At 71.4% G+C, this 113921-nt stretch carries 96 protein-coding genes and 1 pseudogene (1 of these 97 running past the window's edge); 35 read left to right on the forward strand and 62 right to left on the reverse strand.

Going from position 1 to position 113921, the window contains the following annotated elements:
- Positions 1–752 precede the first annotated feature (752 nt).
- The 11 genes from tyrS to pheS form a co-directional block, all read right to left on the reverse strand.
- Positions 753–2021, reverse strand: coding sequence for a tyrosine--tRNA ligase (tyrS, locus tag ACHUEU_RS06855; protein ID WP_394215165.1), 1269 nt, complete (start codon positions 2019–2021; stop codon positions 753–755).
- A gap of 337 nt (positions 2022–2358) precedes the next feature.
- A complete protein-coding gene (gene argH, locus ACHUEU_RS06860; RefSeq protein WP_394215166.1) occupies positions 2359–3873 on the reverse strand; it encodes an argininosuccinate lyase in 1515 nt (504 codons plus the stop codon).
- Positions 3870–5105, reverse strand: coding sequence for an argininosuccinate synthase (locus ACHUEU_RS06865; RefSeq protein ID WP_394215167.1), 1236 nt, complete (start codon positions 5103–5105; stop codon positions 3870–3872). The genes argH and ACHUEU_RS06865 overlap by 4 nt, the downstream gene beginning before the upstream one ends.
- 100 nt (positions 5106–5205) lie before the next feature.
- Entirely contained in the window at positions 5206–5760 is a 555-nt protein-coding gene (locus ACHUEU_RS06870) for an arginine repressor (protein WP_394215168.1), read from the reverse strand.
- Complete coding sequence (gene argF, locus ACHUEU_RS06875) at positions 5757–6740, reverse strand: ornithine carbamoyltransferase (RefSeq protein WP_394215169.1); 984 nt, start codon at positions 6738–6740, stop codon at positions 5757–5759. The genes ACHUEU_RS06870 and argF overlap by 4 nt, the downstream gene beginning before the upstream one ends.
- 1 nt (position 6741) lies before the next feature.
- Positions 6742–8001, reverse strand: coding sequence for an acetylornithine transaminase (locus tag ACHUEU_RS06880; protein ID WP_394215170.1), 1260 nt, complete (start codon positions 7999–8001; stop codon positions 6742–6744).
- Positions 7994–9013, reverse strand: coding sequence for an acetylglutamate kinase (gene argB, locus ACHUEU_RS06885; RefSeq protein ID WP_394215171.1), 1020 nt, complete (start codon positions 9011–9013; stop codon positions 7994–7996). The genes ACHUEU_RS06880 and argB overlap by 8 nt, the downstream gene beginning before the upstream one ends.
- A complete protein-coding gene (gene argJ, locus ACHUEU_RS06890; protein ID WP_394215172.1) occupies positions 9010–10179 on the reverse strand; it encodes a bifunctional glutamate N-acetyltransferase/amino-acid acetyltransferase ArgJ in 1170 nt (389 codons plus the stop codon). Before argJ ends, argB begins: the two co-directional genes overlap by 4 nt.
- An 82-nt stretch (positions 10180–10261) precedes the next feature.
- Entirely contained in the window at positions 10262–11389 is a 1128-nt protein-coding gene (gene argC, locus ACHUEU_RS06895) for an N-acetyl-gamma-glutamyl-phosphate reductase (RefSeq protein ID WP_394215173.1), read from the reverse strand.
- A 159-nt stretch (positions 11390–11548) separates the two neighbouring features.
- Positions 11549–14152, reverse strand: a complete 2604-nt coding sequence (gene pheT, locus ACHUEU_RS06900; RefSeq protein ID WP_394215174.1) for a phenylalanine--tRNA ligase subunit beta — start codon at positions 14150–14152, stop codon at positions 11549–11551.
- A 1-nt stretch (position 14153) separates the two neighbouring features.
- The gene (pheS, locus tag ACHUEU_RS06905) at positions 14154–15260 is read right to left on the reverse strand and encodes a phenylalanine--tRNA ligase subunit alpha (protein ID WP_394215175.1); all 1107 of its coding nucleotides are present in this window, start codon (positions 15258–15260) and stop codon (positions 14154–14156) included.
- A gap of 204 nt (positions 15261–15464) precedes the next feature.
- Between pheS and ACHUEU_RS06910 the strand changes: the two are divergent.
- The 3 genes and pseudogenes from ACHUEU_RS06910 to ACHUEU_RS06920 all read left to right on the forward strand — a co-directional run.
- Positions 15465–16556, forward strand: a pseudogene (locus ACHUEU_RS06910) (S-(hydroxymethyl)mycothiol dehydrogenase); the annotation flags it as partial.
- Between the two features lie 93 nt (positions 16557–16649).
- The gene (locus tag ACHUEU_RS06915; RefSeq protein ID WP_394215351.1) at positions 16650–17186 is read left to right on the forward strand and encodes an MBL fold metallo-hydrolase; all 537 of its coding nucleotides are present in this window, start codon (positions 16650–16652) and stop codon (positions 17184–17186) included.
- Between the two features lie 1150 nt (positions 17187–18336).
- Complete coding sequence (locus ACHUEU_RS06920) at positions 18337–19083, forward strand: HNH endonuclease signature motif containing protein (RefSeq protein WP_394215176.1); 747 nt, start codon at positions 18337–18339, stop codon at positions 19081–19083.
- Here ACHUEU_RS06920 and ACHUEU_RS06925 read toward each other — a convergent pair whose 3' ends face one another.
- Genes ACHUEU_RS06925 through infC form a run of 5 tightly spaced genes read right to left on the reverse strand, consistent with a single transcriptional unit; the run spans position 19084 to position 23327 of the window.
- A complete protein-coding gene (locus tag ACHUEU_RS06925; RefSeq protein ID WP_394215178.1) occupies positions 19084–21111 on the reverse strand; it encodes a bifunctional copper resistance protein CopD/cytochrome c oxidase assembly protein in 2028 nt (675 codons plus the stop codon).
- Positions 21108–22022: a TrmH family RNA methyltransferase gene (locus ACHUEU_RS06930; protein WP_394215179.1), complete on the reverse strand. Its 915-nt coding sequence runs from the start codon at positions 22020–22022 to the stop codon at positions 21108–21110. The genes ACHUEU_RS06925 and ACHUEU_RS06930 overlap by 4 nt, the downstream gene beginning before the upstream one ends.
- A 19-nt stretch (positions 22023–22041) precedes the next feature.
- The gene (rplT, locus tag ACHUEU_RS06935) at positions 22042–22422 is read right to left on the reverse strand and encodes a 50S ribosomal protein L20 (protein ID WP_096802603.1); all 381 of its coding nucleotides are present in this window, start codon (positions 22420–22422) and stop codon (positions 22042–22044) included.
- 58 nt (positions 22423–22480) lie between these two features.
- The gene (rpmI, locus tag ACHUEU_RS06940; RefSeq protein ID WP_394215180.1) at positions 22481–22675 is read right to left on the reverse strand and encodes a 50S ribosomal protein L35; all 195 of its coding nucleotides are present in this window, start codon (positions 22673–22675) and stop codon (positions 22481–22483) included.
- A gap of 25 nt (positions 22676–22700) precedes the next feature.
- Positions 22701–23327 (reverse strand): translation initiation factor IF-3, encoded by a 627-nt coding sequence (infC, locus tag ACHUEU_RS06945; RefSeq protein ID WP_096802601.1) that lies wholly within the window; start codon positions 23325–23327, stop codon positions 22701–22703.
- 327 nt (positions 23328–23654) lie between these two features.
- On the opposite strand from infC, the gene ACHUEU_RS06950 reads away from it, so the two are divergent.
- Both ACHUEU_RS06950 and ACHUEU_RS06955 read left to right on the forward strand, forming a co-directional pair.
- A complete protein-coding gene (locus ACHUEU_RS06950) occupies positions 23655–24449 on the forward strand; it encodes a DUF4352 domain-containing protein (RefSeq protein WP_394215182.1) in 795 nt (264 codons plus the stop codon).
- A gap of 91 nt (positions 24450–24540) precedes the next feature.
- Positions 24541–24921 carry a DUF1844 domain-containing protein gene (locus ACHUEU_RS06955; RefSeq protein ID WP_394215183.1) on the forward strand — a complete coding sequence of 127 codons (381 nt, stop codon included), beginning with the start codon at positions 24541–24543 and terminating at the stop codon, positions 24919–24921.
- A gap of 21 nt (positions 24922–24942) precedes the next feature.
- On the opposite strand, the gene ACHUEU_RS06960 is transcribed toward ACHUEU_RS06955, so the two are convergent.
- The 7 genes from ACHUEU_RS06960 to ACHUEU_RS06990 form a co-directional block, all read right to left on the reverse strand.
- On the reverse strand, positions 24943–25881 hold the full coding sequence (locus ACHUEU_RS06960; RefSeq protein WP_394215184.1) for an SseB family protein: 939 nt from the start codon (positions 25879–25881) through the stop codon (positions 24943–24945).
- On the reverse strand, positions 25878–26612 hold the full coding sequence (gene priA, locus ACHUEU_RS06965) for a bifunctional 1-(5-phosphoribosyl)-5-((5-phosphoribosylamino)methylideneamino)imidazole-4-carboxamide isomerase/phosphoribosylanthranilate isomerase PriA (RefSeq protein WP_394215185.1): 735 nt from the start codon (positions 26610–26612) through the stop codon (positions 25878–25880). The genes ACHUEU_RS06960 and priA overlap by 4 nt, the downstream gene beginning before the upstream one ends.
- 101 nt (positions 26613–26713) lie before the next feature.
- On the reverse strand, positions 26714–26872 hold the full coding sequence (locus ACHUEU_RS06970) for a hypothetical protein (protein WP_394215186.1): 159 nt from the start codon (positions 26870–26872) through the stop codon (positions 26714–26716).
- Between the two features lie 3 nt (positions 26873–26875).
- Positions 26876–27592, reverse strand: a complete 717-nt coding sequence (hisH, locus tag ACHUEU_RS06975) for an imidazole glycerol phosphate synthase subunit HisH (RefSeq protein ID WP_394215187.1) — start codon at positions 27590–27592, stop codon at positions 26876–26878.
- On the reverse strand, positions 27589–28218 hold the full coding sequence (locus tag ACHUEU_RS06980) for a hypothetical protein (protein WP_394215188.1): 630 nt from the start codon (positions 28216–28218) through the stop codon (positions 27589–27591). Before ACHUEU_RS06980 ends, hisH begins: the two co-directional genes overlap by 4 nt.
- Complete coding sequence (hisB, locus tag ACHUEU_RS06985; RefSeq protein ID WP_394215352.1) at positions 28215–28835, reverse strand: imidazoleglycerol-phosphate dehydratase HisB; 621 nt, start codon at positions 28833–28835, stop codon at positions 28215–28217. Before hisB ends, ACHUEU_RS06980 begins: the two co-directional genes overlap by 4 nt.
- Before the next feature lie 35 nt (positions 28836–28870).
- Complete coding sequence (locus ACHUEU_RS06990; RefSeq protein WP_394215189.1) at positions 28871–30013, reverse strand: histidinol-phosphate transaminase; 1143 nt, start codon at positions 30011–30013, stop codon at positions 28871–28873.
- A 142-nt stretch (positions 30014–30155) separates the two neighbouring features.
- Between ACHUEU_RS06990 and ACHUEU_RS06995 the strand changes: the two genes are divergently transcribed.
- On the forward strand, positions 30156–30560 hold the full coding sequence (locus ACHUEU_RS06995; protein WP_394215190.1) for a DUF3054 domain-containing protein: 405 nt from the start codon (positions 30156–30158) through the stop codon (positions 30558–30560).
- Between the two features lie 139 nt (positions 30561–30699).
- Here ACHUEU_RS06995 and ACHUEU_RS07000 read toward each other — a convergent pair whose 3' ends face one another.
- From ACHUEU_RS07000 to hisD, 7 genes are all read right to left on the reverse strand, one after another.
- Complete coding sequence (locus tag ACHUEU_RS07000) at positions 30700–32577, reverse strand: glycoside hydrolase family 3 protein (protein ID WP_394215191.1); 1878 nt, start codon at positions 32575–32577, stop codon at positions 30700–30702.
- Complete coding sequence (locus ACHUEU_RS07005) at positions 32564–34123, reverse strand: glucoamylase family protein (RefSeq protein WP_394215192.1); 1560 nt, start codon at positions 34121–34123, stop codon at positions 32564–32566. The genes ACHUEU_RS07000 and ACHUEU_RS07005 overlap by 14 nt, the downstream gene beginning before the upstream one ends.
- A gap of 25 nt (positions 34124–34148) precedes the next feature.
- On the reverse strand, positions 34149–34967 hold the full coding sequence (locus tag ACHUEU_RS07010) for a carbohydrate ABC transporter permease (protein WP_394215193.1): 819 nt from the start codon (positions 34965–34967) through the stop codon (positions 34149–34151).
- Positions 34967–35923, reverse strand: a complete 957-nt coding sequence (locus ACHUEU_RS07015) for a carbohydrate ABC transporter permease (protein WP_394215195.1) — start codon at positions 35921–35923, stop codon at positions 34967–34969. Before ACHUEU_RS07015 ends, ACHUEU_RS07010 begins: the two co-directional genes overlap by 1 nt.
- Position 35924: 1 nt before the next feature.
- The gene (locus ACHUEU_RS07020) at positions 35925–37214 is read right to left on the reverse strand and encodes a sugar ABC transporter substrate-binding protein (RefSeq protein WP_394215196.1); all 1290 of its coding nucleotides are present in this window, start codon (positions 37212–37214) and stop codon (positions 35925–35927) included.
- 92 nt (positions 37215–37306) lie between these two features.
- Positions 37307–38434 carry a LacI family DNA-binding transcriptional regulator gene (locus ACHUEU_RS07025; protein WP_394215197.1) on the reverse strand — a complete coding sequence of 376 codons (1128 nt, stop codon included), beginning with the start codon at positions 38432–38434 and terminating at the stop codon, positions 37307–37309.
- Positions 38435–38691: 257 nt separating this feature from the next.
- Positions 38692–40029 carry a histidinol dehydrogenase gene (hisD, locus tag ACHUEU_RS07030; RefSeq protein WP_394215198.1) on the reverse strand — a complete coding sequence of 446 codons (1338 nt, stop codon included), beginning with the start codon at positions 40027–40029 and terminating at the stop codon, positions 38692–38694.
- A 102-nt stretch (positions 40030–40131) separates the two neighbouring features.
- Between hisD and zupT the strand changes: the two genes are divergently transcribed.
- From zupT to ACHUEU_RS07050, 4 genes are all read left to right on the forward strand, one after another.
- The gene (zupT, locus tag ACHUEU_RS07035) at positions 40132–40962 is read left to right on the forward strand and encodes a zinc transporter ZupT (RefSeq protein WP_394215199.1); all 831 of its coding nucleotides are present in this window, start codon (positions 40132–40134) and stop codon (positions 40960–40962) included.
- A 115-nt stretch (positions 40963–41077) separates the two neighbouring features.
- Positions 41078–42280, forward strand: coding sequence for a hypothetical protein (locus tag ACHUEU_RS07040; RefSeq protein WP_394215200.1), 1203 nt, complete (start codon positions 41078–41080; stop codon positions 42278–42280).
- Positions 42281–42424: 144 nt separating this feature from the next.
- Positions 42425–44653: an NADP-dependent isocitrate dehydrogenase gene (locus tag ACHUEU_RS07045; RefSeq protein ID WP_394215201.1), complete on the forward strand. Its 2229-nt coding sequence runs from the start codon at positions 42425–42427 to the stop codon at positions 44651–44653.
- Between the two features lie 176 nt (positions 44654–44829).
- Positions 44830–45618, forward strand: a complete 789-nt coding sequence (locus ACHUEU_RS07050; RefSeq protein ID WP_394215202.1) for an alpha/beta fold hydrolase — start codon at positions 44830–44832, stop codon at positions 45616–45618.
- Between the two features lie 84 nt (positions 45619–45702).
- On the opposite strand, the gene ACHUEU_RS07055 is transcribed toward ACHUEU_RS07050, so the two are convergent.
- The 5 genes from ACHUEU_RS07055 to ACHUEU_RS07075 all read right to left on the reverse strand — a co-directional run bounded on the left by ACHUEU_RS07055 (position 45703) and on the right by ACHUEU_RS07075 (position 49971).
- Positions 45703–46521: a sulfite exporter TauE/SafE family protein gene (locus tag ACHUEU_RS07055; protein ID WP_394215203.1), complete on the reverse strand. Its 819-nt coding sequence runs from the start codon at positions 46519–46521 to the stop codon at positions 45703–45705.
- Positions 46522–46601: 80 nt separating this feature from the next.
- Positions 46602–47900: a globin domain-containing protein gene (locus ACHUEU_RS07060; RefSeq protein WP_394215204.1), complete on the reverse strand. Its 1299-nt coding sequence runs from the start codon at positions 47898–47900 to the stop codon at positions 46602–46604.
- Between the two features lie 135 nt (positions 47901–48035).
- A complete protein-coding gene (locus ACHUEU_RS07065; RefSeq protein ID WP_394215205.1) occupies positions 48036–48416 on the reverse strand; it encodes a DUF488 domain-containing protein in 381 nt (126 codons plus the stop codon).
- Positions 48417–48531: 115 nt separating this feature from the next.
- Complete coding sequence (gene tpx, locus ACHUEU_RS07070; protein WP_394215206.1) at positions 48532–49029, reverse strand: thiol peroxidase; 498 nt, start codon at positions 49027–49029, stop codon at positions 48532–48534.
- A gap of 72 nt (positions 49030–49101) precedes the next feature.
- A complete protein-coding gene (locus tag ACHUEU_RS07075) occupies positions 49102–49971 on the reverse strand; it encodes a PPK2 family polyphosphate kinase (RefSeq protein ID WP_394215207.1) in 870 nt (289 codons plus the stop codon).
- 86 nt (positions 49972–50057) lie between these two features.
- Between ACHUEU_RS07075 and ACHUEU_RS07080 the strand changes: the two genes are divergently transcribed.
- On the forward strand, positions 50058–51230 hold the full coding sequence (locus ACHUEU_RS07080) for an amidohydrolase (protein ID WP_394215208.1): 1173 nt from the start codon (positions 50058–50060) through the stop codon (positions 51228–51230).
- A gap of 52 nt (positions 51231–51282) precedes the next feature.
- Here ACHUEU_RS07080 and ACHUEU_RS07085 read toward each other — a convergent pair whose 3' ends face one another.
- On the reverse strand, positions 51283–52008 hold the full coding sequence (locus ACHUEU_RS07085) for a PepSY domain-containing protein (RefSeq protein ID WP_394215209.1): 726 nt from the start codon (positions 52006–52008) through the stop codon (positions 51283–51285).
- 297 nt (positions 52009–52305) lie between these two features.
- On the opposite strand from ACHUEU_RS07085, the gene ACHUEU_RS07090 reads away from it, so the two are divergent.
- A complete protein-coding gene (locus tag ACHUEU_RS07090) occupies positions 52306–52605 on the forward strand; it encodes an acylphosphatase (protein WP_394215210.1) in 300 nt (99 codons plus the stop codon).
- On the opposite strand, the gene ACHUEU_RS07095 is transcribed toward ACHUEU_RS07090, so the two are convergent.
- Positions 52595–53776 (reverse strand): MFS transporter, encoded by a 1182-nt coding sequence (locus ACHUEU_RS07095; RefSeq protein WP_394215211.1) that lies wholly within the window; start codon positions 53774–53776, stop codon positions 52595–52597. The genes ACHUEU_RS07090 and ACHUEU_RS07095 overlap by 11 nt on opposite strands.
- Before the next feature lie 131 nt (positions 53777–53907).
- Positions 53908–54555 (reverse strand): SDR family oxidoreductase, encoded by a 648-nt coding sequence (locus ACHUEU_RS07100; RefSeq protein ID WP_394215212.1) that lies wholly within the window; start codon positions 54553–54555, stop codon positions 53908–53910.
- A gap of 198 nt (positions 54556–54753) precedes the next feature.
- Between ACHUEU_RS07100 and ACHUEU_RS07105 the strand changes: the two genes are divergently transcribed.
- Positions 54754–55908: a DUF808 family protein gene (locus ACHUEU_RS07105; protein WP_394215213.1), complete on the forward strand. Its 1155-nt coding sequence runs from the start codon at positions 54754–54756 to the stop codon at positions 55906–55908.
- Positions 55909–56167: 259 nt separating this feature from the next.
- On the opposite strand, the gene ACHUEU_RS07110 is transcribed toward ACHUEU_RS07105, so the two are convergent.
- Both ACHUEU_RS07110 and ACHUEU_RS07115 read right to left on the reverse strand, forming a co-directional pair.
- Entirely contained in the window at positions 56168–56680 is a 513-nt protein-coding gene (locus tag ACHUEU_RS07110) for a phosphoribosyltransferase (RefSeq protein WP_394215214.1), read from the reverse strand.
- Positions 56681–56781: 101 nt separating this feature from the next.
- Entirely contained in the window at positions 56782–58875 is a 2094-nt protein-coding gene (locus tag ACHUEU_RS07115; protein ID WP_394215215.1) for a BCCT family transporter, read from the reverse strand.
- A 265-nt stretch (positions 58876–59140) separates the two neighbouring features.
- Here ACHUEU_RS07115 and ACHUEU_RS07120 point away from each other — a divergent pair, with 265 nt between their 5' ends.
- From ACHUEU_RS07120 to ACHUEU_RS07130, 3 genes are read left to right on the forward strand one after another with little or no spacing between them, the layout of a single operon-like run.
- The gene (locus ACHUEU_RS07120; RefSeq protein ID WP_394215216.1) at positions 59141–59902 is read left to right on the forward strand and encodes a DeoR/GlpR family DNA-binding transcription regulator; all 762 of its coding nucleotides are present in this window, start codon (positions 59141–59143) and stop codon (positions 59900–59902) included.
- Positions 59899–60855, forward strand: coding sequence for a 1-phosphofructokinase family hexose kinase (locus ACHUEU_RS07125; protein WP_394215217.1), 957 nt, complete (start codon positions 59899–59901; stop codon positions 60853–60855). Before ACHUEU_RS07120 ends, ACHUEU_RS07125 begins: the two co-directional genes overlap by 4 nt.
- Before the next feature lie 58 nt (positions 60856–60913).
- Entirely contained in the window at positions 60914–63010 is a 2097-nt protein-coding gene (locus ACHUEU_RS07130; RefSeq protein WP_394215219.1) for a PTS fructose transporter subunit IIABC, read from the forward strand.
- A 128-nt stretch (positions 63011–63138) separates the two neighbouring features.
- Here ACHUEU_RS07130 and ACHUEU_RS07135 read toward each other — a convergent pair whose 3' ends face one another.
- Both ACHUEU_RS07135 and ACHUEU_RS07140 read right to left on the reverse strand, forming a co-directional pair.
- Positions 63139–66366 (reverse strand): GH92 family glycosyl hydrolase, encoded by a 3228-nt coding sequence (locus tag ACHUEU_RS07135; protein ID WP_394215220.1) that lies wholly within the window; start codon positions 66364–66366, stop codon positions 63139–63141.
- Between the two features lie 198 nt (positions 66367–66564).
- The gene (locus ACHUEU_RS07140) at positions 66565–67215 is read right to left on the reverse strand and encodes a thymidine kinase (RefSeq protein ID WP_394215221.1); all 651 of its coding nucleotides are present in this window, start codon (positions 67213–67215) and stop codon (positions 66565–66567) included.
- Positions 67216–67274: 59 nt separating this feature from the next.
- Between ACHUEU_RS07140 and ACHUEU_RS07145 the strand changes: the two genes are divergently transcribed.
- The 3 genes from ACHUEU_RS07145 (at position 67275) to ACHUEU_RS07155 (ending at position 69757) form a co-directional block, all read left to right on the forward strand.
- Complete coding sequence (locus ACHUEU_RS07145; protein WP_394215222.1) at positions 67275–67934, forward strand: mismatch-specific DNA-glycosylase; 660 nt, start codon at positions 67275–67277, stop codon at positions 67932–67934.
- Between the two features lie 228 nt (positions 67935–68162).
- Complete coding sequence (locus ACHUEU_RS07150) at positions 68163–69269, forward strand: baeRF2 domain-containing protein (protein ID WP_394215223.1); 1107 nt, start codon at positions 68163–68165, stop codon at positions 69267–69269.
- A gap of 161 nt (positions 69270–69430) precedes the next feature.
- Complete coding sequence (locus ACHUEU_RS07155; RefSeq protein ID WP_394215224.1) at positions 69431–69757, forward strand: plasmid stabilization protein; 327 nt, start codon at positions 69431–69433, stop codon at positions 69755–69757.
- A 102-nt stretch (positions 69758–69859) separates the two neighbouring features.
- Here ACHUEU_RS07155 and ACHUEU_RS07160 read toward each other — a convergent pair whose 3' ends face one another.
- Positions 69860–70567, reverse strand: coding sequence for a lysoplasmalogenase (locus ACHUEU_RS07160; protein WP_394215225.1), 708 nt, complete (start codon positions 70565–70567; stop codon positions 69860–69862).
- 318 nt (positions 70568–70885) lie between these two features.
- Between ACHUEU_RS07160 and ACHUEU_RS07165 the strand changes: the two genes are divergently transcribed.
- The 3 genes from ACHUEU_RS07165 to ACHUEU_RS07175 all read left to right on the forward strand — a co-directional run bounded on the left by ACHUEU_RS07165 (position 70886) and on the right by ACHUEU_RS07175 (position 74462).
- Complete coding sequence (locus ACHUEU_RS07165; protein WP_394215227.1) at positions 70886–71860, forward strand: transglycosylase family protein; 975 nt, start codon at positions 70886–70888, stop codon at positions 71858–71860.
- Positions 71861–72347: 487 nt separating this feature from the next.
- Entirely contained in the window at positions 72348–73520 is a 1173-nt protein-coding gene (locus ACHUEU_RS07170) for a Gfo/Idh/MocA family protein (RefSeq protein ID WP_394215228.1), read from the forward strand.
- A gap of 93 nt (positions 73521–73613) precedes the next feature.
- Positions 73614–74462 carry a sugar phosphate isomerase/epimerase family protein gene (locus ACHUEU_RS07175; protein WP_394215229.1) on the forward strand — a complete coding sequence of 283 codons (849 nt, stop codon included), beginning with the start codon at positions 73614–73616 and terminating at the stop codon, positions 74460–74462.
- A 45-nt stretch (positions 74463–74507) separates the two neighbouring features.
- Here ACHUEU_RS07175 and ACHUEU_RS07180 read toward each other — a convergent pair whose 3' ends face one another.
- On the reverse strand, positions 74508–77378 hold the full coding sequence (locus tag ACHUEU_RS07180) for an AfsR/SARP family transcriptional regulator (protein WP_394215230.1): 2871 nt from the start codon (positions 77376–77378) through the stop codon (positions 74508–74510).
- Between the two features lie 93 nt (positions 77379–77471).
- Between ACHUEU_RS07180 and ACHUEU_RS07185 the strand changes: the two genes are divergently transcribed.
- From ACHUEU_RS07185 to ACHUEU_RS07195, 3 genes are all read left to right on the forward strand, one after another.
- Positions 77472–78545 carry a class I SAM-dependent methyltransferase gene (locus tag ACHUEU_RS07185; RefSeq protein WP_394215231.1) on the forward strand — a complete coding sequence of 358 codons (1074 nt, stop codon included), beginning with the start codon at positions 77472–77474 and terminating at the stop codon, positions 78543–78545.
- Positions 78542–79723 (forward strand): flavin-containing monooxygenase, encoded by a 1182-nt coding sequence (locus tag ACHUEU_RS07190; RefSeq protein WP_394215233.1) that lies wholly within the window; start codon positions 78542–78544, stop codon positions 79721–79723. The genes ACHUEU_RS07185 and ACHUEU_RS07190 overlap by 4 nt, the downstream gene beginning before the upstream one ends.
- Before the next feature lie 180 nt (positions 79724–79903).
- Positions 79904–80683, forward strand: coding sequence for a SurA N-terminal domain-containing protein (locus ACHUEU_RS07195; protein ID WP_394215234.1), 780 nt, complete (start codon positions 79904–79906; stop codon positions 80681–80683).
- A 19-nt stretch (positions 80684–80702) separates the two neighbouring features.
- Here ACHUEU_RS07195 and ACHUEU_RS07200 read toward each other — a convergent pair whose 3' ends face one another.
- The 4 genes from ACHUEU_RS07200 to ACHUEU_RS07215 form a co-directional block, all read right to left on the reverse strand.
- On the reverse strand, positions 80703–80894 hold the full coding sequence (locus tag ACHUEU_RS07200; protein WP_394215235.1) for a hypothetical protein: 192 nt from the start codon (positions 80892–80894) through the stop codon (positions 80703–80705).
- A 321-nt stretch (positions 80895–81215) separates the two neighbouring features.
- Positions 81216–82781 carry a GMC family oxidoreductase gene (locus ACHUEU_RS07205; protein WP_394215236.1) on the reverse strand — a complete coding sequence of 522 codons (1566 nt, stop codon included), beginning with the start codon at positions 82779–82781 and terminating at the stop codon, positions 81216–81218.
- Positions 82778–83377, reverse strand: a complete 600-nt coding sequence (locus ACHUEU_RS07210; protein WP_394215237.1) for a hypothetical protein — start codon at positions 83375–83377, stop codon at positions 82778–82780. Before ACHUEU_RS07210 ends, ACHUEU_RS07205 begins: the two co-directional genes overlap by 4 nt.
- A gap of 167 nt (positions 83378–83544) precedes the next feature.
- Complete coding sequence (locus tag ACHUEU_RS07215) at positions 83545–84336, reverse strand: IclR family transcriptional regulator (protein ID WP_394215238.1); 792 nt, start codon at positions 84334–84336, stop codon at positions 83545–83547.
- A gap of 141 nt (positions 84337–84477) precedes the next feature.
- On the opposite strand from ACHUEU_RS07215, the gene ACHUEU_RS07220 reads away from it, so the two are divergent.
- Positions 84478–84798 (forward strand): putative quinol monooxygenase, encoded by a 321-nt coding sequence (locus ACHUEU_RS07220; protein WP_394215239.1) that lies wholly within the window; start codon positions 84478–84480, stop codon positions 84796–84798.
- A 52-nt stretch (positions 84799–84850) separates the two neighbouring features.
- Here the strand turns inward: ACHUEU_RS07220 and ACHUEU_RS07225 are convergent, their stop codons facing one another.
- Together ACHUEU_RS07225 and ACHUEU_RS07230 are read right to left on the reverse strand one after the other, a co-directional pair.
- Positions 84851–87457: a multicopper oxidase domain-containing protein gene (locus tag ACHUEU_RS07225; protein ID WP_394215240.1), complete on the reverse strand. Its 2607-nt coding sequence runs from the start codon at positions 87455–87457 to the stop codon at positions 84851–84853.
- Entirely contained in the window at positions 87454–88146 is a 693-nt protein-coding gene (locus tag ACHUEU_RS07230; protein WP_394215241.1) for a helix-turn-helix transcriptional regulator, read from the reverse strand. The genes ACHUEU_RS07225 and ACHUEU_RS07230 overlap by 4 nt, the downstream gene beginning before the upstream one ends.
- Before the next feature lie 74 nt (positions 88147–88220).
- Here ACHUEU_RS07230 and ACHUEU_RS07235 point away from each other — a divergent pair, with 74 nt between their 5' ends.
- Positions 88221–88538, forward strand: a complete 318-nt coding sequence (locus ACHUEU_RS07235) for a DUF2249 domain-containing protein (RefSeq protein ID WP_394215242.1) — start codon at positions 88221–88223, stop codon at positions 88536–88538.
- A 72-nt stretch (positions 88539–88610) separates the two neighbouring features.
- Here the strand turns inward: ACHUEU_RS07235 and ACHUEU_RS07240 are convergent, their stop codons facing one another.
- Positions 88611–89381, reverse strand: a complete 771-nt coding sequence (locus ACHUEU_RS07240; protein ID WP_394215243.1) for a DUF899 family protein — start codon at positions 89379–89381, stop codon at positions 88611–88613.
- Positions 89382–89536: 155 nt separating this feature from the next.
- A complete protein-coding gene (locus ACHUEU_RS07245; protein WP_394215244.1) occupies positions 89537–90595 on the reverse strand; it encodes a tellurite resistance/C4-dicarboxylate transporter family protein in 1059 nt (352 codons plus the stop codon).
- Positions 90596–90775: 180 nt separating this feature from the next.
- Between ACHUEU_RS07245 and ACHUEU_RS07250 the strand changes: the two genes are divergently transcribed.
- A complete protein-coding gene (locus ACHUEU_RS07250; RefSeq protein ID WP_394215245.1) occupies positions 90776–92227 on the forward strand; it encodes an MDR family MFS transporter in 1452 nt (483 codons plus the stop codon).
- 63 nt (positions 92228–92290) lie between these two features.
- Here the strand turns inward: ACHUEU_RS07250 and ACHUEU_RS07255 are convergent, their stop codons facing one another.
- Positions 92291–93205, reverse strand: a complete 915-nt coding sequence (locus ACHUEU_RS07255) for an NADP-dependent oxidoreductase (protein WP_394215246.1) — start codon at positions 93203–93205, stop codon at positions 92291–92293.
- Between the two features lie 244 nt (positions 93206–93449).
- On the opposite strand from ACHUEU_RS07255, the gene ACHUEU_RS07260 reads away from it, so the two are divergent.
- Positions 93450–93794, forward strand: coding sequence for a hypothetical protein (locus ACHUEU_RS07260; protein ID WP_394215247.1), 345 nt, complete (start codon positions 93450–93452; stop codon positions 93792–93794).
- Here ACHUEU_RS07260 and ACHUEU_RS07265 read toward each other — a convergent pair whose 3' ends face one another.
- The 4 genes from ACHUEU_RS07265 to ACHUEU_RS07280 all read right to left on the reverse strand — a co-directional run bounded on the left by ACHUEU_RS07265 (position 93795) and on the right by ACHUEU_RS07280 (position 97179).
- Entirely contained in the window at positions 93795–93938 is a 144-nt protein-coding gene (locus ACHUEU_RS07265; protein WP_394215248.1) for a hypothetical protein, read from the reverse strand.
- A gap of 159 nt (positions 93939–94097) precedes the next feature.
- On the reverse strand, positions 94098–94565 hold the full coding sequence (locus ACHUEU_RS07270; RefSeq protein WP_394215249.1) for a cupin domain-containing protein: 468 nt from the start codon (positions 94563–94565) through the stop codon (positions 94098–94100).
- Between the two features lie 65 nt (positions 94566–94630).
- Entirely contained in the window at positions 94631–96388 is a 1758-nt protein-coding gene (locus tag ACHUEU_RS07275; RefSeq protein ID WP_394215250.1) for a helix-turn-helix transcriptional regulator, read from the reverse strand.
- Positions 96385–97179, reverse strand: a complete 795-nt coding sequence (locus tag ACHUEU_RS07280; RefSeq protein WP_394215251.1) for an AAA family ATPase — start codon at positions 97177–97179, stop codon at positions 96385–96387. The genes ACHUEU_RS07275 and ACHUEU_RS07280 overlap by 4 nt, the downstream gene beginning before the upstream one ends.
- A gap of 76 nt (positions 97180–97255) precedes the next feature.
- Between ACHUEU_RS07280 and ACHUEU_RS07285 the strand changes: the two genes are divergently transcribed.
- Positions 97256–98137 (forward strand): SDR family oxidoreductase, encoded by an 882-nt coding sequence (locus tag ACHUEU_RS07285; protein WP_394215252.1) that lies wholly within the window; start codon positions 97256–97258, stop codon positions 98135–98137.
- Positions 98138–98290: 153 nt separating this feature from the next.
- On the opposite strand, the gene ACHUEU_RS07290 is transcribed toward ACHUEU_RS07285, so the two are convergent.
- From ACHUEU_RS07290 to ACHUEU_RS07310, 5 genes are read right to left on the reverse strand one after another with little or no spacing between them, the layout of a single operon-like run.
- Positions 98291–99229, reverse strand: coding sequence for a GIY-YIG nuclease family protein (locus tag ACHUEU_RS07290; RefSeq protein ID WP_394215253.1), 939 nt, complete (start codon positions 99227–99229; stop codon positions 98291–98293).
- Positions 99226–102441 carry a type I restriction endonuclease subunit R gene (locus tag ACHUEU_RS07295; RefSeq protein WP_394215254.1) on the reverse strand — a complete coding sequence of 1072 codons (3216 nt, stop codon included), beginning with the start codon at positions 102439–102441 and terminating at the stop codon, positions 99226–99228. Before ACHUEU_RS07295 ends, ACHUEU_RS07290 begins: the two co-directional genes overlap by 4 nt.
- Before the next feature lies 1 nt (position 102442).
- Positions 102443–103627 carry a restriction endonuclease subunit S domain-containing protein gene (locus ACHUEU_RS07300; protein ID WP_394215255.1) on the reverse strand — a complete coding sequence of 395 codons (1185 nt, stop codon included), beginning with the start codon at positions 103625–103627 and terminating at the stop codon, positions 102443–102445.
- A complete protein-coding gene (locus tag ACHUEU_RS07305) occupies positions 103624–105225 on the reverse strand; it encodes a type I restriction-modification system subunit M (protein WP_394215256.1) in 1602 nt (533 codons plus the stop codon). The genes ACHUEU_RS07300 and ACHUEU_RS07305 overlap by 4 nt, the downstream gene beginning before the upstream one ends.
- Positions 105225–107180 (reverse strand): hypothetical protein, encoded by a 1956-nt coding sequence (locus ACHUEU_RS07310; protein WP_394215257.1) that lies wholly within the window; start codon positions 107178–107180, stop codon positions 105225–105227. The genes ACHUEU_RS07305 and ACHUEU_RS07310 overlap by 1 nt, the downstream gene beginning before the upstream one ends.
- Positions 107181–107371: 191 nt before the next feature.
- Here ACHUEU_RS07310 and ACHUEU_RS07315 point away from each other — a divergent pair, with 191 nt between their 5' ends.
- The 5 genes from ACHUEU_RS07315 to ACHUEU_RS07335 all read left to right on the forward strand — a co-directional run.
- Positions 107372–108232, forward strand: a complete 861-nt coding sequence (locus ACHUEU_RS07315) for a hypothetical protein (RefSeq protein ID WP_394215258.1) — start codon at positions 107372–107374, stop codon at positions 108230–108232.
- 92 nt (positions 108233–108324) lie between these two features.
- The gene (locus ACHUEU_RS07320; RefSeq protein WP_394215259.1) at positions 108325–108819 is read left to right on the forward strand and encodes a flavin reductase family protein; all 495 of its coding nucleotides are present in this window, start codon (positions 108325–108327) and stop codon (positions 108817–108819) included.
- Positions 108820–109127: 308 nt separating this feature from the next.
- Positions 109128–111380, forward strand: coding sequence for a choline BCCT transporter BetT (betT, locus tag ACHUEU_RS07325; RefSeq protein ID WP_394215261.1), 2253 nt, complete (start codon positions 109128–109130; stop codon positions 111378–111380).
- Positions 111373–112857, forward strand: a complete 1485-nt coding sequence (locus tag ACHUEU_RS07330; RefSeq protein WP_394215262.1) for an aldehyde dehydrogenase family protein — start codon at positions 111373–111375, stop codon at positions 112855–112857. Before betT ends, ACHUEU_RS07330 begins: the two co-directional genes overlap by 8 nt.
- 88 nt (positions 112858–112945) lie before the next feature.
- On the forward strand, positions 112946–113921 hold the 5' portion of the coding sequence (locus tag ACHUEU_RS07335) for a GMC family oxidoreductase (RefSeq protein WP_394215263.1). Its footprint extends 614 nt past the window's final position; only the first 976 of its 1590 coding nucleotides appear in the window; it begins with the start codon at positions 112946–112948; its stop codon lies off the right edge, out of view.

Consider the following 113921-nt stretch of genomic DNA (forward strand, 5'->3'; position numbering starts at 1 on the left):
TCATCCGTATACTTGCCATTCAAACAAATGGCATCAATAAACAGACACGCTATTGAGATATCAAGCAACACGCGCACATCCTCTTCGTTCCGCTGCTGCGGTTCGAGTCAGAGGCTCGGGATGCCGGGGGAAGGATTCCTCCGACGAATTCTGCTTCGTCGACCCGGCGCGAATCACTACTCTAGCAGTGTTTCGCGGCCCAGTCCAACTCCGCGGGGTGTGTCCTCGATCTCGTTCGGATCGGCGTGCGATCCTCCCGGTGACCAGGTCACTCTCGCCGGCCCGGTCTCCCGATCCAGCGGCCCGCAGCCGTCCCGCTCCGCGGCGTCCCATCCGCTCTCCGTGAGGAGGCTTCCGGCCCGCCGTGTCTGCGTTCTCGCTGCTGACAAGAAAGAACATTACGGGTCGCCCAGGGGTCCGTCAAACCGGCCGATTCGCCTGTTCCGCGCCGCTCCATTGCTCCATCCATGCAGGTCAGAACTGCTTTTGGGGTTCACGGAAGGCGCTCCTGGGCAACGGTGTGACCCGCGTCTGAGAGGGGGGTCACCGACCCTTATCGTCGACTTGACAGTTTCAGGGGCGCTCGCGTAGCGCCGTCGGTCCCCCTGCTCGGTCGGCATCCCCCGGTCCGATCGCGTCATCGGTGCGTGGTCCACACGGAATGCTCCTCGAGAACGGGCCGAGCCCCGGAGGACGTCAGATGGACGTCTTCCGGGGCTCGTGTGCGCGGCGGCCAGCCTGCGAACTGCCGCTCAGCCGGCGAGGCGGATCATCGCCGCGTTCTTGCGACCGCGGCGCAGCAGCAGGTGCCCGCCCGGCAGAGCTGTCAGGTCACCGACTTCGTTCTGCAGATCCTCGGAACTGATCTTCTCGCCATTGACGGAGAGCCCCCCGCCGTCGGCATCCCGACGCGCCGCGCCCTTGGAGGCCGCGATCCCCGCTTCGAGGAACGCCTCCACCAGCGGGGTAGTGGGCGAGATCGTGGCTCCGGGCAGCTCGCGTGCGATGGCCTGCAGCGTCGGTCCGTCGAGCTCGCGCACGTCTCCGCGGCCGAAGAGGACCGCAGCCGCGGCCTTCGCCTGGGACGTCGCCTGCTCACCGTGGACCATCGTGGTGAGGTCGTCGGCCAGCAGCTTCTGCGCCGCGCGCTGCTGCGAGGACTCCGCGGTGGCGTGCTCCAGCTCCGCGATCTCTTCGCGAGTGCGGAACGTGAAGTACTTCAGGTAGTTCACCACGTCCGCATCAGCCGCATTGAGCCAGAACTGGTGGAAGGCGTACGGGCTGGTGAGCTCGGCATCCAGCCAGACTGCGCCGCCCTCGCTCTTGCCGAACTTCGAACCGTCCGCCTTGGTGACCAGGGGCGTGGTCAGAGCATGGGCATCATGGCCCTCGACCTTGTGGATGAGGTCGACTCCTGCGAGGAGGTTCCCCCATTGGTCGTTCCCGCCGTACTGGAGGGAGACCCCGTGCCGGCGGTGCAGCTCGAGGTAGTCGATGCCCTGGAGCACCTGGTAGCTGAACTCGGTGTAGCTGATCCCCTCATCGCTCTGCAGGCGCCGCGCCACGGTGTCCTTGGCGAGCATGGTGCCCATGCGGAAGTGCTTGCCCATGTCACGCAGGAAGTCCAGAGCACTCATCTGCCCGATCCAGTCGAGGTTGTTCACCATCGTCACGGCGAACTCGCCCTCGAGGTCGAGGAACCTCGAGATCTGGCCGCGCAGGCTGTCCACCCATTGCCCGACGATCTCGGAGTCGTTGAGCACCCGCTCGCCGGACATCCGAGGATCGCCGATCAGACCGGTCGCCCCGCCCACCAGAGCAAAGGGATGGTGGCCGGCCAGCTGGAGGCGGCGCATGGTGAGCACCTGTGTCAGGTGGCCGACGTGGAGTGAGGCCGCCGTCGGGTCGAAACCGCAATACAGGCTGACCGGGCCGTCCGCCAGTGCGCTGCCGAGCGCCTCGCGCCCGGTGGTCTGCACGACGAGTCCTCGCCAGGCGAGCTCGTCCAGGACGGAATGCATCGTTCGGTTCCTCTCGGTGGGGGCTCGGGCACCCGTGTGCGGGACCCGACGGTCAGTATCCCATCTCCCGGCTGCGGGGCGAGGCTCCTGCCCTGCCCTGCCTCGGCCACCAGATTCCTGACCTCGGTGAGGTGCGAACGTCATATAGCCGTTCCTCCCTCACTGGAGGCAGATTCCTGGTGGCGCGGAGGCAGGCGCCAGGTTCCTGGTGGCGCGGAGGCAGGCGCCAGGTTGCCGGTGGCGCGGAGGCAGGCGCCAGGTTGCCGGTGGCGCGGAGGCAGGCGCCAGGCGTCCCGAACGGCACCGGCCGGTTGCGGCGGGCAGGGCCGGGAGCGGGTCAGCGGTCGCGGGTGAAGCGACGCAGAGCAGCTGCCGCCGCGTCCGCGGCGTCCTCCTGCTCCGCGACACGCACCGGTGCGGTGCCGCCCTTGGCATCCCGCGAGGCGATCGAGCCGTCCACCGAGAGCACGGGGCGGACGGACCCGTCGAGGTGCTCGGAGACCGAGGTCAGCTCCTCGTCGGTGAGGTCCCAGAGCTCCTTGCCCTGCTCCTCGGCGACCTTGACGCAGGCCCCGGAGATCTCGTGCGCCGAGCGGAAGGGCACCCCGCGTCGCACCAGGTGATCCGCGATGTCCGTGGCGAGCGAGAAGCCCTGCGGGGCGAGCTCGGCCATGCGCTCGATGTGGAACACCAGCGTCGCCATCATCCCGGTGAAGGCCGGCAGCACCAGATCGAGCGAGTCGACCTGGTCGAAGACCGGTTCCTTGTCCTCCTGCAGATCGCGGTTGTACGCCAGCGGCAGCGCCTTCAGCGTGGTCAGCAGGCCCACCAGGTCACCGACCACCCGCCCGGCCTTGCCACGGGCGAGCTCGGCGATGTCCGGGTTCTTCTTCTGCGGCATGATCGAGGAGCCGGTGGAGTAGGCGTCATCCAGGGTGATGAACGAGAACTCCTTGGTGTTCCACAGGATGACCTCCTCGGCCAGACGCGACAGATCGATCCCGATCATCGCCAGGACGAAGGAGAACTCGGCGGTGAGGTCGCGGGAGGCGGTCCCGTCGATCGAGTTCCACACCGAGTCCGAGAAGCCCAGCTCCGCCGCGACCGCCTGGGGATCCAGGCCCAGGCTGGAGCCGGCCAGCGCGCCGGAGCCGTACGGGGAGCTGTCCGCCCGCACATCCAGGTCCCGCAGCCGCTCCACGTCCCGCAGCAGCGGCCAGGCATGGGCCAGCAGATGGTGGCTGAGCAGCAGCGGCTGGGCGTGCTGGAGATGGGTGCGGCCGGGCATCGGGGCGCCGTGCACCTCTCGGGCCCGTCCCACCAGCACATCGACCAGATCGAGCACCTGGTCGCCGATGGCGCGGGCCTGGTCGCGGAGGAACAGCCGGATCAGGGTGGCGATCTGGTCGTTGCGCGACCGGCCGGCGCGCAGCTTGCCGCCGAGCTCCGGGCCTGCCCGTTCGATGAGGCCGCGCTCGAGGGCCGTGTGCACGTCCTCGTCCTCGGGCGCGGCGGCGAACTCGCCGGAGGCGACGTCGACCGCGAGCCGGTCCAGCGCGTCCTGCATGCCGGTGAGCTCGTCATCGCTCAGCAGCCCGGCGGCGTGCAGCACGTTCGCGTGCGCCTTGGAGCCTCGCAGGTCGTACTGCGCCAGGCGCCAGTCGAAGTGCGTGGACACCGACAGTGCGGCCAGGGCCGCCGCCGGGCCGGAGCCGAAGCGTCCGCCCCACAGGGAGGCGTTCTCCTGCGCGGCCGACGGATCGGCGTCGTTTGCCGGGCCCGAGCCGGCCGCCGCCCCCGCAGTGTTCGCAGGGGCCGACGATCCGGTCGGCGCGGGACCGTCCTGGCTCATGCCTGCCCCTCATCGGCATCGAGGTCCTCGCCGTTGCCGAAGGCGACATCGCGGGCTGCGGCCTGCTTGGCGGCCAGGCCGTAGATGTCGATGAAGCCGCGGGCGCTGCCCTGGTCGAAGGTGTCGCCCTCGTCGTAGGTGGCGAGGTGGAAGTCGTACAGGCCGGTCTCGGTGCGGCGACCGGTGACGGTGGCCCGGCCGCCGTGCAGCGTCATGCGGATGTCGCCGCTGACGTAGCGCTGGGTGTCGGCAATGAAGGCGTCCAGGGACTTCTTCAAGGGGGAGAACCACTGGCCGTCGTAGACCAGGTCGGTCCAGCGGTCGCTGACGGTCCGCTTGAAGCGGGCCTGCTCGCGCTCGAGGGTGACGCGCTCGAGCTCCTGGTGCGCGGTGATCAGCGTCATCGCGCCGGGGGCCTCGTAGACCTCGCGGGACTTGATGCCCACCAGCCGGTCCTCGACGATGTCGATGCGGCCGATGCCCTGGGCGCCGGCGCGGCGGTTGAGCTCCTGGATCGCCTCCAGGGCGGAGACCCTGCGGCCGTCGATGGCGACCGGGATGCCGCGCTCGAAGGAGATGACGACCTCGTCTGCGACCGGGGGGAAGGCGGGGTCGTCGGTGTAGCTGAAGACGTCCTTGGTGGGCTCGTTCCAGATGTCCTCGAGGAAGCCGGTCTCGATGGCGCGGCCCCAGACGTTCTGGTCGATCGAGAAGGGGTTGTGCTTGGTGGTCTCGATCGGCAGGCCCTTGCGCTCGGCGTACTCGATGGCCTTGTCACGGGTCAGGGCCAGGTCGCGCACCGGGGCGATGCACCTGAGCTCGGGGGCCAGCGAGGTGATCGAGACCTCGAAGCGGACCTGGTCGTTGCCCTTGCCGGTGCAGCCGTGGGCGACCGTGGTGGCGCCGAACTTCTTGGCGGCCTTCACCAGGTGCTTGGTGATCACCGGGCGGGAGATCGCGGAGACGTTCGGGTAGGCGTCCATGTACAGCGAGTTCGCCTGCAGTGCGGGCATGCAGTACTCGTCGGCGAACTCGTCGCGGGCGTCGGCGACGTAGGCCTCGACGGCGCCGCAGTCCAGGGCCCGCTGGCGGATGACCTCCAGGTCCTCGCCGCCCTGGCCGACGTCCACCGCGCAGGCGATGACGTCGGCCCCGGTGGCGTCGTGGATCCAGCCGATGGCGACGGAGGTGTCGAGGCCGCCGGAGTAGGCGAGGACGATCTTTTCAGTCACGGGAGTTGCTCCTAGTCGTGGGTGAGGCAGTCGTACGGGGTGAGGTCGTGGGTGGTGCGGGGTCGGTCGGGGGTGTCGAGGGGCTAAGTGCGCCCGAGGTTCACAGGGGTGAGGCGTCCGGCTCGGAAGCCTCGCGTCGACCGTCCGCGAGGTCGAGCAGGCGCTCGGCGAGCCGGTCGCCTCCGGCGGGATCCCGGGAGACCAGCAGCACGGTGTCGTCCCCGGCGATCGTACCGAGGACGTCGGGCATGACGGACCGGTCCAGCGCCGAGGCGAGATACTGCGCGCCTCCGGGTGGGGTGCGCACCACCACCAGGTTGCCGCTGGCCTCCGCGGAGACGAGGAGGCCTTCCGCCAGGCGCGGCAGCCGCGCCTCGAGCAGCTCGCTCTCGGGCGCCGGGCCGGTGGGCCGCGGGCTGCCCCCCTCCGGCGGGAGCCGGTAGACCAGGCTCCCGGCCGAGCCGCGGACCTTCTCCGCCTGCAGCTCGACCAGGTCCCGGGAGAGGGTGGCCTGGGTGACCTCGATGCCCTCGGCGGTCAGCAGCTGCGCGAGCTGGGACTGCGAGGACACCTCCTGATGGGTGAGCAGCTGCACGATCCGCTGCTGGCGGGAGGTCTTGGTCTGGGCGAGGGCGCCGCGACGGGATTCGCTCATCGCTGCTCCGGGGTCGGCCGGGCGTGCGCGGCCGTCTGCTCGTCGGGGTGATCGAGCAGCCAGGTCAGCAGGGCCTTCTGGGCGTGCAGTCGGTTCTCCGCCTCGTCCCAGACCACGGAGGTGGGACCATCGATCACCGCGGCCGTGACCTCCTTGCCGCGGTAGGCGGGCAGGCAGTGCAGGAACAGGCCGCCGGAGAGCTCCATCAGCTCCTCGGTGACCTGGAACGGGGCGAAGGTCGCCTCGCCGCGACCGTCCTCGCCCTCCTGCCCCATGGACACCCAGGTGTCGGTGAGCACGGCGGAGGCACCGGTGACCGCCTCGCGGGGATCCGTGGTGACGGTGATCGAGCCGCCGGTGAAGGCGGCGATCTCCTCTGCGCGCGCCCGGACCTCGGGATCCGGCAGATGGCTGGCGGGGGCCGCGATCCGCACGTCCATACCGGCGGTCGCCCCGCCGAGGAGGTAGGAGTGGGCCATGTTGTTCGCGCCGTCGCCGAGGTAGGCCAGGGAGCGTCCGGCCAGGGCGGCGTCGCCCTCTGCCAGTCCCCCGGTGTGCTGGGCGATGGTCTGCAGGTCCGCGAGGATCTGGCAGGGGTGGAACTCGTCGGTCAGGGCGTTGATCACCGGGACGGTGGCGACCGCGGCCATCTCCTCGATGCGCTGCTGACCGAAGGTGCGCCACACGATCGCGGAGACCATCCGGGTGAGCACCTGCGTGGTGTCGGTGATCGACTCGCCACGACCCAGCTGGCTGGATCCGGCCTCCACCACCAGCGGGCTGCCGCCGAGCTCGGCGACACCGGTCGTGAAGGAGATCCGGGTGCGGGTGGAGGACTTGTCGAAGATGATCGCGACGGTGCGGGGCCCCTCGAGGGGTCGCTTCGCGAACCGGTCCTCGGCGAGCTCGAGGGCGAGGGCGAGGACCTCCTTCTGCTCGGCCGGGCTCAGGTCGTCGTCGCGCAGGAAGTGGCGGGGCATCTCAGCGCTCTCCCTTCGGGGTCGAGGCGGTGGTGGTGGCGCCCGACTCGCTGACGCCATCGAGCAGGCCGGGCAGGGCGGCGGTGAATGTCGCGAGCTGCTGGTCGGTGATGATCAGCGGCGGAGCCAGGCGCAGGGTGGACTCATCGGGGGCGTTGACGATGAAGCCCGCCGCGAGCGCGGCGGCGGCGAGCTGCTTCGCGATCGGCGCACGCAGGGCGATGCCGAGCAGCAGGCCGGCTCCGCGCACCCCCTCGATCAGCGGGTGCTCCAGGGCGAGGACCTCGCGGGTCAGCTGCGCGCCGACGGAGCGGACGTGACCGAGCAGCTCGTCCTCCAGGATCGTGCCGAGCACGGCCAGTCCGGCGGCGGAGGCCAGCGGGTTGCCCCCGAAGGTGGTGCCGTGCTGGCCGGGCTGGAGCAGATCGTGCACCTGGGGGCCGTAGCTGATCACGGCTCCGATCGGGAAGCCGCCGCCGAGACCCTTGGCCAGCGTCATCACATCCGGTTGGAGGCCCTCGATCGCCTGGTGGGCGAACCAGCGGCCGGTGCGGCCCACGCCCGTCTGCACCTCGTCGAGGATCAGCAGGGTGCCGTGCTCGCGGGTGAGGCGGCGCAGGGCGCGGAGGTACTCGGCGCTCAGCGGGCGCACCCCGGCCTCCCCCTGGATGGGCTCGGCGAACACGGCCGCGACGTCGCCCGGGGCGAGGGCGTCGGCGAGCGCCTGCTCGTCACCGGGCTCGAGGAACTCGACCCCGCCGGGCAGCGGCTCGAAGGGGGTGCGGTAGGCCTCCTTCGCGGTGAGCGCGAGGGCGCCCATGGTGCGGCCGTGGAAGGAGCTCGTCAGCGCGAGGATGCGGGGCCGGCCGGTGCGGCGGGCGATCTTGAAGGCGGCCTCGTTGGCCTCGGAGCCCGAGTTCGCGAAGAACACCCCGGAGCCGGCCGGGGCCTCGGCGAGCTCGAGCAGCTTCTCGGCGAGCTCGATCTGCGGGGCGGAGGCGAAGAAGTTCGAGACGTGGCCGAGGGTCCCCATCTGCTTGGTGACCGCCGAGAGCAGCGCCGGGTGGGCGTGGCCCAGGGCGTTGACCGCGATCCCGGCGAGCAGGTCGAGGTACCGGGTCCCCTCGGTGTCCCACACGTGCACGCCCTCGCCGCGGGCGAGGACCTTCTGCGGGGTGCCGAAGACCGGCAGCAGCGCTCGGCCGTAGCGTCCGGCGTAATCGCCGCTCGTCCCCTCTGACGGGATGGTCTGCTCAGACATAGTCGTCCCTCCTCACCATGGTGCCCACGCCCTTGGTCGTGAACACCTCCAGCAGCACGGCGTGCTCGATGCGGCCGTCGATCATCGCGGCGGTGCGCACTCCGGCGTCGACCGCGCCCAGCAGCGCCTCGGCCTTCGGGATCATCCCGGCGGTCAGCGCGGGCAGCATCGCCCGCAGCTCGGTCGCGGAGATCTCGGGGATCAGCGAGCCGCGGTCGGGCCATTCGCGGTACAGGCCCTCGACGTCGGTGAGCATCACCAGCTTCTCCGCGTCGAGCCCTTCGGCCAGCGCGGCGGCGGCGAGATCCGCGTTGATGTTCAGCACCTCACCGGTGGGGTGGCCGGTGGCGTCGACCTCGGGCGCGATCGAGGAGATCACCGGGATCCGGCCCGCCTCGAGCAGGTCGCTGATGCCGGCGATGTTGACGTCCTGGACGGCGCCGACGTGGCCGAGGTCGACGTCCTCGCCATCGACCACGGTGCCGCGGCGGGTGGCGGTGAACAGTCGGCCGTCCTCCCCGGACATCCCGATCGCGAAGGGTCCGTGGTGGTTGATGAGCCCGACGAGCCGGCGACCCACCTGCCCCACCAGCACCATGCGGGCGATCTCCATGGTCTCGGCGTCGGTGACGCGCAGACCGCCCCGGAACGTCGACTCCTTGCCGACGCGCTCGAGCATGGTGTTGATCTGCGGCCCGCCGCCGTGGACGACGACCACGTGGATGCCGGCCAGGCGCATGAAGACGACGTCGGCGGCGAAGCCGCGCCGCAGGTCGTCGTCGACCATGGCGTTGCCGCCGTACTTGACCACCACGATCCTGCCGCGGAAGCGCTGCATCCAGGGCATCGCCTCGATGAGCACCTCGGACTTCTCGCGCGCCTCGGTGCGGGCGGCGTCGAGCTGCGCGAGGGGGTTCTTGCCCACCAGCGGGGCGTCTGCCGTCGCCGGATCGCCGATCGCGGCACCGCCTGCGGAGGCGGCGGGGTCGGGAGGGGTCGGGGCGGTGCTCATGAGGAGTAGGCGCTGTTCTCTTCGACGTAGTCATGGGTGAGGTCATTGGTCCAGATGTCCCCGGAGGCGGTGCCCGCGCCGAGGTCCACCTCGATGAGGGTCTCCCGCGGAGTCATGTCCACCTCGGAGCGGTCGCGGTGGGCTCCCCCGCCGCGGCACACCTCGACACCGTTGACGGTGACGGAGAGGTCCTGGACCGCGAAGGGGGCGACGGCCTCGGGCACGCAGCCGGCGGCGGAGACGATGCGTCCCCAGTTGGGGTCGTTGCCGAAGATCGCGGCCTTGACCAGGTTCGAGCGGGCGATCTCGCGGGCCACGGCGAGCGCGGCCTGCTCGGTGCTCGCTGCTCGCACGATCACGTGGACGTCGTGGCTGGCACCCTCGGCGTCGGCGACCAGCTGCCGGGCCAGGTCTGCGCTGACGGCACGCACGGCCTCGGTGAGCTCCTCGAGGGAGACGGTGATGCCGCTCGCCCCGGAGGCCAGCAGGATCACGGTGTCGTTGGTGGACATGCAGGCATCGGAGTCGACCCGGTCGAAGGTGGTGGCGGTGGCCGCCCGCAGCGCGGCGTCGGCGGTGGCGGCGTCCACGTCCGCATCGGTGGTGAGCACCACCAGCATGGTCGCGAGCTGGGGGGCGAGCATGCCCGCGCCCTTCGCGATCCCGCCCACCACGACGCCGGATCCAGTGGTGGCCTCGGCGGTCTTGGGGACGGTGTCGGTGGTCATGATCGCCCGTGCAGCGGACTCGTCGGCCTTCTCCCCCGCGCCCAGCTGCCCGGTCGCGGCGGTGATGCCGGCCAGCAGCGGCTCCATCGGCAGCCGCTCCCCGATCAGCCCGGTCGAGCAGACCAACACGTCCTGGGCGGAGATCTCGAGCTGCGCGGCGAGGTGCTCGGCGGTGCGGTGGGTGTCGGCGAAGCCCTCGGGGCCGGTGCAGGCGTTGGCGCCGCCGGAGTTCAGCACCACTGTGCGGGCACGGCCGTCGGCGACCGCCTCGCGGGACCACAGCACGGGCGCTGCCTGGACGCGATTGGCGGTGAAGACCGCGGCGGCGGTGTCACGGGGACCGTCGTTGACGATGAGGGCGAGGTCCGCCGTGCCGGCGGACTTGATACCGGCGGGCAGGCCGACGGCGCGGAAGCCGCGGGGGCGGGTGATCGACACGGATGCTCCTGGAAGAGGTGTGGTCGCGGGATGCGGACGGAAGGGCCCGGCAGACCCTGTCAGAGCGGTTCTGCCGGGGGTCTCAGGGGGCCAGGGCGGTGCGGGTGAGCCCCGTGGCCTCGGGCAGGCCGAGCGCCAGGTTCAGGGACTGGATCGCCGCGCCGGCGGTGCCCTTGACCAGGTTGTCCAGGGCCGAGATCACTGTGGCCTGACCGCTGCGGCGGTCCACGGTGGCCCCGATGCGGAGCGTGTTGGCGCCGGCGACCTCACCGGTGGAGGGGAAGACGCCCTCGGGCAGCACGGTCACGAAGTGCTCCTCGGCAAAGTCGGCCTGCAGCGCGGCAAGCAGGTCGGCGGTGGTGGTGCCCTCGGCGACCGGCGCCGTGCACACGGCGAGGATCCCACGGCTCATCGGCACCAGCACGGGGGTGAAGGCGAGCCGCTGACCGTCCCTCCCCGTGGCGCGGCGCAGGTTCTGCAGCACCTCGGGGACGTGACGGTGGCTGCCGCCCACGGCGTACGGGGAGGCGGACCCGGAGGCCTCGCTGAACAGCAGGTGCTGCTTGGCGGCGCGACCGGCGCCGGAGTAGCCGACGGGGAGCACGGCGCTCAGCCGCTCGGCGTCGAGGAGCCCGGCCCGCAGCAGGGGCGCGAGGGCCAGGGAGACGGCGGTGGCGTTGCAGCCGGGCACCGCGATCTCGCGGGCGCCGACCAGCTGGTCCCGCTGGCGGGTGCCGTCGGCCAGTGGCAGCTCGGGCATGCCGTAGGTCCAGGTGCCGGAGTGCTCGCTGCCGTAGTAGTCGCTCCACTGCTGGGCGCTCTCCAGGCGGTGGTCGGCCCCGAGGTCCAGCACCAGCACCTCCGGGTCCTCGGCGCGCAGCGCGGCGGCGATCTGCCCGGACTGGCCGTGGGGCAGGGCGAGCACGACCACGTCGTGACCGCGCAGGGTGTCCGCGCTGGTCTCGGTCAGCACCGGGTCGTGGCCGAGGTCGATGTGCGGGGCGACCTCGGAGAGGTGCTTGCCGGCGCTCGAATGCGCGGCGACGGTCGCGACCTCGACGCCCGGATGCCCGGCGAGCAGGCGCAGCGTCTCTCCCCCGGCGTAGCCGGAGGCGCCGACCACGGCGATGCGGGGGCGGCGCGGGTCTGCACCGCCCGCCGGGGTCGCGGGGGTCTGGCTGGGGGATGTTTCGCCGGAACTGAGAGCCATGCCGGAAGTATATACATTCAACTGCATGATCAGCCACCCTGGGGGTGGCGTGCCCCCAGCCGCCCGGAGTGGCCAGCAGCTGGATGAACGGCAGCAGCCCCGATCGACCCGAGGACGGCGTGGCGATGATCACGCAGACCGCCGGCGCGGACGGGGTGCTCAGGCGCGCAGCACTCCGCCGACGGCCGTCTCGACCGCGGCGATGCAGCGCTGGCGCGCCGCCCCGATCTGCTCGGCGGTGAGGGTGCCCTCGACCGAGCGCAGGCGCACCGCGAAGGCGAGCGACTTCTTCCCCGCGCCGATCTGCTCGCCGGTGAAGACGTCGAAGAGGTGGACGTTCTCGGCGAGGTCGCCGATGCCCACCACGATCGCGGCCTCGACGGCCGCGGCCGGGACGCCCTGGTCGACCACGAAGGCGAAGTCCTCCTTGGCCACCGGGTAGGTGGGGACCGGGCTCGCAGCGACCACGGCCGGGGCCGCGGCGATCAGCGCCTCGAGGTCGAGCTCGAGCGCGCTGGTGCGCGCAGGCACGCTGAACTCCGCGACCACGGCGGGGTGCAGTTCACCGGCGTGCCCGATGACGGTGCTGGTCCCATCGTCCGCGAGCACCCTCAGCTCACCGGCACGTCCGGGGTGGAAGGGCGCGTGCTCGCACTGGCGCACCTCGAGCTGCGCGCCGACGGCCGCGGCCGCACGACGGGCCAGGTCGAAGGCATCGGCCCAGCCCCAGGGCGCGACCTCGCCCTGCCAGGAGGCCGGGCCCGAGGCCCCGCCGATCACGGCGGCGAGACTGCGGGTCTGGAGCGGCAGCGCGGCGAGGATCTCGTCGAGCTCGGCGTCCGTGGGGCGGTGCGCCGCGGCGGGCACCGGGGCCCGGGAGCCCTCGCCGCGGGAGAGCGAGGTGGTGCCGAGCTGGAAGATCGCCACCGACTCCTCGCCGCGGCCGAGGTTCCTCCGGGCGATGGGCAGGAGGGTCTGCAGCAGGGAGCTGCGCATCAGCGGCTCGTCGTCGGACAGCGGGTTCAGCAGGCGCACGGCGTCGCGGCGGGCGTCCGTGGCCTCGTAGCGCAGGGCGTCGAAGGTGCCCTCGCCCACGAAGGGGTACGAGGTGACCTCGACCAGGCCGGCCTCGGCCAGCGCCCGGTTCGCGTCGCGACGCGCCCGCTGGGCCCGGGTGAGGCCGCGGCCTCCGGGCGCCGTGGGCAGGATGGAGGGGATCGTCTCGTAGCCGACCAGCCGGGCGATCTCCTCGATCAGGTCCTCGCGGATGGTGAGGTCCGGGCGCCAGGACGGCGGGGTGACGGCGAGGATGCCTGTGGCCTCGTCCTCGACCTGGCAGCCGATCATCTCGAGGCTGCCGCGCACCTGCGGGGGCGTGTAGGCGATGCCGACCACGCGCTCGGCGTCGCCGAGCGGGAGCTCGATCGGGGCGGCCGGGGCCGGCGCGCCGCCCTGGTCGGTGATCGACGCGGCGATCCGACCGCCGCCGAACTCCACGATCAGCTGGGCGGCACGGTGGGCGGCCACCAGCGGCAGCTGCGGGTCCACGCCGCGCTCGAAGCGCTTGGAGGCCTCCGAGGGCAGGCGGTGACGACGCGCGGAGCGCGCCACCGAGATCGGGTCGAAGGTCGCCGCCTCGAGCACGATGTTCGCGGTCCCCGCGGAGACCTCGGTGGACTCCCCGCCCATCACGCCCGCGATGCCGAGGATGCGGGCGCCCTCACCGCCCTCGCTGTCGGTGATCAGCAGGTCCTCGGGATCCAGCGTGCGGGTGACGTCATCGAGGGTCGTGAGCGTCTCACCGGGCTCGGCGCGGCGCACCACGATCGGGGCCACCACCTGGTCCGCGTCGTAGGCGTGCAGCGGTTGACCGAGGTCGAGCATGACGTAGTTGGTGACGTCCACGATCAGCGAGATCGGGCGCATGCCGGCCAGGGTCAGACGGCGGGCCATCCAGCGCGGGGTCCGCGCCGCGGGGTCCACGCCGTGGACCTCGAGGGCCACGAAGCGGGAGCAGCCCTCGGCGCCCTGGAGCGGGGCCTGATCGCGCAGCCGCACAGCGGTCCCGCCCGCCGGGACCTGCGGGATCCGCACGGAGGTGGCCGGGTCGGCAAAGGCGGCGCCGGTGGCGTGGGAGTACTCACGGGCCACGCCGCGCATCGAGAAGCAGTATCCGCGGTCCGGGGTCACGTTGATCTCGACGACCTCGTCGGCGAGGCCCAGCAGTGCGATCGCATCGTCGCCGGGCTCGCCGGTCAGGCCCGCGGCGTGGCCACGGCCCAGCACGATGATGCCGTCCTCGTCGTCGGGATCGGGGCCGAGGCCCAATTCGTCGCCGGAGCAGATCATGCCGTCGGAGGTGTGGCCGTAGGTCTTCCTCGCCGCGATCGCGAAGTCGCCGGGCAGCACGGTCCCGGGCAGGGAGACCACGACGAGATCGCCGGCGACGAAGTTGTGCGCGCCGCAGACGATGCCGCGGCTGGGGCGCTCGGTGCCGGGCCGGGGATCCTCCGGATCGTCGGCGTCCTCGTTGTGCTCGGGGCCGACGTCCACGCGCACCCAGTTGATGGTCTTGCCGTTCTTCTGCGGCTCTTTGACGAGCTCGAGCACGCGGCCCACGACGAGCGGTCCGGTCACCTGGGCGCCGAAGATCGCTTCTTCCTCGAGGCCGATGCGGGAGAGGTCGGTGGCGACCTGCAGGGCGGAGACGTCAGCGGGCAGGCCGGTGTGCTCGGCGAGCCAGGTCAGGGGAATGCGGGGCATCTCAGATCTCCGTACCGTAGTGCTGGGAGAAGCGGACGTCGCCCTCCACGATGTCGCGCATGTCCGCCACTGCGTTGCGGAGCATGAGGATGCGCTCGATGCCGAGGCCGAAGGCGAAGCCCTGGTACTCCTCGGGGTCGACCCCGGCCGCGCGCAGCACGTTCGGGTGGACCATGCCGCAGCCGCCCATCTCGATCCAGCCGGTGCCGCCGCACACCCGGCAGCTCGGGTCCGCATCATGGTCCAGTCCGAGGCGCGCCTCGCAGCGGAAGCAGCGGAAGTCCATCTCGGCGCTGGGCTCGGTGAAGGGGAAGTGGTTGGGGCGCAGGCGCGTGATCGGCGTGCCGCCGAAGATGTGCGCCGCGAAGGCGTCGAGGGTGCCCACCAGGTTCGCCATGGTCAGATCCTTGTCGATCGCGAGGCCCTCGACCTGGTGGAACATCGGCGAGTGGGTCGCGTCGATCTCGTCGGCCCGGTAGACGGTGCCCGGGCAGGCGACGTACAGCGGGGCGCCGCGCTCGAGCATCGCGCGGATCTGCACCGGGGAGGTCTGGGTGCGCAGCAGCATCCCGGAACCCTCGGGCGCCACGTACAGGGTGTCCTGCAGGGAGCGGGAGGGGTGCTCGGGATCGGCGTTCAGGGCGTCGAAGTTCAGCCAGGAGGATTCGATCTCCGGGCCCTCCTCGATCTCCCAGCCGATGCCGACGAAGAAGTCGTTGATCCGGTCCTGCAGCACCGTCAGCGGGTGCGAGGCGCCGCGAGGGCGCAGAGCGGTGGGGAGGGTGACGTCGACGGTCTCGGCGGCGAGCGCGGCTTCCTCCTCGGCGGCGGCGAGCTCCTGCTGGCGAGCGGCGAGCTGCTTCTGCACCCGGCCCTTGCCCTGGCCCACGAGCTTGCCGGCGGCGGCCTTCTGGTCCTTGGGCAGGTCCTTGATGGCGCGGTTCGCGCTCGAGAGCACACTGTGATCGCCCACGTGCGCGATCCGGACCTGCTTGAGCTCGGCGGTGGTGGCGGCCGCGGCGATCGCGGCGAGGGCGGCATCGACGGCGTCGCCGATGGTCGCCTCGTCGATGACCGGGGCGGCGGGAGTCGAGGATGACTCGGACACGGGTATCGCTTTCGTCCAGGGGGCAGGAGGGTGCAGTGCCGCGGTGCGGGAACTGCGGTGCGGGCACCGCGGACCATTCTAGGAGCCACGACGGTGCTCGCGTGCGCGGGCGGTCCGCACGGCGAGACGGATACCGTCCACAGCCCTCGATGCCCCGCTCACGGCTAGGCTGGCAGGGAACCCCCGACCTCGAAGGAGGCCACTGTGACCTGGACCGTGAAGGGCGTCGTCGCCCGTGCTGAGAAGCAGCCCGCAGAGCTGCTCGACATCGTGATCCCCGACCCCGGCCCGCATGACGTCGTCGTCGACATCGAGGCGACCGGCGTCTGCCACACCGACCTCGCCTACCGCGACGGCGGCATCAATGATGAGTTCCCCTTCCTGCTGGGCCATGAGTCCGCCGGTCGCGTCTCCACGATCGGCGGGTCCGTCACCCATGTGGCGGTCGGCGACTACGTGGTGCTGAACTGGCGCGCCGTCTGCGGCGAGTGCCGGGCCTGCAAGAAGGGCGTGCAGCAGTACTGCTTCAACACCCACAACGCCTCGAGGCCCATGACCCTCGCCGACGGCACGGAGCTGACCGCGGCGCTCGGCATCGGCTCCTTCGCGGAGAAGACCCTGGTCCATGAGGGCCAGTGCACGAAGGTCTCCGAGGACGCCCCCGCCGAGGTCGCCGGCCTGCTGGGCTGCGGCGTGATGGCGGGCATCGGCGCCGCGATCAACACCGGCCAGGTCCAGCGCGGCGAGTCCCTCGCGGTGATCGGGCTGGGCGGCGTGGGCTGCGCGGCGATCGCCGGCGCGAAGCTCGCCGGGGCCACCACCATCATCGGCCTGGACGTGGACGAGAAGAAGCTCGCCGCCGCGACCGAGCTGGGCGCCACTCACACCCTGCACACCGAGGGCCTCTCCCCCCAGCAGGTGGCCGAGCAGGTGCAGGAGCTCACCGGCGGCTTCGGCGCGGACGTGGTCGTCGACGCCGTGGGCATCCCCCAGACCTACGAGACCGCGTTCTACGCCCGGGACCTCGCCGGCCGGGTGGTGCTGGTGGGCGTGCCGCGCCCGGGCGTGGAGCTGACGCTGCCGCTGCTGGACGTGTTCGGCCGCGGCGGGGCGCTGAAGTCCTCCTGGTACGGCGACTGCCTGCCCGAACGGGACTTCCCGTACCTGATCGACCTGTTCCTGCAGGGCCGGCTGCCGCTGGATCGCTTCGTCACCGGCCGCACCGACCTCGCCGGTACGGACGCCGCGCTGGACGCGCTGCACGACGGGGACACCCTGCGCACCGTGGTCGAGGTGAGCGGGCCGCGGAGCGCCCGACTCGCACACGCCGTCACCTCCGGCACCTTCAGCCTGGACGGGGAGACCCATCAGGTCGACAACAACGTGTGGGTGCTCGGCGACGACGAGCAGTGCGTCGTCTTCGACGCCCCGCATGACGTGGAGACCGTCGAGGACCTGGTCGGTGATCGGGAATGCGTGGCGATCCTGCTCACCCACGCCCACGACGACCATGTGCGGATGGCGCCCGAGCTGTCCGAGGCGCTCGAGGCACCGATCCTGCTGAATCCCGCCGACCGGGAGATCTGGCAGCTCACCCACGGTGATCTGCCCTGGGATGATCACGTCGCCGACGGGGACATGTTCACGATCGCGGGGGTGAACCTCGAGGCGATGCACACCCCGGGTCACTCCCCCGGCTCCACCTGCTACTACTCCGAGGAGCTGGGCGCGGTGTTCTCCGGCGACACCCTGTTCCAGGGCGGTCCGGGCGCGACCGGGCGCTCCTTCTCGTCCCGGGAGACGATCGAGGAGTCCGTGCGCGAACGACTGTTCGCGCTGCCGGACGACACGGTGGTCCACACCGGTCACGGACCGGACACCACCATCGGTGCCGAGAAGCGGGCCGCGCAGGGCGACTGGCTCTGAGTCCCGGTCACCTCGCCCCGTGAGCGGCTCCGGCGCGTTCCGCGCCATGGACGGCGGCGGTCATCTCCGATGGCTGCCGCCGTTCGGCGTGCCGTGATCATCCCGCATGCCGGTCCCATGCTGCGCCCGCACCCGCACGAACACAATCGAACGTCACGACGGTTCACGGAACCGCAGTTCAGCACGTATTCGAGGTTATCCACAGACCGGTCGCGCGTCGGACTCCCCTTGTAGAATAGGACGCATATTCGACGCACCAGCGCGACGAACGCAGCGCTGACCACGAGGGGGTGAGAGGCGATGGGCGAGCTCGACGAGGATCCGGCACCGCTGCTGCTCGCGCCTCCGAGCCGCGAGTCGGCGGCGGCCTTGTCCCTCGCTGCGGCGCGGCGGCGGCGGCGCCGCGCGGCGACCCGTGAGAACGTGCGCCGTGTGAGCGCTGAGCGCTCCCCTCGCACGGCCCAGCTGCTGACCGAGCTCTGGGACTCCGGCGCGCAGGACTCCCGCCGTCTCGCCGAGCGGTACCGTGCGATCCTCGAGACGACGCATGATCCGCTGGCTCCCGGGGAGCTGTCCCGCGATGCCGTCGCGATGGAGCAGCTGCACCTCTCCCTCGCGATGCGTTGCACTCGGAATCAGGCGGCGAGCATGATCCGTGAGGCCCACCGCATCGGCACGCTGCTCCCCCTCTCCCTGACCCGTCTGGGTCGCGGCGAGTTTCCGGTCGCCTGGTTCGAGAAGCTCCTGGAGCGCACTCGAGGGCTCGAGGACGATGCGCTGCGGGTGCTGGACGTCGAGCTGTCCGGGATCGATCTCGCCGTCCCGCCGGAGGCGTTCTCCCGCCGTCTCGGCCATCTGCTCACCGCCGCGATCTCTCGCAGTCGGGTGCGCGAGGACGCGCGGCCGGAGAACCGTCGGCGCGTGGTGATGGATCCCCCCCCGCCCGGACGGCACCGGGTGCCTGCGCATCATCGGCCCGCTCCCCGAGATCCTCGATCTCGCCCGGCGGCTGGACCGCTCCGCCCATGCCGTCCAGGACGCCCAGCGCTCGGCCTTCCTGCAGGGCACACCGTTGCCGGTCGATCCGGGAGGGTTCGTCGAGGCGACCGGATCGATCCCACCGCTGGCCCGGGCCTGCTACGACATCCTCATGAGCACCCGGCTCGAGACCGCGGGCATCGAGGTGCCCGCGCCCCGCTTCCGTATGAACGTCACCGTCCCGATGCTGACGCTGCTGGGCGAATCCGACGCCCCGGGGATGCTCGACGGCACGACCCCGATCCCTGCCCAGATGGCGCGGGAGCTCGCCGGAGGCGAGGCCACCTGGTACCGGATCCTCACCGACGCCACGACCGGGAGCTATCTCCCGGTTCCCGCCGACCGCTATCGACCCACCGCTGAGCAGCTCGCGCATCTGCTGCTGCGACACCCCACCTGCGCGGTGCCCGGCTGCGCACGCCCCTCCTCCTTGCTCTCCGAGGCAGACCACATCGAGGAGTTCGACCACGAGAGGCCCACCGCGGGCGGGTCGACCGAGGTGTCGAACCTGCATCAGCTGTGCCGAGAGCACCACCGGTTGAAGACCCTCGGGCTCCTCGACCCGGTGCGCGACGACGAGGCAGGAACCACCTGGTGGGACGCCTCGGGACTGCTCATGAGCATGCAGGAGGACGGCAGGGAGCTCGCCACCGATCAGGTCGTCGCGGAGATGACCGCCGCCTGGGAGCAGTACGAGGGTGGGCGGCTGATGCGCGCGGAGGCGGCATCCCGCCGGCACCGGGTGGCGGAGCAGGGCCTCTCGCCCGGCGACGAGTGCACCGGCCCCGACGGCGAGGAGGGCTGGTGGGTCGGTCATGACGGCGATCTCCACCCACCTGGGGATCCGCCGCCCTATTGATCAGGCGGAGGGGTCCGACGTCGTCGACGCGGGCCGATCACCGTCGCCGCGTCCGCTGTCGCCCCGATCGCCGTCGCCCCGCAGGCTCGCGAGGTAGGCGTTGTAGGCCGCGAGCTCGGCGCCGCCGTCCCGTTCGGCCTTGCGGTCGTACTGGCGCGCCCGGCGGTCGTCGGACTGCATCCACATCGCCGCGACGATGATCGCGTAGCCGACGGTCGGGACCTCCGAGATCGCCCACATGATGGTGCCGCCGCGCACCTGGATCAGCTCCAGCCGGTCCAGCGAGTACATCCCCAGCTGGGTATACCAGTCCTCCGCGACCAGCCAGGTCGCCGAGACCATGGCCACCCCGAAGAAGGCGTGGAAGGCGAGCGTGACCAGCAGGGTGATCAGCTTCAGTACCGGGTTGATCGGCTTTTGGGAGGGGTCGATGCCGATCAGCACCCAGGCGAACAGGTAGCCGGAGGCGAGGAAGTGCACCGTCATCAGGACATGGCCGAGGTGGTGCCGCATCGCCATCTCGAACAGGGGCGAGAAATAGAACAGGATCAGCGAGCCAACGAAGAGGAACCCCGCCACCGGCGGGGAGGAGAGCAGCCGGGAGTAGCCGGAGTGCAGGGCGGCCAGCACCCATTCGCGGACGCCGCGGGAACCGTCGGTGCGGGGCGCGACCGCACGGGACAGCAGCGTGACCGGGCCGCCCAGCACCCACAGCGGCGGCACGATCATCATCATCGCCATGTGCTGGATCATGTGCGCGTCGAAGCGGAACTTGCCCCAGGCGGCGGCGCCGCCGTTCAGCACCCACGCGAAGGCGAGGCAGCCGGCGAGGAAGCAGGCGGTGCGGATCCACGGCCAGACGTCTCCGCGACGGGTCAGCCGCACCACACCGGTGAGGTACAGGCCCGCCATGGTCACGGCCAGGACCAGAGCGATCCAGTCGGGCTGGAACACGGTGAACAGGGCAGCGGGCGAGAACTCCTGCTCCGGCGGGAGGTAGCCCACCAGGGACAGCACCCGCAGCTCCCCCACGGCGGGGATCTCCTGCGGGACGGGTGGGGCGGAGCGGCCCAGCGCGATCGAGGCCCCGATCACCATGGCCATGATCAGGCCCTCGCTCATGGCGAGGTGACGGAACCGGACCCGCTCGCCCAGGCGGTGCCGCTGCAGGGCGCCCAGCACGGCGAGGATGAGCAGACCCAGCGCCTTGACCAGCACCACCCGGCCATAGCCGGTGGTGATCAGCTCCGTCCAGTGCGACATCCGGATCCACGCGCTGATCACACCGCTGAGCGCGAGGCCGGTCACGGCCGCCAGCGCCCAGGGGGAGAACCGGCGGATCGCGGTGGCCATCTGCGTCTCGTCCATCCGGGCGCTGAGCAGGAAGAGCACCAGCAGCCCACCGGCCCAGACGCTGACCGCCACCAGGTGCACCGACATGGCATTGACGGCGTTGATGTGGTCGAGGCTGGAGCCGGCATGACCGGCGAGTCCCAGCGAGGCGGCGCCGAGCCCGGCGAAGGCCAGTCCCCAGCAGGCCAGCACCGTGGAGCGCGCGAGCGTGTAGGCGAGAGCGGACAGCGCGGCGAGGACGGTGATGCCGAGCTGGATCCGACCCAGCTCGCCGCCCAGCGCCACGGCCCAGACGTCGAGGTCGGTGCCGGCGCCGGTGGCTTCCAGCCCTCCCAGGGGCACCAGGGCCAGGGAGGCGACCGCCCACAGCAGCGCACCCGCGGCGCCGAGGCGCACGGCCCGACGGCGCAGCGGATCCAAGGTGGTCACCTCGCGGCGTCCGGGCCCCGGCAGCAGCAGCACCGCGGTGCCGCCGGCGCCGATAGCGCACAGCAGGCCCAGGTGGTGAAGGGCGCGCACCACCGGCATTCCCCAGGTGACCAGCGGAGAGGCGGGGACCAGCTCGGCGGGGACGAGGGCTCCGGTGGCCGCCATGCCGGCCACGGCGGCGGCCACGGTGAGGAGCAGCAGGAGCGGAAGGGTCAGGGCGCCGGCGCGCTGGGAGACGGCGTTCATGCCCCTGCCTGTCGGCGTCGGAGCGTCTCGAAGAGGCAGACGGTCGCGGCGGTGTGGACGTTGAGCGACTCGGCAAGCCCGGCCAGGGGGATCCGCACGGTCAGCGGGGCCGCGGCGAGGGTGGCCGCGTCCAGTCCGTGCGCCTCGTTGCCGAGGATCCAGGCTATCCGCGCGGGCAGCTCGACGGTGAAGAGCTCGGAGGTGGCGTACCCGCTGGTCGCGGCCGCGGTGAGGGAGGTGGCGGCGAGCTGTGCGAGCAGATCCTCGATCTCGGCACCGGCGATCACAGGCAGGTGGAACAGGCTGCCGGCGGCGGCGCGCACGGCCTTCGGGGAATACGGGTCGGCACTGGTGCGCGTCAGCAGCACCAGGTCGGCGCCGGCGGCGTCCGCGGTGCGGATCAGGGTGCCGACATTGCCGGGATCCCGGACCTCGTGCAGCACCACGACGGTGACGGCCCCGCCCGACGGCAGCTCGCCGAGGGCTGTCCCGGCCGCCGCGGGGTCCTCGGCGGGCAGGGCGCCGACGGCGACGACCCCCTGCGGGGACACCAGGGCACCGGAGGGGTCGACGGGGCCCTGGCCGTCCCCGTTCCCCTCCCCCGCCGCGCCGCTCGCCGCGATGTCGCGGACCAGGGCGCGCAGGATCTTCTCCTCGACGGTGCGGACGGGCGCACCGGCGGTCCGGGCCAGGTCGACCAGCTCGGGATGGTCATCGGCCGCGCGCGCGGTGAGGAAGACCTCGCGGGCCAGCTGGGGACGATGCGCCAGCAGCGAGCGGACGGACTGCGGCCCCTCGATCCGGAACCTGCCCTGTTTGCGACGCGCAGAGCGCCCGGCCAGCGCCGCCACCTTCCGCACCCGCTCGGAGCGGGGAGAGGTGAGCGGAGACTGATCCGGGCGCTCGTTCATCGCAGGAGAAGCCGCGATGTCAGGCTGCCGGGGCGTTGACGTCCTCGGGGAGGGCGTTCTTGGCGACCTCGACCAGGGCGGCGAATGCCGGAGCATCGTTCACGGCGAGCTCGGCGAGCATGCGACGGTCCACCTCGACACCGGCGAGACCGAGGCCCTGGATGAGACGGTTGTAGGTCATGCCGTTGGCGCGGGCCGCAGCGTTGATGCGCTGGATCCAGAGCTGGCGGAAGTTGCCCTTGCGCTTCTTGCGGTCGCGGAAGTTGTAGGTCTGCGAGTGCAGCACCTGCTCCTTCGCCTTCCGGTACAGGCGCGAGCGCTGGCCGCGGTAGCCGCTGGCCTGCTCGAGGATTTCCCGACGCTTCTTATGGGCGTTGACCGCCCGCTTCACGCGTGCCACGTGATACTCCTTCGATCGTAAGTTCAGGGGCGCGGGAGCCGTGCTCCCGCGTGGGCGGTCAGCGGCCCAGCAGCTTCTTCATGCGCTTGACGTCGGCCTTGGCGACAGTGGTGTCGCTGCCCAGGCGGCGCTTGCGGGTGGAGGACTTGTGCTCCAGCAGGTGGCGGGCGCCCGCCTGCTCGCGCATGAGCTTGCCCGAGCCGGTGACGCGAATGCGCTTCTTGGTGCCCGAGTGGGTCTTGTTCTTCGGCATCTGCCTGTTCTCCTTGTGACGTTTCTCAGGACTCGGAGCCGGTCTCGGCTCCGGTCTCGGTGGAGGGCTTCGCGCTCTCGACCCTGGCGGCAGCCTTCTCAGCATCGGTCTTGCGCTTGCGGGCCTCGGCCATGGCCTGGGCCTTCTTCTTGTGGGGGCCGAAGACCATCACCATGTTGCGGCCGTCCTGTCGCGGATGCGACTCGACGAAACCGAACTCCGCGACGTCCTCGGCCATTCGCTGCAGCAGCTTCACGCCACGCTCGGGGCGAGCCTGCTCGCGCCCGCGGAAGCGGATGATGACCTTGACCTTGTCGCCGCCGTCGAGGAACTTCTCGACGTTGCGACGCTTGGTGTCGTAGTCGTGGGTGTCGATCTTCAGGCCCATCCGGATTTCCTTCTGGACCGTGTTCGCCTGGTTCTTGCGCGACTCACGGGCCTTCAGGTTGGCTTCGTACTTGTACTTGCCGTAATCCATGAGACGAGCGACCGGCGGATTCGCACCAGGTGCGACCTCGACCAGGTCGAGATCTGCTTCCTGGGCGAGACGCAGGGCGTCCTCGACACGGACCTCGCCGACCTGCTCGCCGGCGGGCCCGACCAGGAGGACCTTGGGGACCCTGATCTGACCGTTGATGCGCTGTTCGCTGATGTTGGCTCCTCACCTTGTTTCGAGTCGGAAGACGACGAAGGCCCCCGCATGTCATGCGGAGGCCCCAAGGTGCACACGCCGCGGCGCGGATCGGGCATTGCTGCCCGCTCGCCGCGCGGTTCAGGCACGGCTGCGATACTGACCCAGCGGCTGTTGGTCGCGAGCCGAAGAGCTCACGGGCGGATCGCCACGAGGTGGGAAGGGACTCCACTTGAGGAACGGATGGCGAGGGTCTCGACCTGTTCCAGTCTTCTATCCTAGCAGGAGTGCGCCCACCGTCCAGGTGATGTGCGTCGCGCCATCAGCTGCGACCAACGAGGAGTTTTGGTGGAGACCGACCGTCACCCATCCGACGGGGACGACCAGCACGGGTACAGCTACGGCGGGGACCCGCTCGAGGCCGCCGACGGAGCCGATCCCTCGACCGGGGCCCACCCGGACACCGATCCTCGCGGCGCCACCGCACCCCGCGCCGTGCTGCGCCCGATCCCGGAGGGGTTCCCGACCCCGCCGCCGCGCCCCGCGCGCCCCAACCGGCGACCGGCTCCCCCGCCCGAGCAGCCGGCGCCCTCGGGCCGCCCGCGCGGCCTGCTCCTCGCCGGGATCTCCCTCGCGGCCGTCCTGCTGCTGATCCTCGTGGTGGGCGGCGGTGTGCTCGCCGTGCGCTCGTTCTCTCCCGCCGACCCCGCCCCCTCGGCCGCGGGCGAGCCAGGATCGCCGAGCACTGCGGAGCAGTCCGGACCCGGGAGCACCGAGGTCGGTGAGGTGGCGCTCACCGAGGTGAGCACCGAGGTCGGCGTCCGCTCCGTGGGCGGGTCGAGCTCCTGGGAGGATCCCGAGGGTGAGTTCGTCATCGTCACCTTCGAGGTGGAGAACCCGAGCTCGAGTACCCTTCGGATCGGGGACAACGTCTCGTTGGAGACCGCCGACGGCACGTACCCGGTGGACCGCGAGGCCACCCTCGAGCACACTGCCGGGTCGACGGCATTCGGTGTGATCCCGCCCGCTGGCTCCCAGACCTTCCATGCCGTCTTCGACGTCCCGATCGGCGCAGAGCCGACCGGACTGCACGTCGACCTCGCCGACATCGACGAGAGCGGCACCCTTCCGCTGGGCGGCTGACCCCGCCCCGACGACCCGGCGTCTCGCTCCTCGAGGCGCTCGCACCGCGCGGTGCCGTCCCGCACCGCACCCGACCCCGAAGGAATCCCCTGTGACCGATCATCAGCACCCCGACCACCCCGACCACGCCGAGAAGGCCTCCGATCCCCAGGAGCTGCGGGACATCGCCGAGGTCTCCTCGGTCGAGATCATCACCTCCGCCTGCGTGCACCTGATGAGCGCCGCAGCGGTGAAGGTGGGACTCGCGGAGGACGAGGCCTCCGGGCAGTACCAGGACCTCGCCGAGGCGCGGAAGCTGATCAATGCTCTGGCGGGCCTGGTGACCGCGGCGGCCCCGGAGATCGGCAACGAGCACGCCCGCTCGCTGCGCGACGGGCTGCGCTCGCTGCAGCTGGCCTTCGCCGAGGCACTGCCCTTCCCGGACGACCCCGGCGAGGCCCCGGGCGAGAAGTACACCGGTCGCGTCTCCTGACCCGGCTCCAGCCCGCGGAGGTCAGGAGCCGAGCACGAGCCGCAACGAGCTGATCCGCTCCGCGACGATCTCCTCGGCACCGAGCCGTGCGGTGACCGCATCGACCACGGAACGGACCTCCTCGGCGGTGAGGCCGGGACGCAGCTGGAGGTGGAGATCCACCTCGGCGCGCTCCCCGGCCCGGGCGGTCAGCGCACGCACCTCGACCGAGGCCTCGTGCCCGAGGCGTTCCAGCGCCCGGCCCAGCTCCGGATCCAGGTGCGGCGGGAGCCATTCCCGGCCCTGTGCCAGGGCCCACAGCACGGAGCGGGGCAGCAGGACCGGTCCCCCGTCCTCGCTCGGGGTGGCGGGGTCCAGCAGCAGGGCGGTGCATCCCTCCTGCACCGCGGCCTGCGCGGCCTGCGGGGCGACGACCGGCACCGGCCGGGCGTCCCCGCGCCAGGCGCTGAGCGCGGCGACCGAGGTGAACAGCGGCAGCACGGTGGTGCCATCGGCCGCGGTGATCGAGACCATGGCCATGTCGGCGCCGTTGTCCCCGGTCAGGCCGTGCGCGGTGGTGCCCGTCTCGGTGGCGACCGCCATGATCGGCACCAGCACCCGCGCGCCGCTCAGCACGGCCACCAGGTGCTGCCGGTGCGGATCCTGCCCGGCGCGATGCGCGGCGAGCGCCTCCGCCAGGGGCTCGGGCGCCCGGCCGTCGTCCCCGGGGAAGGGGCTGACGGTGTAGTCGCGCCCCTGCCAGCTCACCCCGGCGGTGTCGGCCAGCGGTGATTTCTCCCGGAAGTGGGCGGGCAGCGTGCGTCGTGCCTGATCGCCGGGGGTCATGGACGGGTCTTCGCCCTCGGGCCCGGGCGTCCCGGTCTCGGATCCCGCTGCGTCGCGCGACGCCTCGACGCCGTCCCCGGCCTCCGCGCCCTCGGCCGGGGCCCGGTGGGCGCGCTTCCTCCACCACGGGGTCATGGGCGGCCCGCGACCTCGAGCGCCTCACCCATCGTGAAGGCCTGCGCGTACAGGGCCTTCCCGACGATCGCGCCCTCGACCCCGGCCGGGACCAGCGCGCGCAGCGCGCGCAGGTCCTCGAGGGAGGAGATCCCCCCGGAGGCGACGACCTTCGCGTCGGTGCGGGAGCACACATCGCGCAGCAGGTCCAGGTTCGGGCCGCGCAGGGTGCCGTCCTTGGTGACGTCGGTGACGACGTAGCGCTGGCAGCCGGCCTCGTCGAGCCGCTCGAGGGTCTCCCAGAGGTCGCCGCCCTCGCGGGTCCAGCCGCGGGCGGCCAGCGTGGTGCCGCGCACGTCGAGGCCGACGGCGATGCGGTCCCCGTGCTCGGCGAGGATCTCCGCGGTCCACTCCGGGTTCTCCAGGGCGGCGGTGCCGAGGTTGACGCGCCGGCAGCCGGTGGCCAGGGCCGTGGCGAGGGATTCGTCATCACGGATCCCGCCGGAGAGCTCGACGTTCATGTCGACGGCGGCGACCACCTCGGCCAGCATCGCGGCATTGCTGCCGCGGCCGAAGGCCGCATCGAGGTCGACCAGATGCAACCAGCTCGCACCGCCGGTCTGGAAGGTGAGCGCGGCGTCCAGAGGGGCGCCGTAGGCGGTCTCGGAGCCCGCCTCGCCCTGGACGAGTCGGACGGCCTGGCCGTCCTGCACGTCGACGGCGGGGAGCAGCTCGAGCACGGGAGCAGTCATGGGGTGCCTCCTGGAAGCGATGGTGCGGGCCCTAGCCCGGCACGGGTGGGGTCTGTGGAGAGGTCGTCGCTGCGGGCTGCGAGGCGACCGGGCGGGCGGGCTCAGCCGGCCTGGAGGCGCCAGATCGAGGTGCCGAGGCAGAGCAGTCCGAGCAGCAGCATGCCGACGGCCGCCCACCAGGGTTTCTTCGCACGGTAGAACGACCAGGCACCGCCGAGCAGCATCCCGCCGAGGAAGAGTGTCAGGAAGGCGAAGAACATCCCTCACTCCTCCCGGTCGTAGCGGGGCAGGGTGCGCAGCCAGTTGGCCAGCAGGGCGGCGCCGGCGTCCCCGGACTTCTCGGGGTGGAACTGGGTGGCGCACAGCGCGCCGTTCTCGACGGCGGCGACGAAGCGGTCGCCGTCGTGCTCCGCCCAGGTCACCAGCGGTGCCGTGAGCGAGCCGATCTGCTCCATCTCCCAGCGCCGGGCGGCGTAGGAGTGCACGAAGTAGAACCGCTCCGCGGTGATGCCCGAGAACAGGGTGGTCCCCTCCGGCGCCTCGACCGTGTTCCAGCCCATGTGCGGGACGACCTCCGCTTCCAGCCGGGTGACCTCACCGGGCCATTGGCCGAGTCCGGTCGAGCGCTCGCCGTGCTCGTCCCCGGCATCGAACATGATCTGGAGCCCCACGCAGATCCCGAGGACCGGCCGGCCTCCGGCCAGGCGACGTTCGACGAGCCGGTCTCCCCCGACCGCCTTGATCTGGGCCATGGTGGCGGCGAAGGCACCGACGCCGGGGACGACCAGTCCGTCGGCCGCGAGGGCCCGCTCCCGCTCGGCGGTGAGCTCGACCTCGGCGCCGGCGGCCTCGAGGGCACGCACCACCGAGCGCACGTTGCCCGAGCCGTGATCGAGCACCACCACGCGGGGCGGGGGTCCCTGCCCGGCCGCAGCCGGCTCTGCGCGGGTGCTCTGCGCCGGTCCGGGTGCCGTCGTCACTTGCGCTTCTTCCCGGAGGCGATCCACTCCAGGGCCTGGGCGCGGCTGAGCGCGGAGGGGTCCAGCCCGTCACCGAGCTCGGCGAGGTCGGTCACGCCCAGCAGCAGCTCCTCGACGATATCGTCGACCGCTCCGAGGACGATGGCGGGCGAGATGTCCTCGCCGCGCTCGCCGTACTTGTAGCGGGTCGCGGTCATGCGGTCGCCGCGGCGCCAGAACAGCACGATCCCGTTGCGCTGCAGCGCCGCGGAGGTGATCGCGGCGAGGTCGTGCGCGGCGGTCTCGGCGAGCGGGCCCGCGGCGATGGCGCCGGTGCTGGAGTCGAGGGTGCGCGTGCCGCTGGGGATGTCGATCCCGTCGGTGCGCGCCTCCCGGCCCAGCCGGATCACACCGGCCAGGGCCTTCGCGGTGACGACGGAGGTCGCGATCACGGCGACGGTGGGCTCGGAGTCCTCCTCCGCGGGCTCGGTCAGCACATCCTCGACGGTCAGCGGCGGCTCGTCGAGGGAGATGCCTTCCATGAGGCGCGCGAATTCGGCGTCGATGTCGTCGGCGGGACGGCGTCCGTCCTCGCCCTGGTCTCCGGTCCCGCCGGTGCGGGGATCCTCGGGGTCGACGGTGCTCACAGTGCTCCCTTGGTCGAGGGGACGTCGAGGACGCGGTCATCGTAGGCACAGGCGGCGCGCAGTGCACGGGCCAGGGCCTTGAACTGGGCCTCCACGACATGGTGGGGGTCCCGCCCGTCGAGCAGGCGGATGTGCAGGCAGATCGCGGCGTGGTGGGCGATCGACTCGAAGACGTGCCGGGTCAGCGAGCCGGTGAAGTGACCACCGATCAGGTGCAGCGCCTGGGCCTCGCTCTCCCCGGAGTGCACGCAGTAGGGCCGGCCGGAGAGGTCCACGACGGCCTGGGCGAGGGTCTCGTCCAGCGGCACCAGCGCGTCCCCGAACCGGGCGATGCCCTGCTTGGTCCCGAGGGCCTCGCGCAGCGCCTGGCCGAGCACGATCGAGGTGTCCTCGACGGTGTGGTGGGCATCGATGTGGGTATCGCCGGTCGCCGTCACCGTGAGGTCGAAGCGGGCGTGGGTGCCCAGGGCCGTGAGCATGTGGTCGAAGAACGGCACCGTGGTGGAGACGTCGACCTGGCCGGTGCCGTCGATGTCGAGGGTCAGCTCGACCGACGACTCACGGGTGGTGCGGCTGATGCTCGCGGTGCGGGGGCCGCGCGGCGCAGGGCTCGGCATGACGGGGCTCTGCCCGGGGGTGCTCTGGGTGTCGGTCATCGGGGGTCGGCCTCCTCGAGGGCGGTGCGGAATGCGGCGTTGTCCTCGGGGGTGCCGAGGGAGACGCGCAGCCAGCCGGCGGGGCCGACGGCTCGGATGAGGACGCTGCGGGCGAGGAGGGCCTCGAACACGGCGTCACGGTCGGAGAAGCTGCGGAACAGGATGAAGTTCGCATCCGACGGGGCGACCTCGTGACCGCGCGAGCGCAGGTGCTCGGCGAGCGCGTCCCGCTCGGTCCGCAGCTGCGCCACCTTCCCCAGCAGCTCCTCGCGGTGGGCGAGCGCGGTGCGGGCGACCGCCTGGGTGAGCGCGGAGAGGTGGTAGGGCAGGCGCACCACGCGGACGGTGTCCACGATCGCGGGATCGGCGACCAGGTAGCCCAGGCGCGCGCCGGCGAGCGCGAAGGCCTTGGACATGGTCCGGGTGACCACCAGGTTCGGGTGGCTCGGCAGGAGCGTGAGCGCGCTGGGGACGCCGTCGCGGCGGAACTCGCCGTAGGCCTCGTCCACCACCAGCAGACCGCGGGTCGGAGCGAGGGCGCTCGCTGCCGCCTCGACGACCTCGAGCTCCAGCGCGGTGCCGGTGGGATTGTTCGGGCTGGTCAGCACCACGATGCTGGGGCGGTGCGCGGCGATCGCCGCAGTGACCGCCTCGGCGGTGAGGGCGAAGTCGGGGGCGGGGCCGCGCTCGGCGGTGACCCACTGGGTGTAGGTGTCGCGGGCGTACTCGGGATACATCGAGTAGTGCGGGGTGAAGCCCAGTGCGGTGCGGCCGGGGCCGCCGTAGGCCAGCAGCAGCTGGTGCATGACCTCGTTGGAGCCGTTGGCGGCCCAGACGGCGTGCGCCTCGGGCGCCGGGATCCCGGATTCGGCCGCGAGGAACTCCCCGAGCTCGGCGCGCAGGCCGAGCGCCTCCCGATCCGGGTAGCGGTTCAGACCCGCCGCGGCCTCGGTCACGGCTGCGCCGATGGCGGCGGCGAGCTCCGGCGAGGGGCCGTAAGGGTTCTCGTTGACGTTCAGCGCATGCGCGACCTCGAGCTGGGGAGCGCCGTAGGGGGCGGCTCCCGCGATGCCGTCGCGCGGGGCGGGCAGCGCGGAGCTGTCGAGGGTCGGAGCAGGCGTGGTCGGCATGGTCTCCATGGTAGTTCGCGGCGGCCACCGGTGACCTGCCCGTCCGCACGTCGAGGCACCGCAGGAGCACGATCCGGCCCGGAGCGTGGCGCCCTTCACAACCAGCGCACCGACCCCGGGCCGAGCCGCGGTCCGTCAGTATCCTGGAGCGATGTTCCGTTCCCTGGGTGCCCTGGTCGGCGACCTGCTGGTCGCCCTGCTCTTCGTCGCAGTGGGGCTCGTGCAGCACGGCACGCCGCTGACCACGCAGAACCTTGTCCTGGTGGGCTGGCCCTTCGCGCTCGGCGTGCTGCTGGGCCACCTCGCGATACGCGCCTGGCGGGCTCCGTTCCGGATCTGGCCGCACGGGGTGTTCGTGTGGGCGATCACGCTGGCGAGCGCCATGGCGCTGCGCACCCTGTTCTCCGCCGGCACCGAGGTGTCCTTCGTCATCGTCACCGCCGTGGTGACGGCGGTGGGCATGCTGGGCTGGCGCGCGGTGGCGCTGTACGCCACCCGCGGCGAGCGGCGCACACCAGCCGCCGCACCGACGTCGGTGGGCGACTCCTCCGTCTGACCGGGGCGCGGCCGCGCCTGCTGCCTCCACTGCGACCTCAGGCACCTCTGGGCCGACGGGAGCGATGCGGTGGGCAGCACTCGGTGCGCGCCCTAGTGGTCCGGCGGTCCGAGCACCGGCGCGCGCGGACCCGGCCCGCTCACTGCCCGCTGCTGATCACCCGATCGATCTCGAGCCCGTGACCGGCCGGGTACAGCGGATCATCTGTGCCGCCGGGGACGTCCTCGGGGGCGACCCGCACCGCCGCCATCGAGCGCGGCAGCTCGATCGGCAGCCGGCCCCGGGCGGGGATCACGCCCGTGATCGCGTCGGCCCAGGCCGCGCCGGAGACGCCGAAGCTGCCGGTGAGCGCGTCGCAGTGCGCGATGATCCCGGTGAGCACCGCGGCCCGGTCCAGGTCCACATCGACGATCAGCGGGCAGGCCGCCCGGATCCGGTCCAGCCGGTGGGCGAGCCCGGGCGGGAACTCGAGATCCCCCTGATGGAACCAGGCCTCGAGGAAGAGATCGTCCCGCGGCTGGAACGGCGCGCCGATCCGCAGCAGCGCCACATCGGCCTCCGCCGGGGTCGCGACCCGCTCCCCCAGGGACGCGATGACCTCCTCGGACAGCCCTTCGGCATAGATCCGCGGGCGGGCACCGTCGGTGGGCAGCGGCAGCACTGCGCCGTCGTCGTGCAGGACGACGACGCTGCTGGCCTGCGCCTCGTGGCCCCGGCGGCGGGCCTCCTCGGTGCCGACCAGGGCGTCGGCCGCGGACTCGTCGACATAGGGGTCGTCGAACAGGCCGAGGCGGAACTTCACCCGCAGGAGCCGCCGGGCGGAGTCGGTCACCCGCTGCTCGCTCACCAGGCCCTCGCGGACCAGGTCCAGCAGCAGCTCGGTGCACTCTTCGCCGCCGAACTGATCCGCCCCGGCCTCGAGGATGCGCTGCATGCGCTGGGAGGGGGTCAGCTCCTCGACGCCCCAGGCGCGGGCCGGCAGCACCTGGTCGCCGACGTGGTTGTCATTGACCAGCTCCCAGTCGCTGACGATCACGCCGTCGAAGCCGAGCTGCTCGCGGAGCAGGCCGGTGAGCACCTGGTGGTTGAAGCCGAAACCGACCTCCTCGATCGCCTCGCCGTCGATCTCGAGCCCGAGGGGACGGCCGTAGTACGGCATGATCGCCTCGGCCCCCTGTTCGACGGCCACCCGGAAGGGCAGGAGGTGGTCCTCGAACCGCCCTCCCGGGTAGATCTGGTCCCGGCCGTACGGGAAGTGGGCGTCCTCGCCGTCCTTCTGCGGGCCGGCGCCCGGGAAGTGCTTGACCGTGGACTGCACCGAGGGCTCCCCGTCGGCGCCGCGCAGTCCCTCGAGGGCGGCAGCGACCAGGCGGGCCACCAGCTGCGGGTCCTGGCCGAAGCATTCGCGCTGCCGCGCCCAGCGCGGTTCGGTGGCGAGGTCCGCGACCGGGTGCAGCGCCGCCCGGATGCCGATCGCGGTGTACTCGCGGCGCGCCGTCTCCGCCCACTCGCGCACCAGCACGGGATCGGCGAGGGCGCCCAGGCCCAGCGGCTCCGGCCACAGGGAGAAGAACGAGGTCACCCAGGAGGTGCCGGCGTTCTGCGCGCCGCCGTGGCGGGGATCGGTGGAGATCGTGACCGGGATGCCGTGCGGGGTCCGCTCGGCGCGCTCCTGGAGGCGGTTGTGCCAGCGGGCGGCGGCGCCGGCGCTCTCCAATCCGTGCACGTTGAAGTGGTTCATGTGCTTGGCGAGCACCACCTCCTCGGTGCCGGATTTGGAGATCGCGCCGGGACCGTCCAGCAGCGTGCCGTCCGGCCCGGTCTCGATCACGGTGTGGAACATGAGCCCGATCTGCTCGGCGAGGGAGAGCCTATCCAGCAGGTCCTCGGTGCGCTCTTCGGGGCTGCGGCGCGGATCCTCGAAGGGGTCCATCCGACCGTTGCCGTTCAGGTCCCGGTAGCGGGTGCCGTCGACCGATTCGACGAGCCGGGGGCGGGAGCGATCAGCCGTGGGCACGGAAGACCTCCTGCGCGATCACGGGGCGCAGGCTCGCGGCCGCGTCGTCGGTCGCGAACCATTCGTGCAGCTGCTCGTCCAGCAGCACGTTGCCGAGCGCGCCGAGGATCATCGACTGGTCCAGCGACAGGTGACGCCGGGCGATGGTCCCCGTTCTCACGGCCACCGCGTCGTGGAAGCCGCCGGGGCCGTAGGCGCCCAGCTCGGTCTCGATCCGGGAGAGGTTCTCGATCGAGGAGTCGAGCTCGTACTGCAGCGCGAGCGCCCCGGCGTGCGGGGTGACCACTCCGTCCAGTCCCTGCGGGTAGGGCTGCCCCTGCTGCCAGTCGGTGCCCGCCGCGTCCGAGAAGTACCCGGTGGGATTCAGGCCCAGGGCATCGACCCCGTACTCGCGGTACTCGGCGTACGGGTCGGAGCTGGGAGAGAAGCCCCAGTACCCGTATCCGGGCTCTTCCAGCCCGTGCTCGCGCTGGGCCCGCACGTGCAGGGGGTGGTTCCTCCCCCAGCTCTCCGGGCCCCAGGCCGCCTCGGGCACGAAGAGATCGGGCATCAGCTCCTCGAACATGGAGCCGCCCCAGCCGGGCACGATCTCCATCCCGCGATAGGTGTGCGCGCCCTCGAAGACGGCCACGCCCTCGTGCTCCGTCCAGTCCCCGACCGGTGCCATCTCGGGCCAGGTCCATTCCGGCGGGAAGGTGCGGTAGGTCGTGAAGTAGGCGCCCGCGGGGATCTGACCGGTCATGATCCCCAGATAGGTGACCATGCGCGCCTCGGAGACGGCGGTGTCGTAGTGGTGCGCGGAGTGGTACCAGACGTCGGCCCCGGGGATGTCGCTGAACAGGGGTCGCAGCTCGACCCCGTCGCGGCCCGGGTCCTCGACCCAGAAGCCGCCGATGGTCCGGCCGGGCTGGGCGTCGACCTCCCGGTCGAAGAACACGTCCCAGCGCATGGCGTCGAAGAGCCGGCAGGCGCGGCGCCGGTTCGAGGGGTCCGCCTGGGCGACGACGTGCAGCGCGGCACCGAGCCAGCCCATGTCGACGCTGGAGACGAACGGGGTCACGGGATCCCCGGTGCCGGGCCAGGTGCGCAGCACCGAGCCGTCTTTCTCGTCGTACCAGTTGAAGAACATGCCCGAGGGCTCGTGGTGCTCCATCGATTCCAGGGAGCCCAGGGTGCGGGAGATGCGATTGCGGGCATGGCCGGGCGTGAGCAGTCCCAGCTCTCGGGCGATCAGGACCGACCACAGGGAGCCGCCGATGTTCGTCGGCGAGGTGTGCTGGGAGTGCCCGGTGAGGTCCGCGTCGATGTTGTCCGAGATCAGGCCCGTCGCCTCGACGGTCATCGCGTCCAGGCTGTGCCAGGTGTCCGCGGCCCAGCGGCGCAGCAGCGCCTTCTCGCCCCGGTCCATGGGGCCGGATCGACCGGCCGACGGAAAGGCGCGGCCCGTCGGCGCGGCGGTGCCCGCCGGTGCGGCCGCCGTGCCGGCGAGCGCGCCGGCGCCCAGCAGCGGGACGGTGAGCAGGGTGCGTCGGTCGAAGGTGTTCACGGTGCCTCCTCGAGGCGGTGGGGGTTCACTTGATGCCGCTGGTGGCGATGCCCTGGATGAAGTAGCGCTGGAAGAACAAGAAGACGAGGAGGATCGGCAGGACCACGAGCGTGGCCCCGGCCAGGAGCAGCCCGTAGTCCGTCTGGTTCTGTCCGGTCGAGATCAGGGCGAGGGCGACCGGCAGGGTGTAGGTCGACTCGCTGGAGGAGACGACCAGCGGCCACAGGAAGTTGTTCCAGGAGCCGAGGAAGGTGAGGATGCCGAGGGTGGCGAAGGCGGGCCCCGCCAGCGGCAGGTAGATGCGGAAGAAGATCGCGATCTCGCCGACGCCGTCGATCCGCCCGGCCTCCAGCAGCTCCCGGGGCAGGCCCAGGAAGAACTGGCGCATGAGGAAGACGCTGAAGGGCTGGACCAGGAACGGCAGGATCAGTGCGGGGATGGTGTTGGCCAGGCCCAGGTTCACGATCAGGACGTACTGCGGGATGAACGTGACCAGGCCCGGGATCATCAGGCAGCCCAGCACCAGCAGGAACAGCACGCGCTGGAAGGGGAAGCGCAGATGCGCGAGCGCGTAGCCGAACATCGAGGAGAAGAACAGGTTCCCGGCCGTGACCGCGATCGCCACCACGGCGGAGTTCTGGAAGTAGCGGCCGAAGGGGCGCTCGAAGAGTCGGCGGAAGTTGTCCCAGGTGGGGTTCTCGGGAATCCAGGTCGGGGGCACCCGCAGCAGTTCGCCCTGGGTCTTCACGCTGCCCAGGAGCATCCACACGAAGGGGGTGATCACCAGCAGCAGGAAGCCGGTCAGGACGAGGTAGGTCAGGACGGGACGGCGACGGTCGATCATCACTTCTCCCTCATCAGGCGGAACTGCGCGAGGGTGACGATGCCGATGACGATGAACGTCAGATAGGCCATCGCGCCGGCGACCCCGTAGTTGCCGAAGCCGAACTGGTTGTACGTGTACATGGAGGCGGAGATCGTGGCGTTCAGCGGCCCGCCCTGGGTCATCACGAAGGGCTCCTCGAAGAACTGCAGGTACCCGATCGAGGTGGTGACCATGACGAACAGCATCGTCGGCCGGATCGCGGGCAGGGTGACGTGCCAGAACCGCTGCCTGGTGGAGGCGCCGTCGAGCGCGGCGGCCTCGTGCAGTCCGCGGTCCACGGCCTGCAGCCCGGCCAGGAAGATGACCATCGAGGTGCCGAAGTTCCGCCAGACCGCCATCACGATCAGCGACAGCAGCGCGGTGCGCTCATCGCCCAGCCAGTGGGGCCCGTCGATCCCGACCCAGCCGAGCACCGTGTTCACCAGCCCGTTCTCAGGGCGCAGCAGGAATCTCCAGACCACGGCGACGGCCACGATCGAGGTGACCACGGGGGTGTAGAAGCCCATGCGGAACACGCCGCGCAGACGGCTCACGCCCTGGTTCAGGGCGAGCGCGGCGGCGAGCCCGGCGATGATGGTCAGCGGCACCCCGATCAGCACGAACCCGCCGGTGTTCAGCGCGGCCCGGCGGAAGACGGGGTCCTCGAAGGCGGTGACGTAGTTCTCCAGGCCCACGAAGTCCACCGCGAACGGCGAGCGGATGTCGCTGATGCGCATGTCGGTGAAGGACATGAACATCGACTGCAGCACGGGCCAGGCGATGAACACCGTGAACAGCACGACGAAGGGCAGCGAGAGCAGGATCCCGGCGCGTGCCTCCGCCGCGGCGCGCCGGCCCCTCAGGCGGCGGGCGGATCCCGTGCCGTCGCCCGGGGAGGGCCCGGTGTCGGAGGCGGTCAGCGGTGCGGCGCTCATCTCAGAGACCGGTCCCGATGCCCTGCGCCTCGGACTGGACGGTCTCCAGCGCGTCGGCGGGGGCGAGATCCTGCTTGCAGACCTGCTCGATCTGAGCATCGAACTTCGCGGCGACCTGCTCCCAGGTGGCGATGGTGGGCGGGGCGAAGGCGGAGAGCAGCTGGGTGTGGAAGGCCTCGAACTTCTCGTTCGAGGCGACGGAATCATCCTCCCAGGCGGTCTGCAGGCTGGGCATCGAGGAGACGATCGAGAACCATTCCACCTGCACCTCGGGGCGCGAGAGGTACTCCACGAGCTTCCAGGCGCCGTCGCGGTTCTGGCTGCCCTGGAAGACGCCGATGTTCGCCCCGCCCAGGAAGCTCGCGCTGGTCTGCTTCTCGGGCATGACGAACACGCCGTACTTCTCGGCGAAGCCCTCGCCGCCGACGCCCTCGACCGCGGCCATCATCCAGGGCCCGGAGATGAACATCGGGACCTCTCCGGAGACGAAGTCCTGCTCGGTGGTGCCCTCGGCGGGGGTGGGGTTCGCGATCCCGTCGGTGAAATAGGACTGGTAGTAGGCCAGCGCCTCCTCGTTCTCAGGGGAGACGAAGGTGAACTCCGTGGCGTCCTCGGAGACGACGTCCCCGCCGTTGGACCAGCAGAACGGGAGCACGGTCTGCCAGGATCCGTTCCCGCCGGGCTGCAGGGCGATGCCCCACTGCCCGTCCGGTCCGCCCTGCATGGTGCGTGCCATCTCGACCAGGCCCTCCCAGTCGGTGGGCGGCTCGGTGATGCCGAGGGACTCGGCGATGTCCTTGCGGTAGAACACCAGGCGGGTCTCGACGTACCACGGGACCCCGTGGACGGTCTCGCCCACGGTGACGGATTCGAGCGCTCCGGGGAAGTAGTCCTCGGTGGCGATGGAGTCCGGGGTGGGCTCGAGCGCGTCCAGGCTCACGAACTCGGCCATCCAGGTCGAGCCGACCTGGGCGACGTCCGGCGCGGTGCCGGCGGCGATCGCCGAGGTGAACTTGTCATGGGCGCTGTCCCAGGGCAGCGGGGTCACCTCGACGGTGACGTCGGGGTTCTCCTCCTCGAAGCCCTTGAGCAGCGTCGGCAGCGCCTCGCCCTCGGCGCCCATCGCCCAGACGGTGAGGGCACCGGTGGCCGGGCCCTCGGCGATCGGCTCCGCGGGGGCGGCGCCGCCCTCCTGCTCGTCGGAGCGGCCGCAGGCGGCCAGGACGGCGAGGGTGCCGGCGGCGCCCAGGCCGGCGAAAGCGCGGCGGGAGAGGCGGGAGGTGGTGATCATGAGGACTCCTTCGTCGATGATGCGATGGGGGTGATGGAACCAAAGGTGAGCTCGCGGAGCGGGCACAGCCGGGGACATGGCCCGGGTGCGGCCTAGGCTCCTGCGGAGAGCGCGTCGAGGGGAGGCGTACCGGAGACGCCGTCCGGGGAGCAGCCGCAGGATTCCCGCAGCACCAGGGTCGAATCCACGATGCACGGCTCCTGCACTGCGTCGCCGTCGATCCGGGCGGCCAGCCGACGGGCCGCGAGGGCACCGAGCTGGGCCACCTCCTGACGCACCGTGGTCAGTCCCGGCCTCAGGTACCGGGCGGTGACGGTGTCGTCCCATCCGGTGACGGCCAGCTGGCCGGGCACGTCGACGCCCGCGGCGGTGAGACGGGCGATGATCGCGAGGGCCAGCTCGTCGTTGCCGCATACCAGCGCATCGAGGCCGGCGATCCCCCGCGGCGCCCCGGACGACTCCGCGGTGGAGACGGCGGGGTCGGCGCGATCCGGGTCCTGCTCCGCGACCGCGAGGAGCTGCTCGGCCACCTCGAGACCGGCGGACTCGACCGGGTCGACGTCGAAGTGCCGTGCCGGGGACAGCCCGGCGGCCGCGAGCGCCTCGAGATGGCCGCGGTGGCGGCGACCGATGTCCGAGCCCTCCTCGGGGCGGCCCACGAATCCGAGGCGTCGGCGACCGTGACCGATGAGGTGCTCGGTGAGCTGCTGGGCGGAGCGGCGGTTCTCCGCATAGAAGGCGTCGACGCCGTCCACCCTCCCCCGCGCGACGCTCACCGTGGGGCGCACCTCCGAGACCTGCCGCACGATCTCGTCGTCCGCGCCGCTGCGGGCCATGAACGCCATCCCGTCGACCCTGCCCAGCAGGTCGAGCACCGCAGCGGGGCGATGCTCCTGGGGCCTGGCGAGGACGAGCACCACCGGGAGACCGAGCTCGGAGGCGGCGATCTCGAAGCCGACCAGGAGCTCCGCGTAATAGGGGCCCGCGATGTGCGGGAGCACGACGCCGAGCGCCTTGCTGCGCCGCACGGCGAGAGCCCGGGCCGCCGCCGCGGGGACGTACCGCAGCTCACGAGCCGCCTCGAAGACGGCGTCGCGGGTGCGGGGCGCGACCTTGGACGAGTCCCCGAAGGCACGGCTCACCGTCGCGATCGAGACCCCGGCACGCTCGGCGACCTGGTAGATCGTGGGCACGGGCAGGGCGTCCCCATTCACCATCATGGTGTCCTCCGCCTCGTCATCGAGTACTGGTTCCGCAGCCTGTGCCGCGCCGGTCCGCCGGCACTCCGTGATGGAAGCGCTTACAGCGAGACTGTGACTGTATGCGCTTACATGCAGAGTGGCAAGGGTCACGGCACTGCGCGCACGGAGCGAGCGGGGATCAGCCGGCGACGAGCAGGCCCCAGCCAGGTGAGGCGGCAACGGGACGATCCCCCGCGCCGGAACTCACGACGCGGGCACCCACTCCTCCTGGCGCGTCAGTCCGCGAAGCGGACGTCGATCGCGGTGCCGTGGGCGGGCAGCCCCTCCGCGACAGCGAGCGTGGTCGCCGCCGCACGGGCCCCGGCGAGCGCGTCCCGGTCGTAGTCCACGACATGGATGCCGCGCAGGAAGGTCTGCACGCCCAGGCCGCCGGTGAAGCGCGAGGTGCCGCCGGTGGGCAGGACGTGGTTGGAGCCCGCGGCGTAGTCGCCGAGGCTCACCGGGCTGTGGGGGCCCACGAAGACGGCACCGGCATTGGTGACGCGGGCGGCGACCTCTGCGGCGTCGGCGGTCTGGATCTCGAGGTGCTCGGCGCCGTAGGCATCGACGACCGCAAGCCCCTGCGCGAGATCCGCGACCAGCACGACGCCGCTCTGCCGCCCCCGCAGCGCCTGCTCGATGCGCTCACGGTGCAGAGCCTGCGGGACCTGCTCCGCGAGCTCGGCCTCGACCGCCGCGGCGAGCTGCGGGGAGTCGGTGACCAGCACGCTGGCGGCCAGCGGATCGTGCTCGGCCTGGGAGATCAGGTCCGCGGCGACGTAGGCGGGGTCAGCGGCGCCGTCGGCCAGGATCGCGATCTCGGTGGGGCCGGCCTCGGCGTCGATCCCCACCGTGCCGCGCACCAGGCGCTTGGCGGCGGCGACATAGACGTTGCCCGGGCCGGTGACCAGGTCCACGCCCTCCAGCGCCGCGCCGTCGCCGAGATCGTCGGCGCCGTGGGCCAGCAGCGCGATCGCCTGGGCACCGCCGACGGCGAGCACCTCGGTGACCCCGAGCAGCGCGCAGGCCGCCATGATCGTGGGGTGCGGCAGCCCGCCGTACTCCTTCTGCGGCGGGGAGGCGAGCACGATCTGCTCGACACCCGCGACCTGGGCGGGGACCACGTTCATCACCACCGAGCTGGGCAGCACGGCACGGCCGCCGGGGACATAGAGCCCCACCCGGGCCACGGGCACCCAGCGCTGGGTGACGGTGCCGCCGGGCACCACCTCGACGCTCTCGGCGGGACGGGCCTGGGCGGCATCGACCCGGCGCACTCGCGCCGCCGATTCCTCGAGCGCGGCACGGATCGCCGGATCGAGCTCCTCGAGCGCCCGCTGCAGCTCGGCCTGCGGGACCCGCAGCTGCTCGGGCCGCATCCCGTCGAAGCGCTCGGAGGCCTCGAGCACGGCCTCCGCGCCGCGGGCGGCGACGTCCTCGACCACCGGCCGCACGGCGGCGACCGCGGCCTCGACGTCCAGCTCGGCGCGCGGCAGCGCAGCCGTGAGCTCGGCGGGGGTGAGGGTCCGCGTGCGCAGATCGGACACGGCGAGGAACGGGGCGGAAGCAGGCATGGAGGCAGTCTAGGAGCGCCTCGTCCACAAGACGCATTGCGCCCACGTCGCGGAAGGACCTCGGGGCGTCCTCACGGCGGGGACACCGTCTAGAGTCGTCCCGTGCTCGTCGCCTTCCTCCTCACCCTGCTCGCCGGCGGGGCCACCAGCATCGGCGCCGCGCTCGGGGTGCTGGGCCGTGGCACGAACCCCAAGCTGCTGGCCGGCGGGCTCGGGCTGTCCGCCGGGGTGATGCTCTACGTCTCCTTCATGGAGCTGATGCCGCAAGGCGCTCGGGTGCTCTCCGGCGGCGACGTGGTCACGGCGAGCGGGGGCGCCTACGCGGCGCTCGCCTTCTTCGTCGGCATCGCGCTCATCGCGGTGCTGGACCGTCTGGTGCCCGAAGCGGTCAGCCCGCACGAGTTCTCGGGCCGGATGTCCGGGAGCCATGGACACTCCGAGCTGCGTGCTCCCGACGAGCAGGCCGCGGACCGGGCGCTGCGGGCGAGGCTGCTGCGCACCGGCACGGTGACCGCCATCGCCCTCGCCCTGCACAACGTCCCCGAGGGGTTCGCGACCTTCGTCGCCGCCCTGCAGGCGCCCGAGGTGGCGATCCCGGTGGTGGCGGCGATCGCGCTCCACAACATCCCCGAGGGCCTCGCGGTCGCGGTCCCCGTGCGCCGCGCCACGGGCTCCCGGACGAAGGCGTTCTGGCTCGCCTCGATGACGGGCATGGCCGAGCCGGTGGGTGCGGTGATCGGCTACCTGCTGCTCGCGCCGCTGCTGACCGGTGAGGCGATGGGAGCGATCCTGGCCGCGGTCGCCGGGGTGATGGTGTTCGTCTCGCTCGATGAGCTGCTGCCGGCCGCCGAGGAGACCGGTGAGCACCACACGGTGATCTACTCCCTGATCGCGGGGATGGCGGTCATGGCGCTGACGCTGATCGTGGTGTGACCCCGCGCGGCGACGACCACGCACCGACGGCTCCGGTACGTTCTTGCTGAGGGTCGCGGACGGCGCCACCGCCGTCGGCCCGGGGTGACGGGCTGCGAGCAGGCGAGGGGGACGGATGATCGACGTCGAGGACGGGGAGCGCATGGCGACCTCGCGCCCTGTCCGCCGGGCCCGCCGGACGGGTGCCGCCCTGGCCTCCGTGGTGCTGGCGCTCTCCCTCGGCGCCTGCGACGCGATCCCCGGCCTGCCCGGCAACGGGGCGGAGACCTCCTCCCCCGCCGCCGGCGAGCCGATGGAGCCCGCCGCGGTGGCCGCTGCCGAGAGCACCCCGGTGGATCCGTCCTGGCTGTGCCGGCCCGGCGAGGGCACGCCGCCGGTGGGGTCGACCGCGGGCGGGACGATGACGCCACAGTCGGTGCGCGCCGACGGCAACGTCCTGGAGGTCTCCGGACCCTTCCGTCTGGAGGCGGAGCATCACTATCGGGGCTTCGCCCCGGTGGGCGTGCTGGTGCCCGCCGATCCGGGAAACCGGGGCCTCCCGGCTCCGGGCTTCGAGGGAGAACTCGGGGTCGCCGGCGCGCCGATCCCGCCGATCGTGGTCCGCGAGCGGGTCGAGGTCTCCGGCGACGGCCCGGCCCCCTCGACCGTCACCGCCCACCTGACGCTGGGGACCTGCGATGACTCCCCGCTGCCGGACGGGCAGTTCCTGCTGCGACTCAGCGGCGGCGGCATCGACGGTCCCGGCCACGCCGAGGCCGACGCCGGCTGGAGCGCGGACGGGGACGTGCTGGTGGACGTGGTCGACGGCGCGGTCGAGGTGGTGCCCGGCGTGGTGACCGCCCCCTCGGGAGAGGTCCCCGTGGACCTCTCGCCGCTGCAGTGCGGGGCGAGGCTGGCGCCGCTGGGCACAGGGGACGAGCTGGCCGTGCAGGTCGCCGATCCCACCACCCGGGTCTCCACCGCCGTGCCGGAGGACGAGCTCGGCGTCTCGGTGAGCGCCCAGGTGACGGTCACCTCGCCGGATCTCGGCACCCGGGCGCTGTTCCAAGGGGTCGTGCTCACGCATCCGGGCACCGGGACCGTCGTGGCCGGGGCGCGCAACACTGCCCGGATCGCCCTGCAGTGGATCGACCAGGACGGGGTGACCCGCACCGGCCGCGCGTGGACCACCCGTGAGGCCTGTGGTCACCGTGCTCTGCGGCCCGGCGAGTACCGGGCGCACGCTGTCGCCGTGACCGTGGACGAGGACGGCGCCACCCGGCTGGTGCTCTCGGACCCCTGGAGCGTCGAGATCGTCGACGAGCAGCCGGACGGCTGAGCCCCGGCTCCGGGCCCCAGGACGTGCGAGGGGCTTCTCACGTACCGTGGTGCCGTTCGGATCGAGGGGTGGGACAGCACCGGCTCCTCGATTAGTCTTGACGTCAAGACAAAATCCGCATCGACCCGAGGGAGCACGCGACACATGGCGCGCATCATCTACACCCACACCGACGAGGCGCCGATGCTGGCGACCGCATCGTTCCTGCCGATCCTCGATGCCTTCTCGGACACCGCCGGGATCGAGGTCACCACCCGTGACATCTCCCTGGCCGGTCGCATCGTCGCGGCGTTCTCCGACCTGCTGCCCGAGGACCAGCGCGAATCCGATGCGCTGGCCGAGCTGGGCGAGCTGGCGAAGTCCCCCGAGGCCAACATCATCAAGCTGCCCAACATCTCCGCCTCGGTGCCCCAGCTGAAGGCCGCCGTGGCCGAGCTGCAGGCCCAGGGGGTCGCGCTGCCGGACTACCCCGAGTCCCCCTCCACCGAGCAGGAGAAGGACATCCGCGCCCGCTACGACTCGATCAAGGGCTCCGCGGTGAACCCGGTGCTGCGCGAGGGCAACTCCGATCGCCGCGCGCCGGCGGCGGTGAAGAACTTCGCCAAGGCCCACCCCCACCGCATGGGCGAGTGGAGCACGGACTCCCGGACGACGGTCGCCACCATGGCCGCCGACGACTTCCGCGACAACGAGCAGTCGGTGGTCCTGGAGGCCGAGGACACCCTGTCGATCGTGCACGTCGCCGCCGACGGCACCGAGACCGTGCTCAAGCCGTCGATCCCGGTGCTCGCCGGTGAGGTGGTCGATGCCACCGTGATGCGCGCCGCGGCGCTGGAGACCTTCCTGCGCGAGCAGATCGCCGCCGCGAAGGAGCAGGGCGTGCTGTTCTCCCTGCACCTGAAGGCGACCATGATGAAGGTCTCCGACCCGATCCTGTTCGGTCACGCCGTGCGCGCCTTCTTCCCCACCCTGTTCTCCGAGTTCGGCGAGCAGCTGGCCGCGGCGGGCCTGTCCCCCGACAACGGCCTCGGCGGGATCCTGGCCGGGGTCGAGGATCTCGACGCCACCGTGCGCGACGGGGTCGCGGCCGCCATCGAGAAGGACCTGGCGGCCGGACCGGACCTGGCGATGGTCAACTCCCACAAGGGCATCACCAACCTCCATGTCCCCTCCGACGTCATCATCGACGCCTCGATGCCGGCGATGATCCGCGGCGGCGGCAAGATGTGGAACCAGGACGACGCCGAGCAGGACACCCTGGCGGTCATCCCCGACTCCTCCTACGCCGGCGTCTACGCCGCGACCGTCGAGGACTGCCAGGCCCACGGCGCCTTCGACCCCACCACCATGGGCACCGTCCCGAACGTGGGGCTGATGGCGCAGAAGGCCGAGGAGTACGGCTCCCACGACAAGACCTTCGAGGTCCGGGCCGAGGGCCGGGTCGAGGTGCGCGACGCCGCCGGTGCCGCGGTGATGAGCCACGAGGTCGCCGCCGGCGACGTCTTCCGCGTCTGCCAGGCCAAGGATGCCCCGATCCGTGACTGGGTCCAGCTCGCGGTGCGTCGCTCGCGCGAGTCCGGGATGCCCGCGGTGTTCTGGCTCGACGAGTCCCGCGCCCATGACCGCAACCTCATCGCCAAGGTCCAGGAGTACCTGGCGGTCGAGGACACCGAGGGCCTCGACATCCGCATCATGTCGCCGGTGGACGCCACCCGTCACACCCTCGAGCGGGTGCGGCGCGGCGAGGACACCATCTCGGTGACCGGCAACGTGCTGCGTGACTACCTCACCGACCTGTTCCCGATCCTGGAGCTGGGCACCAGCGCCAAGATGCTCTCGGTGGTGCCGCTGATGAACGGCGGCGGCCTGTTCGAGACCGGCGCCGGCGGCTCCGCCCCCAAGCACGTCCAGCAGCTCATCGAGGAGGACTACCTGCGCTGGGACTCCCTCGGCGAGTTCCTGGCGCTGGCCGAGTCGCTGCGCCACCTGGCACGCACCGCGGACAACCAGCGCGCCCGCGTGCTCGCCGATGCACTGGACCGCGCCACCGAGACCCTGCTGAACGAGGGCAGGTCCCCGCAGCGCAGGCTCGGCACCATCGACAACCGCGGCAGCCACTTCTACCTGGCCCTGTACTGGGCGCAGGAGCTGGCCGCGCAGAGCGAGGACCCCGAGCTCGCCACCGCCTTCGGCCCGATCGCGAAGGAGCTCACCGACGGGGAGCAGACCATCGCCGAGGAGCTGCTCGCGGTCCAGGGCGAGCCCGCGGACATCGGCGGCTACTACCGCCCGGACCTGGAGAAGATCGCCGCGGTGATGCGCCCCTCGGCCACCTTCAACCAAATCCTCCAGGAGATCTCGGCGGCGCTGTGAGCCTGCCGCGCTCCTGAGCCGGGGAGACCGGCCGAAAGCCGTCCCCTCCTCGCCGCACAGCGCCGACGCCGACCCGGACCGCCCCGCGCGGGCCGGGTCGGCGTCGGCGTCGACGTCCCTGCATACTCGACAGCGCGCAGCAGTGCCTGTCCCACCCCGCTCGCGAAAGGCCCGTCGTGCCCGTCATCCCCTCCCCCGTCGATGCGACCGAGCTCCGCTACGACGTCTCGGGCTCGGGGCCCGCACTGGTGCTGCTGCACGGCTCGGTCCTCTCCCGGGCGATCTGGCGCGGTCTGGGCTACCTCGAGCCGCTCTCGGCCGAGCACACGGTGGTCCGGGTCGATCTGCGCGGACACGGCATGTCGGGAGCGCCCCATGAGGCCTCGGCCTACGCCCAGCAGACCTTCGTCGCCGATCTGCTCGCCGTCCTCGACGCCGAGGGGATCGGACGCGCCGCGCTGCTGGGCTACTCGCTCGGGGCGCGGGTGGCGCTGAGCACCGCGCTCTCCCACCCGGACCGGGTGACGCACCTGATCAGTCTCGGCGGCTCCGCCTCCGCACAGCACGGCGTCGTGGACTCGGTGTTCTTCCCCGGCGTGATCGAGGCGGTGCACGAGGGCGGCATGGAGGCGTTCTGCACCGGTCAGGGCCTGGGCCCCGAGGCCGTCTCACGCCAGGCCCGGGCCACCCGCACCGCATTCCTCGCGGCGGATCCCCGCGCGGTCGCGGCCCTGCTGGAGGCCACGGACCGGACTGCAGCGGTCCCGGACGAGGTGCTCGCCGGCTCCGCCGTGCCCGCCCTGTGGATGGCGGGCACCGAGGATCATCCCCGCTTCGAGCAGTCGCGGCGGGCGGCCGCAACGATGGCGGAGGCGAGGTTCGTGCCGCTGCCGGGCCGCGACCACGGCGCCACCCTGTTCCCGCCGGACGAGGTGCTCGCGCACGTGCTGCCGTTCCTGCGCTGAGGAGAGTTCAGTGCTGCGTACGGCACCTCTCGAACGCCGGGAGAGGTGCCGCCGGTCGCACTCGGCACAGCTGGGCGCGGCCGGTCAGAGGATCTGGCGCACCAGGGCGAACAGGGCGACGGCGACGATGATGCCGCGCAGCAGCCACTCCGGCATCCGCTTGGCGAGGTGGGCTCCGAAGTATCCGCCGAGCAGGGCGCCGACGGCGATCGCTGCGGTCGCGAGCCAGACGATCTCGACCCCCAGCACGACGTGCGCGATCAGGTACACGGTCGCGGCGGCGAGGTTCACGATCAGGCTGAGCAGGTTCTTGATGCTGTTGACCGAACGCATCGAGCGCCCGGTGAAGGTGCCGAGCACGCCGAGGTAGAGGATGCCCTGAGCGGCGGTGAAGTAGCCGCCGTAGACCGAGGCGGCACCCATCGTGCCGATCAGGCCCGGCGAGCGGTACGGGCTCTGCGCCGGGGTCCCGTCGACCACGTCCCTCCCGGCCGCTCGGCGTGCCGCGCGCCGTTCCTGATGGGAGCGGAGCGCTGCGGTGATGCGCTTCTGGAAGACGACCATTCCCAGTGCGAAGACGATCAGCAGCGGCACGATCACATCGAGCGCGCCCGGGGGCGAGATCAGCAGCAGCAGCGCACCGCCGGTGGCGCACACGGCGGTGACTGCCATGAGCGGGCCGAGATTCCCCTTCTCCACAGCGATCTCGCGGCGATAGCCGTAGACCGAGCCGAAGGTCGAGAAGAGGATCCCGATGGTGTTGGTACGGACGGCGGTTCCCGGCGGGATCCCGAGGGCCAGCAGCACCGGGAGGGTGAGCAGCGACCCGGAGCCGACCGCGGCGTTGATGGCTCCGGCGAGGGTGCCCATGACGAGCAGGACGATCAGCGAGACGGGTTCCACGAGCGCCGACTCTACCCAGGAACATCCGTGCGGCGGCTCGCGTCCTGCCCTCGGCCGCGAGCCGCCGCGGCCCCGTCGGGTCAGCCCGCAGGCAGCAGCCAGTCGTTCGGCGCGAACAGCTCGATGTGCACACGCTCGGGATCCGCCCCGAGCTCCTCCAGCTGCCCACGCACGTTCTGCAGGAAGCCGTGGGAGCCGCACACGTAGATCTCGGCCTCCTCGGGGAGGTGCTCGGCCTCCAGGCCCATCCGCCCCGCATGCACGCGGACCCTACCCGTGGCGGTCCCGGGGAGCTCCTCGGCGGGCTGCGCCGCGGTGAACCACAGCCCGAGGCGCGCATCCGCCCCCTCGGGCAGCGCGCACAGCGTCGCCACCAGCTCGCGGACGTGAGCGGAGTCCTCTGCATCCCGGTCGGCGTGCAGCACCCGCACCGGGCGGTGGGGCTGCGTGGCGGCGAGGTGGCGCAGCATCCCGAGCATCGGGGTGAGGCCGATGCCGTGGGAGATCAGCACCACCGGGTCCTCGCCGCGGGTGTCCAGGGCGAGGTCGCCGTAGGGCAGGGTGACCTGCAGCCGGTCGCCTTCCCGGAGGTTCCCGTGGAGCCAGGAGGAGACCTCGCCCCGGGGATCCGGGTCCACGGCATCGACGCGACGCACGGTGATCCGCCAGCGGCCCTCTCCCGGGGCGTCCGAGAGCGAGTACTGGCGCAGCTGTCGGGCGCCGTCCGGCAGTCGCACCCCGACGGTGGTGTACTGGCCGGGCACGAAGTCCCGCAGCGGCTCCTCGCCCTCCACGGCGCTCAGCACATAGGAGGCCACGCTCGAGCTCTCCTGGGTGCGGCGGAGCACGACCGCCTCCCGGAACACGTCTCCGGGGGCGACCTCGGCCGCGGCGTACAGCTCCTTCTCGAAGTCGATGAGGGTGGCCGCCATGTGCCAGTAGACCGCATCCCAGGCAGCGGCGATCTCCGCGGTGACGGTCTCCGCCCCGAGCACCTCGACGATCGCCGCCATCAGGTGCTCATGGACGATCCCGTACTGATCCTCGGTGATGCCGAGGGAGGCATGCTTGTGGCCGATGCGCCCCAGCATCTCGCGCGGGCTCGGGGCATCCGGGGTCACCAGCAGGGTGGCGTAGGTCGCCACCGAGGCCGCAAGCGCCTTCTGCTGCGCGCCCTGCGCCTGGTTGCCCCGGTTGAAGGTATCCGCCAGCAGCTCCGGGTGGGCGCTGAACATGCGCTGGTAGAAGACCGGGGCGATCTCGTCGATGTGCGCACCGACCAGCGGGAGGGTCGCCCTCACGGCCTCCTCATGGGCGGGTTCGAGCCGGGCGTCCGGATCCAGCTGCGGGTGGAGGGCATAAGCGACATCGACGGTCACGTCGGTTCCTTCCTGGAGAGGTGGAGCATCTGCGTCGCTGCCGCGACGAGCGCCGCCCCCACGGTAGGGATCCGCCTCATCCCGGACCCGCGACCTTCGTCCTGACCGGTCCGGCTCCCACCCTCTGCAGTGCTGTCAGTCCCCTGCCTCGGCCACGGCGTCCTGGAGCACCTGGGCGTGAGTGTGCTCCGTGTCCTTCGCCGCGAACAGCAGCACCAGACGCGTCGCCCCGGCGTCGAGTGCCCGCTGCCGCAGCGCCTGGGCGGCGCCGGAGTCGTCGAGCTCCCGGCGGTAGTGGCCGGCGAACTCCTCGAAGTCCAGCTCGCCGCTGTGGAAGGCGGTGCGGAGGTCCGAGCTGGGGGCGGCGTCCTGGTCCCAGTCGTCGTGGTGCAGGCGCTCCTTCTTCACGCCCCGTGGCCAGAGCCGGTCCACCAGCACCCGGAACTCCGTCGGGTCGGAGCCCTCGTCGTCGAGCATGTCGTGGACGCGGGCCAGGTCGATGTGCAATGCGGTCATCAGAACTCCTTCGATGGGCGACCACCAGCGGTGAGTCGACGGCGATGCGGCGGCGGGGGAAACGCAGGGACCCGGCCCGTGCGACGGCGCGGACCGGGTCCCGGAGCGGTGCGCCTCAGACCAGGGCGGCCGTCACGGCCTCGTAGTCGGGCTCGGCGGTGACCTCGGCGACGTGCTCGGTGTGGACGACCGCGCCGCTCGCATCGGTCACCACGACCGCGCGGGAGAGCAGACCCGCCAACGGCCCGTCATCCATCCTCACCCCGAAGTCCTCGCCGAAGGTGGAGCGGAAGGCGGAGCCGGTGACGACGTTCTCGATGCCCTCGGCGCCGCAGAAGCGGGCCTGGGCGAAGGGCAGGTCCCCGGAGACGCAGACGACCACGGTGTTCTCGAGGCCCGCGGCGAGCTCGTTGAACCTCCGCACGCTCATCGCGCAGGTGCCGGTGTCCAGCGAGGGGAAGATGTTCAGCACCACGCGCTTGCCGGCGAGGTCCGCGCTGCTGACGGCGGACAGGTCCTGGCCGACGAGTTCGAAGGCCGGCAGCGCGGAGCCCTGCGAGGGCAGCTCACCGACGGTCGTGACGGGATCGCTGTGGAAAGTCACGGAAGTCATGCCGCCATCATCATCCTTCGAGCCCAGCGGCACAAATCACCTCTGTGACGCCCCGGGGAACCGGGGCCGCGATCAGTCCATCGTCGCGCGCAGCCGCCCGACCTGCTCCTCGACGTCGAAATCCGCTGCGGGCCACTGCGGGTCGATGCCCTCCAGTGCATCCAGCAGCAGCTGCTGCACGGCGATGCGGGCGTACCATTTGCGGTCGGCCGGGACCACGGTCCAGGGGGCACCGACGGTCGAGGTGGCGCGCAGCGCCCGGGTGTACGCCTCCAGGTAGTCGTCCCAGTGCGCGCGCTCGTCCACATCGGCCGGGCTGAACTTCCAGTGCTTGTCCGGCCGTTCCAGTCGTTCCATCAATCGCTCGCCCTGCTCCTGGCGCGAGATGTGGAGCATGACCTTCACGACCGTGGTGCCGGCCTCGGCGAGCTCCCGCTCGAAGGCGTTGATCGCCGTATAGCGCTCGCGGATCTCCGCGGCGTCGGCCCAGCCGTGCACCCGGTGGATCAGCACGTCCTCGTACTGCGAGCGGTCGAAGACCCCGATGATCCCGGGAGCGGGGGCGTGCTTGCGGATCCGCCACAGGAAGTCATGGCGCTTCTCCGCCGGGGTGGGCGCCTTGAACGCGGTGATGTCCACGCCCTGCGGGTCCGCGCTGCCCACCACGTGCCGCATGATCCCGCCCTTGCCGGCGGTGTCCATCCCCTGCACGATCAGCAGCACGGAGCGGCCGCCCCGCTCTCCGTGATGCGCCGCGTACAGTCGCTCCTGCAGGTCATCGAGCGCGCGATCGCGCAGCCTCAGCAGCTCTTTCCCCTCGGCCTTCTTCCCCCGGAAGCCGGGGGTGGCGCGCGGGTCGAAGTCGGTGACATCACCTCTCCAGCCCGAGGGCAGCGGGAATCCGGTGGGGGTCTGGTCTGCCAGCGGGGTCTTCTTCGACATGGGGGAAGAGTAGCCCGGGCACGCCGTGCGTGCCGTGCTTCCTCGGCCGATTTGACTCCACCGGCCGGGCGGCGGAACGTCGTGGCATGACTCTCACCGCCATCACCCACGCCCACGTCGTCCCGATCGAGGGCGAGCCCTTCGACGGCACCGTCCTGATCCAGGACGGCCGCATCACCGGTCTCGGCCCCGAGCTGGAGGTCCCGGCGGAGGCCGAGATCCTCGATGCGGCAGGCGGCTGGCTGTTGCCGGGCTTCATCGACGCCCACGTGCACCTCGGGGTCGCCGAGGAGGGCGAGGGCTGGGCCGGGGAGGACACCAACGAGATGACCGCTCCCGTGATGGCCGCGGCCCGGGCGATCGACGCGATCAATCCCGTCGAGATCGGCTTCGACGACGCGATCATCGGCGGGATCACTGCGGTGAACGTCAACCCCGGCTCCGGGAATCCGATCGGCGGCCTCGCCGTCGCGATCCGGACCCACGGCCGGGTGGTGGACGAGATGGTGCTGCGCAGCCCCTCCGGGCTGAAGGCCGCGCTCGGGGAGAACCCCAAACGGGTCTACGGCGAGCGCTCGCAGACCCCCTCGACCCGGCTCGGTGTGGCCCTGACCATCCGACAGGCCTTCGCGAAGGCCCGGGCCTGGGCCGCCAAGCCGGTGGAGGACCGCGACGCGGATCTGGTCTCCGAGGCGCTCAGCCGGGTGCTGGAGCGGGAGATCCCCTGGCGCCAGCATTCCCATCGGGCCGATGACATCGCCACCGCACTGCGGATCGCCGAGGAGTTCGGCTTCGAGCTGGTGCTGGACCACGGCACCGAGTCCTACCTGATCGCCGACCGGATCGCGGAGGCCGGAGTGCCGGTGCTCTACGGCCCGCTGATCGTCTCGCGATCCAAGGTGGAGGTGCGGCACCGCACCCCGAAGGCGCCCGGCCTCCTCACCGCCGCGGGAGTGAAGGTCTCGATCATCACGGACCACCCGGTGGTACCCATCGAGTTCCTCGTCGACCAGGCCGCCCTCGCGGTCAAGCACGGGATGGCTCCGGCCGACGCCCTGCGGGCGATCACCCTCAATCCGGCCGAGGTGCTGGGGGTCGCGGACCGGCTCGGCTCACTGGCTCCGGGCAAGGACGCGGATCTGGTGCTGTGGGAGGGGGATCCGCTGGACGTGCGGCACCGGACGCGGCGCGTGTGGCAGGGCGGCCGCGAAGTGATGCATCGCGACGCGACCGGCGAGCCGGTGATCGCCCCGCGCTGACGGCGGATGGGGCCGCGCCCAGGGCCGGTGAGCCTCCGGGGCGATGCCGGGATCAATCGTCGATCCGGACGTCACCGGTCTCGACATCGACCTCCACCTCGACATCCCCGCCCTCAGCGCGGTCGATGTCGATCTGGTAGCGGATGGTGCCGTCCTCGGAGTCCAGCTCCCAGCCGCTGACCCGCCCGGGCTCCTGACCGAGAGCGATCTCGATCGCCTCGGCATACGCCATCGGGGAGGTCACATCGACCACCGGGTCCTGGTCGTCGTCCTCCTCAGTGTCGTGCTCGGTGACCTCGCCGGTGGTGGCGTCGATGTCGAGCTCGTGCTGGGTGCCGTCCTCGACGAGCTCGAGCTCCCACTCCCACGCACCGGCGCGGTCGTCGTGATCGATCTCGACCTGGACCAGATCGCCGCCGCCGGTGGTCTCGGTGGCGATCTCGACCGCGCGCTCGGCGCTGATCGGCAGCTCCGCGATGGCCAGATCCGCGTCCGCGGGAAGAGCGTCCGCCGCGGGCTCCTGCTCCTCGGGCGCCTCCGCGCCGCCATCGCTCGCGGCCCCGTCGTCGGCGATGGCGTCGTCCTCGGCCGGGCCGCCGGACTCGGAATCGCCGCCGCCGGAGTCACCGCCGTCCTGGGAGGTGCCGGGCTCGTCCGCCGGGGCGGCGCCGTCCTCGCCCTGGTCGGTGCCGCCGCAGCCCGCGGCGAGGGCGATCACGAGTGCGCCGAGCGCGGCGGCGCGGGCGGTGCTGCGGGGACGGAGGATCGTGCGGGTCATGGCGGGCCACCTTCCTGGGGAGGGACTCCCGCCGGCCTGCGGCGCGGTCCCGATGTCATGGCCGTGATACCGGCTGATGTGCCCAGGGTAGGGGTGGGGCCCGAGGTCGGAGGAGAACCTGAGAGGACTCTCATCCTCGCTTCATCTGCCCGTGCTCACGCCGACGCGCAGCGGAGGGACGCGAGCGAGCAGGGCTACGATCTCTCGACGGGAGAGGACCGCGGCGGCACGATGATCAGCCAGGGCCGCCGAGCCGGGCGCGGGCCGGCATCGGGTGGCGGAGAGAGGGGAGCGAGGGTGAGCGAAGACGTCCAGGACGGGGCCGACCGGGTCCGGCGGATCGTGCGCGTGCGGGGCCGGGTGCAAGGGGTCGGATTCCGGATGGCCGCCGCCGCCGAGGCCTCCCGGTGGGGGGTCGGCGGCACCGTGCGGAACCTGCTGGACGGCAGCGTCGAGGCGGCGCTCGAGGGCAGCCCCGAGGCCGTGGAGGCGATGATCGATCAGCTGCGCCGCGGGCCCTCCAGCGCCCGGGTCGACGGGATCGATGTGCGCCGGGAGGTCCCCCGCGGCGTCACCTCGTTCCGGATCACCGGCTGAGCGGCGCCGCCGGCTGCGGGACCCGGGAGGTGCGCAGATAGTGGACGACCAGCAGCGCCCCGCCGCCCACCATCAGCACCGAGGTGAGGATCATCGGGGTCAGTCCGGCGGCGTCGAGGATCAGGCCGCCGATCAGGGCCCCGATCGCGATCGCGGTGTTGAAGCCGGCACTGTTCAGCGCCGTGGCCTCCTCCAGGACCTCGCTCGCCTCGGAGCCGATGAAGGCCTGCATCGCCACCGAGATCGCGCCGACGCACAGCCCCCATCCCGCCATCACCACCATGGCTCGTCGTGGGTCATCCATCACGGTCAGCACGGCGAGCAGGCTCAGGCCGGTCCCGGTGACCACCACCAGCACTGCGGCCGGTGGGCTGCGGCGCACCAGCGGGCCCACCGCGAAGTTCCCCACCAGTCCGGCGAGGCCGTACACCAGCAGCATCAGCCCGATGTCCCCCAGCCCCACACCGGCGCGCTCGATCAGGACCGGGCTGATGAAGCTGTAGGTGAGGAACTGCCCCACCACCGCCAGCGCGATCAGGCCGAGCGCGTAGCGCACCCCGCGGGTGCGGGCGGCGGCGAGCATCATCGAGCCCGTCACCTTCACCGGGGAGCGGACGGGCTCGACCAGCAGAAGGATCAGCAGGGCGACCACGGCGGCGACGATGCCGACCGCCGCGAAGGCCAGGCGCCATCCCACGTGAGTCCCGATCCAGGCGGCCACCGGCACCCCGAGCACGAGCGCTCCCCCGGCGCCGGCGAAGGCGATGGTCAGCGCCCGGGCGGCGTGCTTCGCGGGGACCTGGCCCAGGGCGACGATCGCCATCACCGCCCAGTACAGGCCGATCGCGACCCCGGCGAACAGCCGCGCCAGCAGCAGCACCGCGAAGGTCGGGGCGACGACGCTCAGTGCGCAGGACAGCGCCACCGAGGCCAGCGCCAGCACCAGCACGAGCCGTCGGTCCATGCCCCGCACCAGGACGGGCGTGCACAGGGCGACCGCGCCGGCGAGGATCCCCGGGACCGTGACCGCGAGACCGGCCACGCCCTCGCTCACGCCGAGGTCCGGAGCCATCACGCTGAGCACTCCGATGGGCAGCTCCTCGACGGTGATGAGCACGAAGATCCCGATGGCGAGCGCCACCACCCCTGCCCATCGGCGTGCGCTGTCCACTGTGCTCCTTCGGTCTCCTGCCTGGTCGAACGCTCACACGATAGGGCACCGCAGGGCCCCGGACGGCGGACGTCCCCGGCCGCTCCTGGCGGCCGGGGACGTCGCACGTCCGCGAGCGGTGGCGGGCGCCGTCAGCTCACGGCGTCGAAGGCCTCGCCGATCTCCTGCTCGCCGTCGTTGTAGCGCAGGGTCTTCCCGGCCGTGCCGGGCCGCTCGAGGGCGGCCGCGATGGTGCGGGCCACGTTGCCGCGGGAGACCGTGCCGGCCTCGGCGGCATCGAGCGCGATGCGGCCCGTCGGCTCCTCGAGGGTGAGACCGGAGGGCTGCAGGATCGTCCATGCCAGCTGCGTGCCGCGCAGGTGCTCATCGGCCTGCGCCTTGGCCTCCGCGTAGGCGAAGAACGGCTCGGACTCCGGGACCCCGTGGTCCGGGCCCGCCCCGAAGTAGCTGACCATCAGGTAGCGCTCCGCGCCGACCCGCTGGGCGGCGTCCATCGAGGCGATCGCCGCATCCTGATCGACGGCGCGGGTGCGCTGCGGACTCCCGCCGCCGGCTCCGGCGGTCCACACCACCGCGTCCTTGCCGCGCAGCAGCTCATCCCAGCCCGGTCCGTCGAGGGTCTCGATGTCGGTGAGCACCGTCCGGGCTCCGGTGGCCTCCACCTCCGCCGCGTGGTCCGGGTTGCGGATCACTGAGTGGACCGTGTGCCCGGCCTTCACCAGCAGCGGTGCCGCGAGCAGCGCGACCTTGCCATGTCCTCCGATAAGTGCGATGTCCATGCCCTCACCATGTCACCGCAGCCGGACGCCGTCGACCCCCGGGCCGCCGATTTCGCTGTGGGTTGATTCCGGCGCGGCAATGGCCGCTGTCGGCGGGTGCGGGGTCCGACTCGCGCGTGCAGGAGAGCCCGACTCGCCCGGTTATCCTGACCCCGGTCGCCGCCGGGCGGCCCGCTCCTCGAGGGAAGGGACCTCAGCATGGCCGGTGGACTCGCCGCACTGCTCGATGACGTCGCCGTGCTCGCCCGCCTGGCCGCGGCCAGCGCCGACGACGTGGCCGCCGCGTCCGCGAGGGCCGGGTCGAAGGCCATGGGCGTGGTGATCGACGACGCTGCGGTGACCCCGCAGTACGTGAAGGGGCTCAAGCCCAAGCGCGAGCTGCCGATCATCTGGCGGATCACCAAGGGCTCCTTCCGCAACAAGCTGATCTTCATCCTGCCGGCCCTGCTGCTGCTGAGCGTGTTCGCGCCCTGGGCGCTGACCCCCGTCCTCATGCTCGGCGGCCTGTACCTGAGCTTCGAGGGCGCGGAGAAGATCTGGGAGCTGGTCCGCGGCAAGCCCGAGCAGGCACCCGCCGCCGCCAAGGGCCCCGGCGCCGAGGACAAGATCGTCTCCAGCGCGGTGCGCACCGACCTGATCCTCTCCGCGGAGATCATGGTGATCTCGATGAACTCGATCGACGCCGAGTCGCTGTGGGCGCGCGCGATCGTGCTCGTCGTGGTCGCGATCGGCATCACCGTGCTGGTGTACGGCGCCGTCGGGATCCTGGTGAAGATGGACGATGTGGGCCTCGCGATGGCGGCCGACGAGGACTCCGAGCTCAAGGCCAAGTTCGGCCACGGTCTGGTCCGGGCGATGCCGAAGGTGATGACAGCGATCAGCTACGTGGGCATGGTCGCGATGCTGTGGGTGGGCGGCCACATCCTGCTGGTAGGCACCCACGAGCTCGGTCTCGCCCAGCCCTACGGCGTCGTCCACCATCTCGAGGGGATGGTGGCCGGCCTCGCCGCGGTCGGCGGTGTGCTCGCCTGGCTGATCAACACCTTCTGCTCCTTCGTGTTCGGGCTGCTCATCGGTGCCGTCGTCGTCGTGATCATGCACGTCCTGCCCTTCGGGCACCACGGGGACGAGGAGGGCGAGCCCGGCTCGCCGAAGCACAGCGCGGAGCATGGCGCGGAGCGCCGCACAGGGCACAGCGCGGAGCGCCGCACAGGGCACAGCGCGGAGCGCCGCACAGGGCACAGCGCGGAGCGCCGCACAGGGCGCAGCGCGGAGCGCGAGGCCGGCCCGGGGCGGAGCACCACCCGTAACCCCGACGATCCTCCGGACCCGACCTCCACGGGCGCTCGCTGAGCACGCGCAACGAACTGTCGCCCCGCAGCGCTGCGCGCCGCCCCGCATCGCCCCGCATCGACGGATCTCCAGGGATCGTCAGAGAACGTTCCAGTTCCACCGCAGATCTGGAACGTTCTCTGACAATCCCGGGGACGGCTCCCGGGGACGGCGGCCCGGTCGGGGAGCTGCCGGCGCGGCGGCCGCCCCTCACCGCGGGTGCGCGTGACTCGCTCGGCCAGCGGGCCGGCCAGCGGGCAACGCCGGCTGAACCCGCGGGTCAGCCGGCCGACGGGGTGACGGGCGGCTCGGCCGACCAGGGGAAGACGATCCACTCGTCGGTGCGGCGCCAGACGAAGTCGGGATCGACCACCGAGGCGGACTTCGCGTAGAGCACGGCGCTGCGGGCGTCGGCCCCCATCTCGCGCAGCAGGTCCAGCACCAGGGCGAGGGTGCGGCCCGAATCGGCGACGTCGTCGACCACCAGCAGTCGCTTGCCCTGGATCGACTCGGTGTCGAGCATCGGGGCCAGCAGCACCGGGTCCGGCAGCGTCTCGTGGACATCGGTGTAGAACTCGACGTTGATCGCGTCGGCGAGCTTCAGCCCCAGTGCGTAGGAGAGGGAGCCGGCCGGCAGCAGACCGCCGCGGGCGACCGCGATGACGATCTCCGGGTCGAAGTCAGAATCGGCGATGGACTGCGCGAGCTCCCGCGAGGCGGTGCCGAACAGCTCCCACGTCAGCACCTCCTTGGCGGCGAGGTCGGACGAGTCGGCGTGAAAGGCCTGGGACATCGGTGCTCTTCTCCTGGGGGTGCGGTGCTCGCAGAGTGCTCCGATGCTAATGGCTCGCGGGCGCCGGAGACGTCCCGGGCGCGGTGGCGATGGCGGATGCCTCACCCCTGCGGGGAGTCCCCGGAGCTCTCCCGCTCCGGCCCGGTGCCGGGCTGCTCCGCGCCGCCCTCCGAGAGGTACTGACCGGTCTCGTAGTCGTACTCGACGGGATTGCCCTCCTCATCGGTGCGCACGTACCAGTCGGTGACCTCCGCGGCGGTGGAGTCGAACTCGGCTCCGGTCGCGAACTCGCTGTCGGTGCTCGTGGGCTCGACGCTGAGCGCGAAATGGTCGCCGTACTCGGCGACCCCGACCTTGACGGCGTTCTCGATCGCCACATCCTGGTAGTGGCCCCGGATGATCATCGGGTCGTTGCGCAGCTCCTTGACCAGCGCCACGACCATCAGGATGAGGATCACGGCGAAGGGGAGCGCGGTGACGACGATGAGGTTCTGCAGGCCCTTCAGGGCGTTCTCCCCGCCGAACTGCAGGATCACCACAGCGATCCCCGCCATGCACAGCACCCAGAAGGCCGTGATCAGGCGCCGGGGCGAGGGGTTGCCCTGCTGGGAGAGCTGGGAGTTCACGAGCGAGGCGGAGTCCGCCGAGGTGATGAAGAAGATCCCCAGCATGATGATCACGATCGCGGAGATGACCACGCTGCCGGGCAGCTGGTCGATGACGGCGAAGAAGATCTCCGCGGGCAGCGGGAGCGAATCGATCGTGCCGTCGGGGGCGATGGCCAGGTCCGGGTCCGCGATCCCGACGGTGTTGCCCGCGGCGTCGAGCTCGCTCGCGCGGCGCTGCAGCCAGATCGCGGTCCCGCCGAGCACGGCGAAGGCGAGCACGATGATCGACGAGGGGATCAGCAGCACCCCGAGCACGAACTGACGGATGGTGCGGCCGCGGGAGATCTTCGCGGTGAACACCCCGACGAACGGGGCCCAGCTCACCCACCACGCCCAGTAGAACGAGGTCCAGGAGGACAGGAACGCCTGCATGTCCTCGCCCTCGGACATGTTGGCCCCGAGCATCGCCGGCAGGGTGCCGAAGTATTCGGTGATCGCCCCGGGGATGATGTTCAGCAGGAAGATGGCCGGCCCGACGACGAAGATGAACACCGCGAGCGCGAGGGCGAGGGTCATGTTGATGTTCGAGAGCCAGCGGATGCCGCGGTTGACCCCGGAGACCGCGGAGGCGATCGTGCCGATGGTCAGCACCATGATGATGCCCATCGCAGCCCCGTTCCCGGCGGTGCCCAGTCCGGTGACGATCTCGACGCCGCGGGCGATCTGCATCGCGCCGATGCCGAGGGAGGCGGCGGTGCCGAAGAGGGTCGCGATGATCGCCAGGCCGTCGATGATGCGACTGGGCAGCGAGCTCGAGTCCCCGCCCCACAGACCGGACACGATCGCGCTCATCAGCGGCACCCGCCCGCGACGGAAGGACACGTAGGCGACCGCGAGTCCCACGATCGCGTAGATCGCCCAGGCGTTGAGCCCCCAGTGCAGGGCGGACTGGGCGATCGCGCCCTTCATCGCGGCGATCGATCCGGCGTCGTACGGCGCTCCGGGACGCGGCGAGAGGTAGTAGGTCAGCGGCTCGTAGGGTCCGAAGAAGATGATGCCGATGCCGATGCCGGCACCGAAGAGCATCGCCGCCCAGGAGGCCGTCCCGTACTCGGGCTCCTCCCCGTCCAGGCCCAGGGGGATCTTCCCGTAGCGGGAGAAGGCGAGGACCAGGAGCACCAGCACCATGCCGATGGCGATCACGTTGAAGATCCAGCCGAGGTTCTCCATCACCCAGCTCAGCGCCGCGCCGGAGACGTCGAACACCTGCTGCGGCGAGAGCGCACCCCAGACCACGAAGCCGATGATCAGCGCTCCGACCGCGACGACGACCCCGCGGTCCACGCCGTAGCGCACCTTCTGGTCCTCGACGGAGACGCCGGGCACGAGAGCGGGGTGGATGCGGTGGGGGTAGTTCACCTCGGACAGGAAGCGACGGGCCTGCTGGCGCGTGATGAAGTGGCGGACCCGCCGCTGAGCCGCGTATTCGTCGGCCGCAACGGCCGTGCCGCGTGAGGTCTCGGCGGGTGCGGGCTGCCGAGGGCGGCGCTCCGGGTGCTGCGGGTGCTCAGGGTCGGGACGGTTCATCGTTCCTCCTGGAGTCGGCGCGGCGTTCACGGTGGGCGCGGCGTTCACGGTGGGCGCGGCGTTCACGGTGGGCGCAACGCTCACTGTAATCGCCCGTCGGTTCCACGACACCGGGAACGCCACATCGAGCACCGGACCCGACGAACCACAAAACAACACATTCCAACTCTTGTTCTCTGTGGTTTCTCTCGGTAGTGTTCGGGGCATCGCGGTACCCGGCATCTCCGTCGGCCGCCTCCGTCCCTCCGATGAAGCAGGTGGACCGATGTACGCCAGAGAACGCCAGCGCCGGATCCTCGACGAGCTCTCCCGCAGCGGCCGGGTGACCGTCACGGAGCTGGCCGCGCAGTACGAGGTGACCACCGAGACCATCCGCCGCGACCTCGACCAGCTCGCCGAGCGGACCCTGCTGGTGCGCGTCCACGGCGGCGCTGTCCCCCGCCGCACCGCCGAGGTCGAACCCGACCTCACCTCCCGCCGCGTGAAGAACGTCGAGGCCAAGCGCCGCATCGCCCACGCCGCCGCGGCCCTGTTGCCGAACGACCCGCAGGCCGCCGTGCTGCTCGATGCCGGCAGCACCACCGCCGAGCTGCTCCCCCACCTGTCCGGGCGGCACGGCCCCGTGATCACCAACGCCCCGGCCATCGCCCAGGGCGCCCTGGTCCACACCGATCTCGCGGTGCACGTGCTGCCCGGCCGGGTGCGTCCCACCACCGAGGCGGCCGTCGGCTCCGCCACCGTCCAGGCGCTGCGCCCCCTGCACCCGGAGGTCGCCTTCCTGGGCTGCAACGGAGTGGGTGCCGAGGGCTTCATGACCCCCGACCCCGAGGAGGCCGCGGTGAAGACCGCGATGGTCCGCGCTGCGGGACGGCGGGTGGTGCTCGCCGACTCCACCAAGATCGGTGCCCGTCACCTGGTCACCTTCGCCGCCCTCACCGACGTCGACGTGCTCGTGACCGACGCCGAGCTCCCCGCCCAGCTCCGCCGGCACCTCATCGACTCCGGGACCGAGGTCCACCTCGCATGATCATCACCCTCACCGCCAACCCCTCCCTGGACCGCACGGTGGACCTGGATGGCCCGCTCACCCCCGGCGGCGTGCACCGCATCGGGGCCGAGAGCACCCAGCCCGGGGGCAAGGGCATCAATGTCGCCCTCGGCGTGCACCGTGCCGGCCTGCCCGTCCTGGCCGTGCTCCCCGCCGCACCCTCCGATCCGCTGCTGGAGCTCCTGGAGGCCGCTGGGCTCCCGCACCGCAGCTGCCCTGTCGCAGGCCGGGTGCGCACGAACCTCACCGTGCTCTCCAGCCCGGAGACGACCACGAAGCTCAACGAGCCCGGCGCGACGCTCTCCCCCGCCGAGGTCACGGCGCTCGAGGAGCTGCTGCTGGGCGCCGTGGCCGCCGGCGACAGCGTCATGCTCTCCGGCTCCCTCGCCCCGGGCCTGCCGGTGGACGAGTACGTGCGCCTGGTGCAGGCGTTGCACGGCGTCGGTGCCCGCGTCGGGGTCGACACCTCCGACGCCCCGCTGACCGCGCTGGCCGCAGCCCTGCCGGGCACGGCCCCGGACTTCCTCAAGCCCAATGCGGAGGAGCTCGGGCAGATCGTGGGGACCGACGGGGCCCTGCTCGAGCAGCAGGCCGCGGCCGGGGACCTCACCGGGGTGCGGAACGCCGCGCTCGATCTGCACCGGCAGGGCGTGGGCGCCGTGCTGGTGACGCTCGGCGCGGCCGGCGGCCTGCTCGCCACCGACGGTGCCGCCTGGTACTCGCCGTCCCCGGCCGGTCCGGTGGTCTCCACCGTCGGCGCCGGGGATTCCGCGACCGCGGGGTACCTCATAGCGCGTGAGCGCGGCGAGGGTCCCGGCGCGCGCCTCGCCCGGGCCCTGGCCTACGGCACCGCCGCCGTCGGCCTTCCCGGAACCACCATCCCCCGCCCTGACCAGGTCCGGCTCGACGCCGAGCGCGTGATCCGACTCTGACCCCCATCCCCCACCCCTCGTCCCGCTGCGCAGGATGAGCCTGTTCGAAGGAGAACCCATGTCCGGTCCCCTGCTGACCCCTGAGCTGGTGCGCCTGGAGGTCGATCCTCCCGGCGACAAGCTCGCCGTGATCGGCCTGCTGGCCGATCTCATCGCCGCCACCGGTCGCGCCGACCGCGACGGTCTCGAAGCCGGCCTGCTGAAGCGCGAGGAGTCCTTCGCCACCGGCATGCCCGGTGGCTTCGCGATCCCCCACTGCCGCGCCGACGCGGTGCAGGAGGCGGCACTCGGCGTCCTGCGCCTGTCCGAGCCCGTGGACTTCGGCTCGGCCGACGGTCCCGCCGATCTCATCATCGGGATCGCCGCGCCGGCCGGCACCGATGATCAGCACCTGCAGCTGCTGGCCCAGCTCTCCCGGGCCCTGATCCGCCCCGAGTTCCTCGCCGAGCTGCGCGCGGCGACGGCGCCCGAGCAGGTCTCCGAGCTGGTGATGGGCGTGCTCGCGCCCGCCGAGGCGCCGGCTGCCGCCCCGGCCTCGCCGGCCGCCCAGAGCTCCGCCGACGATGCCTCGACGACCGGCACCGCTGCGACCGGCACCGCTGCGGCCGGTACGGCGGCGTCGGCCGATGTCGGCGCGAGGGGCGAGGCGCCCGTGCTGCTGGCGATCACCTCCTGCCCCACCGGGATCGCCCACACCTACATGGCGGCCGAGTCCCTCGAGAACGCCGCGAAGGACAAGGGCATCGCTTTGCACGTGGAGACCCAGGGATCCGGCGGCATCACCCCCTTCACGACCGAGCAGATCGCCGCGGCGAGCGCGCTGATCGTCGCCGCGGACGTGAACATCTCCGGCCGGGAGCGCTTCGCGGGCCTGCCGCTGGTGGAGCATCCGGTCAAGCGGGCGATCTCGCACGGCCCGCAGCTGATCGACGAGGCGGTGGCCGCGGCCTCCGACCCCTCCGCCTCCCGGGTCCCCTCCGGCGGCGGCGCCGCGGCGGGTGAGGACGCCGGCTCGGCGGGCAAGCAGTCCTGGCCGCGCCGCATCCAGGGCGCCGTGATGACCGGCGTGTCCTACATGATCCCCTTCGTCGCCGCGGGCGGTCTGCTGATGGCGCTGGGCTTCCTGATCGGCGGCTTCGATGTCGCCTTCGTCGCCCAGGACGTCGCGACCGGCTACTCCCTGAGCTCCCTGCCCGGCGCTCAGGAGTACGAGGGCGCGGCAGGGATGCTGCAGACCGAGCGCGCGGGGTTGGCCCTCTACCTCGGTGCAGTGCTGTTCACCCTCGGCTCCCTCGGCATGGGCTTCCTGGTCGCGGCGCTGTCCGGTTACATCGCCTTCGGCCTGGCCGGTCGTCCCGGCATCGCTCCCGGCTTCATCGGCGGTGCGGTCTCCCTGGCCGTCGGCGCGGGCTTCCTCGGCGGCCTGATCACCGGACTGCTCGCCGGCCTGGTCGCACTGTGGTTCACGACCCTGACCCCGCCGCGGTGGCTCGCGGGCCTGATGCCCGTGGTGATCATCCCGCTGGTGACCACCCTCGTCGTGGGCGGGCTGATGCTGCTGTTCCTCGGCCGGCCCCTGGCCGCGCTGATGACCACGCTCCAGGACGCCCTGACCGGCATGTCCGGCTCCTCGGCGATCCTGCTGGGCGTGATCATCGGGCTGATGATGTGCTTCGACCTCGGCGGTCCGGTGAACAAGGCGGCCTACCTCTTCGCCACCGCGGGCCTCTCGCAGGGCACCGAGGCGGCCTTCGAGATCATGGCGGCCGTGATGGCCGCGGGCATGGTCCCGCCGCTGGCGATGGCGCTGTCCACGGTGGTGCGCCGTCGCCTCTACTCTCCCGTCGAGCGGGAGAACGGCGCCACCGCGTGGCTGCTGGGCGCGGCGTTCATCACCGAGGGCGCGATCCCCTTCGCCGCGGCCGATCCGCTGCGCGTGATCCCCTCGATGATGACCGGCGGTGCCGTCACCGGCGCGCTGATCATGGCCTTCTCGGTCGGCTCGCAGGCTCCGCACGGCGGCATCTTCGTCGCCTTCGCGATCTCTCCGATCTGGGGCTTCCTGCTCGCGATCCTCGTCGGCAGCCTGGTGGCCGGCGCACTGGTGACCGTGCTGAAGGAGGTCGGGCAGCGCCGCCAGGGCGCCGTGGCCTGATCGCGGCTCCCGCCGCGTGCGGCGGGTGATCCGCGGGCAGCGCCCCGCCGCGGCGGGGCGCTGCCGGAGCGGCGTACCGGGATCCCGGCCCTCGGCCGGGCCGCTCTGGTGCGCCGGCCGAGCACCGCTCAGGCGAGCAGCTCCACCTCGGCGAGCCGCAGCGGGCCCTCGGAGGTCGTGATCACCAGGCGGTGATGCAGGCACGGTCGCGGCGCGGAGATCTCGAAGGGTCTGGTCTGGCGCCGCCATCGGAAGCGCTGTGCGGAGCGCTCATCGAGCGTCGTCCAGCGGCGGCCGTCGTCGGAGCCCTCGAGCCGCCAGGCGATCGGGTCCGCGCCGGCGCGAGCGGAGGAGGTGAGGGTGAGGAAGCGGGCCTGCTGCGGCTCTCCCAGCACCGGCAGCTCGATCACGACGCCGGCGGAGTCGAACTCCTGCTCGGTGCGGGAGTCGTCATCGCGCAGGGGGTCGCCGGGATCCGCGGCGAACAGGTCCCGCAGCGGCTGCGGTCGTTCCCCGGGTGCGCTCAGCGAGGGCGGGATCCCGCCCCAGCCGGTGGGCTCCGCCGCCAGGCGCACGCGCAGCTCCCCGCGCAGGTCGGCATGGTCGATCCAGGAGTCCCGGTGCTCGCGGCCGTCGACGGTCATCCCGGTGATGCAGACGTCGCCGCGGTCCTCCGCCTCGGTCGTCACCGAGAACGCCTCCCCGCCCAGGGGCCGCACCGCCGCGCGCGGGAACAGTGGGGCCACCAGGTGGTAGCGGCCGGTGCCCAGCTGCAACGGGTACAGGCCCAGCGCGGTCAGCAGCCACCAGGCGCTCATCTCCCCGTTGTCCTCGTCCCCGGGGTAGCCCTGGCCGATCTGCTCGCCGACGAACAGCCGCCGCTGCACCTCGCGCACGATCCGGGAGGCCTCCTCAGGGGCGCCGATGTGATGGAAGAGGAAGGGGATGTGGTGCGAGGGCTGATTGGACATGCCGAACTGCCCCATCCGCACCGCCCGCGCCTCGACCATCTCGTGGATCACCTCCCCGTAGCTGCCGGGGAGGTCCGCCCGCTCGGGCGTGGCGAAGAACTGCTCGAGACGTCCGCGGAGCATCTCGCGGCCGCCGTACAGCGCGGCCAGCCCCTCCCCGTCGTGCGGGACGTGGAAGGCGAAGTTCCAGCCGTCGGTCTCGGTGTAGTCCCCTCCCCACACCCGCGGGTCGTACTCCGTCGGGCTCAGCGCGAAGCCGCCGTCCTTCCGGCGCCCCTGGAAGAACTCGATCGCGGGGTCGAACAGCAGGGGATAGTTCAGACTGCGGGCGCGCAGGTAGTTCGCCTCCTCCTGCAGCTGCGCCGCCGCCTGCTCCTGCCCTTCCTCGACGGCGCTCGCGGCGAGCAGCTCGGCCTGGGCCGCGAGGCCGGCGTCGTTGAGGTGGGCCTCCAGCGTCCAGGAGACGGACTCCGCGGTGTCGGTGTCGACGTAGCCGGTGAACACCGCCCGCTCGTGGCCTCTGCGCCCCACCTCCGCGGCAGGCGGGGTGACGGTGGCGTTGCGCAGCCCGGCGTCGTAGGCGGATCGCGCATCGGGCAGCGGCACGCCCTTGACCTGCAGGTCGGCGAAGGCGATGTCGCTGCTGGTGCCCGTCATGCAGTCCGCATAGCCGGGCGAGGACCAGCGGGCGATCCAGCCGCCCTCGCGGTACTGCTGGACGAACCCGTCGGCGAGCTGCGCCGCGAGCTGCGGGTACAGCAGCGCGTACGCGGGCCAGGCCGTGCGATAGGTGTCCCAGAAGCCGTGGTTGACGTAGAGCCTGCCGGGCAGCACCTGCGCATCGCTGCGGCTGTCGGTGGCCTCGCCCTTGACGGGCAGCACCGGGCTCGCGTGCACCGGCTCGGGCCGGGCCGGGGTGCCGGCGTTCTCCCAGTGGGAGCTGGGGTAGAGGTTCAGCCGGTAGAGGTTGCCGTACAGGGTGCGACGCTGGGCGGGGGTGGCCTCGGGCGCGTCGATCACCTGCAGCCGCTCGGCCCAGGCGGCGTGGGCGGCGAGGCGGATCTCCTCGAAGGAGCGGCCGGCGAGCTCCTGGGCGAGGGTGCGGCGGCCCTGGGCGAGACCGAGATAGCTGGTGGCCAGGCGCACGGTCACGTTCTCGGTGCCCGGGGCGAAGGTGAGCACGCTGCCGGTGCTGCCGCTGCGGGCCTGCTCCACGGAGACCGGGGCCGGCTCCACCTCGGCGACCACGTACATGCGCCGCGCCCCGTCGGCGCGGGCCTGTCCCGGCGCGGCCGCGGAGTCCACCCAGGCATGGACCCAGCCGTCGAACACCGCTCCGGAGGCGTCGAGGCGGGAGTGCTCATCGGCTCCTTCGAGCAGCAGGTGGCCGGCGTCGGCGTCTGCCGGCAGAGCGATCTCGCAGATCGCCCCGTGGTCCGTCGGTGCCAGCCGCAGCGTGGTCCCGCCGTCGAGGTGGACCTCGTACAGGTCCGGCCGCGCGATCTCCCCGTCGTGGTCGAAGCCTCGTGCCCGGGCCGCCGGTGCCGGGTCCGGGGCGGCGCCCAGCAGCGGCATCAGCAGGAACTGGTTCCGGTCCCCCATCCAGGGGCTGGGCTGGTGGGAGACCGCCATCCCCTGGAGGCGCGGTCGATTGTCGGCGCCGTTCGCGCGGTGGTACTCGTACAGCCAGCGGCGGGTGCGGGCATCGGTCGCGGGGGTGAAGAGCGCGAAGCCGTTGGGCATCGCGGTCAGCGGCAGCGTGTTCCCGCGGGAGAAGTCACCGGAGGAATAGGTCCCGCGACGGGTGTCGACCCAGGCCACGGGGTCCGTCAGCGGCGGATCCGCCGGGCGCGGCGCGAGGTAGGGGCCGTCGATCCACCCGGTCAGCTCCGGGGCGTCCCGCTGCGGGTCGCCGAGCCCCTCGAGCAGGTCCCCCTCCGGGTCTGCCGGTGCCTGCAGGACCAGCAGCACCTCGGTGACGGTGCGGCCGACGAGGGCTGCGAGGTCGATCTGCACGTCGTTCCATTGGTCCGGGTAGAGGATCGCGCCCTCGCCGAGGCCTTCCGCCGTGGCGAGGGTCCCGTACTGGTCGCGGGGTGCGTGGTCGGACAGCCGGCTGCCGTCGTCCAGGACGAGGTCGAGCGCGACCCAGGTCGCGCCCCAGGTCTGGTCCGCATCCAGCACCGGGTGCACGAACCAGCGGAGCATGTCGCCGGGGGCGATCCTCCGTCCCCGCAGGTCCTCGATGCCGGCAGGGGCCGGCAGCCCGACCTCCCTCCGCTCCCCCGCGACGCCGGTATAGCGCACGGCCGACGGGGCGCGGAATCCCGCTGCGTCCTTGCTGGTCGGTGAGCCGACGGGGCCCGGGTCTGCGGTGGCGATCATGGGGACCAGGCTATCGACAGCCCGGGCCTCGAGCGGCGAGGCAGGCCCGAGCAGGGCCGCTCCCCATCGCGCCGTGCGATCCCGTGAGGAATACTGCAGCCGCACCTCGCACCACCAGGTGCTCCGCGCACCGCCCTCGGGAGAGTTCCACGGTCCACGCACCGGCGCCGCAGGGGCGTCCGCTGCCGCCGGAGCCGATCACCTGAGCGCTGCCGCCGTGCCGCCGGGACGGCTGCTGTCCCAGGAGCGATCCCGCGGCGGGGCGTCCTGCCGATGGCTGCGGCATCGGGCCTGGTAGGACTCGGCACCACCGACCTGGGCGGCGGTCGCCTCCAGCGCCGCGGCACCGTCGGCGACCAGACGCACATGGAAGGCGGCGTCGGCCCCGCAGACCGTGCAGACCGCGGTGAGCTTCACGACCTCCTCGGCCATCGCCATCAGGGTGGGCAGGGGTTCGAAGGGGCCGCCGTCGTAGGTGACGCACAGTCCGGCGACCTCCACCTGGATGCCGGCCTCCAGCAGCGCCTCGAGCGCAGGGACCAGGGACGGGCCGAAGAACTGCGCCTCGTCGAGGGCGACGATGTCGGGAGCTCCGGGGGCGCCGGCGCGGTCCGCCCCGGCCGGGAGCCGCAGCTGCTCGGCCCGCTCGAGCATCCTCGCGGGCGTGGTGCGCCCGGTATGCGTGCTCAGGCGATCCGCGCCCCGGCGCGAGTCGAGACGGTGTCCGATCACCTCGACCGCGAGACCTGCCAGGCGGGCCCGGTGGACCCTGCGCAGCAGCTCCTCGGTCTTGCCGGCGAACATCGGACCCGCGATCACGTGCAGTCGTCCGGCCTCCATGGGGCGCATGGGGCCAGGCTACCCGCCGCTCCACCGCGGCCGAGAGGCACGATGGGTACCGTGGACGGATGAGCACTCGGCGCCCCTCCCCGCTGGCCGGCCGCAAGCCCACCAGGAATGATCTGACCGCGTTCGCGACCCCTGCTCCGGACGCGATCGACGACGTGCTGCCGGATCCCGCCGGCCGCGACGGCGCCGCACCGCTGCGGCTGCTCATCGTGGGCATCAATCCGGGGCTCTGGACCGCGGCGGTCAATGCCCCGTTCGCCCGGCCGGGCAACCGCTTCTGGCCCTCGCTGCACCGCGCCGGGCTCACCTCCCGACCGGTCGACGCGTCCCGCGGCCTGGACCCCGAGGACGAGCAGGACCTCCTCGCCCGCGGCATCGGGATCACGAACCTGATCGGCCGCGCCACCGTGCGCGCCGACGAGCTCAGCCGCGAGGAGCTGCGCCGCGCGGGTCGGGACCTGGTGGCACGGGTGTCCGAGCTGCGGCCGGGGACGGTCGCGATCGCCGGGATCACAGCGTTCCGCACCGCCTATGCGCTGCCGAAGGCCCACCTGGGCCTGCAGGACCCGGCAGAGGTGACCGGTTGGCCGGTGGACGTGCCCCTGTGGGTGGTGCCGCAGCCGAGCGGGCTGAACGCGCACGCCAACATCGCCTCCCTCGCCGCCACCTGGCGAGACGTCGCCCGCACGGCAGGAGTGGCCCACCGGGACGCGGACTGAGGCCGACGGGCGGTCGCGGGCACCTCTGCGGACCCGGTGTCCGGACCGGAGGCGGAGCCGGTGGCCGCTCCGGAGGCGGAGCCGGTGGCCGCTCCGGAGGCGGGGCAGAAGGGCACCCGATGCTTGCGGCGGCCGACCGCGCGTGGAAAGGTTGAGCGGACCCAGGCGGGGCGACGACGCCGAACTGGGCATCGGTCCCCGCGCGACGAACATGCTGGAGGTCCCCCTGTGAAACTGCCCTGGCTCACCCCCGTCCTCGACCAGGCTGGCCCGTTCCTCTCGGTCCATCTCGACACCACCCGGACCGATCCCTCCGCCGCCGCCGAGCTCGAGGCGAGGTGGGCGCAGATGCGCTCCCGACTCGCGGCCGACGGTGCTCCGCAGGAGCTGCTCGCGCAGATCGAGGAGTCCGTGCTGACCCCGTCCTCCCTCGGTGGCCGGCAGGGACGGTCGATCTTCGCCACGGACACCGAGATCCTCGTGGACCGGGTGCTGCCGGCCCCGCCGCTCCAGGAGTCCGCGCACCGCGGGGAGTTCCCGCAGCTGCTGCCGCTTCTCCAGCTGATCCCCTTCGCCGTCAGCCAGCTGCTGATCGTGGTCGATCGGGCGGGCGCGGATCTGCACCTGCGCTCTGCGGAGAATCCCTCGATCAGCCACGGTGGGAGGGAGCTGGGAGAGGACTCGACGGTCGAGGGCGGGCACGATGTCCTGCACAAGGCGAGCGTCGGCGGCGGGCCTCAGCATGGTTGGCGCGCCGACAACTTCGAGGCCCGGGTCGAGGACTCCTGGGAGCGCAACGCCGACGCCGTCGCCGGATCCGTCGAGAGGATCCTGCGCGAGCGCCGGGTCGACATGGTGATGCTCAGCGGCGATGTGCGAGCGATCGGTCTGCTGCGCGAGGCGCTGGGGCGGGAGACCAGGGATCGTCTGATCGAGGTCCAGGGCGGCAGCCGTGGCGTCGCCCTGGACCGGGGCCCGTTCCGGGAGGAGCTGAACGCCGCCACCGATGCCTTCATCGCGGCCCGCCAGCGGGAGCTCGCCGAGCGGTTCCGTGAGAGCCAGGCTCGTGACGGCGCCTCCGTCGGCGGGGCGGCCGAGGTCGGCCAGGCTCTCGCCCGCGGGCAGGTCGAGGAGCTGGTCCTGGTCAGCGGGCACGAGCCGGCCGGGATCGAGGAGCTGCTGCGCTCGGCGCTGGCCACGGATGCCTCCATCTCAGCGCTCGAGCAGGACGCGCTCGGGATCCCCGAGGGCATCGGGGCGCTGCTGCGCTGGCGTGACGAATCCACCCCCTCCAACAGCATCGGTTCGATGTCCGGGGACTCGCGCCGCGAATGACGCCCCTCGGGGCAGCGCCGAGGGTCATCGGCGGGTCGGTGCCGCGGACGGCTCCGACCCGTCGACCGTTCGGTGGGAGTTCTCGACCGCGCCGTCGCCGTGCAGGAGGATGAGGTGGCGGACCGGACGGCACCGCGGATCCGTCGAGATCAGGAGGAATCATGCCCGAGGCATGGAGCCGGAAGCGAGAGCGCCAGTACCAGCACGTCAAAGACGGCCAGGTGGACAAGGGCGTCCCGGAGGACGAGGCGGAGGAGATCGCCGCCCGCACCGTGAACAAGACCCGCGCACAGGAGGGCGAGGCGGAGGAGGCGAGCCGCACCTCGCTCGACGACCAGTCCCCCGCGCAGCGCGGCGGCCGGCGCTCCCGCTCCGGGGCGCAGGGACGCACCAAGGAGCAGCTCTACGAGGATGCGAAGCGGCAGGACGTCGAGGGACGCTCCTCGATGACCAAGGAGGAGCTGCGCGAGGCCGTCGAGGACCGGTGAACCGGGAACGCTCCCCCGCCGGGCATCCCCGGTGCCCGTCCAGCAGCTGCCTGCAGCCTCGGCGACCGCGACGGGGGAGCATCCGCTGCGCAGCCGCCGTCATCACGGGGGCCCCCTGCGAGCCTCCGAGCGCACGGCGAGGATCAGCAGCACCTGTGCGGTGATGTAGGTGGCCATCACCCACATCTCGTGGGCCGGGAGGGTGAGCACCCCGAACGCCTTCAGTGCGATCAGCGCATCGGAGAGCACGAACAGCGCTCCCCCGAGACTGCCGCGCGGGCCCAGTCCGGTCGCCAGCACCGCCATCGCGCAGATCGCGGCCGCGTACACCGAGACGGCGGGCAGCAGCGAGCCGGCCCCCGGCGCGCACAGCACGATGATGCTCGCCGCCGCGGCGAGGTATGGCAGCACCTTGAGCGGGCTGCGCAGCACCGAACGGCCCCGTCGCGGCCAGAAGGCGAGCGCGAACAGCAGCTGTGCGACCAGGAAGCTGCCCAGCATCCCGAGGAATCCGGGATCTCCGCCGACGAAGCGCGGGATGACGTCCCCCAGCCAGGAGAACCCCAGCGCCACCAGTGCCAGGCGCACCATCAGGGGGCGCGGTGCGGTGGTGCCCGTCCACAGCGCGGCGGCCAGCAGCGGCATCAGCAGCACCTGCGTGAGGCCCGCGAGGGGCATGTTCCCGACCAGCTGCGCCGCCAGGTGCACGAGCGCGGCTCCGAGCAGCATCACCCCATAGAGCGCCGGCCCGGACACCGCTCCGGCGCGGACGCTCCGGGCTCCGCCGGCCCGGTCGATGCGTCGTCGCATGAGCCGAGCGTATGCCGAGCGGCGCGCCGAGCGCTGGATCACGCCCGGCGCCCACCCCGGTGACCGGGCCCACATACGGGAGCCGGCTCACATCACGCCTCCGCACCCACCACGTCCACCCCATCCTCGCCGGTCACAGAAAGATAACGGTCTATGACCGTTCCCCGGTCGCCGCAGCGGCGGGTCAAATCTCCGTCAGCGCCCGCTCAAGGTGCTTGCCGGCAGGGGGTGCACGGCCCCTACGGTGGCCGACGTTCGAGGCGCGCTCCGCAGCCTGCGAAGCCGCGAATCCAGCGAAAGATGCGAGAGGACGTGTTCATGTCCCACCACAGCACGCACGCCGCCACCAGAACCCCCACCCTGCGCCGCGGCCTGACCCGCACGGCCGTGGCCCTTGCCGGCGGCGCGGTCGTCGCCACCGGCATGCTCGCCACCGGCGGCGCCGCGAACGCCGCGACCGGCTGGGACGAGGTCGCCGCCTGTGAGTCCGGCGGCGACTGGTCGATCAACACCGGCAACGGCTTCTACGGCGGTCTGCAGTTCACGCAGTCCTCCTGGGAGGCCGCAGGCGGTCTCCAGTACGCCGAGCGCGCTGATCTCGCCTCCAAGAGCCAGCAGATCGCCGCCGGCGAGACCCTGCTGAGCATGCAGGGCGCCGGTGCCTGGCCCAACTGCGGTTCCGCCCTGAGCGGCGGCGCCGACACCGCCAGCGCTCCCGCCCCCTCGCAGAGCCAGGAGCAGGAGCAGCAGGACTCCACCCCGAGCCGTGGCTCGGAGCAGCGGGCGAACCGCTCCACCGAGCGTGAGAGCACCGAGCCCCAGGGGGACTGGAGCTGCGACGGCGATGGCATCGCCGACAACTGCGATGAGAACGGCTTCACCAAGAAGACTGAACAGAACGAGCAGGCCGACCAGGACGAGCAGAAGTCCCAGCCCGCCCCGGAGCCGGCTGCGAAGCCGGATGCGGAGCCCGCCGCCGAGCAGCCCGCGCAGTCGGCCGGCTCGCAGGCGACCGCTGACCTCCAGGTCGCCGGCACCCTCGAGGTGGACGGGAAGATCGGGCCGAAGACCACCACCGCCCTGCAGGACTGGCTGGGCGTGGAGCAGACCGGTGAGATGAACGAGGAGACCACCCTCGCGCTCCAGGCCTGGGCCAACACCGAGCAGGACGGCGTGATCGGCCCCAAGACCGTCGCCGGGCTCCAGCACGAGATCGGTGCCAACCAGGACGGCGACGACGAGATCGACGAGGACACCACGGAGGTCCTGCAGACCTTCTTGAACCTCTACTGATCCACTCCGGCAGCAACGGTCCGCTCTCCTCGGACCGCCGGCGCCGCGCGGCCTCGCCGCAACCCCCGGACGGCCGGGTCACCCTCGCGGGTGGCCCGGCCGTCCGTCGTCCGGTCGGCGGCCCCGCCGGGGACGGGGCAGGGGCCGGGACGGAGCAGGGCCCGGGAGCAGCGCTGCAACCTCCGGCAACCTCTACCTCTTCGCGACACCGCTCGACAGACTCGGGTCGCGCCCCTTCCCAGCCCCGTGCAAGCAGGAGCGGCCGGGCTGAGAGGCTGACGGCGGATCAGCGCCGACCCCACTCAAGGATGAGTACCGAGGAGCACACCGTTGGGCACCACTGCCGCGCCGGCTGGTCCGGACCGGAAGCAGTATCGTCGACAGTGGCTCCACCCCTGGTAGAACGGCTTTCCAGCAGTCCCGCACACCTCTCATCGACCGCGCCCTCCCTCCGGGTCGCGGGCATCCACCACTGAACGGAGACACCATGTCGACGAAGAACGTCCGCCTCGGGATCATCGGGCTCGGGGCCCAGGGAGGCATGTACGCCGGCGTCGTCACCGACGGCCGGATCGAGGGCATGACCCTCGGCGCCATCGCCGACAGCGACCCCGCCAAGCGGCAGGTCGCCGCGGAGACGTACCAGGACGTCCCGTTCTACGACGACTACGTCGCGATGCTGGATTCCGGCGACGTCGACGCCGTGGTCACCACCGTGCCCCACTTCCTGCACCCGGAGATGACGATCACCGCGCTCGGCAAGGGCATCCACACCCTCACCGAGAAGCCCGCGGGCGTCTACACCACGCAGGTCGAGGAGATGAACTCCTTCGCACAGGCGCACCCCGAGACCACCTTCGCGATCATGTTCAACCAGCGCACCAACCCGGTGTACACGGACCTGAAGGAGCTCATCGATTCCGGTGAGCTGGGCGCGCTGCGCCACACCTCGTGGATCATCACCACGTGGTGGCGCCCGCAGGGCTACTACGACCAGTCCGCCTGGCGCGCGACCTGGGGCGGCGAGGGCGGTGGTGTCCTGGTCAACCAGGCCCCCCACCAGCTGGACCTCTGGCAGTGGCTGTGCGGCACGCCGAAGAAGGTCTTCGCGAAGCTGGCCTTCGGGTTCCAGCGCGACATCGCCACCGAGGACGAGGTCAATGCGGTCGTCGACTTCGGGGACGGCGTCACCGGCAGCTTCATCACCTGCACGAACGACATCTTCGGCACGGACCGCTTGGAGATGCTCTTCGATAAGGGCAAGGTCATCGTGGACGGCTCGGCGAAGGTGACCATCTACCGCCTGGCGGAGGATGAGCGCACCCTCAGCGAGAAGATGACCATGCAGGAGGTCGCCCAGCTGTTCCGCGGCGAGATGGACCCCTCCTCCGTCTTCACCGTCGAGGAGAAGGAGTACGAGTCGGTGTGGGGGCAGCAGCACATCGACGTCCTGACCAACTTCGCGGCCAACATCAACGACGACACCCCGCTGATCGCCGATGGCGCCGAGGGCATCAACGGCGTGCGCCTGGCCTCCGGCATGCAGCTGTCGGCCTGGACCGGTCGCGAGATCGACCTGGTCGACTACCCGGCCGAGGAGTACCTCGCCGAGCTCAACCGTCGCATCGAGGAGGAGGGGACGTTCCCCACCCGCTCCTGAACGATCCCTCCGCCCGGGCCCGTCCTGGCCTCCGCACACCCGCACACCCGCACACCCGCAGTCGACCCCCACCACGTCTCGAAGGAGAGAGCCATGCCCGTCCTCGGACTCCAGCTCATGATGCTCAAGGAGCAGATCAACGAGAAAGGGATGTACGAGGTGCTGCGCCAGGTGCGCGAGCTCGACCTCGACGCCGTCGAGGTCTCCCAGGTGGAGATGACCGACGAGCTGATCGACGACCTGGTGCGCGGCAAGGCCGACTTCGGTGTCGAGACCGCCGCGATGAGCGTCTCGACCGCCCCGGGAGGCAACGGCTTCGCGCTGGAGACCGAGTTCGACCGCGCCGTCGAGGCCTGCGCGAAGACCGGCTCGCGCTTCCTGCGGATCGGCATGATGCCGCATCTGGCGATGACCTCGAAGGAGGCCTGCGAGGAGTGGGCCGCCTCGGTGGAGCCCTACGCCGCTCGCCTCGCCGTACAGGGCATCACGCTGTGCTATCACAACCACCACGTGGACCTCATCCAGTTCGATGGTGAGCGCATCTTCGACATCGTGCGCCGGGTCGCTCCCTCGCTGCTGTTCGAGGTGGATCTGCACTGGGTCCAGCGTGGCGGGATGGCACCGCTGGACATGCTCGAGGCCTACTCCGGAGTCTGCAAGCTGATCCACGTCAAGGACTTCCGCATCGCCCCGGTGTCCCTGGAGACCTACCGGAAGGCCGAGGCGAAGGAGATCGAGTGGGCGGAGTTCCAGGCCGAGTTCCTCTCCCTCACCCAGTTCGCCGAGGTGGGCCAGGGCAACATGAACTGGCCCGCGCTGCTCCCAGCTGCCGAGAAGGCCGGCGCCGAGTACTTCCTCATCGAGCAGGACGACACCTACGGCCGCGACCCCATCGACTGCATCCGCGAGTCCCGCGAGTACCTGAGGTCCATCGGGTACTGACCCCGTCGCGGCGCTCCGGCGGCCGAGAGGCCACAGCCTGTCTCCTCAGGCACGACGCTCCTCGGCCACCAGGGCCGCCGCGCGATCGAGGACCTGGGTGCGGGACAGCCCCGCGGAGACCCGGATGATGCCGTGCAGCACGTCCTCGCCGAGGGCGTCCCGGAGCTGTTCGCCGACGCCTCGCTCCACATCCGCTGCGATCAGGGGCGGCGCCCCGGTGGCGAGGTCGACGGCGCTGTGCAGCAGGGCCGCCTCCGGGAAGCGGTGCCGTGCCAGCAGCAGCTCGGCCACCAGGCGCACCGTCGTCCAGGCCTGGGGCCAGGCTCCGGCGAGCCGGATATCACGCAGCAACGGTCCGGCGATCTCGAGCGCCTCGTCCCCTCCACCCGTCCTCCCCAGCACAGCGAGCAGAGCCAGCCTCGCCACCTGCGAGATGTGCCGGGCATCGATCTCCTCGGCTCGTGCGGCGGCATCTCGAAGAAGCGACGCGGCACGCTCGGGCTCTTCCACCACGGCGAGCTCCCCTGCCGCATACAGCGCGAAGGCGTGGGCCGCCTCGGCCCCGGCCGCCTGCGCACCCAGCAGGGCCAGACGCACCGCTCGGCGGGCTGCGTCGATCTCCCCGGCATAGATCAGGGCGAGGGTGAGGGTGCCGCCGGCATCGGCGCGATGTCCTACCGCGGCGCGCGGCTGGTCCACGACGGTGCGGGCCCAGCCAGCGGCCCCGCTCAGGTCCCCCTCGTACAGGGTGGCGACGGCCAGCGCGATGCCGGCCAGCGCCTGCCCCTGCGGGGGCAGATCCTGGGCGAGGGCTTGGCGCGCGAGGCGCTGGGCGGCCTCGGTCGAGCCGCGCTCCGCACAGGCCAGCGCGCCGGCGGCCACGGCGCTCGCCCGGCCCCCGGGGGACCCGCTCGCGCACCTCCGGGCCGTCTCGACGACGAGATCCCCGAGGCCCACGTCGCCGAGCCAGTGCATGTGGAGTTTGAACGGCACCACGATCTCGGCGGCCTGATCGAGATGCCCGGCGTGCAGCGCCCAGCGCAGAGCGGCGGCGACGTCGGGGGCACGGGCGGTGAGTCGCCCCGCGGCAGCCGCTGTGGCGCCGCCGTTCCAGTCCCGTGCCCCGCGTCGCATCACGGAGGCGACCCAGCGCGCATGGGCCTGTCTCGTCCGCTCCGCCTCTCCGGAGTCCTCCAGCAGACCGATCGCGCGGTCCCGCACCATCGCCAGCATCCCGAACTCTGCGTCGCCCTCCTCCCCCGGGCGATGGACCACGAGGTGCGCGGCGACCAGCTCCGCGAGATCGCTCGCGGTCCGTGCAGGGTCCGAGCGGGCAGCGGGGCGCGGCGCGACCGCGCGGGCGGCCTCCTGGTCGAACGGCCCGGCGAACACCGTGAGCCGGCACAGCAGGTCGCGCTGCCGCGCGGTGAGGAGGCGGACGGACCAGTCCACGATGGTGGTGAGCTCGGGCAGTGCGGCCCCGGGCTGTCGCGCGAGCAGCTCCGCGACCGCGTCGACCCCGATCGTCGCCGCTCGGGAGGCCGCCAGCTCGATGGCCAGGGGGAGCCCGTCCAGACGCCGGCAGAGACGCTGGACGGGCACCGCCCTCCCGACATCGGCCGCAGGACGGACCCGGGCGAGCCGTTCCGCGAACAGCTGGGCGGCGGGGTCCTCGTCCTCCGGGGTGCGCGGTGCCGCGAAGGGCTCCACAGTCAGCACCTGCTCGGCGGCGACCTCCAGCCGGTGCCGGCTGGTGGCCACGATCCGCACCCCGGCGCAGTGCCGCGCCACCTCCTCGGCGAGCGTCGCCACCTCCTCTCGCACGTGCTCGCAGTTGTCCAGGACGAGCAGCAGCCGCGACAGGCTCAGCAGCTCCACGATGTCCTCGGCCCGGGAACGGCGCAGGCCGAGCGCTCGCGCCACACGAGCGGTCACCTGCCCCGGGACGGCGACCGACAGCTCGACCACGACCGCCGCCCGGTCCTGCATCAGCTCGGGCAGCGTCTCGGCGACCAAGCGGGTCTTGCCCACCCCGCCGACCCCGGTGACGGTGATCAGACGGTTCCTCCCGACCAGGTGCACCAGCTCCTCCCGCTCCCGGGCCCGGCCGAGGAACGCGCCGGAGGTGTCCACCCAGACCGGAGGGACCCGGGACCATCCCAGGCCGCTGCCGCGCTCGGGCTGCGGGGGCGGGTCGCGGCCCAGGATCCTTCCCTGGAGCGCGAGCAGCGCCGGTCCGGGATCGAGACCGAGCTCCGCGGCCAGCTGATCCCGATAGCGGCGGAAGCGGTCGAGGGCCTCGACCGGTCGACCGGCCTCGTGCAGGGCACCCATCAGCAGCTCCACGGCGTGCTCTCGGAAGGGGTCCTCGGCGAGCAGCGGGGCGAGCACGGTCGCGGCCTCGCGGTGCCGCCCGCACTCCCCCAGGGCGGCGGCGTACTCCTCGAGGGTGTCGCCGCCGAGCCGGTCCAGGCGTGCGGCCTCGGCGGCGATGACGCCGAGCTCTGCGTGCTCACCGTAGGCGGGGCCGCGCCAAAGCGCCCGGGCCTGTTCGTAGAGCTCGAGGGACCGCGCCGGGCCCGCCTGGTGCGCTTCCCGGCGCAGCTGCTCGAATCGCTGGGCATCGATCATCCCGGGGGCCACGCACAGCCGGTAACCACCTGGCGCCGAGTCGATCGCGCCCTCCCCGAGAGTGCTGCGCAGGCGGGAGATGACGGTGTGGAGCGCCCCGCGCGGGTCAGCGGGCAGGGACCCGGGCCAGGCCGCCTCGATGAGCAGGTCCCCGCTCACCGCCTGCCCGGGGTGCACCAGCAGGCACGCCAGGACCGCCTGCTGGTGACCCGACGGCAGCCGCAGGGGCTCGTCCCCGAGGAGCACCTCCACGGGGCCCAGCACACCGAAGCGGAGCTCACTCACGGCGGCCTTTCCGCCATGGCCAGCGGGCTGAAAGGTCCATGAAAGGAGGATCCCACAGTCTGTGTTCCACGACCACCACCAGGAGGAGCAGTCATGACCACCACCGACCTCGACCCCACTGCCGTGGAAGCCTTCGCCCAGCAGGTGGCGGCCTCCCTGACCGGCGGCGCCACCACCGCGATGATGGTGATCGGCGACCGCCTCGGCCTCTACGCCGCTCTCGGCGAGGCGGGGCCTCTGACCCCCGCCCAGCTCGCCGCCCGCTCCGGGACGCTCGAACGCCCCCTGCGGGAATGGCTGTCCCAGCAGACCGCCGCCGGGATTATCGACCACGACGCGGAGACGGGCACCTTCGCCCTGCCGCCGGAGCGCGCCGCCGTGCTCGCCACGGACGACTCGCCCGCCAGCCTGATCGGGGCGGCACCGCTGATCACCGGCCTGCACCGGGGACTCGACCGGCTCACGGAGATGTTCCGCACCGGTGCCGGGGTCCCCTGGGGCGAACAGGATCCCACCATCCGGGAGTCCATCGAGCGGTTCTTCGGCTCCGCCTACCGCGGATTCCTGGTCCCCGAATGGCTGCCTGCCCTGGACGGGGTGGAGGAGCAGCTGGCCCGCGGCATCCGCGTCGCCGACGTCGGGTGCGGGCACGCGGCGCCGCTGCTGATGCTGGCGGAGGCGTTCCCGGCCTCGCAGTACACCGGATTCGACCTCCATGCCGGCTCCGTCGACGTCGCCCGTCGACGGATCGCCGAGGCGGGGCTGAGCGATCGGGTGAACGCCGAGGTCGCCTCGGCCGGGGACTACCCCGCTGCGGGGTACGGCCTCATCACCTTCTTCGACGTGCTCCACGACCTCGGTGACCCCACCGCGGCAGCGGCCCATGCCCGCCGCGCGCTCGCGCCCGACGGCACCGTGATGGTGGTCGAGCCCCGCGCGGGCGATGACCTGGACACCACGGTGGAGACCATCCCGATGGCCGCGATCAGCTTCGCGGCCTCCACCGGCCTGTGCGTGCCCAATGCGATGTCGCAGCCCGGCGGCTCCTCCCTGGGCAGCCAGGCGGGCGCCGACGCGGTGTGCCGCGTGCTCGCGGAGGCTGGTTTCTCCCGGGTGCGCCGGGCCGCCGACACCCCGTTCCACACCGTTCTGGAGGCTCGACCATGAATACCGTTCGCACCCTCGCCCCACCCACCGTCACCGTGCTGGGGAGCGGCCCGGCCGGCCTCAGCAGCGCCGCCCACCTCCAGCACCGCGGCGCCCGCGTCACGGTGCTGGAGAAGGGCGGCGCGGTGGCCCAGGCGTGGGCATCCCGCTACCGCGGTCTGCGCTTCAACACCAGCCGGACCACCTCGGCCCTGCTCGGGCATCCGTTTCCGCGGTCTTTCGGCCGTTTCCCCACCCGCGACCAGTACGTGAGGTATCTGCGCGACTTCTGCCGGGAGCAGGAGATCGAGGTGCGCACCGGGTGCACCGCCACCCGCATCGACCCCGCTGAGGAGGGCTGGTCCGTGACCACCAGCGCCGGCCCCGTGCTCTCTGAACACGTCGTCGTCGCGACCGGTCCGTTCAACGCTCCCGTATGGCCCGAGTGGGCGGTGGGGTCACCGTTCCGCGGACAGATCGTGCACGCCGCGCACTATCAGGACCCTGCCCCGTTCGTCGGCCGGCACGTGCTGGTCGTGGGGGCGGGCAGCACGGGGATGGAGATCGCCCATGAGGCGGCCGTCGCCGGCGCCGCCGAGGTGACCCTGTCGGTGCGCACCCCGCCCACGCTCCTCCTGCGCGAGTTCCGGGGGATGGCCGGGGACGTCGGGGCCCCGCTGATGCTCCACCTTCCCGCCGCCATCGCGGATGCCGCGCTGCGTTCGCTGTCCGCGGCGATGGTCGGGGACCTCGCCCCGTACGGGCTGCCCGTTCCGACGGAGGGCGCGATGACCTCGTTGAGGCGGCGCGGGGCGGGCATCGCTGTGGTCGATCCGGAGGTGATCGAGGCGATCCGGGAGGAACGGATCCGGGTGCGGCCTGCCGTGGTGGAGCTCGGCGAGCACTCGGCACGGCTCAGCGACGGCTCCGACATCGAGGCGGACTCGATCGTGGTGGCCACCGGCTATTCCTCAGGGCTGGCACCCCTGATCGGGCATCTCGGGGTCCTCGACATCCGAGGGCTCCCCCGCGACGGCCGCGGCCACGAGCTGCTGCCCGGCCTGCGGTGCCTCGGCTACGTCGCCCGTCCAGGACTGACGGGCTACGATTCCCGGCTCGCTCGGCGCATGGCCCGGGAGCTCTGCTCCCCGGCAGGTGCCCGGCCCCGGCGCCGTCGGCTCGAGCCCGCGCCGACGTGACCTCCTCCGTGGACCGCCCCTCGGACGCGTCGGAGGAGACTCCGCAGAACATCCCCGCCGTTACCGTTCCGTGACACTGCCCACGGCAAGCGGATTCCTGAGCGGACTGTGAACGCTCGTGCACCCCACTCCCGGACCCGGGGCGTACTGTCGCCCGCTCCACCGATCTCAGGAGGCACTGTGAAGATTCCGAGCCACCGGGCGCTCCGGCGCATGCTCGCCGCTGTCACGCTCACGACGGCGGTCGCTCTGACGGGATGCAGCGGTGACCAGGCCGCCCCCACCGGCGGCAGCGACCAGGGCGGCCAGGCACCCGCGGCCAGCGATGGCGGGCAGCCGCAGCTGCCCGACGCGGATGTCTCCGACGTCCCGGACGTGGTCGCCGAGGTCAACGGCGAGAAGATCACCAAGGAGGAGTTCGTCTCCGTGTACGAGGGACAGTTCCAGCAGGCCGCGATGCAGCAGCAGAGCACCGGCCAGGAGGTGGACCAGACGGAGCTCAAGCAGCAGGTCGCGAACCAGCTGGTGGACAACCGCCTGTTGGTCCAGGGAGCGCAGGATGCCGGGATCGAGCCGAGCGAGGAGGACATCGACGCGACCCTCGAGGAGATCGCGCAGCAGAACGGCCTGGGCTCCGCCGACGAGGTGGTCTCGGCGCTCGAGGAGCAGGGCATGAGCGAGGAGGACATCCGCCAGGAGGCCGCCTCGCAGTTCACGCTGACCTCCTTCGTCGAGCAGGAGGCCGATATCCAGCCGCCCAGCGACCAGGAGCTGAAGGCCCAGTACGAGCAGCTGGTCGAGCAGCAGTCCCAGGCCGGCGGCCAGCAGACCGAGGTGCCTCCCTTCGAGGAGGTCAAGGAGCAGCTGGCCCAGCAGTCGGTCAGCCAGCAGCAGAACGAGGCGGCGACCACGCTCGCCGCCGAGCTGCGGGAGGCCGGCGAGGTGACCGTGAACGTCTGAGCATCAGGCACTGCTGCGGTCAGCCGAAGGGCGGCAAGTCCTTGCCGATGCACCACCGGCTGTCGTCCTTCGGATCGCGGTAGGCGGCGTCCATCGCGGAGGAGAACCCTCCGTGGGTCTTGACGAGGTTGCGGGCGTGTTCGCTCTCGATCCCGAGGCGATCCGAGATATCCATGCCGTACTGCTCCCCCTCCCGGATGCTCTTCGTCATCCGAGGATCCGGGTTCTCCAGAGTCGGCGTCCGGGCCCACCCGGGCGACGGCCTGCACCAGGCGCAGCGCATGCTCTCCGGTCTCGCGCAGCACGTCGCTGCGCTGCGTGAAGAGCCTCGCGGTCTCGCGGAGCTGTGCGGTGTCCGCGCCCTGGAATCCGGTCATGGGAGATGACGGCAGCGCGGTCCCTCCGAAGTCGACATGGGGAGAAGTCCCCACCTCCGCAGCCCCGAGACTGCGGCTCTGGCGGGCCGGCGAGTTCTCGTCTCAAGGACCCGCCGGCCCTGCTCGGCGGACTCAGCACAGTGGCGGTACGCCGCTCAGACCTCCCCCTTCTTGAGCGACTCGGCGAGGTGCTCGGCCTGCCGGATCGCGAGCGCGACGATGGTCAGTGTCGGGTTCGCGGCGGCGCCGGTGGTGAACTGCGAGCCGTCGGAGATGAACAGGTTCGGCACGTCATGCGCCCTGCCCCACCTGTCGACCACGCCGTCCTCGGGCCTCTCGCTCATGCGGCAGGTGCCCAGATTGTGGGTGGACGGGTACGGCGGGGTGCGATGGGAGCCGACCGCGCCGACAGCCGAGTAGAGCTTCTGCGCCTGGGTGTAGGCGTGCTCCCGCATCGCTGCGTCGTTGGCATGGTCGTCGAAGTGGACGTGGGCGACCGGCAGGCCGTGCTGGTCGGTGACGGTGGAGTCGAGCGTGATGGCATTGGACTCCTGCGGCATGTCCTCACCCACCAACCAGCAGCCGGCAGTGTTCTCGTAGGCGTCCAGCAGTCCGGTGAGCTGCGGCCCCCAGGCCCCGGGCTCGATGAAGCTGGCGAGGAACGCCGGGCCCAGCGAGATGGTCTGGATGTTGTAACCGCCCACGAAACCGCGGGAGGGATCATGGACCGACTCGTCGGCGATGTTGCCGGCCATGGTCTCGCCGCGGTACATGCGCACCGGCTTGTCGAACTGGGCGTACACGCTGCCGGTCATATGGCGCATGTAGTTGCGGCCCACCTGCCCGGAGGAGTTCGCGAGCCCGTCGGGGAACAGTGAGGACGAGCTCAGGTGCAGCAGGCGCGGGGTCTCGATCGAGTTCCCGGCCACGCACACCACCTGTGCGGCCTGGCGGTGCAGCGTCCCGTCCTGGTCGAGGTAGAGCACCGCGTCCACCCGCCCGGTGCGGTCGTGCAGGATCTGCGCGACGTGGGAGTTCGGTCGCAGATCCAGTTTGCCGGTCTTCAGTGCGCGAGGGATCTCCCGCACCCTGGTCGACCACTTCGACCCGTTCTTGTCCCCCTGGAAGTTGAAGCCGTCCTGGACGGAGGCGGGGCGGCCGTCATAGGGCTCAGCATTGGTGCCGTAGGGGCCGGTGGCGTAGTAGTGGTAGCCGAGCTTCTCCGCTCCCGCGGCGAGCACCTTGAAGTTGTTGTTCGCCGGCAGTGGCGGCCGGCCGCCGCGGTGGGTGGAGCCGATCGCGTCCTCGGCACGCGTGTAGTAGGGCTCGAGGTCCTCGTAGGCCAGCGGCCAGTCCAACAGGCTCGCGCCGTCGACCCGCCCATAGGTCGAGCGGGCCCGGAACTCATGGGGCTTGATGCGCGGCGTCGCCCCGGACCAGTGGGTGGTGGTTCCGCCGACGGCCTTCACGATCCAGGCGGGCAGGTTCGGGAAGTCCTCGGCCACCCTCCAGCTCCCGGAGGTGGTGCGGGTGTCGCTCCAGGCCATCTGGTGGAAGGCCGCCCATTCGAGGTTCATGTAGTCCTCACCTCGCAGGTAGGGACCGGCCTCGAGGACCACGCACTCGATGCCCTGCTTCGTGAGCTCGTAGGCGAGCGTGCCGCCACCGGCCCCCGAACCGATGATGACGACGGTCTCGGTGGAATGGTCGATGGTGCTCATGCCGTGGCTCCCTTGCCGCTCGTCCCCCGGCCGGTGCGTCCGGCCCGTGCCCTGCTCTGTCCTGCCGGGACCGCGGCACCTCGGGTGCTGGCGGTGGTCGCCGCTCGCGGGAGGTCGGAGACGACCTCCGTCAACGGCTCTCCGTCGTACTCCTCGATCCGCGGGTCGGGCAGCCAGTCGAGGTCGTCGAAGCCGCGGTCGATGTAGCCGCCCTTGTCGAAGGAGGGCCCTTCGTAACCGAGCGCCTCCCACACCTGCTCGTCCTCGTAGAGGCTCACCACGACCGTCTGTCGCACGAAGCCGAAGAACGAGGTGTGCTGGATGCGCAGCAGCAGCGGCAGCGCCTCCTGCGTCGTCAGCTCGGTGAAGCGTCCATCTGCCAGGGCCTGCAGCGAATCCAGACCCTGCGCAAGCTTGACCCGCATCCAGGTGCTGTCCTCCGCGGCTCCCTGCACGGTGGCCGCCACCCGCTCATAGGCGGCCTCGGGCACGCCCTGGTGCGGGAACGCGGCTCGGATGAGGGCGAGGAGCGTCTGTGCGGCGTCCTCGCCGCCCTCGATGTCGTTGACGGGGTCCCCCGTCTGCGGAGCACTCATGGCATCTCCTTCCACTGCGTCGTCGTCAGTGATCTGGAGCACAGGTTAGGCAGGCGGAGCTGCAGCGGCAATCGGCGTTATCGCCGGGCGAGAAGCGCCCATCGACAGGTCCTCCCGTTCCGGGACCCGCACAGGTCACCGACGGTGCGATGCGGACGCCTCGGAGCTCAGTGGTGGTCCGCCCCCAGCCGATAGATGCGGCCCGCCCGGGAGGCGCAGGCCCGCAGCCGGTCCTCGACATGACGCACCCGGCCCGCATAGGCAGTCACCGGGGCGGAGAGCGCGACGGTGCCGATGAGCATGCCGTCGTCGGCCTTGATGGTCGCGGCGACGCAGTCGGTGCCGGACACGAACTCCTGGTGCTCCCAGGCGATGCCTCGGGCCGCGATCTCCGCGAGCTGAGTACGCAGCTGCTCGGGGTCGGTGAGGGTGCGTGCGGTGTGGGCCTGCAGTGGGGAGCCGGTGAGATAGGCATCGCTCTCCGCGACCGACAGCGAGGCGAGCCCCACCTTCCCGAACGCGGTCGCGTGCGGGCTCTCGTGGAATCCGAAGCTCAGCGGGGAGAGTCGCGGAGCCTGCGGCGAGTCGGAGACGTGCACGACCACGAAATCAGCGCCCCGGTGAATCGCCAGGTAGGCAGCCATCCCCAGGTCGCGGTGGAGGGCGCGGACCTCCTCGCGCACGGCGCGCGGGACTCCGAGGTGCTCGTGAAGGCCGACGGCCAGGCGGTGGAGCTTGTATCCCAGCGCGAAGCGCTGCTCGTCCCGCAGATGGACCAGATACTCCGCGCGCAGCAGCTCCTGGGCGATGCGGTAGACGGTGGGCAGCGGGATCGCGGTGGCGTCCGCGATGCCGCGAGCGGTGCTGCTGCCGTGCTCGGCGACGGCTTCGAGAACGGCGAGCGCACGCGGGATCTGCCCGACCGGGGCCGCGTCGCTCCGCTCCTGCATGATGCCCATCCCGCCCCTTTCAGCTCCTGCGGTCATTGTGCCGCAGGTGCTCGAGGCGGGAGCGCTTCTTGCCTTGCGAGAATGGGGCTACCGCAGTGCCCGGGCAGCAGGCAGGCTGGCCGTGCACCCCCTCTCAGAAAGGACATCCCGATGATCCTCATCAACGTGAAGTTCCCCGTGAAGCCCGAGTTCGCGGACCAGTGGCCCGAGCTCTCGCGCGAGTTCACCGAGACCACCCTGGCCGAGCCCGGCAACCTGTGGTTCGAGTGGTCGCGCAGCGTGGAGGAGCCGAACACCTACGTGCTGATCGAGGCCTTCACCGACGAGGGCGCAGGCCCGCATGTGAACTCCCCGCACTTCCAGACGATGCAGCAGGAGTTCCCGCAGTACCTCGAGGCGACCCCGCAGATCATCTCCCACCAGATCGACAGCGAGGGCTGGGGCCCGATGGGGGAGATCACCGTCGAGTGACCTGTCCCTGCCGTCCGCGCCCTGGACGGCACGGGCGGCACCGCCGACCGGGTCAGGGGGCGCTGACCTCGAGGAACCCGTGTGCACCGCGCTCCGCGTCGCGGAGCACATGGGACATGAACGGGTAGCGGCCCGGCTCCGGCGGGATCAGCTCGACGAACCCGCCCTGCGCCGGCAGCAGGCCGAGCGCCTGCGCGCCCTCGCCGGAGCCGGTCTCCACGAGATAGCGGCCCTCGCTCCAGACGGTGTCGAACTGGGTGCCGATCACGTGGAAGCTGAGGGCCCGTTCCGGACCGGCATCCAGCACCCAGAACCGCACCCGCTCCCCGGCGTCGGCCTGCAGCGGCGCGTGATCGTACTGAGAGGCGTAGCCGTTGAAGGCGACCAGCTCCGGCTCGCCCGCCGCGAGCGCGTCGCCGTCGAGCTCCTGGCCCTGCGGCCCGAGGTAGTACTCGCCCTGGATGAGCAGGTAGCTGCGGTCCACGGCGGGGAGGTCCTGCGGTTCGATGATCACCGCGCCGTACATTCCCGAGGCCACGTGGGTGGAGACCGGTGCGGTCCCGCAGTGGTACATCCAGATCCCCGCCCGTTCGGCGGTGAAGGTGTAGGTCAGCGACTCCCCCGGCGCGATCGTGCGCATGGGCCCGTCGGGGGCGAGCTCACCGGCATGGAAGTCGATCGAGTGCCCGATGGTGCCGTCGTTGACCAGGGTCACCTCGAACACGTCCCCGACGCGGCCGTGCAGCACCGGTCCGGGGGCGGTGCCGCCGAAGGTCCACAGCTCTTGGGTGATGCCGGGGGCGACCTCCCTGACCTGCTCGGTGACCACGAGCGTGACCTTCCGGGTGACGGGGCCGTCGCTCGGCGGCAGCGGAGCCAGCTCCGCGTCATACGGCGAGAAGCCCGTACCGGGATCGGCGGCGAGGTCGATCGCGGGCTTCTGGCCGGGACCCTGCGCCCCCGCCCCATGGGCATGCTCGGCAGCACCGCCCTCCGCGCCGGCGACGGCCGGCGGTTCGCCCGCATCGCCACCGGTGGTGACGATGCTCAGCACCATCCCCTGCTGGCGGTGCCCGGCGATCCCGCACCAGGCGTCGAGAGCGCCGGTGACCACGCCGAGGTCAAGGGTCTCGCTCTGGCCGGGGGCGAGGCGCGCGGTGCGGGCGCCGTTCTCGAGGACCAGATCGTGGGTCATCGCCGGGTCGGTGTTCGTCAGCTCGATGAGCAGGTGCGTGCCGGCCGGCACCTCGATGCGGTCGGGGGTGAAGCGGAGCTCCGCAGCGGTCACCGCGACCGTCTGCACCGGTGCCGGGGCGTTCCTCGCGGAGTCTCCGGTGGCGGTCGCCGGCACCGGGGACGCGCCGCTGCCGCCGGTGAGCGGGTGGAGGGTGGCGATCGTGAGGACCGTGAGGGTGGCCAGCAGCAGGGCGCCGACGGCGGCCCCGGCGCGGCGTCCACCGAAGCGGGAGGCCCCCACCGCCGCGGGCGGAACGAGCGGGACGGCGGCAGGGGCCGTCCCTGCCACAGGCTCTGCGGGTGCCGGGCGCGGTGCCGGGCGCGTCGTGGGGCGCGTGGGACCCAGCAGCGCACTGCTCAGCGCGATGGCGAGGAACACCAGCAGCGCGAGCACTCCGAGGACGCCGCCGAGCTGCCAGGCCGGACCCCAGCCGAGCGCATCCCCGAGCCCGAGCCGCACCGCGAGGCTCAGCTGCAGCAGCCCCAGCGGCACCCAGAACGCGCTGCGGTAAGGCAGGTCGATCCGCAGCACCGCGGGCAGGATCGTGGTCGCGTGCGCCATGATCATCGAGATCGTGAAGCCGAGGAACACGGCGTGGGCGACGGCGTCGTAGGCGCCGCCCTGCGGGGTGCCGCCCAGCAGCAGCACGGCGGCGGCGATGCTGAGCCATCCGTAGCCGCACAGGATCGCTGCGGCCATGAACCGGGTGGCGCCCCGGGTGCGCAGGGTGCGGCGCGCGATGTCATGGGGGATCAGCCAGAGCAGCAGGGCGCCCAGCGCGGCACCGAGCAGGATCGCGCCCGCCTCGGCGAACACCACCCCGACCAGCAGCGCGACCACCACCCCGGCTGCATGCACCAGCACCCGGACGCCGGCGCCGGCGCCGAGCGTGATCCGGGCGAGCTCGACGCGCTCGGCGGCGATGGTGAGCACCACGAAACCGATCAGCCAGGGCAGCACCTCGGCGAAGTCCGCTCCGCCGGCCCAGCGGATCGCGCCCCCGCAGGCCAGCCCCGCCGCGAGCAGCTCGGTGAGCACGGCCTCGTCGTACTGGCGCCGCCACAGCGGCAGGTAGAGGAGGGTGAACGCGGCGGTGCCGGCGACCAGCAGCAGCTTGCCCACGCCGAGCGGCACCGGATCGGCGATCAGCGCGACCGCGCCGAGGCCCAGCAGCGCCGGGGCCAAGAAGCCGTACCAGCGGGCCAGAGCGGTCGCGCGCTCCAGTGCGATCAGGGTGGCGACGAAGCCGAGCACCAGCAGCATCCCGTGCACCACCGGCAGCCGGTCCGTGCTCACCGGGGCAGGCAGTCCGATCAGCAGCAGCGCGGCATCGAGGCCGGCCAGCAGGGCGAACCCGGCCGGGAGCATCCAGGCCAGCCGCCAGGACGGAGGCCTGCGGCGCGGCACGGCGGGACTGGTCATCCCGCATCCCGCAGGCGCAGATGGCACTGCCCGGGGGCGGCGAAGGGGAGCAGCTCGACCTCGGGCCGCGCGCCGTCCAGGGCCGGGGCGCCCTCGAGGAGCCCGGCGAGCAGGCCGCGGTGCACGGAGCAGACCACCTCGGTATGACGGCTCGCGGCCTCCAGCAGCGGGCAGCGGTGCAGCACGATCCGCTCGCCGTCGTCCTCCGGAGCGAAGCCCTGCGCGGCCATGGCGTCGGTGACCACGGCGCGGGCCGTGGCGGGCGGGGCGGTCTCGGGGAGGTCCGCGGCCAGCTGCCCGCCCCAGCCGCGGCCGGCCTCGTGGGCGGTGGCAGCAGGGTCCGCGCTGGTGCGGGCGATGGTCCCGGCCAGCACGCCGGCGAGCGCGGCATAGGGCGAGGCGGGTCCGTACCGGGTAGGACGCCAGAGCCAGGCGGGGCGGCCGCGTCCCTCGGCGGCCGCCCGGGAGCGGGTGACGTGCCCGTCGGCCAGCAGCTGGTCCAGGTGGCCGCGCACGGTGTTCTCGTGCAGCCCGGTGGCGCGGCTGATCGCGGCGACCGAGACCGGGGAGCGTTGCGCCTCGACCGTGCGCAGCACCTGCTCGCGGGCCCTGGAGTGGCGGCGCCCCGCGGCGCCGCGGCGCGGCGGAGGGCCGTTCTGCGCGTCGGGACCTGTGCGAAAGTTTTCCACGGGATCAAAGGTAATATATTCAGCGGACCCGATCCGCCACGTTCGTCCCGAGGGGACGACAGACAGGAGCCGACATGGCTGACATCCAGATCCAGAGCTCGCGCGAGGACGCCGTCGAGCAGAAGCCGTCCCAGCAGGGATGCGCCTGCGGCGAGCATGACGAGGCGCTGCCCGAGCTCGACGTACAGACGATCCCCCACGCGATCCGGCACGCCTCGATCTTCGGGGCGATCGAGTCGCTGGTGCCGGGCGGCGGCATGGTCATCTCGGCGACCCACGACCCGGTGCCGCTGCTGCTGCAGCTGCAGGCCAAGCACGGGGACGCCTATGCGACCGAGTACCTCGACCAGGGCCCCGAGCGCTGGCGCATCCTGATCCGTCGCGCCGCCTAAGCACTGCGCACAGCAGGACCGGCGCCGCGGGGCGACCGCTCGGCTCCGAAGGAGCGGGGCCGACGCGCAGTTTCAGTGCTGCCCTGGTCGGCCCAGCGTCGTGACCGGGGTCGCCCCCGGTCGCGCCCACTGGGGCAGGGGCCGGCTGGTCCCTCCCCCGGTGGGGGTGCCCCCGGCGTCGGTGCGCCAGCTCCAGCAGGCGTGGTGCCCGGCGGGCCAGCCCTCGGGCACCTCCTCCCAGTCCTCGCTGCGGCCGTAGGGCGTCATGTCCAGCAGGCCCATCGAGAAGTTCACCCGCTCATTGCCGCGCCCGGTGGTGCGGTAGGTGAGGAAGACCCGGTCACCGTCGCGCAGGAAGCTCACGAGGGACCCCATGTCGCCGCCGATCGGGGCGGGGGCCTCCCGCACCGAGTACCAGGGCACGCGGCGGTAGCCCATGAACGCGGTGAACGGGTGGACCTCCTCCCACGGACCGGTGGTGAGGATCGCGAGCGAGACCCCGTGGGCGTGCAGGTAGGTCGCATCATGCAGGTGCCAGGCGGTGGTGGTGCAGCCCTCGCACTGTCCCTGGTGCGGGGCGCCGTCGTGCCACATGTGCTGGTAGACCACGAGCCGGTCGCGTCGCTCGAACAGGGAGAGGAACGGCACGGGGCCGACGGGCCCGGTCACCAGGATGTTCCCGTCGATCTCCACCATCGGCAGTCGGCGCCGGGCGGCGGCGATCGCATCACCCTCGCGGGTGTGCGCCTTCTCCCGCACCAGCAGCTGGTCGCGGGCGGTCTGCCAGGATGCCATGTCGACCACGGGCGGGTATCCGGTCGGGTTCGTCGGCGCAGCGCTCATCGGCGATCGCTCCTCAGGATGCCGCCGCGGCGGGCGCCGGGGCGTGTGCGGCCACCCAAGCACACCGCCCCTCCCCCGTCCAGAGCCGGGATGTGCGGTGATGACGAGATACCGATCCACGTCCCGGGTCGGGGCGGAGCCCTCACCCGCCGGCCTCAGGTGCCGCGCACCCCGCGCATCAGCGTGACCAGCAGCCCGGCGAAGACCGCGACCCACGCGCACACGGCGACCACCAGCCCGACGATCCCGATCCCCTCCACCAGCGGCAGATGCTCCACATGGCCCAGCCGCAGCGAGGCGACGGCGAACATGCCCAGCGGGAATACCATCGACCACAGCGTGGGGACGTACCGCAGCGGCACCCGGTGGATCACGTGCCGCCACAGCCCCGCACCGAGCAGCAGGGGGTACTGCCACAGGGCGAAGCACCAGAAGAGCACCACGGTCCCGCCGATCAGCCCGCGGGCGGCGTCGACCATCGGCACCGGCTCCATGGCGTAGATCCCCGCTCCGGCGACGACGGCGATCGCCAGCGCCCCCATCGCCACCCAGTAGGTGGGTTCGAACTGCTGCGGCGTGATACCGAAGTGCACGATCCGCAGGATCACCAGCACCGCGATCCCCACGTAGAGGATCGTCCCCACGGACCAGGACAGCACCGTCAGCAGGCCCAGCACGGCGGCGAAGACGGGCGATGCCGGCTCCAGGCCGGACAGGCCCACGGCCAGGGACTGCGAGGCGACCGACCAGACGAACCAGCTGCCGTTGGTGCGGGCCAGGATCGGCTCCCCGTCGCGGGTCATCAGCACCTGCCAGGGCAGCACATAGCCCAGCACGATCCAGATCGAGGCGCCGATCCCGAGCAGCACCACGGAGGCCATGCCGAGACCTTCCGCCTGCAGGCCGACGGCCAGCACGCTGCAGGCGGCGACGACCGTGAAGTACCCGAAGGCGCTCTCGGGATTCCTCGCGTCCGCGCGCATCCGCTCCCGGTGACGGAGCCACCGTGCGATGTAGAGGACGGCCAGCACCGCGGCGGCGAGCACCCCGAGCACCAGCAGCGCCCGCGCCACGCCGGCGGCTCCCGCGGTGCGCAGCCCGACCGACACGATCCCGGTGGCCATCACCAGAGCGAAATAGCCCGGAGCAAGTCCGGCGAGCGCCTGGTCGGCGCGCGCGGCGAGCGTCGGAGAGGTCACTGTCGAGGAGGGCACGGCTCCATTGTGCGATGAATCGTGCGATGAATACGGTGACCCAGGGCATCGAGACATGCATCCCAGCACCCAGACCTTGCACCGAGTGCAACTTTACGCCTAATCTCATGCGCGGCGGCATCAGCCGCACGATGAGCGGGGAACGGCCCGGCGAGGATCGAGACGGGGGAGGATCCCACCATGGGCCACACCGACGACGAGGCCCCAGAGGCGAGCGGCCGCACGCAACCGGCGGTGAACCCCTTCCTGGTGATGGCGGTGCTGCTCGCGGGCGCGTTCGTCATCATCCTGAACCAGACCCTGCTGAACACGGCCCTGCCGGCGTTCATGGTGGACTTCGGGATCTCCGCGAACACCGCCCAATGGGTGACCACACTGTTCATGCTGGTCAACGGCATCATGATCCCGGCAACGGCGTTCCTGATCCAGAAGTTCACCACGCGCACCATGTTCTTCGCCGCGATGGGCATCTTCACGCTGGGGACGATCATCTGCGCGATCGCACCGGTCTATGCCGTACTGCTGCTGGGCCGGGTGGTGCAGGCCGCCGCCGGCGGCATGATCATGCCGCTGATGCAGACGATCCTGTTCGCGATCTTCCCCATCCACAAGCGCGGCACCGCCATGGGCACCTTCGGCCTGGTGATCTCCTTCGCCCCCGCGATCGGGCCGACCCTGTCCGGGTTCATCGTGGACAACTGGTCCTGGCGCTGGCTGTTCGCGATGATGCTGCCGATCGCCGTGGGCGCCCTGATCTTCGCCCACCTCACGCTGAAGAACGTCACCGAGCAGACGAACCCGCGCCTGGACACGCTCTCGCTGATCCTGTCCACCTTCGCCTTCGGCGGGCTGCTGTTCGGCTTCAGCAATGCGGGCAATGTGGGCTGGGGCAGCCTGCAGGTGATCGTCCCGCTGATCGTGGGCGTGCTGACCCTGATCTGGTTCGTGCACCGCCAGCTGCACCTGGAGGAGCCGCTGCTGGAGCTGCGGGTGCTCGCCAACCGCATGTTCGCCCTCGGCACGGTGCTGGGCATGCTGGTGTTCATGGCGATGGTCGGAGGGATGCTGATGATCCCGCTGTACATGCAGAACATGAGCGACTTCACCGCGATGGAGTCCGGGCTGGTGCTACTGCCGGGCGCGGTGATCATGGGCATCATGTCTCCCGTGACCGGGCGTATCTTCGACCGCTTCGGGGCCTCGGTGCTCGCGATCACCGGTTTCGCGCTCCTGGCGGTCACCAGCTTCCTGCTGGCCCGGCTGAGCGTGGATACGACCTTCGCCTACATCGCGATCGTCAATGCGGTGCGCATGCTGGGCACCGCGATGGTGATGATGCCGGTGACCACGGCGGCGCTGAACCAGCTGCCCCAGCGGATGATCCCGCACGGCGCCGCCGTGAACAACACGATGCGCCAGGTCGCCGCCTCCGTGGGCACCGGCGTGCTGGTCACGGTGATGACCGCCGCCGCGAGGGACCCCGAGGAATACGGCATGGCAGGCCCGATCCACGGCGTGAACGTGGCATTCATCGTCGCCGGCGGGATCGCCGTGGTGGGGCTGATCGGCTCCTGCTTCCTGCGCGGGTCACGGCCGCAGCGGCCGGAGTCCGAGCCCCTCCCGCAGAAGTAGCCTCTCCCGGTCCCCCTCCCCCGCCGCCGGCGCGGGCCGCGCCCCAGCGGCCCGGCCGTGCGCTCAGCGCGTGGCGTCGATGAGGAGCTTACCGCTCGCGGTGCCGCCCATGCTGACCTCGAAGGCGTCGGCGACCTCGGCGAGGGGGAAGGTCCGGTCGATGTCGACGTGGAGGGTACCGGCGGCGACCTTCTCGAGCAGGCTGCGCAGGCGGGCTCCGTCCGGTCGCACCCACACCCAGCGCCCGCCGGCCTCCTCGACGGAGGGGTCGGCGATCGAGACGTGGCGCCCGCCTTCGGCAAGCAGCGCGAGGGTCTCCTCCCGCGCGCCGCCGACGAAGTCCGCGACCGCGCTCACGCCCTCGGGAGCGAGCTGCCGCACCCGCTCGACCAGGCCCTCCCCGTAGGCCACCGGGGTGACGCCGATCGCCTCCAGCTTCTCGTGGTGGCGAGGGGAGGCGGTGCCGATGACGGTCGCGCCCCGTTCGCGCGCGAGCTGGGCGGCGAGGTGACCCACCCCGCCGGAGGCGGCATGGATGAGCAGGGTGTCCTGCCCGGTCAGCTCCAGGGTCTCGAGACTGCGCAGGGCGGTCAGCCCGGCCAGGGGCAGGCCCGCGGCGGCGTCGACGTCGACACCGTCGGGGATCGCGGCGACGGAGGTGGCGGGCAGCGCGACGTACTCGGCGAAGGTGCCGCCGTGCAGGACATCCTTGCGGCCGTAGGAGGCGACCCGGTCACCGGGCGCGAACTCGGGGGCATCGGGGCCGACGGCCTCCACCACGCCGGCCACGTCCCAGCCCGGGATGATCGGGAAGACCGCGTCCATGAGGGCATCCAGGCCGCCGCTCATCACCTTCCAGTCGACGGGGTTGACGGCGGCGCGCTCCACCCGGATCAGCACGGCACCCGGGCCGACCTTCGGCAGCGGGGCGTCGGTGAGCTCGAGGGTGGAGGGGTCGCCGTATTCGGAGTAGGTCATTGCACGCATGGCGGGGACAACGCGGCGGGGCCGCAGTGAATTCCCGACGGCGTCCTGTGCAGCGTCACTGCATCGCGCGTGAGGTGATAAGGCGGTTTATCGGGCTCTCCCACCCGTCCTGTCAGGGCCTGATCGCATCCTTTCCTCATGACTCGTATGCACCGCATGCGATCCACGATCACCGTTCTCGCGGCAGCCCCCGGCGGGCCTCGCTGCAGGATCCGGGCTGCTGGAAAGGGACCCCATGTTCTTCACCCACGATATCGCCGACGCCTTCGGTGACTGGCTCGAGCGCGGGCGCATCCAGCGAGCGCTCATCGCTGCGCTGCCGGAGCTCGCCGACGCCATCACTCCCGACGAGCGGCGCCCGCTCCTGCGGATCCGGCGCCCGGCCGGCGACGCGCTGATCGTCGCGAGGGCGGCCGATGACGCCGCAGGGCGGTGGATCGTCGGCATCCCCGATCAGCCGGTGCCGACGCTGCATGACGTCGACTCGCCGGACGAGGTCGTCGACATCGTGCGAGAGGCTCTCGCACGACCGGAGTCCCGCGATGAGCAGGACGACGGACTCGACGTTCCCGGGCCCTGATCAGGCCTCGACCTGTGCGGTCTCCCAGGTGCCGTAGCCCTGACCAGCCTCGGCCACCAGGGCTGATATTGTGAAGGTGCCAGCGACAAGAGGGTCAGGGATCCTCTTCCGGAACTCCGGATAGCTGGCATTTCTCTGTCTCATTTGTCCAGCGGGCTGTCGTCCGGGCCTCCCCAGGGAAAGAACGTGGACTCCACCAGCGGCTCGACATGAGTCTCGTGGACTGTCGCGGCCTTCGCCTGACGAACCCGCCGCCTCGCCCAGTGCAGGTAGTCAGCTGAGCTCTGCTCCCACGGTGTCTGGTCACAGTGAAGTGCGATCTGGATCCGGTTCCACGAGTGCGACGCCGTGTCGCCTGGTCACGGCGAGGATCTTCTCCCTCGAGTCGCCGACGCCCTGATCCCTGGGGACGGAGTCGGCGTAGTCGGCGAAGAACCGGCCTGCGCCATCGCCAGAAGTAATCGCCACGAATCGGGCAACTTCGCCGATCACCGCGAAGGTGTTCGGCACCCCGGCCGGCAAGACGACCAGCCCACCCGGTTCCACCTCGTGCCTTTCGCCACCGACCTGCGCTGTGACCCTGCCTTCGAGCAGGAACAGCACGCCGGTCCACGGCGAGACGTGCGGAGGTGTCATCGGGGCGTGGGGCGCTCTCACCTCGAAGACCTCGAACGCCCCGGCCTCGTCATGGATGGCGACCTTGGCGACGTGGTCTCCGTCGGTCATCGAGTAGCTGCGGCCACCTCCGGGGGGCACGTGAATGGTGTCCATGATTCCTCCTGTGACTAGGTGACACCATCGTCCGGCCGGAAGCGTGCCCCGCAGCGAGTACCGCTCTACTCGAGTCCGAGGACGTCCGCAAGGGCGGTACGCTCGGAGACTCCCAGCTTGTGTCCGGCGCGGTAGAGGTGCCCTTCGACCGTCCGCACCGACACGGTCAATCGCCCGGCGATGGCCCGGTTGGACAGCCCCCGGGCGGCCAGCACCGCGATCTCGCGTTCACGGGCGGTCAGCGGCAGCGGTCGGACAGCGAGCGCCAGGGCCGGGGTCCAGGCGCCCGACCGGCGCGCCAGCTGCTCGGCGACGGCCGCAGCGGTCAGAGCCGAACCGTGCCGACCGTGCCGTCGGTGTACGTCGGCCGCTTGGGCGGCCGCGTCGCCGGCGGCGACCAGATCACCGAGCCGGGTCCACGCCGCCGAGGCCTCGAGCAACCGCTCCCCGTCCTGGTCCGCCCAGGCACGGGCGTGGGCGTCGGCCGTTGCCGCCCGCGGACTGAGCGTGGCGAGAGCCCTGAGGCGGGGAGGCGCCGTGGTCGCATCGCCGAATTGCAGCGCGGTCTGCCAGGCGAGCACCTCGTAGGCCGGGGCCCCCGTCTCGCGGGCGACAGTGGCCGCGGCGACAGCATGGCGATGTGCCTCGGTCGTCGACCCGTCGGCAGCCGCTCCCCATGCCTGCGCCAGCAGATCATCGGGCAGACAGAAGCTGTAGGCAGGATGATGTCGGGCGACGATGTCGTCCAGGAGCGGAGCGACCGATGCCGTCTGACCCGCCTGTCCGGTTGCGGTCGCCAGCAGGGTTCGGCAGCGGAACCGGAACTCGTGCCCCGAGTTCTCCAGCCCGGCCCACGCCTCGCGCAGGAGAAGGAGCGCATCGCGGACGCGGCCCCCGGCGAGCGCGGCATGCCCGGCGACGACCAGTCCCATGAGCCGGGCCGGGCCCGGGAGATCGGCCGAGGCGGCGTGCATCCCCCGTGCACGCTCCTCGGCCCTGTCCAGCATCCCGGCGAGACGGTATCCGAGCACTTGCAGGTCAGCGAGTTCGAACCCGGGAATGACGGTGGGTATTCGGTCGGCGGTGAGGCCACCGACGATCGCGGCCTCCTCGAGCAGTCCCTGCTCCCCGGTGACAGCAGCCGCGGCGGACACCGCGGACGCGATCAGGTTGCGACTCAGTTCGTCGGGCGGGTCCCCGTGAAGCAGCACCGGACCGCGCTCGAGGACCGGGGCGAGATCTCCGACCGCGGCCGAGAGCGCGAGGGACATCGCGGCGGACTGGAGCGGGGCCGCCCCGGTGGCCTCGGCCGCGTCCACTGCTCGGCGTGCCTCCTGCGGCCTGCCCAAGGTCCACAGCAGGTTCCCGGCCCGGTACAGCCGCGTCTGAGCCCGCAGCAGCGGCTCCGACGGATCCGCCTCGAGGGACAGGAGGATCGCCTCGGCCTCGTCCCCACGGCTGAGCCAGGACAGGGAAGCGGCGTGCACCAGACGGGCGACGGGGTCACCGTCCGCAGCGGCTGCGCGCGCCAGCCGCTCGGCCAGCGGCAGTTCGTAGATCCGGATCGCAGCCTCGGCAGCCTGCAGGAACAGGGAGGGGTCAGGCGCCAGGTCGGAGTCGACGGTGAGCACCGCCCGCGGGATCGGGTCCGGTCCCGGGTCCATGGTCTGCGCGACCAACCCACGGAGGCGTCGTGACCGCAGCGTGCCCATGGCTGCACGGCGGACCTCGCCGTACAGCGGGTGTGCCAGTCGTGCGACCTGTCCCTCGATGCTCACGAGTGCCCGATCCTCGGCCTGCTCGACGTCTCCCGGCGAGGTCAACGCGGAAAGGGTGCGGACCGGGACCGGTTCGGCGAGCGCCACCAGATCCACGACGTCCCGCACCGGGCTGCGAGGTCACCGATCTGGCGTTCGACGAGGTCGGCCAATTCCGGGGAGATCGCGGGCTCACTGGTCCAGCGCCAGATCCCGGAGGATGGCGTGCACCGGCCCGCGGCCACCTCCCCCGGCAGCAGGTGCCGCAGGAACAGCGGGCTGCCCTCGGTCAGATGCCACAACCTGCGAGCGGAGGCCGATTCGATCGGACCGCCGAGCACCCGGGCGAGCAGAACGGAGACCTCCGCGCAGCCCAGCGGGTCCAGGTCCACGCATGGCAGGAGGTCGTCCTTCCACAGGGACACCACCACATCGGGCGCGGGCTCCCCGGTCCGCATCGTCACGACGACCGGTGCAAGCTGCCGTGCCACCACTCGATGCAGCACGATCGCGGAGTGCTCGTCCAGTCGGTGCGCGTCATCGACGGCCAGCACCAGCGGCCGCCGCCGGGAGAGCTCATCCAGCGTTCGGGCGATGGTGTCGGGCGCCTCCCCGGAGGCGACATCGAGAAGGCCCGCGAAGGCCCCGAGCGGCAAGGGGTGGGCGGCCGTGCTGCCGTGCGCCCACACGACCCTCTGACCCCGGGCCCGCGACTCCGACAGCGCCTCCCGCACGAGCCGGGTCTTGCCGACCCCGGGCGGGCCCCCCACCACGACTCCTGGCGCACCTGGCCGGATCGCCGTGATGACCCGGCGCAGCTCCTCGTCCCGGCCGGTGAGCGGCCACAGCCCCTCCATGGGAGTAGACTACCGCGCCCGAGTCGAGTATCGCTCTACTCGTACGCCAGGGACCGGACGGCGAGAGAGTCAGGGCATGACCACTCGAACCGTCCTCATCACCGGTGCCGGCCGCGGGATCGGCCGCGCCGTCTCCGTCCATCTGGCCCGCGCGGGCTGGCGGGTCTTTGCGGGTGTCCGCACCGACATCGCAGCCCAGCAGCTGGCTGCGGAATCTGCAATGATCACCCCGGTCGAACTCGACGTCACCGTGCACGAGCACCTGGACACGCTCGGGAGCCTTCTCCCCGAGCGGCTCGACGCCCTGATCAACAATGCCGGTATCGCCGTCCCGGGTCCGCTCGAGACGCTGTCCAGAGGCGAGATGCACCACCAGTTCGACGTGAACGTGGTCGGGCCGCTCGCACTCACCCGGGCTGTGCTGCCGCGGCTGCGCCGTGCCCGAGGACGAGTCGTATTCATCTCCTCGATCAACGGCCGGGTGTCGTTCCCGTTCACCGGCATGTACAACGCCTCGAAGTACGCGATCGAAGCCGTGGCCGACTGCCTCCGGGTCGAGCTGTTCCCCTTCGGCATCCAGGTCGCACTCGTCGAGCCGGGCGTGATCGACACAGACCCGTGGCACCAGATGGACGAACTTCTCGACGACCTCGAAGGTGACCTCGCTCCCGAGCTCAAGGCGCTCTATGCGCCGCACTTCGCCGGCGAGCACCGGCTCGTCGGCAACATCCGCAAGAACGCGAAACCGCCCGAGCAGGTCGCCCTAGCGATCGAGCGACAACTGACCCGGAGCCGGATGCGACCGCGCTCGCTGGTGGGGGCGGACGCCCGGTCGATCGTCGCCATGAAGTCGCTTCTGCCGGCCCGAGGCCTCGACGCGGTCTGGAGGCAGGGCCTCGGTCTCCGCCAGGACCTTGCTCCCCGAGACCCTCGGGTCGCCGTCGCACCGGGCCGGTGACCGGGCCGTTTTCAGCGCGTCGCGTCGATGTCAGAGGGCGACCACGACCCCGCTCACCCTGGCGAGCGCACCGGTGGACCCGACCGGGTCGACGAAGGTCCGGGACGTGGCCGAGCCGGCCTCGAGCCCCAGCGATCGCGGCTCCTGCCCGGATCAGGCTTCGGCCTGCGAGAGCTCCCAGGTGCCGTATCTTTGGCCGCTCTCGGCCTCCCATTCGGTCCTGCCGTTCGCGGAGGCGCGTCCCAGCACGACCGAGGCCGCTGCGGACGGCGAGGAGAAGACCAAGTCTTTGGTCAATCGGGCGAGGTCGCCACCGTCGAACGGCACGGCACTCTTCACCACCTCCGCATGCTGGAGCGACCGGTTCTCGAACTGCCTGGCGGTCGAGGCGGACTGCTTTCCCGATCTGCGCATCGCGCCGCTGACGATAGATCCCTCGAGCACAGTGAACTCGCCGTCGATGACCTGTGCGTGCGCATCGACACCCTTGGTGGTCCGCAGGTGGAACAGGGGGCTGTCCACCGTCATGTCCTCGAGACCGAGGCTCCCCTGCCCGGCCGTCGTCGTCGGTCGCTCCGGGACGGAGGCCGCACGGCCGCGGAAGATGTCGTATCCGAGGACGGGCATCAGGATGCGGACCTGGTCGATGAAGTAGTCCATGTCCGAGGCGTCCGCCTCGGGGAGGTCGGCGCCCCCTGTCGGTCCTTGGACGTTCTCGAGCGGGACTCGGCCGACGGTCTTGGCGATCCGCACCAGACGGGACTCGAGGTATCGGACGTGGGCGCTGGTGAGGTTCGCATCCTTCGAGGTGATGATGGCGACCTCATCCCAGAAGTCCTTCCTGGAGTCGTGCTCGACAAGCCGCTTGCCGACGTTGTCGCTCTCCCCGATGTAGGCGACGCTGTCGCCCTCGGCGTTGCTGCCGAACAGGATATAGATGCCGGTACGGCTCGCCTCTGTGCGTTTGCGGATCTCACCGAGTTCGAGGCGCTTGCCCCGCAGCACGTGGCCAGTCCAGTTGCCGATCTCCGCGGTCATCAGTCCGCCGGGCTTCCCGTCGACGAGGAAGAGCCTTACCTGCTTGCCGCTCATCGCGTCCCTCCTGCCGCTGGCTGGAGGCGCTCGGCGTAGCGCGGCGCGAGCGACTCCATCTGGTGCATGACGCTCACGATCGCCGCGGGCTGCTGATCCGGCGGGTACTTGTACTTGCGCAGCAGGCGCTTGATCGAGGAGCGCATCTTGGCCTTCACGTCGTCGCGCACGGTCCAGTCGGTGCGGATGTCCCGCTGCATGGTCACCACCAGCTCCCGAGCGATCTGGGCGAGGGTGTCATCCCCCATCACATCCACAGCCGAGGGATTCTGGGCGATGACGTCGTAGACGGAGAGCTCATCGGTGCCGAGCGGCGGGTTGAAGTGCTGACCGCGGTCGGCCTCGGCGCTGACCTCACCGGCCAGTTCGATGAGCCGGGCGATGATCTCCGCGGCGGTGAGCTGCTTGTTGGTGTACTTCAGCATCAGCTCGTTGATCCGCTCGGAGAACAGGGTGGAGCGCACCTGGTTGCCGCGGGTCACCCGGGCGGCTTCCTCGAGGATGCTGGCCTTCAGCGCTTCGATCGCGAGCTGTGACTTGGAGGGTTTCTTCGCCTCCTCGACCCAGGCGGGAGTGATCGCGTCCAGCCGCTGGAGCTCGAGGCCGGCTTCCTGGTAGATGTCCACCACGCCGGCGGCCTCGGCGGAGTCGACCAGCAGCTCGCCGAGCAGACGCCGCACCTCGTCGGTGATCGGCTCCCCACGGGAGAGGCGGTCGCGCGCGTCGAGCTTCGCCATCCACACGCGCACCTCCTTGTAGAACTGCACCTCGGGCAGCAGCGGTTGGATGTCGGTGTGCCCGGCGGCGAGGGCCCAGGCCCGGTCGAGCTTCGCCGAGTGGGTGCGGAAGGCGTCGGCCAGCGGCCGTGCCTGCGGGTTCTCGGGGTCCGTGTTCCCATCGGTCAGGGGCGAGCGCAGGAAGTTCGTGGTGGCGGTGACGGCGTTGATGAAGCCGCGGCGCACATCCGCGTTCTGGATCGCCTTCCAGTCCAGGGTGACGATCTCTCGCAGCAGGCCGACGAGGGAGTGGACCAGGTGCGCGGCCTCGTCCACGTCGCGCCGGCCCGCGGAGGGGTCGGTGGGGTCGACCTCGTGGGTGAATTCGCGCAGTGCGGCGTTGAGGTTCTCCAGCAGCGGGGCGTAGGCGACCAGCAGCCCGTCCTGCTTGCCCTTGAAGGTGCGGTTGACGCGGGCGAGGGTCTGCATGAGCAGGGCGCCCTTGATGCTGCGGTCCAGGTACAGGGTGTGCAGGGCCGGGGCGTCGAAGCCGGTGAGCATCATGTCCTTGACGATCACGATCTCGAGTTCATCGCCGGGGTCCTTGACACGCTGCTTGATGGCGGCGATCGCGCCCGGCCGGCGCATATGGGCCTTGATCTGCTCGGGGTCCGAGGGATTCGCGGTATAGACGACCTTGATCTTGCCCTTCGCATCGGAGTCGTCGTGCCAGTCCGGGCGCAGGGCGATGATCTCCTCGTACAGCCGGGCGGCGATGGAGCGGGTGGCCGTGACGATCATGGCCTTGCCGGGGCCCTCGACCATGGGGCGCAGGTTCTCGCGGCGCTGCTCCCAGTGGGCGACGAAGTCCTCCGCGAGGGTGTGGAGCCGCTCGGGCGCCCCGTAGAGGGCCTCGAGCACGGCGACGGACTGCTGCAGGCGCTGTTTGTCCACCTCGTCGAGCCCGGTGGTGGCTTCCTCGGCGGCGTCGTCGATCGCGTCGTCGTCGAGCTCCGCGAGCCGGGCGAGCTGGATCAGGCGGGGCTCGAAGTAGACGGGGACGGTGGCGTTGTCCTCCACGGCGCGGCGCAGGTCGTACACGTCGATATCGGCGCCGAACACCTCGCGGGTGTCGCGGTCCGCCTCCCGGATGGGGGTGCCGGTGAAAGCGATCAGCGCGGCGTTGGGCAGGGCGCTGCGCAGGTGGCGGGCGTAGCCGTCGAGGTCGCCGTAGTGGCTGCGATGGGCCTCGTCGGCGATGACGATGATGTTGCGACGGTCCGAGAGCAGGGGGTGGGCGGCACCCGCTTCCTTCTCCGCCTTGGACAGACCGAATTTCTGCAGGGTCGAGAAGTAGATCCCGCCGGTGCGGCGCTGGCTGAGCTGGGTGCGCAGCTCCTCGCGGGAGCCGACCTGGCGGGGCTGCTCGGGCAGCAGCGTGGAGCGTTGGAACCCGTCGAACAGCTGGGTGTCCAGCTCGGTGCGGTCGGTGAGGACCACGATCGTGGGGTTCGCCAGCTGCGGATGGCCCATCACCTTCGCGGTGTACAGCTCCATCTCCATGGACTTGCCGGAGCCCTGGGTGTGCCAGACCACGCCGATCTTGCCGTCGGAGCGGACGGCGTCGATGGTGGAGCCGACCGCTTTGGTGACGGCGAAGTACTGGTGGGGCTTGGCGATGCGCTTACTGAGCCCGCCGGCATCCTCATCGAAGGCGACGAAGTCGCAGACCAGCTGCCCGAAGCGTTCGAGGTTGAACAGGCCGTTGAGTGTCCAGTCGATCTCGGTGAGGATCTCCCCGTCCGGGCCCGGCTCGCCGATCGGGACCGGGCGCCCGTCGTCGTCGACGTTCCAGGACGCGAAGTGGTTCCACGGCGTGAACGCCGTGCCGTACCGCGCGTTGATGCCGTCGGTGGCGAGAACGAAGGCTGCGAAGCGGAACGCCATCGGCAGCTCGGTGATGTAGGTCTGCAGCTGATTGAACGCGGCCTCGGCCGTTGCGGCCCGGCTGCCGGCTTGCTTGAGCTCCATGATCGCCAGCGGCAGACCGTTCACGTAGGCGATCACGTCGAAGCGTCGCTCCACCTGACCGCGCCGCAGGGTCACTTGGTTCACCACCCGGTAGCTGTTCACTGCCGGGTCACCGGAGAGGAAACGAATCACGGGGGTGCGCTCGCGCCCGTCAAGGTCAACATAGGTGATGCCCCGGTAGCCGTCCCGAAGAATCTGGTGGAGACGGAAGTTCTCGGTGATCGCGTCGCGCGACTGCGGGGCGAGCACCTCAGCTGCGGCCTGCTGCAGGTACTCCCCTGGCACCTCGGGGTTGAGGTTCTTCAGCGCCGCATCGAGGGTGCCGCGCAGCACGATGTCCTGCCAGGACTCCCGCTCCCCCGAGCCCGGCGCGACCTCCGCGCCGGGCGTGAATTGCCAGTCGAGCTCCTGCAACGCATCGATGACGAGCTGCTCCCAGGCGTCTTCACCGGTATGGGACGACATGTCAGAGGACTCCTTCTACGGTTTTCTCGGCATCTTTGACGGTGATCTTGCCGGACATCAGTAGCGGGAGGAGTTCGTCGCGGGTTGCGGCGAGGAGGACAGTTCCCTGCTCAGCTTGCACCGCGCGGTCGAGAAGGGCCGCCAAGCTACTCTCCAACTGACCTCCGTGGTCCTCAGGAATCGGCAGGCGTGCATTCCGTACGTCGCTCCCATTAACCGAGGCAAACACCGTCCCACCACCTTGATGCTCATCCCAGATCTCCTTGAATTCTCGCAGACAGAAGTGGAGAGTAGCCGGACGCTCGTTAGACGAAATGGAAGCAAGACCTCGACCGATACAAACCTCTTCGATCGCAAAGTTCACGGCCCCCACTGGCGCACGCACGGCGAACAATGTGGAGCGCGTGGGCGAAGTTCGCACTGGGCTCTCGGTACTTACTCGAGGGCCTGGAAACACTTCTCCAAAATCGCGAACACCCTGATAAAAGGGCATCCCAATGCCCTCTTCATTCAGGAGTTCGCCTTTCGGAGACGACCCCATGACCACGTCTGCAACGTCAACGAGCGCTAGCGTCTTCGATGCATTCTTTCTCACCAACGACCCCCCCAGAGCAAACGCTGCAGCCGACAAGCGCTTGTTCGCTGCAATCTTGTCGTCGAGGGCTGCAAGAACCTCGGAAACACCTTCCTGTGCACGAAAAGTTGGAAGACTCACCGCGTACTCTCGTTCAAATTCTTTAAATCGGAAGTTCGAAATGCCGGTCGATTGATTCTGATACCCCCAAGCACCCCCATTATTCCACCATGCCTGAAGTCGATAATAAAGCCAACGAGGTTCAACTATGGTTGAGTCTGGGCGGACCAGGCGGCAGAAGCTCGCTGGAATGATTGGGGCTCGCGAAGATTCGATCATCGAACGTGAAACGAATACACTTCGGCCCGTCGGCCGATCCCTTGTTCCTCCCGAGATCTCGAATACAATGTCTCCCGGCCGAAGTGCTCGCTTTTCGACCGCTGCTGAGTTTTCAAATCTCACTGGCAGGCCGCTGACATCCTGGAGTGCCACCGACGGAAAATCAGCACCGCGAATAATTGCGGTTTGAACCGTCTCGCCGGAAGGAGTGTCCGCTCCCCAACCTCCACCGATCACATACCCAAAAAACGATCCGATAGGCAATACGCTCACGCCAACCTCCCCAGCTGTTCCCGCACCACCGCGTCGAGCCGTGCGGACTCATCCAGCGATGCAGTGAGCTCCTGCATCAGCCGCTCGATCTTCTCGTCGATCGGCTCGTCGTCCTCCTCCGCTTCCGGAGCACCGACGAAGCGTCCCGGCGTCACGGCCCAACCCGCCTGTTCGATCTCCTCGATCGTGGCGCTCTTGCAGAAGCCGGGCACGTCCTCGTACTTGCCCTCGGCGGAGTCGCGGCCGCGCCAGGTGCGGAAGGTGTTGGCGATCTGGTGGATGTCCTCGTCGGAGAAGGTGCGCTCCACGCGGTCGATCATGTGCCCGCTCTCGCGGGCGTCGATGAACAGCACCTCGCGGCTGCGGTCGTTCACACCCTTCGACCCGGCGGTCTTGTCGTTCGCGAAGAACCACACGCACACCGGGATCGCGACCGAGCGGAACAGGTTCGGCGGCATCGCGATGACGGCAGAGACCACGCCCGCCTGCAGCATCTGCTTGCGGATCTCGCCCTCTCCCCCGGTGTTCGAGGCCATGGTGCCGTTGGCCATCACCACGGCCGCCTCGCCCTGGGCGGAGAGCTTGGAGAGGATGTGCTGCATCCAGGCGTAGTTCGCATTCCGCACCGGAGGCACGCCGTAGGTCCAGCGGGGATCGTCCTCGTTACGGGACCAGTCCTTGATGTTGAACGGCGGGTTCGCCAGCACGTAGTCCGCGACCAGGTTCGGATGGATGTCGCGGGCGAAGGTGTCGCCCCAGCGAGCGCCGAGACCTTGGGAGTCCATGCCGTGGATGGCGAGGTTCATCTTCGCCATCCGCCAGGTGCGCTCGTTGAGCTCCTGGCCGTAGACGGCGATGTTCGTCGGGTCCTCGTCGTGCGCGGCGAGGAACTTCTCGGCCTGCACGAACATGCCACCGCTGCCGCAGCACGGATCGTAGACCCGGCCCTTATGCGGCTCGAGGATCTCCACCAGGGTGCGCACCAGCACCGGCGGGGTGTAGAACTCGCCGCCGCGCTTGCCCTCGGCCTTGGCGAACTTGTCCAGGAAGTACTCGTAGACCTCGCCCAGCAGGTCGCGGGCCTTGCTGGCGCCCTGGCCGGTGAAGCGGGCGGAGTTCAGCAGGTCCACCAGCTCGCCCAGGCGGCGCTGGTCCACGTTGTCGCGGCCGTAGATCCGCGGCAGGGTGCCCTCGAGCGAGGTGTTGTCGGTGCCCAGGTGGGTCATCGCGGCGTCGATGAGGTCGCCGACGGTCTGGCGGTCGGTCGTCGCATCAGCCTGGGTGCCCTTGGCGTGGGTGGCGATGTACTCCCAGCGGGCGGTGGGGGCCACCCAGAACACGCCGGAGCCGGTGTACTCGTCGACTTCCTCGAGGGTCTCGGCGATGAAGTCCTCGCCCTCGCCGGCGAGCTCGGCGCGGATCGCCTCGCGGCGCTCCTCGAAGGCGTCGGAGACGTACTTGAGGAACACGAGCCCGAGGACCACATCCTTGTACTGGCTGGCGTCCATGGAGCCGCGGAGCTTGTCCGCCGCCTTCCACAGCGTGTCCTTGAGCTCCTTGGGCGTCGAGGGCGCCAAGGTGGCCTGCGTGGTGGCCATCAGTTCTCCTTCGTGGGGGTGGTGATCGTGGCGGCGAGGGTTCCGGCCGCCACGGCCTGGATGAGTTCGTCCTCGAGGTGGTCGAGGGTCGACAGCTGTCGGCGCAGCTCGGCACGGCGTTCCTGCAGCCGCAGCGCGGCGGCGTCGAGGGCGGGGACCGCCTCGGCGGGGACGGTGCGCAGCCGCCAGGTGCGCCGGTCGCGGCCTTCCTGGCCGGCGATGTCCGCGGCGAGCGCCTGCGGATGCAGGACCCGGTCCCGGCGGGGCTCGGGGAGGCAGCGCAGGGCCCGGACGGGGGCTTGGAGCACATGGCCTCCCGCGGTGTCGACGAAGGCGGCGACGCCGCCCTCCGCGGTGAACACCACGTCGCCAGGGGCGGTGAAGGTGCTGCGCGCGGCCACCTTCTCCAAGACCAGGCGATCGATCGCCCGGTCGCCGAGGCGCTGGGGGTCGCGGACCTCCTGCGGTCCGATCACCGCGACGCTGCCCGCGGCCGGGGCGCCGATCGCGTCCGGGGGCAGTCGGGTGCCGCGGATCTCGCGGGCGAACCCGTCCAGGGCGTCCGCCCAGGCGACGGTGGGATCGGCGCCGTCCTCACCGGTGGCCAGCAGGCTGAGGGTCTGGCCGAGCATTCCGTCGTCGAGCTCCCAGAGCCGGGCGAGGCTCTCGCCGCCGCTGCGCTCCGGGCGGGAGAACGGGGTGAGCACGAGGTCCCGCCGGCGCAGCAGGGCAGGGGTGGCCAGGCGGGTGCTGCGCAGGAAGGCGTGAGCGGTCAGCGCGGTGCCCCCGGTGAGCGCCGCGGTGACATCGGCGGCGATCGCGGCCCGCGACGAGGCATCCAGCGAGGTGTCCGCATGCTCCCCGTAGACGGTCCAGTCCGTGCCGGCGTGGGGCACCGCGGTGCCGAACACCCACAGCGCGAGCCGGCGTCGGCCGCCGAAGCGGCTGAGGCCCTTCGGCAGGCGGGCCGCGTAGCGCAGCGGTGCCGGGCTCTGCGGCGTGGGCAGCAGCAGCCGGTGGCGGGCGGCGCGCACCTGCTCGTCAGTGATCCCGTCGACCAGGAGCTCGCAGGGTCCGATGACCACGGCGGCGTCCTGCGGGCCGAGGTCCAGCAGCACCGATTCGACCTGTGTGAAGAAGGCGTGCGGGTCCGGGACGTCTTGGTGCTGACAGAGCGCGAGATGCGGCGCCCCGTCACTGGCCGGGCCCACCGCGTCCGGCCCGGCGTGTGCGGCGAGCATCCGCATCGCCGCCCGGGTGACGGGCTCCTGCACCTCCGGGTCATCGAGGCCGAATGCCGGCTGCCGTTCATCGCTGAGCAGGGCGGAGAGCGCGGTGGCCAGGAGCAGGCCGCCGCGTCCCTGTGGATCGAGGCGGAAGGGGGCCTGGTCCAGCAGTCCGCGCAGCACCTCGAGGAGCACCGAGGTGCCGGCCGGGGTGAGGGCTTCGCCGGCCCAGGGTCCGTCGGACTGGGCGAAGGAGGTGATCAGCCGGTCCAGCAGGCCCCGGCCGGAGAAGGCCGCCTCGGCGAGCTCGTCGATGGCTCGCACGAGTGCGGTGCGCTCGAGGAGCTCCGCGAGATGCTCGCGGGCGACCAGAGCGCCGAGCTCGTACGCAGCGGTTCCGGCGAGAACCTCGCCGGCGGTGAGGGTGGACAGCGGGCCACCCACGAGGTCGTGGACGAGCAGCAGGGTCGAGGTGGCGTCGAGATCCTCTCGCAGCTGCTCGAACTGCGAGGAGTGCAGGAGCACCTCCACGGGGGCCTCGGGGTTGTTGCCCCGCCCGGTCGCCTCCAGCCAGGCGGCGACCTCGCCGGTATCGAAGAGGAGGTCCTCCGCCGACAGCGGCGGCGGGAACGGATGGTCGCTGCCGGTGGAGCGGGAGCGCCATACGCTGACCACTTCGCGGCGCACCTGGGTGAGGTCCGCGATGGACTGCATCGTCAACGTCGGCACGGCTCACCTCCTGATCGGCATCGGAGTCACCGTACTGGACGGCAAAGACATTCCGAGCGGAATGCTCGATAAGGACGCTTATCAATGGTTGCCCCGCCATGTGTCCGAGGTGTCTCGCATGCTCGATCTGTGCCTGACCGTCCGTCGGAGTCCCCCGACGCGGCCCCCACCTCATTCCATCAGGAGATCACATGTCCCCCTCACGGACCCTCCCCTCGGCTGCGCAGCGCAGCCGCTCCCTGCGTCTGCTCGGCAGCGGCGTCGCCGGCACGCTCGCGACGCTCGTCCTGCTCAGCGGGTGCGGCGCCGTACCTGCCTCCTCCGAGGGCGAGGACCAGGTCGCGAACCCGCCGGTCGCCGCCGCCGAGGCAGAACCCATCGAGGAGGACAGCGCGGGCCACACCAGCACGGGCTCCGAGGATTCCGAGGATTCTGCGGATTCTGCGCCCGCGACCTCCGCCGAGGCAGAGCCGGCGGAGACCACCTCGGACCCCGCTGCAGAGAAGACGACTCCGGAGCCCGCCGAGCCGCAGTCCTTCTCCGGGACGGGAGCCGAGGTGGTGATCCTCGAACCGCTGGGCGAGGACTTCTTCTTCGCCACCGTCACCCACGACGGTTCACGCAACGTGGCCCTGTGGTCCGTGGACGAGAACGGGCAGGACCTCGACCTGATGGTCAACCAGATCGGGACCTACGAGGGCCAGGTCGCGCTCAACTTCCGCGAGGACCCCGCCGCGATCCGGGTGGAGGCGGACGGGAACTGGACCATCGATCTCGTCCCTCTCAGCGACGCCCCGCGCTGGGACGGCGAGTCGGCATACGAGGGCACGGGTGACTCCATCGTCCTCGTCGGCGATGTCGCCGACGGGCTCACCCCGGTGACCCTCACCCATGACGGCGAGCGGAACTTCGCGATCTGGGCCTGGGGCGAGAGCTACCCCGACCTGATCGTCAACGACATCGGCGCCTACGACGGCACCACGCTGCTGCCCGACGGCTCCGTGGCCCTGCAGGTCAGCGCCGATGGGAACTGGTCGATCGCCAAGAACTGACCGGGCTGGTCCCGCTGAGGCCGACGTGCCGCCGACCACTCGGCGCGCACGTCGGCCCCTGCCCGTCGCCGGTGCGCCCTACAGTGAAAGCCATGCTGTCCGACTCCGCGCTCCGAGAAGCGTTCTCGCACTTCCCCCAGGGCCTCGTCCTGGTGGCGGCGGAGGTGGACGGCGTCCGCCACGGTCTGGTCGCCTCGACGTTCACCGTCGGCATCTCCCTGGACCCGCCGCTGGTCTCCTTCGCGGTGCAGCACAGCTCGCGCACCTGGCCCCTCCTGCGCGCGCACGGACACCTCGGAGTGTCGCTGCTGGGGAGCGCGCAGCTGCCGGTGGCACGTCAGCTCGCCGCGACGGATCGTGGGCGCCGCTTCGACGGGGTCGACGTGGCCGTTGATGCGCAGGGTGCCCTGCTGGTGAAGGACGCCCCGGCATGGATGACGGTGCGCGTCCACGACCAGCTGCGGGCCGGGGATCATGACCTGGTGCTGCTCGAGGTGCGATCGATCGGCAGCCTCCCCGAGGCCGAGGCGCTGGTCTTCCACCGCAGCCGCTTCAAGGAGCTGGCCCACGAGGATCTGCCCGCCTGAGCTCCGGGCGAGCGCCGGCGCCCGCGAGCGGTACCCACGAGTCAGGGAAGGCCTCCTGAACACCGGGCGTGATGCAGGAAGCAGCGGATGCACCGCCCGGGTTCGACGGCGTCGTTCTTCCCGGATCCCGCAAGTGACTACTCGGTCACTTACGGGGTGTCCCGTTGGGCCCGGGCCCCGAACCGACCTAGGGTCGAACGGCCTGCGACCTGGGGATGCCTCTCCGGCCGCCGGCCCCGATCCCCAGCCGGACCTGGTCGCCGCGCGAGCAGATCCGCGCCGCTCCCACCGTGAACGAAAGGACCGTGATGGCTGAGGCCACTCCCCCTCCTCGCCCCGCAGACTCCCTCGGAGACGGGGGGAATCCCGGCAGCGGGGACGGAGGACCGGACTCCTCCTCCACCGCTGCCGCGAGGCCCACCCGTTCCCCGGTGAACTGGCCGGTGTTCCTCGGCACCGCCGTGATCATCGTCGGCTTCGTGCTGTTCGCCGGGATCTGGCCGGACACCGCAGCGGACGTCATCTTCGGCTCCATGGCGTGGGTGGCCACGAACTTCGGCTGGTACTACGTCCTCACCGCCGCCATCGTGGTGGTGTTCGTGCTGATCGTCGCGTTCTCCAAGGTGGGCGGCACGAAGATGGGGCCGGACCATTCGCTGCCGAAGTACAACATGTTCACCTGGGCGGCCATGCTGTTCGCGGCCGGCATCGGCGTGGACCTGATGTTCTTCGGCATCTCCGGACCCGCCACGAATCTCCTCACCCCGCCGGACGTCCCCGCCGGGTCCGCAGAGGCCGCGCGGATGGCGACGATCTGGACGATCTTCCACTACGGGATCCCCGGCTGGGCGATGTATGCGCTGATGGGCATGGCCTTCGGCCTCTTCGCCTACCGCTACCACCTGCCGCTGTCGATCCGCTCCGCACTGGCGCCGATCTTCGGCAAGCGGATCCATGGGCCCATCGGCCACGTCGCCGAGATCGGCGCGACCATCGGCACCATCTTCGGCATCTCGGTGTCCCTCGGCATCGGCGTGGTCTTCCTCAACTTCGGGCTCTCCGCGCTGTTCGGCATCCCGAACTCGGTCGCGGTGCAGATCGCCCTCATGGGGCTGGCCGTGTTGATCACCATCCTCTCGACCGTCTCCGGGGTGGACAAGGGCATCCGTCGGCTCTCCGAGCTCAACGTGCTCCTCGCCCTGGTCCTGATGCTCTGGGTGCTGTTCTCCGGGAACACCCATCAGCTGCTGAACTCGCTGGTCCAGAACATCGGCGACTTCTTCTCGCAGTTCCCCTCGATGCTGATGAACACCTTCGCCTACAGCGACGGCACGGCGGACTATCCTGCGGACCAGTGGATGGCCGACTGGACGCTGTTCTTCTGGGCCTGGTGGATCGCCTGGGCGCCCTTCGTGAGCCTGTTCCTGGCGCGCATCTCCCGGGGCCGCACCCTGCGCCAGTTCGTGGTCGGCGTGCTGCTGATCCCGTTCTCCTTCATCCTGCTGTGGGTCTCGATCTTCGGGAATGCCGCCCTGAGCTTCTTCGACGACGAGACGTTCCTGGACCTCGCCGTGAACCAGCCCGAGTCCGGGTTCTTCAACCTGCTCGAGCAGTACCCGGGCTCGACCTTCACCGTCACCCTCGCCCTGCTCACCGGTCTGTTCTTCTACACCACCTCGGCGGACTCCGGCTCGCTGGTGATGGCGAACATGACCTCCAAGACCACCACCGCGGACTCGGACGGCCCGCCGTGGCTGCGCATCGTGTGGGCCGTGATCACCGGCGCCCTGACCCTCGTGATGCTGTTCATCAACGGCGTCTACACCCTGCAGGCCGCGACCGTGATGGTGGGGCTGCCGCTGTCCGTGATGCTGTACCTGGTGATGTTCAGCCTGTGGAAGGTGCTCAAGACCGAGAGCATCAGCCTCGAATCCCGGCAGGCGACGCTTCCCGGGCTGCTGACCAGCCGGGTCCGCGAGGCCGGGGGCGGCGAGCGGGGGTCGTGGCGCACGCGCCTCCAGCACCGCATGTCCTATGCCTCCGCCGAGCAGGCGAGGACCTTCATCGACACCGTGGCCACCCCCGCCGTCGAGGAGGTCGCGGAAGAGCTGAGGACGCTCGGGGCCGACGTCGCCTGCCAGCGCGGCGCCCATCCGGACAGCGCGCTGCCCTTCGTGGACCTGGTCGTCTCCTTCCCCGAGGGCGAGGACTTCAAGTACCAGACCTATCCGGTGGCCTACTCGACGCCGAGCTTCGCGGCGAACCTGGCCGCGGTGCGTGAGACCTACTACCGGGTCGAGATCTTCTCGTCCCTCGGCTCCCGTGGCCACGACATCATGGGGTACTCCCAGGAGCAGGTGATCGCCGATCTCCTGGACTCCTACGATGCGCACATCATGTACCTGACCCTGAGCTCCGAGATCGGCACGGCGACGGGCGCGGTCCCCGTGACCGCGCCGAACACCTGGGCCGATACCGACCACATCCACCGCCCCGCAGGCTCCGCGCCGACACAGCACGAGCCCGCAGCGACCACCGACCCGAAGGAGCGACATGACTGAGACCACCGCCACCCTGTTCATCGACGGAGAGTGGGTCGCCTCGTCCTCCGGCGAGACCCGCACGGTGCTCTGCCCGGCCGATCAGAGCGAGGTCGGTGTGGTCTCCGAGGCCACCGCGGAGGACGTCGAGCGGGCGATCCTCGCGGCCCGTCGGGCCTTCGAGTCCCGTATCTGGGCCGACCGGCCCGCCACCGAGCGCGGCGACCTGCTGCTGGAAGTCGCCGACAAGCTGCAGGAGCGCAAGGCCGAGTTCGCCCGCGCCGAGGCCTTCGACACCGGCAAGCGTCTGGTCGAGGCCGAGGGCGATATGGACGACATCACCGCCTGCTTCCGCTACTTCGGCAAGGTCGCCGGCCAGAACCCGGGCCGCCTGATCGATGCCGGGGACCAGAGCGTGATCTCCCGCGTGGTCCACGAGCCGATCGGCGTGTGCGGCATGATCACGCCCTGGAACTTCCCGCTGCTGCAGGCCGCGTGGAAGATCGCCCCGGCTCTCGCGGCCGGCAACTCCTTCGTCATCAAGCCCGCCGAGCTCACCCCGCACACCACCATCCTGATCCTCGACGTGCTGGACCGGCTGGGCCTGCCCGCCGGGGTCGCGAACCTGGTCCTCGGGGACGGCGCCGTGGTCGGGGCACCGCTGTCCTCCCACCCGGAGATCGACCTGATCTCCTTCACCGGAGGCCTGGTCACCGGGCGGAAGATCGCGGCGGCCGCCGCGCCGGGCATCAAGAAGGTCGCCCTCGAGCTGGGTGGGAAGAACCCCAACGTGGTGTTCGCCGACGCCGACTACGAGGCCGCGCTCGACAACGCGCTGAACGCCGCGTTCATGGACTCCGGCCTGCTGTGCTCGGCAGGCACGCGCCTGGTCGTGCAGGACACCATCGCCGAACGGTTCGTCGATGACCTGGTGGCCCGCGCCGAGGGCATCGTGATGGGCGGCCCGTTGGACGAGCAGGCGGAGACCGGCCCGCTGATCTCGAAGGAGCATCGCGACAAGGTCACCGACTACGTCCAGCGCGGCATCGCGGCCGGGGCCCGGCTGCGCACCGGCGGCCACTGGGGCGGACCCGAGCACGAGCAGGGCTTCTTCTTCGCGCCGACCGTGCTGGATGAGTGCACCTCCGAGAACCCCGCGGTGATCGAGGAGGGCTTCGGACCGGTCATCACCGTCGAGACCTTCTCCACCGAACAGGAGGCGATCGCGATCGCCAACCACACCGAGTACGGCCTGGCCGGCGGCGTGTGGACCTCGGATTCCGGGGTCGCGAACCGGGTCTCGCGGCGCCTGCGCCACGGCACCATCTGGATCAACGACTACCACCCCTACCTGCCGCAGGCGGAATGGGGCGGCTTCAAGATGTCGGGCGTCGGCCGCGAGCTGGGCCCCACCGGTCTCGAGGAGTACACCGAGTCCAAGCACATCTACGAGAACACCGAGCCGGCCGTCACCGGCTGGTTCCCGCGCAAGGGCTGAGCCCGGCGCCACCGGGCCGTCCCGCGCCGCCTGGCGCGGGACGGCCCCTCCCCCGCATCACCCCGTTCATCCACAGGAAGCAGGAGACATGCCCGAGAAGGACCCCACCTCCGAGAACCCCATCGCCGAGTTCGACTACCTCATCGTCGGCGGCGGCTCCGCCGGCGCGGCCCTGGCCGCCCGCCTCAGCGAGGACCCGGGCGTCGATGTGGCCCTGCTCGAGGCCGGTCCCTCCGACCTCGAGCACCAGGAGGTGCTGCAGCTGAAGCGCTGGCCCGAACTGCTGGAGTCGGGGCTGGACTGGGACTACCCGATCGAGCCGCAGGAGAGGGGCAACTCGTTCATGCGCCACGCCCGTGCGAAGGTGCTGGGCGGCTGCTCCTCGCACAACTCCTGCATCGCCTTCCACCCGCCGGCGGAGGACATGAACCGGTGGGAGCAGCTCGGCGCCGAGGGATGGAACGCGGAGACGATCATGCCGCTGATCGCGCGCCTGGAGACGAACATGTCCCGCACCGGTGAGGGCCACGGCACCGACGGTCCGGTGCACCTGATGGATGTGCCGCCCGAGGATCCCGTGGGCGCCGCGCTGCTGGAGGCCTGCGAGCAGGCCGGCATCCCCAGGGCCACGTTCAACGACTTCGAGACCGTGGTCAACGGCGCGAACTGGTTCCAGGTGAACCGTCAGGCGGACGGCACCCGCGCCTCCTCCTCCGTCTCCTACCTGCACCCGAACCTGGAGCGGGGAAACCTGCACGTCCTCACCGGTCTGCAGGTGATGCGGGTGCTCTTCGACGACGAGCAGCGCGCCACGGGCGTGGAGTACATCGACAACGCCTTCGACCGCTCCTCGCTCATGCACGCCCGCCGCGAGGTGATCCTCTCCGCCGGGGCGATCGACTCCCCCAAGCTGCTGATGCTCTCCGGGATCGGCCCCGCCGAGCACCTGCGCGAAGTGGGCATCGAGGTGCGGGTGGACTCCCCCGGCGTCGGCTCGAACCTGCAGGACCACCCCGAAGCGGTCATCTCCTGGGAATCCGCGCAGACGATGACCCGCGAGTCCA

Source organism: Brachybacterium vulturis, assembly GCF_043641765.1.
GTDB classification, from domain to species: domain Bacteria; phylum Actinomycetota; class Actinomycetes; order Actinomycetales; family Dermabacteraceae; genus Brachybacterium; species Brachybacterium vulturis_A.

Coding starts and splice junctions, on each gene's coding strand:
- ACHUEU_RS07130 (WP_394215219.1), top strand. CDS start 60,914: ATGTCCGGTCCCCTGCTGACCCCTGAGCTGGTGCGCCTGGAGGTCGAT.
- ACHUEU_RS07120 (WP_394215216.1), top strand. CDS start 59,141: ATGTACGCCAGAGAACGCCAGCGCCGGATCCTCGACGAGCTCTCCCGC.
- ACHUEU_RS07135 (WP_394215220.1), bottom strand. CDS start 66,366: ATGATCGCCACCGCAGACCCGGGCCCCGTCGGCTCACCGACCAGCAAG.
- tpx (WP_394215206.1), bottom strand. CDS start 49,029: ATGACTTCCGTGACTTTCCACAGCGATCCCGTCACGACCGTCGGTGAG.
- tyrS (WP_394215165.1), bottom strand. CDS start 2,021: ATGCATTCCGTCCTGGACGAGCTCGCCTGGCGAGGACTCGTCGTGCAG.
- ACHUEU_RS07100 (WP_394215212.1), bottom strand. CDS start 54,555: ATGGACATCGCACTTATCGGAGGACATGGCAAGGTCGCGCTGCTCGCG.
- hisD (WP_394215198.1), bottom strand. CDS start 40,029: ATGCCTGCTTCCGCCCCGTTCCTCGCCGTGTCCGATCTGCGCACGCGG.
- ACHUEU_RS07145 (WP_394215222.1), top strand. CDS start 67,275: ATGAGCACTCGGCGCCCCTCCCCGCTGGCCGGCCGCAAGCCCACCAGG.
- betT (WP_394215261.1), top strand. CDS start 109,128: ATGGCTGAGGCCACTCCCCCTCCTCGCCCCGCAGACTCCCTCGGAGAC.
- ACHUEU_RS07040 (WP_394215200.1), top strand. CDS start 41,078: ATGATCGACGTCGAGGACGGGGAGCGCATGGCGACCTCGCGCCCTGTC.
- rpmI (WP_394215180.1), bottom strand. CDS start 22,675: ATGCCGAAGAACAAGACCCACTCGGGCACCAAGAAGCGCATTCGCGTC.
- ACHUEU_RS07085 (WP_394215209.1), bottom strand. CDS start 52,008: ATGACCCGCACGATCCTCCGTCCCCGCAGCACCGCCCGCGCCGCCGCG.
- ACHUEU_RS07235 (WP_394215242.1), top strand. CDS start 88,221: ATGGCTGACATCCAGATCCAGAGCTCGCGCGAGGACGCCGTCGAGCAG.
- ACHUEU_RS07115 (WP_394215215.1), bottom strand. CDS start 58,875: ATGAACCGTCCCGACCCTGAGCACCCGCAGCACCCGGAGCGCCGCCCT.
- ACHUEU_RS07015 (WP_394215195.1), bottom strand. CDS start 35,923: ATGAGCGCCGCACCGCTGACCGCCTCCGACACCGGGCCCTCCCCGGGC.
- ACHUEU_RS06990 (WP_394215189.1), bottom strand. CDS start 30,013: ATGGAGACCATGCCGACCACGCCTGCTCCGACCCTCGACAGCTCCGCG.
- ACHUEU_RS07080 (WP_394215208.1), top strand. CDS start 50,058: ATGACTCTCACCGCCATCACCCACGCCCACGTCGTCCCGATCGAGGGC.
- ACHUEU_RS07205 (WP_394215236.1), bottom strand. CDS start 82,781: ATGAGCACCATCGACCATTCCACCGAGACCGTCGTCATCATCGGTTCG.
- ACHUEU_RS07105 (WP_394215213.1), top strand. CDS start 54,754: ATGGCCGGTGGACTCGCCGCACTGCTCGATGACGTCGCCGTGCTCGCC.
- ACHUEU_RS06920 (WP_394215176.1), top strand. CDS start 18,337: ATGAGCACCCGGCTCGAGACCGCGGGCATCGAGGTGCCCGCGCCCCGC.
- argB (WP_394215171.1), bottom strand. CDS start 9,013: ATGAGCACCGCCCCGACCCCTCCCGACCCCGCCGCCTCCGCAGGCGGT.
- argC (WP_394215173.1), bottom strand. CDS start 11,389: ATGGCTCTCAGTTCCGGCGAAACATCCCCCAGCCAGACCCCCGCGACC.
- ACHUEU_RS07290 (WP_394215253.1), bottom strand. CDS start 99,229: ATGAGCGGCAAGCAGGTAAGGCTCTTCCTCGTCGACGGGAAGCCCGGC.
- ACHUEU_RS07270 (WP_394215249.1), bottom strand. CDS start 94,565: ATGGACACCATTCACGTGCCCCCCGGAGGTGGCCGCAGCTACTCGATG.
- pheT (WP_394215174.1), bottom strand. CDS start 14,152: ATGCCCCGCATTCCCCTGACCTGGCTCGCCGAGCACACCGGCCTGCCC.
- ACHUEU_RS07295 (WP_394215254.1), bottom strand. CDS start 102,441: ATGTCGTCCCATACCGGTGAAGACGCCTGGGAGCAGCTCGTCATCGAT.
- ACHUEU_RS07255 (WP_394215246.1), bottom strand. CDS start 93,205: ATGACCTACTCCGAATACGGCGACCCCTCCACCCTCGAGCTCACCGAC.
- ACHUEU_RS07140 (WP_394215221.1), bottom strand. CDS start 67,215: ATGCGCCCCATGGAGGCCGGACGACTGCACGTGATCGCGGGTCCGATG.
- ACHUEU_RS07330 (WP_394215262.1), top strand. CDS start 111,373: ATGACTGAGACCACCGCCACCCTGTTCATCGACGGAGAGTGGGTCGCC.
- ACHUEU_RS06960 (WP_394215184.1), bottom strand. CDS start 25,881: ATGACCCCGTGGTGGAGGAAGCGCGCCCACCGGGCCCCGGCCGAGGGC.
- ACHUEU_RS07210 (WP_394215237.1), bottom strand. CDS start 83,377: ATGAGTGCTCCGCAGACGGGGGACCCCGTCAACGACATCGAGGGCGGC.
- hisB (WP_394215352.1), bottom strand. CDS start 28,835: ATGCCGAGCCCTGCGCCGCGCGGCCCCCGCACCGCGAGCATCAGCCGC.
- ACHUEU_RS06925 (WP_394215178.1), bottom strand. CDS start 21,111: ATGAACGCCGTCTCCCAGCGCGCCGGCGCCCTGACCCTTCCGCTCCTG.
- ACHUEU_RS07215 (WP_394215238.1), bottom strand. CDS start 84,336: ATGGGCATCATGCAGGAGCGGAGCGACGCGGCCCCGGTCGGGCAGATC.
- ACHUEU_RS07320 (WP_394215259.1), top strand. CDS start 108,325: ATGCTGTCCGACTCCGCGCTCCGAGAAGCGTTCTCGCACTTCCCCCAG.
- ACHUEU_RS07075 (WP_394215207.1), bottom strand. CDS start 49,971: ATGTCGAAGAAGACCCCGCTGGCAGACCAGACCCCCACCGGATTCCCG.
- ACHUEU_RS07170 (WP_394215228.1), top strand. CDS start 72,348: ATGTCGACGAAGAACGTCCGCCTCGGGATCATCGGGCTCGGGGCCCAG.
- ACHUEU_RS07045 (WP_394215201.1), top strand. CDS start 42,425: ATGGCGCGCATCATCTACACCCACACCGACGAGGCGCCGATGCTGGCG.
- ACHUEU_RS07240 (WP_394215243.1), bottom strand. CDS start 89,381: ATGAGCGCTGCGCCGACGAACCCGACCGGATACCCGCCCGTGGTCGAC.
- ACHUEU_RS07265 (WP_394215248.1), bottom strand. CDS start 93,938: ATGAGACAGAGAAATGCCAGCTATCCGGAGTTCCGGAAGAGGATCCCT.
- ACHUEU_RS07110 (WP_394215214.1), bottom strand. CDS start 56,680: ATGTCCCAGGCCTTTCACGCCGACTCGTCCGACCTCGCCGCCAAGGAG.
- ACHUEU_RS07025 (WP_394215197.1), bottom strand. CDS start 38,434: ATGATGGTGAATGGGGACGCCCTGCCCGTGCCCACGATCTACCAGGTC.
- priA (WP_394215185.1), bottom strand. CDS start 26,612: ATGACTGCTCCCGTGCTCGAGCTGCTCCCCGCCGTCGACGTGCAGGAC.
- ACHUEU_RS06880 (WP_394215170.1), bottom strand. CDS start 8,001: ATGTCTGAGCAGACCATCCCGTCAGAGGGGACGAGCGGCGATTACGCC.
- ACHUEU_RS07165 (WP_394215227.1), top strand. CDS start 70,886: ATGTCCCACCACAGCACGCACGCCGCCACCAGAACCCCCACCCTGCGC.
- ACHUEU_RS07160 (WP_394215225.1), bottom strand. CDS start 70,567: ATGCGACGACGCATCGACCGGGCCGGCGGAGCCCGGAGCGTCCGCGCC.
- ACHUEU_RS07175 (WP_394215229.1), top strand. CDS start 73,614: ATGCCCGTCCTCGGACTCCAGCTCATGATGCTCAAGGAGCAGATCAAC.
- ACHUEU_RS06930 (WP_394215179.1), bottom strand. CDS start 22,022: ATGAACGAGCGCCCGGATCAGTCTCCGCTCACCTCTCCCCGCTCCGAG.
- ACHUEU_RS07125 (WP_394215217.1), top strand. CDS start 59,899: ATGATCATCACCCTCACCGCCAACCCCTCCCTGGACCGCACGGTGGAC.
- argF (WP_394215169.1), bottom strand. CDS start 6,740: ATGCCCCGCCACTTCCTGCGCGACGACGACCTGAGCCCGGCCGAGCAG.
- ACHUEU_RS07155 (WP_394215224.1), top strand. CDS start 69,431: ATGCCCGAGGCATGGAGCCGGAAGCGAGAGCGCCAGTACCAGCACGTC.
- ACHUEU_RS07185 (WP_394215231.1), top strand. CDS start 77,472: ATGACCACCACCGACCTCGACCCCACTGCCGTGGAAGCCTTCGCCCAG.
- ACHUEU_RS07010 (WP_394215193.1), bottom strand. CDS start 34,967: ATGATCGACCGTCGCCGTCCCGTCCTGACCTACCTCGTCCTGACCGGC.
- ACHUEU_RS07305 (WP_394215256.1), bottom strand. CDS start 105,225: ATGGCCACCACGCAGGCCACCTTGGCGCCCTCGACGCCCAAGGAGCTC.
- ACHUEU_RS07285 (WP_394215252.1), top strand. CDS start 97,256: ATGACCACTCGAACCGTCCTCATCACCGGTGCCGGCCGCGGGATCGGC.
- ACHUEU_RS06870 (WP_394215168.1), bottom strand. CDS start 5,760: ATGAGCGAATCCCGTCGCGGCGCCCTCGCCCAGACCAAGACCTCCCGC.
- ACHUEU_RS07065 (WP_394215205.1), bottom strand. CDS start 48,416: ATGACCGCATTGCACATCGACCTGGCCCGCGTCCACGACATGCTCGAC.
- ACHUEU_RS07260 (WP_394215247.1), top strand. CDS start 93,450: ATGTTCTTCACCCACGATATCGCCGACGCCTTCGGTGACTGGCTCGAG.
- ACHUEU_RS07220 (WP_394215239.1), top strand. CDS start 84,478: ATGATCCTCATCAACGTGAAGTTCCCCGTGAAGCCCGAGTTCGCGGAC.
- ACHUEU_RS07280 (WP_394215251.1), bottom strand. CDS start 97,179: ATGGAGGGGCTGTGGCCGCTCACCGGCCGGGACGAGGAGCTGCGCCGG.
- ACHUEU_RS07250 (WP_394215245.1), top strand. CDS start 90,776: ATGGGCCACACCGACGACGAGGCCCCAGAGGCGAGCGGCCGCACGCAA.
- ACHUEU_RS07190 (WP_394215233.1), top strand. CDS start 78,542: ATGAATACCGTTCGCACCCTCGCCCCACCCACCGTCACCGTGCTGGGG.
- ACHUEU_RS07225 (WP_394215240.1), bottom strand. CDS start 87,457: ATGACCAGTCCCGCCGTGCCGCGCCGCAGGCCTCCGTCCTGGCGGCTG.
- ACHUEU_RS07020 (WP_394215196.1), bottom strand. CDS start 37,214: ATGATCACCACCTCCCGCCTCTCCCGCCGCGCTTTCGCCGGCCTGGGC.
- ACHUEU_RS07200 (WP_394215235.1), bottom strand. CDS start 80,894: ATGACGAAGAGCATCCGGGAGGGGGAGCAGTACGGCATGGATATCTCG.
- argH (WP_394215166.1), bottom strand. CDS start 3,873: ATGAGCCAGGACGGTCCCGCGCCGACCGGATCGTCGGCCCCTGCGAAC.
- ACHUEU_RS07315 (WP_394215258.1), top strand. CDS start 107,372: ATGTCCCCCTCACGGACCCTCCCCTCGGCTGCGCAGCGCAGCCGCTCC.
- ACHUEU_RS06995 (WP_394215190.1), top strand. CDS start 30,156: ATGTTCCGTTCCCTGGGTGCCCTGGTCGGCGACCTGCTGGTCGCCCTG.
- ACHUEU_RS06970 (WP_394215186.1), bottom strand. CDS start 26,872: ATGTTCTTCGCCTTCCTGACACTCTTCCTCGGCGGGATGCTGCTCGGC.